This window comes from Enterobacter cloacae complex sp. P27C (assembly GCF_014895705.1).
GTDB lineage: Bacteria > Pseudomonadota > Gammaproteobacteria > Enterobacterales > Enterobacteriaceae > Enterobacter > Enterobacter bugandensis.
On record NZ_JADBQB010000004.1, the window covers coordinates 1 to 113,507 of the forward strand.

114 protein-coding genes and 4 tRNA genes (1 of these 118 running past the window's edge) are annotated in these 113,507 nt (G+C 56.3%); 71 read left to right on the top strand and 47 right to left on the bottom strand.

Annotated elements, in window-relative coordinates:
* Positions 1–321: 321 nt before the first annotated feature.
* Positions 322–397 (bottom strand) — tRNA-Phe (locus tag IM291_RS08725).
* 168 nt (positions 398–565) lie between these two features.
* On the opposite strand from IM291_RS08725, the gene IM291_RS08730 reads away from it, so the two are divergent.
* Together IM291_RS08730 and IM291_RS08735 are read left to right on the top strand one after the other, a co-directional pair.
* A complete protein-coding gene (locus tag IM291_RS08730) occupies positions 566–1,411 on the top strand; it encodes an AraC family transcriptional regulator (protein WP_192986651.1) in 846 nt (281 codons plus the stop codon).
* 37 nt (positions 1,412–1,448) lie between these two features.
* On the top strand, positions 1,449–2,039 hold the full coding sequence (locus IM291_RS08735; RefSeq protein WP_192986652.1) for a LysE family translocator: 591 nt from the start codon (positions 1,449–1,451) through the stop codon (positions 2,037–2,039).
* Here the strand turns inward: IM291_RS08735 and IM291_RS08740 are convergent.
* The 5 genes from IM291_RS08740 to aspA all read right to left on the bottom strand — a co-directional run bounded on the left by IM291_RS08740 (position 2,036) and on the right by aspA (position 7,637).
* Positions 2,036–2,611 (bottom strand): transcriptional regulator, encoded by a 576-nt coding sequence (locus tag IM291_RS08740; protein WP_028015225.1) that lies wholly within the window; start codon positions 2,609–2,611, stop codon positions 2,036–2,038. The two genes, IM291_RS08735 and IM291_RS08740, sit on opposite strands and share 4 nt — an antisense overlap.
* A 49-nt stretch (positions 2,612–2,660) precedes the next feature.
* On the bottom strand, positions 2,661–4,370 hold the full coding sequence (locus IM291_RS08745; protein ID WP_047366961.1) for a protein-disulfide reductase DsbD: 1,710 nt from the start codon (positions 4,368–4,370) through the stop codon (positions 2,661–2,663).
* Positions 4,346–4,669 (bottom strand): divalent cation tolerance protein CutA, encoded by a 324-nt coding sequence (cutA, locus tag IM291_RS08750; protein WP_028015227.1) that lies wholly within the window; start codon positions 4,667–4,669, stop codon positions 4,346–4,348. The genes IM291_RS08745 and cutA overlap by 25 nt, the downstream gene beginning before the upstream one ends.
* A gap of 113 nt (positions 4,670–4,782) precedes the next feature.
* Positions 4,783–6,084 (bottom strand): anaerobic C4-dicarboxylate transporter, encoded by a 1,302-nt coding sequence (locus tag IM291_RS08755; protein ID WP_008502949.1) that lies wholly within the window; start codon positions 6,082–6,084, stop codon positions 4,783–4,785.
* A 116-nt stretch (positions 6,085–6,200) separates the two neighbouring features.
* Positions 6,201–7,637, bottom strand: a complete 1,437-nt coding sequence (gene aspA, locus IM291_RS08760) for an aspartate ammonia-lyase (RefSeq protein ID WP_003855923.1) — start codon at positions 7,635–7,637, stop codon at positions 6,201–6,203.
* A gap of 334 nt (positions 7,638–7,971) precedes the next feature.
* Between aspA and IM291_RS08765 the strand changes: the two genes are divergently transcribed.
* Positions 7,972–8,436: an FxsA family protein gene (locus IM291_RS08765; RefSeq protein ID WP_028015228.1), complete on the top strand. Its 465-nt coding sequence runs from the start codon at positions 7,972–7,974 to the stop codon at positions 8,434–8,436.
* A gap of 31 nt (positions 8,437–8,467) precedes the next feature.
* Here the strand turns inward: IM291_RS08765 and yjeH are convergent, their stop codons facing one another.
* Positions 8,468–9,706, bottom strand: a complete 1,239-nt coding sequence (gene yjeH / locus IM291_RS08770) for an L-methionine/branched-chain amino acid transporter (protein WP_192986654.1) — start codon at positions 9,704–9,706, stop codon at positions 8,468–8,470.
* A 178-nt stretch (positions 9,707–9,884) separates the two neighbouring features.
* Here yjeH and IM291_RS08775 point away from each other — a divergent pair, with 178 nt between their 5' ends.
* Positions 9,885–10,178, top strand: coding sequence for a co-chaperone GroES (locus tag IM291_RS08775; protein ID WP_003855929.1), 294 nt, complete (start codon positions 9,885–9,887; stop codon positions 10,176–10,178).
* A gap of 31 nt (positions 10,179–10,209) precedes the next feature.
* Positions 10,210–11,853, top strand: a complete 1,644-nt coding sequence (groL, locus tag IM291_RS08780) for a chaperonin GroEL (RefSeq protein ID WP_023310114.1) — start codon at positions 10,210–10,212, stop codon at positions 11,851–11,853.
* Between the two features lie 64 nt (positions 11,854–11,917).
* Here the strand turns inward: groL and iadA are convergent, their stop codons facing one another.
* The 3 genes from iadA to IM291_RS08795 are packed head-to-tail and all read right to left on the bottom strand — an operon-like array spanning position 11,918 to position 14,199.
* Positions 11,918–13,081, bottom strand: a complete 1,164-nt coding sequence (gene iadA / locus IM291_RS08785) for a beta-aspartyl-peptidase (protein ID WP_192986656.1) — start codon at positions 13,079–13,081, stop codon at positions 11,918–11,920.
* 10 nt (positions 13,082–13,091) lie between these two features.
* Complete coding sequence (locus IM291_RS08790) at positions 13,092–13,553, bottom strand: YjiG family protein (protein ID WP_028015231.1); 462 nt, start codon at positions 13,551–13,553, stop codon at positions 13,092–13,094.
* Complete coding sequence (locus IM291_RS08795) at positions 13,534–14,199, bottom strand: nucleoside recognition domain-containing protein (RefSeq protein ID WP_192972006.1); 666 nt, start codon at positions 14,197–14,199, stop codon at positions 13,534–13,536. Before IM291_RS08795 ends, IM291_RS08790 begins: the two co-directional genes overlap by 20 nt.
* 234 nt (positions 14,200–14,433) lie before the next feature.
* On the opposite strand from IM291_RS08795, the gene IM291_RS08800 reads away from it, so the two are divergent.
* Positions 14,434–14,787, top strand: coding sequence for a DUF4156 domain-containing protein (locus tag IM291_RS08800; RefSeq protein WP_014882205.1), 354 nt, complete (start codon positions 14,434–14,436; stop codon positions 14,785–14,787).
* A gap of 64 nt (positions 14,788–14,851) precedes the next feature.
* Here the strand turns inward: IM291_RS08800 and epmB are convergent, their stop codons facing one another.
* Positions 14,852–15,880, bottom strand: a complete 1,029-nt coding sequence (epmB, locus tag IM291_RS08805) for an EF-P beta-lysylation protein EpmB (RefSeq protein ID WP_028015233.1) — start codon at positions 15,878–15,880, stop codon at positions 14,852–14,854.
* Positions 15,881–15,920: 40 nt separating this feature from the next.
* Between epmB and efp the strand changes: the two genes are divergently transcribed.
* The 3 genes from efp to ecnB all read left to right on the top strand — a co-directional run bounded on the left by efp (position 15,921) and on the right by ecnB (position 16,932).
* A complete protein-coding gene (gene efp / locus IM291_RS08810; RefSeq protein WP_003855940.1) occupies positions 15,921–16,487 on the top strand; it encodes an elongation factor P in 567 nt (188 codons plus the stop codon).
* A gap of 58 nt (positions 16,488–16,545) precedes the next feature.
* On the top strand, positions 16,546–16,677 hold the full coding sequence (locus tag IM291_RS08815; protein WP_028015234.1) for an entericidin A/B family lipoprotein: 132 nt from the start codon (positions 16,546–16,548) through the stop codon (positions 16,675–16,677).
* Between the two features lie 108 nt (positions 16,678–16,785).
* The gene (gene ecnB, locus IM291_RS08820; protein ID WP_003855942.1) at positions 16,786–16,932 is read left to right on the top strand and encodes a lipoprotein toxin entericidin B; all 147 of its coding nucleotides are present in this window, start codon (positions 16,786–16,788) and stop codon (positions 16,930–16,932) included.
* A gap of 40 nt (positions 16,933–16,972) precedes the next feature.
* Here the strand turns inward: ecnB and IM291_RS08825 are convergent, their stop codons facing one another.
* Positions 16,973–17,572, bottom strand: coding sequence for a LuxR C-terminal-related transcriptional regulator (locus IM291_RS08825; RefSeq protein ID WP_028015235.1), 600 nt, complete (start codon positions 17,570–17,572; stop codon positions 16,973–16,975).
* 259 nt (positions 17,573–17,831) lie between these two features.
* On the opposite strand from IM291_RS08825, the gene sugE reads away from it, so the two are divergent.
* Entirely contained in the window at positions 17,832–18,149 is a 318-nt protein-coding gene (gene sugE / locus IM291_RS08830; protein ID WP_006178944.1) for a quaternary ammonium compound efflux SMR transporter SugE, read from the top strand.
* Here sugE and IM291_RS08835 read toward each other — a convergent pair.
* Positions 18,146–18,676, bottom strand: coding sequence for a lipocalin family protein (locus IM291_RS08835; protein ID WP_028015236.1), 531 nt, complete (start codon positions 18,674–18,676; stop codon positions 18,146–18,148). The genes sugE and IM291_RS08835 overlap by 4 nt on opposite strands.
* A gap of 105 nt (positions 18,677–18,781) precedes the next feature.
* Positions 18,782–19,927: an ACT family cephalosporin-hydrolyzing class C beta-lactamase gene (gene blaACT / locus IM291_RS08840; protein ID WP_192986658.1), complete on the bottom strand. Its 1,146-nt coding sequence runs from the start codon at positions 19,925–19,927 to the stop codon at positions 18,782–18,784.
* A gap of 132 nt (positions 19,928–20,059) precedes the next feature.
* Here blaACT and ampR point away from each other — a divergent pair, with 132 nt between their 5' ends.
* Complete coding sequence (gene ampR / locus IM291_RS08845) at positions 20,060–20,935, top strand: LysR family transcriptional regulator AmpR (protein ID WP_192986659.1); 876 nt, start codon at positions 20,060–20,062, stop codon at positions 20,933–20,935.
* A gap of 29 nt (positions 20,936–20,964) precedes the next feature.
* On the opposite strand, the gene frdD is transcribed toward ampR, so the two are convergent.
* The 4 genes from frdD to frdA are packed head-to-tail and all read right to left on the bottom strand — an operon-like array spanning position 20,965 to position 24,258.
* On the bottom strand, positions 20,965–21,324 hold the full coding sequence (frdD, locus tag IM291_RS08850) for a fumarate reductase subunit FrdD (protein WP_000609653.1): 360 nt from the start codon (positions 21,322–21,324) through the stop codon (positions 20,965–20,967).
* Between the two features lie 10 nt (positions 21,325–21,334).
* Positions 21,335–21,730: a fumarate reductase subunit FrdC gene (gene frdC / locus IM291_RS08855; RefSeq protein WP_028015239.1), complete on the bottom strand. Its 396-nt coding sequence runs from the start codon at positions 21,728–21,730 to the stop codon at positions 21,335–21,337.
* A 10-nt stretch (positions 21,731–21,740) separates the two neighbouring features.
* Positions 21,741–22,475, bottom strand: a complete 735-nt coding sequence (locus IM291_RS08860) for a succinate dehydrogenase/fumarate reductase iron-sulfur subunit (RefSeq protein ID WP_126326202.1) — start codon at positions 22,473–22,475, stop codon at positions 21,741–21,743.
* A complete protein-coding gene (gene frdA, locus IM291_RS08865) occupies positions 22,468–24,258 on the bottom strand; it encodes a fumarate reductase (quinol) flavoprotein subunit (RefSeq protein ID WP_192986661.1) in 1,791 nt (596 codons plus the stop codon). The genes IM291_RS08860 and frdA overlap by 8 nt, the downstream gene beginning before the upstream one ends.
* A 310-nt stretch (positions 24,259–24,568) precedes the next feature.
* On the opposite strand from frdA, the gene epmA reads away from it, so the two are divergent.
* Both epmA and yjeM read left to right on the top strand, forming a co-directional pair.
* Positions 24,569–25,546 carry an elongation factor P--(R)-beta-lysine ligase gene (gene epmA / locus IM291_RS08870; protein ID WP_041911493.1) on the top strand — a complete coding sequence of 326 codons (978 nt, stop codon included), beginning with the start codon at positions 24,569–24,571 and terminating at the stop codon, positions 25,544–25,546.
* A gap of 198 nt (positions 25,547–25,744) precedes the next feature.
* Positions 25,745–27,244, top strand: coding sequence for a glutamate/gamma-aminobutyrate family transporter YjeM (yjeM, locus tag IM291_RS08875; RefSeq protein WP_192986663.1), 1,500 nt, complete (start codon positions 25,745–25,747; stop codon positions 27,242–27,244).
* Positions 27,245–27,281: 37 nt separating this feature from the next.
* Here the strand turns inward: yjeM and mscM are convergent, their stop codons facing one another.
* The 3 genes from mscM to rsgA all read right to left on the bottom strand — a co-directional run bounded on the left by mscM (position 27,282) and on the right by rsgA (position 32,743).
* Positions 27,282–30,605, bottom strand: coding sequence for a miniconductance mechanosensitive channel MscM (gene mscM / locus IM291_RS08880; RefSeq protein WP_028015244.1), 3,324 nt, complete (start codon positions 30,603–30,605; stop codon positions 27,282–27,284).
* Between the two features lie 19 nt (positions 30,606–30,624).
* Positions 30,625–31,593, bottom strand: coding sequence for an archaetidylserine decarboxylase (asd, locus tag IM291_RS08885; protein WP_028015245.1), 969 nt, complete (start codon positions 31,591–31,593; stop codon positions 30,625–30,627).
* A gap of 97 nt (positions 31,594–31,690) precedes the next feature.
* On the bottom strand, positions 31,691–32,743 hold the full coding sequence (gene rsgA, locus IM291_RS08890; RefSeq protein WP_032644955.1) for a small ribosomal subunit biogenesis GTPase RsgA: 1,053 nt from the start codon (positions 32,741–32,743) through the stop codon (positions 31,691–31,693).
* 107 nt (positions 32,744–32,850) lie between these two features.
* Here rsgA and orn point away from each other — a divergent pair, with 107 nt between their 5' ends.
* From orn to IM291_RS08910, 4 genes are all read left to right on the top strand, one after another.
* Complete coding sequence (gene orn, locus IM291_RS08895) at positions 32,851–33,396, top strand: oligoribonuclease (protein WP_028015247.1); 546 nt, start codon at positions 32,851–32,853, stop codon at positions 33,394–33,396.
* A gap of 196 nt (positions 33,397–33,592) precedes the next feature.
* Positions 33,593–33,668 (top strand) — tRNA-Gly (locus IM291_RS08900).
* 36 nt (positions 33,669–33,704) lie between these two features.
* Positions 33,705–33,780 (top strand) — tRNA-Gly (locus tag IM291_RS08905).
* Positions 33,781–33,816: 36 nt separating this feature from the next.
* Positions 33,817–33,892, top strand: a tRNA-Gly gene (locus IM291_RS08910).
* Positions 33,893–34,162: 270 nt separating this feature from the next.
* Here IM291_RS08910 and queG read toward each other — a convergent pair.
* Positions 34,163–35,302, bottom strand: a complete 1,140-nt coding sequence (gene queG, locus IM291_RS08915) for a tRNA epoxyqueuosine(34) reductase QueG (protein ID WP_028015248.1) — start codon at positions 35,300–35,302, stop codon at positions 34,163–34,165.
* On the opposite strand from queG, the gene nnr reads away from it, so the two are divergent.
* The 14 genes from nnr (at position 35,301) to rlmB (ending at position 51,070) form a co-directional block, all read left to right on the top strand.
* A complete protein-coding gene (gene nnr / locus IM291_RS08920; protein ID WP_192986665.1) occupies positions 35,301–36,824 on the top strand; it encodes a bifunctional ADP-dependent NAD(P)H-hydrate dehydratase/NAD(P)H-hydrate epimerase in 1,524 nt (507 codons plus the stop codon). The genes queG and nnr overlap by 2 nt on opposite strands.
* Positions 36,817–37,278, top strand: coding sequence for a tRNA (adenosine(37)-N6)-threonylcarbamoyltransferase complex ATPase subunit type 1 TsaE (tsaE, locus tag IM291_RS08925; RefSeq protein WP_028015250.1), 462 nt, complete (start codon positions 36,817–36,819; stop codon positions 37,276–37,278). The genes nnr and tsaE overlap by 8 nt, the downstream gene beginning before the upstream one ends.
* 16 nt (positions 37,279–37,294) lie before the next feature.
* The gene (amiB, locus tag IM291_RS08930; protein ID WP_192986667.1) at positions 37,295–38,629 is read left to right on the top strand and encodes an N-acetylmuramoyl-L-alanine amidase AmiB; all 1,335 of its coding nucleotides are present in this window, start codon (positions 37,295–37,297) and stop codon (positions 38,627–38,629) included.
* 9 nt (positions 38,630–38,638) lie between these two features.
* A complete protein-coding gene (mutL, locus tag IM291_RS08935) occupies positions 38,639–40,483 on the top strand; it encodes a DNA mismatch repair endonuclease MutL (RefSeq protein ID WP_028015252.1) in 1,845 nt (614 codons plus the stop codon).
* Positions 40,476–41,426 carry a tRNA (adenosine(37)-N6)-dimethylallyltransferase MiaA gene (gene miaA, locus IM291_RS08940; protein ID WP_028015253.1) on the top strand — a complete coding sequence of 317 codons (951 nt, stop codon included), beginning with the start codon at positions 40,476–40,478 and terminating at the stop codon, positions 41,424–41,426. Before mutL ends, miaA begins: the two co-directional genes overlap by 8 nt.
* Positions 41,427–41,511: 85 nt before the next feature.
* Positions 41,512–41,823, top strand: a complete 312-nt coding sequence (gene hfq / locus IM291_RS08945) for an RNA chaperone Hfq (RefSeq protein WP_013095287.1) — start codon at positions 41,512–41,514, stop codon at positions 41,821–41,823.
* Positions 41,824–41,896: 73 nt separating this feature from the next.
* Entirely contained in the window at positions 41,897–43,177 is a 1,281-nt protein-coding gene (gene hflX / locus IM291_RS08950; protein WP_023331851.1) for a ribosome rescue GTPase HflX, read from the top strand.
* A 56-nt stretch (positions 43,178–43,233) separates the two neighbouring features.
* Entirely contained in the window at positions 43,234–44,493 is a 1,260-nt protein-coding gene (hflK, locus tag IM291_RS08955) for an FtsH protease activity modulator HflK (protein WP_028015254.1), read from the top strand.
* Positions 44,494–44,495: 2 nt separating this feature from the next.
* Positions 44,496–45,500 (top strand): protease modulator HflC, encoded by a 1,005-nt coding sequence (gene hflC, locus IM291_RS08960; RefSeq protein WP_028015255.1) that lies wholly within the window; start codon positions 44,496–44,498, stop codon positions 45,498–45,500.
* Positions 45,501–45,571: 71 nt separating this feature from the next.
* Positions 45,572–45,769 carry a DUF2065 domain-containing protein gene (locus tag IM291_RS08965; protein WP_003855996.1) on the top strand — a complete coding sequence of 66 codons (198 nt, stop codon included), beginning with the start codon at positions 45,572–45,574 and terminating at the stop codon, positions 45,767–45,769.
* A 104-nt stretch (positions 45,770–45,873) separates the two neighbouring features.
* Entirely contained in the window at positions 45,874–47,172 is a 1,299-nt protein-coding gene (locus IM291_RS08970; RefSeq protein WP_006178975.1) for an adenylosuccinate synthase, read from the top strand.
* 192 nt (positions 47,173–47,364) lie between these two features.
* Positions 47,365–47,790 (top strand): nitric oxide-sensing transcriptional repressor NsrR, encoded by a 426-nt coding sequence (gene nsrR / locus IM291_RS08975; protein ID WP_028015256.1) that lies wholly within the window; start codon positions 47,365–47,367, stop codon positions 47,788–47,790.
* Between the two features lie 38 nt (positions 47,791–47,828).
* Complete coding sequence (gene rnr, locus IM291_RS08980; protein WP_192986669.1) at positions 47,829–50,270, top strand: ribonuclease R; 2,442 nt, start codon at positions 47,829–47,831, stop codon at positions 50,268–50,270.
* A 65-nt stretch (positions 50,271–50,335) separates the two neighbouring features.
* Positions 50,336–51,070, top strand: a complete 735-nt coding sequence (rlmB, locus tag IM291_RS08985; RefSeq protein ID WP_041911487.1) for a 23S rRNA (guanosine(2251)-2'-O)-methyltransferase RlmB — start codon at positions 50,336–50,338, stop codon at positions 51,068–51,070.
* A gap of 90 nt (positions 51,071–51,160) precedes the next feature.
* Here the strand turns inward: rlmB and IM291_RS08990 are convergent, their stop codons facing one another.
* Positions 51,161–52,435 (bottom strand): MFS transporter, encoded by a 1,275-nt coding sequence (locus IM291_RS08990; RefSeq protein WP_028015259.1) that lies wholly within the window; start codon positions 52,433–52,435, stop codon positions 51,161–51,163.
* A 194-nt stretch (positions 52,436–52,629) separates the two neighbouring features.
* Between IM291_RS08990 and IM291_RS08995 the strand changes: the two genes are divergently transcribed.
* On the top strand, positions 52,630–54,252 hold the full coding sequence (locus tag IM291_RS08995) for an isovaleryl-CoA dehydrogenase (RefSeq protein ID WP_048998725.1): 1,623 nt from the start codon (positions 52,630–52,632) through the stop codon (positions 54,250–54,252).
* Here the strand turns inward: IM291_RS08995 and IM291_RS09000 are convergent.
* The 3 genes from IM291_RS09000 to bsmA form a co-directional block, all read right to left on the bottom strand.
* Positions 54,249–56,180 carry a methyl-accepting chemotaxis protein gene (locus IM291_RS09000; RefSeq protein ID WP_192986670.1) on the bottom strand — a complete coding sequence of 644 codons (1,932 nt, stop codon included), beginning with the start codon at positions 56,178–56,180 and terminating at the stop codon, positions 54,249–54,251. The genes IM291_RS08995 and IM291_RS09000 overlap by 4 nt on opposite strands.
* 171 nt (positions 56,181–56,351) lie before the next feature.
* Positions 56,352–56,639: a DUF1471 family protease activator YjfN gene (yjfN, locus tag IM291_RS09005; RefSeq protein ID WP_032644956.1), complete on the bottom strand. Its 288-nt coding sequence runs from the start codon at positions 56,637–56,639 to the stop codon at positions 56,352–56,354.
* Positions 56,640–56,775: 136 nt separating this feature from the next.
* Positions 56,776–57,105: a biofilm peroxide resistance protein BsmA gene (gene bsmA / locus IM291_RS09010; protein ID WP_028015263.1), complete on the bottom strand. Its 330-nt coding sequence runs from the start codon at positions 57,103–57,105 to the stop codon at positions 56,776–56,778.
* 137 nt (positions 57,106–57,242) lie between these two features.
* On the opposite strand from bsmA, the gene yjfP reads away from it, so the two are divergent.
* Positions 57,243–57,965: an esterase gene (gene yjfP / locus IM291_RS09015; RefSeq protein WP_048957686.1), complete on the top strand. Its 723-nt coding sequence runs from the start codon at positions 57,243–57,245 to the stop codon at positions 57,963–57,965.
* Here yjfP and ulaR read toward each other — a convergent pair.
* Positions 57,962–58,717 carry an HTH-type transcriptional regulator UlaR gene (gene ulaR, locus IM291_RS09020; protein ID WP_024907324.1) on the bottom strand — a complete coding sequence of 252 codons (756 nt, stop codon included), beginning with the start codon at positions 58,715–58,717 and terminating at the stop codon, positions 57,962–57,964. The two genes, yjfP and ulaR, sit on opposite strands and share 4 nt — an antisense overlap.
* 110 nt (positions 58,718–58,827) lie before the next feature.
* Positions 58,828–59,892 carry an L-ascorbate 6-phosphate lactonase gene (gene ulaG / locus IM291_RS09025; RefSeq protein WP_006810379.1) on the bottom strand — a complete coding sequence of 355 codons (1,065 nt, stop codon included), beginning with the start codon at positions 59,890–59,892 and terminating at the stop codon, positions 58,828–58,830.
* A 358-nt stretch (positions 59,893–60,250) separates the two neighbouring features.
* Here ulaG and ulaA point away from each other — a divergent pair, with 358 nt between their 5' ends.
* The 6 genes from ulaA to IM291_RS09055 are packed head-to-tail and all read left to right on the top strand — an operon-like array spanning position 60,251 to position 64,658.
* Complete coding sequence (ulaA, locus tag IM291_RS09030) at positions 60,251–61,651, top strand: PTS ascorbate transporter subunit IIC (protein WP_192986672.1); 1,401 nt, start codon at positions 60,251–60,253, stop codon at positions 61,649–61,651.
* A 12-nt stretch (positions 61,652–61,663) separates the two neighbouring features.
* Positions 61,664–61,969, top strand: a complete 306-nt coding sequence (gene ulaB, locus IM291_RS09035; protein ID WP_003856022.1) for a PTS ascorbate transporter subunit IIB — start codon at positions 61,664–61,666, stop codon at positions 61,967–61,969.
* Between the two features lie 9 nt (positions 61,970–61,978).
* Positions 61,979–62,446 carry a PTS ascorbate transporter subunit IIA gene (ulaC, locus tag IM291_RS09040; protein WP_028015266.1) on the top strand — a complete coding sequence of 156 codons (468 nt, stop codon included), beginning with the start codon at positions 61,979–61,981 and terminating at the stop codon, positions 62,444–62,446.
* A gap of 12 nt (positions 62,447–62,458) precedes the next feature.
* Positions 62,459–63,109 (top strand): 3-keto-L-gulonate-6-phosphate decarboxylase UlaD, encoded by a 651-nt coding sequence (gene ulaD / locus IM291_RS09045; protein ID WP_023334265.1) that lies wholly within the window; start codon positions 62,459–62,461, stop codon positions 63,107–63,109.
* A gap of 9 nt (positions 63,110–63,118) precedes the next feature.
* Entirely contained in the window at positions 63,119–63,979 is an 861-nt protein-coding gene (locus tag IM291_RS09050; RefSeq protein ID WP_192972012.1) for an L-ribulose-5-phosphate 3-epimerase, read from the top strand.
* Entirely contained in the window at positions 63,972–64,658 is a 687-nt protein-coding gene (locus tag IM291_RS09055; RefSeq protein WP_192972013.1) for an L-ribulose-5-phosphate 4-epimerase, read from the top strand. Before IM291_RS09050 ends, IM291_RS09055 begins: the two co-directional genes overlap by 8 nt.
* A 139-nt stretch (positions 64,659–64,797) precedes the next feature.
* Here IM291_RS09055 and yjfY read toward each other — a convergent pair whose 3' ends face one another.
* Positions 64,798–65,073 (bottom strand): DUF1471 family protein YjfY, encoded by a 276-nt coding sequence (gene yjfY, locus IM291_RS09060; RefSeq protein ID WP_028015269.1) that lies wholly within the window; start codon positions 65,071–65,073, stop codon positions 64,798–64,800.
* A gap of 339 nt (positions 65,074–65,412) precedes the next feature.
* Here yjfY and rpsF point away from each other — a divergent pair, with 339 nt between their 5' ends.
* The 5 genes from rpsF (at position 65,413) to IM291_RS09085 (ending at position 67,935) form a co-directional block, all read left to right on the top strand.
* Positions 65,413–65,808 carry a 30S ribosomal protein S6 gene (rpsF, locus tag IM291_RS09065; protein ID WP_192972014.1) on the top strand — a complete coding sequence of 132 codons (396 nt, stop codon included), beginning with the start codon at positions 65,413–65,415 and terminating at the stop codon, positions 65,806–65,808.
* Between the two features lie 6 nt (positions 65,809–65,814).
* Positions 65,815–66,129, top strand: coding sequence for a primosomal replication protein N (gene priB / locus IM291_RS09070; RefSeq protein WP_028015270.1), 315 nt, complete (start codon positions 65,815–65,817; stop codon positions 66,127–66,129).
* A gap of 4 nt (positions 66,130–66,133) precedes the next feature.
* Entirely contained in the window at positions 66,134–66,361 is a 228-nt protein-coding gene (gene rpsR / locus IM291_RS09075; RefSeq protein ID WP_000135199.1) for a 30S ribosomal protein S18, read from the top strand.
* A 41-nt stretch (positions 66,362–66,402) separates the two neighbouring features.
* The gene (rplI, locus tag IM291_RS09080; protein WP_006810372.1) at positions 66,403–66,852 is read left to right on the top strand and encodes a 50S ribosomal protein L9; all 450 of its coding nucleotides are present in this window, start codon (positions 66,403–66,405) and stop codon (positions 66,850–66,852) included.
* Between the two features lie 153 nt (positions 66,853–67,005).
* Positions 67,006–67,935 carry a DMT family transporter gene (locus IM291_RS09085; RefSeq protein WP_192986674.1) on the top strand — a complete coding sequence of 310 codons (930 nt, stop codon included), beginning with the start codon at positions 67,006–67,008 and terminating at the stop codon, positions 67,933–67,935.
* A gap of 46 nt (positions 67,936–67,981) precedes the next feature.
* On the opposite strand, the gene IM291_RS09090 is transcribed toward IM291_RS09085, so the two are convergent.
* Positions 67,982–68,620 (bottom strand): OapA family protein, encoded by a 639-nt coding sequence (locus tag IM291_RS09090; RefSeq protein WP_028015272.1) that lies wholly within the window; start codon positions 68,618–68,620, stop codon positions 67,982–67,984.
* A gap of 233 nt (positions 68,621–68,853) precedes the next feature.
* Here IM291_RS09090 and fklB point away from each other — a divergent pair, with 233 nt between their 5' ends.
* A complete protein-coding gene (gene fklB / locus IM291_RS09095; protein ID WP_008502892.1) occupies positions 68,854–69,474 on the top strand; it encodes an FKBP-type peptidyl-prolyl cis-trans isomerase in 621 nt (206 codons plus the stop codon).
* Between the two features lie 312 nt (positions 69,475–69,786).
* A complete protein-coding gene (gene cycA, locus IM291_RS09100; protein ID WP_041911474.1) occupies positions 69,787–71,196 on the top strand; it encodes a D-serine/D-alanine/glycine transporter in 1,410 nt (469 codons plus the stop codon).
* 86 nt (positions 71,197–71,282) lie between these two features.
* Here cycA and ytfE read toward each other — a convergent pair whose 3' ends face one another.
* Complete coding sequence (ytfE, locus tag IM291_RS09105; RefSeq protein WP_047366985.1) at positions 71,283–71,945, bottom strand: iron-sulfur cluster repair protein YtfE; 663 nt, start codon at positions 71,943–71,945, stop codon at positions 71,283–71,285.
* 244 nt (positions 71,946–72,189) lie between these two features.
* Here ytfE and IM291_RS09110 point away from each other — a divergent pair, with 244 nt between their 5' ends.
* Entirely contained in the window at positions 72,190–73,839 is a 1,650-nt protein-coding gene (locus IM291_RS09110; protein WP_049119944.1) for a methyl-accepting chemotaxis protein, read from the top strand.
* Between the two features lie 38 nt (positions 73,840–73,877).
* On the opposite strand, the gene IM291_RS09115 is transcribed toward IM291_RS09110, so the two are convergent.
* The 3 genes from IM291_RS09115 to IM291_RS09125 form a co-directional block, all read right to left on the bottom strand.
* On the bottom strand, positions 73,878–74,843 hold the full coding sequence (locus IM291_RS09115; RefSeq protein ID WP_192986676.1) for a DMT family transporter: 966 nt from the start codon (positions 74,841–74,843) through the stop codon (positions 73,878–73,880).
* A 75-nt stretch (positions 74,844–74,918) separates the two neighbouring features.
* On the bottom strand, positions 74,919–75,743 hold the full coding sequence (locus IM291_RS09120; RefSeq protein WP_192986678.1) for an AraC family transcriptional regulator: 825 nt from the start codon (positions 75,741–75,743) through the stop codon (positions 74,919–74,921).
* An 80-nt stretch (positions 75,744–75,823) separates the two neighbouring features.
* Positions 75,824–76,672, bottom strand: coding sequence for an SDR family oxidoreductase (locus IM291_RS09125; protein ID WP_192986680.1), 849 nt, complete (start codon positions 76,670–76,672; stop codon positions 75,824–75,826).
* An 84-nt stretch (positions 76,673–76,756) separates the two neighbouring features.
* Here IM291_RS09125 and IM291_RS09130 point away from each other — a divergent pair, with 84 nt between their 5' ends.
* Positions 76,757–77,143: a helix-turn-helix domain-containing protein gene (locus tag IM291_RS09130; RefSeq protein ID WP_028015279.1), complete on the top strand. Its 387-nt coding sequence runs from the start codon at positions 76,757–76,759 to the stop codon at positions 77,141–77,143.
* A 40-nt stretch (positions 77,144–77,183) separates the two neighbouring features.
* On the opposite strand, the gene IM291_RS09135 is transcribed toward IM291_RS09130, so the two are convergent.
* Positions 77,184–79,127, bottom strand: a complete 1,944-nt coding sequence (locus IM291_RS09135; RefSeq protein WP_192986682.1) for a bifunctional 2',3'-cyclic-nucleotide 2'-phosphodiesterase/3'-nucleotidase — start codon at positions 79,125–79,127, stop codon at positions 77,184–77,186.
* Positions 79,128–79,317: 190 nt separating this feature from the next.
* On the opposite strand from IM291_RS09135, the gene cysQ reads away from it, so the two are divergent.
* Complete coding sequence (gene cysQ, locus IM291_RS09140; protein ID WP_028015281.1) at positions 79,318–80,058, top strand: 3'(2'),5'-bisphosphate nucleotidase CysQ; 741 nt, start codon at positions 79,318–79,320, stop codon at positions 80,056–80,058.
* Here the strand turns inward: cysQ and IM291_RS09145 are convergent.
* Entirely contained in the window at positions 80,052–80,609 is a 558-nt protein-coding gene (locus tag IM291_RS09145; protein ID WP_192986684.1) for a YtfJ family protein, read from the bottom strand. The two genes, cysQ and IM291_RS09145, sit on opposite strands and share 7 nt — an antisense overlap.
* 324 nt (positions 80,610–80,933) lie before the next feature.
* On the opposite strand from IM291_RS09145, the gene IM291_RS09150 reads away from it, so the two are divergent.
* The gene (locus IM291_RS09150) at positions 80,934–81,140 is read left to right on the top strand and encodes a DUF1107 domain-containing protein (RefSeq protein ID WP_008501430.1); all 207 of its coding nucleotides are present in this window, start codon (positions 80,934–80,936) and stop codon (positions 81,138–81,140) included.
* Positions 81,141–81,215: 75 nt separating this feature from the next.
* Here IM291_RS09150 and IM291_RS09155 read toward each other — a convergent pair whose 3' ends face one another.
* Together IM291_RS09155 and msrA are read right to left on the bottom strand one after the other, a co-directional pair.
* On the bottom strand, positions 81,216–82,553 hold the full coding sequence (locus IM291_RS09155) for a hemolysin family protein (RefSeq protein ID WP_028015283.1): 1,338 nt from the start codon (positions 82,551–82,553) through the stop codon (positions 81,216–81,218).
* Between the two features lie 211 nt (positions 82,554–82,764).
* Positions 82,765–83,406, bottom strand: a complete 642-nt coding sequence (gene msrA / locus IM291_RS09160; protein WP_028015284.1) for a peptide-methionine (S)-S-oxide reductase MsrA — start codon at positions 83,404–83,406, stop codon at positions 82,765–82,767.
* Positions 83,407–83,629: 223 nt separating this feature from the next.
* Between msrA and tamA the strand changes: the two genes are divergently transcribed.
* The 3 genes from tamA to IM291_RS09175 are packed head-to-tail and all read left to right on the top strand — an operon-like array spanning position 83,630 to position 89,483.
* Positions 83,630–85,363 (top strand): autotransporter assembly complex protein TamA, encoded by a 1,734-nt coding sequence (gene tamA / locus IM291_RS09165; protein WP_045259622.1) that lies wholly within the window; start codon positions 83,630–83,632, stop codon positions 85,361–85,363.
* Positions 85,360–89,136, top strand: a complete 3,777-nt coding sequence (gene tamB, locus IM291_RS09170; protein WP_192986686.1) for an autotransporter assembly complex protein TamB — start codon at positions 85,360–85,362, stop codon at positions 89,134–89,136. The genes tamA and tamB overlap by 4 nt, the downstream gene beginning before the upstream one ends.
* Positions 89,137–89,138: 2 nt before the next feature.
* Positions 89,139–89,483, top strand: coding sequence for a gamma-glutamylcyclotransferase (locus IM291_RS09175; RefSeq protein ID WP_008501424.1), 345 nt, complete (start codon positions 89,139–89,141; stop codon positions 89,481–89,483).
* A gap of 314 nt (positions 89,484–89,797) precedes the next feature.
* Here IM291_RS09175 and IM291_RS09180 read toward each other — a convergent pair whose 3' ends face one another.
* The 3 genes from IM291_RS09180 to ppa form a co-directional block, all read right to left on the bottom strand.
* The gene (locus IM291_RS09180) at positions 89,798–90,268 is read right to left on the bottom strand and encodes a hypothetical protein (RefSeq protein ID WP_047366994.1); all 471 of its coding nucleotides are present in this window, start codon (positions 90,266–90,268) and stop codon (positions 89,798–89,800) included.
* Positions 90,265–90,849 carry a hypothetical protein gene (locus IM291_RS09185; protein ID WP_028015288.1) on the bottom strand — a complete coding sequence of 195 codons (585 nt, stop codon included), beginning with the start codon at positions 90,847–90,849 and terminating at the stop codon, positions 90,265–90,267. Before IM291_RS09185 ends, IM291_RS09180 begins: the two co-directional genes overlap by 4 nt.
* Positions 90,850–91,068: 219 nt before the next feature.
* Positions 91,069–91,599, bottom strand: coding sequence for an inorganic diphosphatase (ppa, locus tag IM291_RS09190; RefSeq protein WP_041911466.1), 531 nt, complete (start codon positions 91,597–91,599; stop codon positions 91,069–91,071).
* A gap of 309 nt (positions 91,600–91,908) precedes the next feature.
* Here ppa and ytfQ point away from each other — a divergent pair, with 309 nt between their 5' ends.
* From ytfQ to IM291_RS09215, 5 genes are all read left to right on the top strand, one after another.
* Entirely contained in the window at positions 91,909–92,865 is a 957-nt protein-coding gene (gene ytfQ / locus IM291_RS09195) for a galactofuranose ABC transporter substrate-binding protein YtfQ (RefSeq protein WP_021240696.1), read from the top strand.
* Between the two features lie 65 nt (positions 92,866–92,930).
* On the top strand, positions 92,931–94,433 hold the full coding sequence (ytfR, locus tag IM291_RS09200; RefSeq protein WP_192986688.1) for a galactofuranose ABC transporter, ATP-binding protein YtfR: 1,503 nt from the start codon (positions 92,931–92,933) through the stop codon (positions 94,431–94,433).
* A 10-nt stretch (positions 94,434–94,443) separates the two neighbouring features.
* Positions 94,444–95,469 (top strand): galactofuranose ABC transporter, ATP-binding protein YtfT, encoded by a 1,026-nt coding sequence (gene ytfT, locus IM291_RS09205; RefSeq protein WP_162268710.1) that lies wholly within the window; start codon positions 94,444–94,446, stop codon positions 95,467–95,469.
* The gene (gene yjfF / locus IM291_RS09210; protein WP_192986690.1) at positions 95,456–96,457 is read left to right on the top strand and encodes a galactofuranose ABC transporter, permease protein YjfF; all 1,002 of its coding nucleotides are present in this window, start codon (positions 95,456–95,458) and stop codon (positions 96,455–96,457) included. The genes ytfT and yjfF overlap by 14 nt, the downstream gene beginning before the upstream one ends.
* Before the next feature lie 93 nt (positions 96,458–96,550).
* Positions 96,551–98,122 carry a methyl-accepting chemotaxis protein gene (locus tag IM291_RS09215; protein ID WP_155026588.1) on the top strand — a complete coding sequence of 524 codons (1,572 nt, stop codon included), beginning with the start codon at positions 96,551–96,553 and terminating at the stop codon, positions 98,120–98,122.
* Here IM291_RS09215 and IM291_RS09220 read toward each other — a convergent pair.
* Complete coding sequence (locus tag IM291_RS09220; RefSeq protein ID WP_192986692.1) at positions 98,094–98,450, bottom strand: LysR family transcriptional regulator; 357 nt, start codon at positions 98,448–98,450, stop codon at positions 98,094–98,096. The two genes, IM291_RS09215 and IM291_RS09220, sit on opposite strands and share 29 nt — an antisense overlap.
* Before the next feature lie 148 nt (positions 98,451–98,598).
* Positions 98,599–99,597: a class 1 fructose-bisphosphatase gene (gene fbp / locus IM291_RS09225; protein WP_028015293.1), complete on the bottom strand. Its 999-nt coding sequence runs from the start codon at positions 99,595–99,597 to the stop codon at positions 98,599–98,601.
* A gap of 197 nt (positions 99,598–99,794) precedes the next feature.
* On the opposite strand from fbp, the gene mpl reads away from it, so the two are divergent.
* The gene (gene mpl / locus IM291_RS09230) at positions 99,795–101,168 is read left to right on the top strand and encodes a UDP-N-acetylmuramate:L-alanyl-gamma-D-glutamyl-meso-diaminopimelate ligase (RefSeq protein ID WP_048999482.1); all 1,374 of its coding nucleotides are present in this window, start codon (positions 99,795–99,797) and stop codon (positions 101,166–101,168) included.
* A 73-nt stretch (positions 101,169–101,241) separates the two neighbouring features.
* Here mpl and yjgA read toward each other — a convergent pair whose 3' ends face one another.
* On the bottom strand, positions 101,242–101,793 hold the full coding sequence (gene yjgA / locus IM291_RS09235; RefSeq protein ID WP_028015295.1) for a ribosome biogenesis factor YjgA: 552 nt from the start codon (positions 101,791–101,793) through the stop codon (positions 101,242–101,244).
* 95 nt (positions 101,794–101,888) lie between these two features.
* On the opposite strand from yjgA, the gene pmbA reads away from it, so the two are divergent.
* Entirely contained in the window at positions 101,889–103,241 is a 1,353-nt protein-coding gene (gene pmbA / locus IM291_RS09240; RefSeq protein WP_032644960.1) for a metalloprotease PmbA, read from the top strand.
* A 40-nt stretch (positions 103,242–103,281) separates the two neighbouring features.
* Positions 103,282–103,668, top strand: a complete 387-nt coding sequence (gene cybC, locus IM291_RS09245) for a cytochrome b562 (RefSeq protein ID WP_028015297.1) — start codon at positions 103,282–103,284, stop codon at positions 103,666–103,668.
* A gap of 70 nt (positions 103,669–103,738) precedes the next feature.
* Here cybC and IM291_RS09250 read toward each other — a convergent pair whose 3' ends face one another.
* Positions 103,739–103,894, bottom strand: a complete 156-nt coding sequence (locus IM291_RS09250; RefSeq protein ID WP_041911460.1) for a Hok/Gef family protein — start codon at positions 103,892–103,894, stop codon at positions 103,739–103,741.
* Between the two features lie 417 nt (positions 103,895–104,311).
* On the opposite strand from IM291_RS09250, the gene IM291_RS09255 reads away from it, so the two are divergent.
* The 10 genes from IM291_RS09255 to IM291_RS09300 are packed head-to-tail and all read left to right on the top strand — an operon-like array spanning position 104,312 to position 112,886.
* Positions 104,312–104,650: a PRD domain-containing protein gene (locus tag IM291_RS09255; protein ID WP_026080657.1), complete on the top strand. Its 339-nt coding sequence runs from the start codon at positions 104,312–104,314 to the stop codon at positions 104,648–104,650.
* Positions 104,651–104,660: 10 nt separating this feature from the next.
* The gene (locus IM291_RS09260) at positions 104,661–105,023 is read left to right on the top strand and encodes an SFCGS family glycine-rich protein (protein ID WP_023293430.1); all 363 of its coding nucleotides are present in this window, start codon (positions 104,661–104,663) and stop codon (positions 105,021–105,023) included.
* Between the two features lie 2 nt (positions 105,024–105,025).
* Complete coding sequence (locus tag IM291_RS09265) at positions 105,026–105,325, top strand: DUF4312 family protein (RefSeq protein WP_048999484.1); 300 nt, start codon at positions 105,026–105,028, stop codon at positions 105,323–105,325.
* Between the two features lie 22 nt (positions 105,326–105,347).
* On the top strand, positions 105,348–106,124 hold the full coding sequence (locus tag IM291_RS09270; RefSeq protein WP_023310182.1) for a DUF4311 domain-containing protein: 777 nt from the start codon (positions 105,348–105,350) through the stop codon (positions 106,122–106,124).
* Between the two features lie 13 nt (positions 106,125–106,137).
* Positions 106,138–106,779, top strand: a complete 642-nt coding sequence (locus IM291_RS09275; RefSeq protein ID WP_003856081.1) for a DUF4310 family protein — start codon at positions 106,138–106,140, stop codon at positions 106,777–106,779.
* A 42-nt stretch (positions 106,780–106,821) separates the two neighbouring features.
* A complete protein-coding gene (locus tag IM291_RS09280) occupies positions 106,822–107,955 on the top strand; it encodes an amidohydrolase/deacetylase family metallohydrolase (protein ID WP_192986694.1) in 1,134 nt (377 codons plus the stop codon).
* Complete coding sequence (locus tag IM291_RS09285) at positions 107,939–109,057, top strand: DgaE family pyridoxal phosphate-dependent ammonia lyase (RefSeq protein ID WP_192986699.1); 1,119 nt, start codon at positions 107,939–107,941, stop codon at positions 109,055–109,057. The genes IM291_RS09280 and IM291_RS09285 overlap by 17 nt, the downstream gene beginning before the upstream one ends.
* Positions 109,054–109,794 carry a KDGP aldolase family protein gene (locus IM291_RS09290; RefSeq protein ID WP_041911457.1) on the top strand — a complete coding sequence of 247 codons (741 nt, stop codon included), beginning with the start codon at positions 109,054–109,056 and terminating at the stop codon, positions 109,792–109,794. Before IM291_RS09285 ends, IM291_RS09290 begins: the two co-directional genes overlap by 4 nt.
* Before the next feature lie 25 nt (positions 109,795–109,819).
* Complete coding sequence (locus IM291_RS09295; protein ID WP_048999488.1) at positions 109,820–110,956, top strand: lactonase family protein; 1,137 nt, start codon at positions 109,820–109,822, stop codon at positions 110,954–110,956.
* A gap of 19 nt (positions 110,957–110,975) precedes the next feature.
* Positions 110,976–112,886: a transcription antiterminator gene (locus IM291_RS09300; RefSeq protein ID WP_048999489.1), complete on the top strand. Its 1,911-nt coding sequence runs from the start codon at positions 110,976–110,978 to the stop codon at positions 112,884–112,886.
* A 31-nt stretch (positions 112,887–112,917) separates the two neighbouring features.
* On the opposite strand, the gene nrdG is transcribed toward IM291_RS09300, so the two are convergent.
* Both nrdG and nrdD read right to left on the bottom strand, forming a co-directional pair.
* Entirely contained in the window at positions 112,918–113,382 is a 465-nt protein-coding gene (gene nrdG / locus IM291_RS09305; RefSeq protein ID WP_048999490.1) for an anaerobic ribonucleoside-triphosphate reductase-activating protein, read from the bottom strand.
* Between the two features lie 85 nt (positions 113,383–113,467).
* Positions 113,468–113,507, bottom strand: the 3' end of a protein-coding gene (gene nrdD, locus IM291_RS09310) for an anaerobic ribonucleoside-triphosphate reductase (protein WP_192986701.1). It continues 2,099 nt past the right edge of the window; only the last 40 of its 2,139 coding nucleotides appear in the window; its start codon lies beyond the right edge, outside the window; the stop codon is at positions 113,468–113,470.

Here is a 113,507-nt window from a genome sequence, read left to right on the forward strand (position 1 = left end):
TGCCGAACTCAGAAGTGAAACGCCGTAGCGCCGATGGTAGTGTGGGGTCTCCCCATGTGAGAGTAGGGAACTGCCAGGCATCAATTAAGAAGAACCCCGTACCGTAAGGTGCGGGGTTTTTTGCTTTGTGCGCCGGAAAATACCGGATGACGGCTTCGCCTTATCCGGCCTACAGGTTTTGCAGGCCCGGTAAGCGCAGTGCCACCGGGAAATGCTAACCGCACGATCTTACCGGGAAGAGATACAGGAGTAAAAATAAGGTAAGGTTTTGATAAACGCAGAAAAGCAAAAACCCAGCCATAGGCTGGGTTCTTTAAATAGTGGTGCCCGGACTCGGAATCGAACCAAGGACACGGGGATTTTCAATCCCCTGCTCTACCGACTGAGCTATCCGGGCAACGGAGCGCATTAAACCGCAATCGCGCCTTATCGTCAACATTATTTCAGGAAAAGCTGTTCAACTGCTTAAGTTTGCGGCAATCTGTACGTTTTCACCGTGAAAATGCACAAATCTTCCAGACAATACCGGGCCGTGCGGCAATGCTGATGACAACAGGAGGGCAGTATGGCAAACGACTGGCTTGAGCTCCGTCAGCATGCGGATACCGGCATTGAAACGATTAAAGCGCACTTCGAAGGCCATGCCTTCGATCCCCACTGGCACGATAGTTATCTGGTCGGGATTACCCTTTCAGGCACCCAGCAGTTCCACTGTCGTCGCGAACGCCACCGCAGCCATCCTGGTGATGCGTTCTTACTGGAGCCGGGTGAAATTCACGACGGCGACGCGCCTGTGGAAGGAGGCTTTACCTATCTCACCTTCTATCTTGACGAGCAGTGGCTGACGCGTACCCTCCGTGGATTATATGAGGCCACGCCGGATCCCTACTCGCTTCACTTTGCTCAAACGCTAACGCGAGAACCTCAGCTGGTCCGTTCTATCGGCGAGACGTTTAACGCGTTGCATAGCGATGAGATGAAAATTGTTCAGCAGAGCACAATGGATAAGCTGCTCTCTCAGATCACCTCCCATTGCCACTGGCGTAAGAAACTCCCGTCGCAGCTACAGAGCGCTGCCGTGGCGCATCGCGCACGCGACTATCTTTATGCGCATATCGGCGAGAACGTGGGGTTGTCAGACCTTGCGCGCGAGACGGGCACGGATCGCTTTACGCTGACGCGCTGTTTTAAGCGCGAGTTCAACCTGGCACCGCACGCCTGGCTTATTCAGCTGCGTCTGGCAAAGGCGCGACAGCTGCTGGCGCACGGCGAACAGCCTGTTAATGTGGCTACAGCGCTCGGTTTTGCCGACCAAAGCCATCTGGGACGCTGGTTCCAGCGTGCATACCGCATTTCCCCTGCCCACTACCGCCGGTTGTGCACAAACCTTCCAGACGTTTCCAGAAAATAGCAGCACAGTAATGGCTCTAACAAAAAAGGAGCCATCTGTGAGTCTGATGCCTTATCTGCTGTTTGCCTTTGTCGCGTCGATAACGCCCGGCCCGACGAATATCCTCGTTCTCACTAACAGCCAGCACTTTGGCGTGAAAAACACCATTCCCGCCATTATGGGGGGATGTATTACGGCGAGTCTGATTGTGCTGATATCGGGTGCCGGCGCCGGGGAGGTGCTGCGTCAGTTTCCTCTGATACGCCAGGCAATGAGTTGGGCGGGCGTGCTGTGGCTAACCTGGATGAGCTGGCAACTGTATCGGGCGCCTGCGGCGAATCTTTCTGAGAAGACGCCTCATCGCTTCACCGCGCAAGCCGCAGCGCTGCTGCAGATGGTGAATCCGAAAACGTGGATGATGGCGCTGGCGGTAGTGAGTCTTTTTGCTCCCGCGAGCATTCATCCGTTAAGAGGTATTGCGCTGATGGCGCTATGGTTTTTACTGATTTCTGTGATGTGCCTGATGTGCTGGGCGTGGCTGGGGAAGGCGGTAAACCGGGTGTTTCGCACCACCGTGGCGATGGTGCGGTTTCAGCGCCTGATGGCGCTATGTCTGCTCGTCTCCGCCTGGGCGGGCATGCTGGTCTAGGTTAACGCCCCGCCCATACGACACTGGGCAAAGCGCAGAATGTCTTCCGCCAGGCGGTGCGCCGTATCCACATCGGCCTGGCTACGGTTCACCAGCATGCGGCTCAGGCAACCCTCCAGTACGAGCTCCATCTGCTTAGCGACCATTGCCGGGTCATCCACTTCAAGCGTTGTCAGCAGTTCGTGGGTGAAGTCATGCGCCGCACGTTTTTGCTGATCCGCCAGCTGGTGTATTGGATGGCCAGGATCGGGATAAAACGTACAGGCAGCAATAAACAGGCAGCCTGGATAACGATTGTTGCTGACGCACTCTGTCAGGGCGGTGTAGCGCGCTAACAGTTTTTGCTCAGCGGTCAGCTCTTCATTCAACATTAGCTGCCTGCGCCAGATATCCACCTGCTGGCTAAGATAGCGTAGGGCATCATAAAGCAGCGCCTCTTTATCCGGCCAGAAGCGCTTAAGCTCATCCAGAGGGTAATCGATACGGTCGGCTACCATCTCAAGCGTGGTGCTGGCGATCCCTTGAATCTCAAGTAGTTGCAGGGCTTGTCCCAGTACGTCTTCGCGTTGCACGGTTATCTCCTCCGCTATTCCCAACGGTATGTCCCGTCTAAAGTGTTGTTTACGGTTGGCGATTGCGCAAATGCGCGCTGAATGCCGGTGCGTCCATAAACCCGGTTACACGCTGTTCTGGCAGCTCTTCCCCCTGCTCATTGAAGAACAGAATGGTTGGCAGCCCGAGTACGGTAAGGTGTTTAAGCAGGGCCTTATCCTGCGCATTGTTGGCTGTGACGTTTGCCTGAAGGAGTACCGTCTCTTTCAGGGCATTTTGCACCTGAGGATCGCTAAAGGTGTATTTTTCAAACTCTTTGCAGGCAACACACCAGTCGGCATAGAGGTCGAGCATCACCGGTTTGCCTTTTGCCTGCGCCAACGCGCTGTTGAGCTCATCGACGTTCTTAACGTGTATAAAGTTTAAATGTGCCTGCGTCTGGCCCACAGGCGAGCCGAACGCCCAATCCTGAAGCGGGCGCACGCTCACCAACGCGGCGGCGAGCAGGAGAATTTGCACCAGACGCATCCACGCTTTTTTTGCCCCCAGGCTGACGATAAACGCCCAGGAGAAGAACGCCACGCCGAGCATGGCCCACAGGCGCAAACCCCACGCGTCACCCATGATGCGCTCCAGCAGGAACACCGGGAGCGCCAGGATGACAAAGCCGAACGCGGTTTTCACCGTCTCCATCCACGGGCCGCTCTTCGGCAGCAGGCGGTTGCCAAACACCGTCACCAGAATCAGCGGCAGGCCCATCCCCAGCGCGTAAAGATACAGCGTACCCCCGCCGAGCCACATATTACCGCTCTGGGCGATGTACAGCAGGATAGCGCTCAGCGGTGCTGTAGTGCAGGGGGAACAAATCAACCCGGCGATGGCGCCCATTGCGAACACGCCGCCCGCAGACCCACCCTGCTGGCGATTGCTCATCAGCGTTAAGCGGGTTTGCAGCGAAGAGGGCAGCTGAAGCGTGAACAGGCCAAACATCGACAGCGCCAGCAGAATAAATACGGCTGACAGGCCGATTAGCACGTAAGGGTGCTGAAGCGCTGCCTGGAACTGCAGTCCGGCCGCGGCGACCACGAGGCCGAGGGCGGTATAGGTGAGCGCCATGCCCTGCACATAAATAAAGGCCAGGAGCAGCGCCCGGGCGGTAGAAAGGCGCTGTTTGCCGCCCAGTACAATCCCGGAGATAAGCGGGTACATCGGCAGGACACAAGGGGTAAAGGCAATGCCGATACCAATCAGTAAGGCCCAAAGTGCTGAGAACGGCAGATCGGAAGCAGCTTTGGCTTCGCCTTCATCCCTCACCCTGTCCCTCTCGCCTGAGGGGAGAGGGGAGGCAGCCGCTTTAACTTCAGTAAGCGGAACGACCTTCGTTTCAGGGGGGTAGCAGAAGCCCGCGTCGGCACAGCCCTGATACGTAACCGTCAGCGTGGCATCTTTATCCGCCTGATTCACCGTAACGGGCACGCTTAAGCGCTGGCGATAAATTTCACTTTTACCGTAGAACTCGTCCTCATGCCATTCGCCAGCGGGCATCTGCAATGCGCCAACGTTAGCCTTTGCCGGCGTGATGCTGACCTGCTTGCGGTAGAGGTAGTAACCCTCTTTCACCTGCCAGGTCAGATTGAGATCGTGCTGGTTTTGCTGAAAGTCGAAAATGAACGCCTGGTCGGCGGGAATAAAGTTCGAACGGCCGGGCGCGTCAAACAACCCGGCAAATACTGACGTGCTGCACAGCAGCAGGATCAGCGTAAAGAAGCGTTGAGCCATGAGAGATAGTCGTTATCGCCGTGGACCACTGGCAGCACCAGCAGCTCCGGGGTTTGATAAGGATGATGAGACTTGAGGCAGTCAAGGAGCGCCTGCTGATTCGCCAGATTGGTTTTGAGCAACATCTGGACTTCATACTCCTGCTCCAGCTTGCCTTCCCAGTAATAAAGGGAGGTCGCGCCGGGGAGCAGCGTGACGCAGGCTGCCAGTTTTTCGGCCAGCGCTTTGGCGGCGAGATCCTGGGCAGAGGCTTCATCAGGGGCGGTACAAAGTACGACAACAGCATCAGGCGTGTTCACAAGTCGACCTCCTCATCACGAAAGTCTTCACTATATCACGCCATGCGATTGGTCATTAATGAAACGGGCCGCAGAGCGGCCCGATTTTAACTATTTTTACAACGGCTAACCGTTTACAGCACAATGCCACCGATGATAAAGCCGAGGACGACGCAAAGCGTAATCGCCACCACGCCCGGGATCAGGAACGCGTGGTTAAACACGTACTTACCGATGCGGGTTGAGCCGGTGTCATCCATCTCAACCGCGGCCAGCAGGGTTGGGTAGGTTGGTAGCACGAACAGGGCGGAAACGGCCGCAAAAGAGGCAATCGCCGTCAGCGGCGTCACGCCCAGCATCAGTGCCGCAGGCATCAGCGCTTTGGTGGTGGCAGCCTGAGAGTAAAGCAGCGTCGCGGCAAAGAACAGTACCACCGCCAGCAGCCACGGGTAGTTGTGCAGCAGGTCGCCGGCAACGGTCTGGATGTCGCTGATGTGCGCTTTCACAAAGGTGTCACCGAGCCACGCCACGCCCAGTACGCACACGCAGGCGCTCATACCGGATTTGAAGGTGCTGGCGTTCAGCACTTCGCTGGTGTCGATTTTACAGGTGATGCTAATCAGCGTGGCGATGGTCAGCATGAATACCACAATCGCTTCGTTACGCGGCAGCACCGGGTTCTGGATCAGCCCCACGGTGTCGCTGATGGCGGTCGCGTAGAACATCACGGCGACGATACCGATCAGGAACAGCAGCACGGAGCGTTTCGCGTGCGGCTTCAGCTCGAATACCTGGCTACCGCGCAGGCTCACTTCACCTTTTGCCAGACGCTCCTGGTAAACCGGATCGTCTTTCAGCTCGGCACCGAGGAAGTTACACAGCACGGCGGTAATCATCACCGCAATCAGCGTGACTGGAATACAGATCGCCAGCAGCGTCAGGTAGCTCACGCCCATCGGCTCAAGGATACCTGCGAAGAAGACTACGGCGGCTGAGATTGGCGACGCGGTGATCGCAATCTGCGACGCCACCACGGCAATAGAAAGCGGACGAGACGGGCGAATCCCCTGTTCTTTTGCCACCTCGGTGATCACCGGCAGCGTGGAGAACGCCGTGTGGCCGGTTCCCGCGAGAATGGTCATAAACCAGGTCACCAGCGGGGCAAGGAAGGTGATGTATTTCGGATGGCGGCGCAACATGCGCTCCGCCAGGCTCACCAGGTAGTCCATACCGCCCGCCACCTGCATGGCCGCAATAGCGGCAATAACCGCCATGATGATTTCGATAACGTCAAAAGGGATTGCGCCGGGTTTAATCTGAAAGATAAGGGTAAGTACGAGCACCCCGAGACCGCCGGCAAAACCAATGCCGATACCCCCGAGCCGCGCGCCCAAATAAATCGCCAACAGGACGATGACGAGTTCTGCTCCAAACATAAAGACCTGCCTTGCTTATTAACAAGTTGATATTGAATTGTTGTATTTAGGTAACGCCTAAAAAGAAAAAAGGCACGTCACAAGTGACGTGCCTTTCGGAAGCCTAGCCTGAACTGTTACTGTTCGCTTTCATCGGTATATCGTTTCGCTTTATATGCCGGATGCATCAGGTTCTGGGCCGAGAAGATATCGTCCAGCTCGGCTTCGGTCAACAGTCCACGCTCCAGCACGACTTCACGCACGCTCTTACCGGTTTCGGCGCAAATCTTACCAACGATGTCACCGTTGTGGTGGCCGATGAACGGGTTGAGGTAAGTAACGATCCCGATGGAGTTATAAACATAGCCTTCACAGACTTCTTTATTCGCGGTGATGCCGTTAATGCATTTTTCCAGCAGGTTGTAGCAGGCGTTAGTCAGGATGTGAATGGATTCAAACATAGCCTGGCCAATCACCGGCTCCATCACGTTCAGCTGCAGCTGACCGGCTTCTGAAGCCATGGTCACGGTGGTGTCGTTACCGATGACTTTAAAGCAAACCTGGTTCACCACTTCTGGCACTACCGGGTTAACTTTGGCTGGCATAATGGAAGAACCCGCCTGCAACTCTGGCAGGTTGATTTCGTTCAGGCCAGCGCGCGGGCCGGAGGAGAGCAGGCGCAGGTCATTACAGATTTTGGACAGTTTCACCGCCAGACGTTTCAGGGCGCTGTGTACCATTACGTACGCGCCGCAGTCGGATGTGGCTTCAATCAGGTCTTCCGCAGGCACCACAGGAAGGTTAGACACTTCCGCCAGCTTCTGAACCGCCAGTTGCTGATAGCCATCCGGGGTGTTCAGACGCGTACCGATGGCGGTGGCGCCCAGGTTCACTTCCAGCAGCAGCTCGGAGGTGCGCAGCAGGTTTTTGGTCTCTTCGTTAAGCAGCACGTTAAACGCGTGGAATTCCTGACCGAGGGTCATTGGCACCGCGTCCTGCAGCTGGGTACGGCCCATTTTCAGAATGTCCTGGAACTCAACGGCCTTACGCTGGAAGCCATCGCCCAGCTGGTTGATCGCGTCGACCAGTTTGACCACGGAGGCATACACCGCGATGCGGAAGCCGGTTGGGTAGGCGTCGTTGGTGGACTGGCATTTGTTAACGTGGTCGTTCGGGTTGAGGTACTGGTATTCACCTTTCTGGTGGCCCATCAGCTCAAGGCCGATGTTTGCCAGTACTTCGTTGGTATTCATGTTGACGGAGGTACCCGCGCCGCCCTGATAGACGTCAACCGGGAACTGGTCCATGCATTTGCCGTTGTTCAGCACTTCATCGCAGGCAGCGATAATCGCATTTGCCGCGCTTTTAGGAATGGTTTGCAGCTCTTTGTTCGCCAGCGCTGCGGCTTTCTTCACCATCACCATGCCACGGACAAACTCAGGGATATCGCTGATTTTGCTGTTGCTGATGTAGAAGTTTTCAATCGCTCTCAGAGTGTGAACACCATAGTAGGCATCCGCTGGAACTTCCCTGGTACCCAACAAGTCTTCTTCGATACGAATGTTGTTTAACATGTGAACCTTCTTTTCAAGCTGCCGATGGATTGTACTAAACACACAACATATATGTGGTTTTGAATATTTTCTGACCGACGATTATTCCCTCAATCGGCCAGATGTTCGAGATCATATGCTGATGATAGCGAATTGCCGTAAGCTGGATCACTTATTATCGACCCGATTCCATGATAATTATTAATCTGTGAAATGTGTCACCGCTTTAATATTTCCGAAAAAAATATCCGTGCAAACCGATTGAATTTTGGCTAACCGTCTCCATCTCTTACAAACGCGTGACGCGAACACATCAGACAGGTGCCAGATGGCACCTGCCACACAGGAGATGCCAGTGCGCTGGATACCGTTTATTGCTTTCTTTCTCTATGTTTACATTGAGATTTCTATTTTCATTCAGGTAGCTCACGTGCTGGGCGTCCTGCTGACGCTGATTCTGGTGATCTTCACCTCCGTCATCGGCATGTCGCTGGTGCGTAATCAGGGTTTCAAAAATTTCCTGATAATGCAGCAGAAGATGGCCGCAGGCGAAAGCCCGGCAGAAGAGATGATCAAAAGCGTGTCGCTGATTATTGCTGGCCTGCTGCTGATCCTGCCGGGGTTCTTCACCGACTTCCTCGGCCTGCTGTTGCTGTTGCCGCCGGTGCAGAAGCACCTGACCATGAAGCTGCTGCCGCACCTGCGCTTCAGCCGCATGCCGGGCGGCGGGTTCAGCACAGGGCCAGGCGATACCTTCGAAGGGGAGTATCAGCGCAAGGATGAACAGCGCGACCGTTTAGACCATAAAGACGATCGATAATTTTTTTGCCCGGTGGCTTCGCTTACCGGGCCTACGGATTTTTCCGCTTCGGTAAAAACGCCCACAGCCCCGCCAGCATGACGATGGCGTACGCACTCTTCCATCCCACCATCGCCAGCAACAGCAGGCACAGCATGCCCCCGACGACCGCCAGTGCTTTATAGCGACCTTTCAGCAGACGACAGCCCGCCAGCATGCACAGCAGGTAGATCATGATGAAAATACCGTTGGCGTAGATAATTAGAGCATCGAGGTTGATGTCGAGAAGATAAATACCCAGCGAGCTCAGGACGCAGCAGCCCAGCACGGCATTCAGCGCATTCATCGGGAGTTGACGTTTAGACAACCGCGCGAGGCGGCTCTCAGGTTTGTAGCGCGCCTGTGACCACACCAGACGGGCGAAGCTCTGGATATAAATGTTGAGGCTGGCAAAGCAGGCGAGATAGCCAATCACACAGGCCACCCATAGCGCCTTCACGCCGAAAAGTTTAACCACGATACCCGGTAGCGATGCGGCGGCGGCTTTATCTTCGCCGAACGCGTCGAAGTGCAGCACCAGCACGGTACAGGCCCAGTATACGGTGCCCGCCAGCAGTAAACCAATCATCAGAGCGCGGGGAAAATCACGCTCGGGCTGTTTAAACTCGGATGCCAGGTGAGCGAACGCTTCAAGTCCAACAAAACACCAGAACATGACGGATAACGCAGCGAAAAGCTGTGAATGGTCGATATCGTTTATCGCAGGGAAGGGGATATCCGCTACGGTAATGTTACCCGCAAACCAGATGGCGACGATCAGCACGACGATCAACGCTGCAACCAACGTTTGCAGATTCGCGCTTGAACTGGCTCCGCGCGAGCCCACCCACCAGACGATCGCCAGCGTACCCAGCTCAGCCAGCAGCAGTTGTTCGTCGTGCCAGCCAAACAGCGCCTGTCCAAAGCCGGTGGCGATATGCAGGGCTGCCGGAAGGCCAACGGGTATTACCGACAAAAACAGCCAGCCGGTTACGCGCTCCATGCGCGGACCAAACGCCATGCCGACAAAATGCGCTACGCCGCCCGCGCTGGGGAAGTGCCGCCCGAGTATGGCAAACACAATCGCCACCGGGAACACCAGCAGGATCAGCACCGGCCATGCCCAAAGACTGTTATTTCCGGCGACCAGCGCCGCCAGTGCCGGTACGGCAAACACGCCGGTACCTAACAAGGAGGTTGAAAGCAGGCCAACGCCCTGCGCCAGCCCCAGCTCCTGCCTGAGTCCACTCATTTACCTTGCCCTGCCACCATCAAAAGAGAGTGGATGGTAACACTTTCGCAAATTTTTTTTCGATTCCCCCTTGAAGGGGTAAAAAGCTATCCCCATCTCTCAGGGCACTAGTCGGAAAACCGCATGCGGGCCGGCGTCATCCATAACTGATAATGACTTTCTCAAAGGAGAGCTATCAATGAGTATTCGTCCGTTACATGATCGTGTGATCGTCAAACGTAAAGAAGTTGAAACCAAGTCTGCTGGCGGCATCGTTCTGACCGGTTCTGCAGCAGCCAAATCAACGCGTGGCGAAATCATCGCTGTCGGTAAGGGCCGCATCCTGGAAAACGGAACTGTGCAGCCGCTGGACGTTAAAGTTGGTGACATCGTAATTTTCAACGATGGCTACGGCGTGAAATCCGAGAAGATCGACAATGAAGAAGTGTTGATCATGTCCGAGAGCGACATTCTGGCAATTGTTGAAGCGTAATTTACGCACGAGAATTTGAGGAAATAAGAACATGGCAGCTAAAGACGTAAAATTCGGTAACGACGCTCGTGTAAAAATGCTCCGCGGCGTAAACGTACTGGCAGATGCAGTTAAAGTGACCCTGGGCCCGAAAGGCCGTAACGTAGTGCTGGATAAATCCTTCGGCGCGCCAACCATCACCAAAGATGGTGTTTCCGTTGCACGTGAAATCGAGCTGGAAGACAAGTTCGAAAACATGGGCGCGCAGATGGTGAAAGAAGTTGCCTCTAAAGCGAACGACGCTGCAGGCGACGGTACCACCACCGCGACCGTACTGGCGCAGGCTATCATCACTGAAGGCCTGAAAGCCGTTGCTGCGGGCATGAACCCAATGGATCTGAAACGTGGTATCGACAAAGCTGTCGCATCCGCTGTTGAAGAACTGAAAGCGCTGTCCGTACCGTGCTCTGACTCTAAAGCCATTGCTCAGGTTGGTACTATCTCCGCTAACTCTGACGAAACCGTAGGTAAACTGATCGCTGAAGCGATGGATAAAGTCGGTAAAGAAGGCGTGATCACCGTTGAAGACGGTACCGGTCTGGAAGACGAACTGGACGTGGTTGAAGGTATGCAGTTCGACCGCGGTTACCTGTCCCCATACTTCATCAACAAGCCAGAAACTGGCGCTGTTGAGCTGGAAAGCCCGTTCATCCTGCTGGCTGACAAGAAAATCTCCAACATCCGTGAAATGCTGCCAGTGCTGGAAGCCGTTGCGAAAGCAGGCAAGCCGCTGGTTATCATCGCTGAAGATGTTGAAGGCGAAGCGCTGGCGACCCTGGTGGTTAACACCATGCGTGGCATCGTGAAAGTGGCTGCGGTTAAAGCACCTGGCTTCGGCGATCGCCGTAAAGCAATGCTGCAGGATATCGCTACCCTGACCGGTGGTACCGTGATCTCCGAAGAGATCGGTATGGAGCTGGAAAAAGCGACCCTGGAAGACCTGGGCCAGGCGAAACGCGTTGTGATCAACAAAGACACCACCACCATCATCGACGGTGTGGGTGAAGAAGCCGCTATTCAGGGCCGTGTTGGTCAGATCCGTAAGCAGATCGAAGAAGCCACTTCCGATTACGACCGTGAAAAACTGCAGGAGCGCGTAGCTAAACTGGCTGGCGGCGTTGCGGTAATCAAAGTTGGTGCGGCGACCGAAGTTGAAATGAAAGAGAAGAAAGCACGCGTTGACGATGCCCTGCACGCCACCCGTGCTGCGGTAGAAGAAGGCGTAGTTGCTGGTGGTGGTGTCGCGCTGGTGCGTGTAGCCGCTAAGCTGGCTGGCCTGACCGCTCAGAACGAAGACCAGAACGTGGGTATCAAAGTTGCGCTGCGCGCAATGGAAGCTCCTCTGCGTCAGATCGTGTCCAACGCCGGTGAAGAGCCGTCTGTGGTTGCGAACAACGTGAAAGCGGGTGAAGGTAACTACGGTTACAACGCGGCAACTGAAGAATACGGCAACATGATCGACTTCGGTATCCTGGACCCAACTAAAGTGACCCGTTCTGCTCTGCAGTACGCGGCATCTGTAGCTGGCCTGATGATCACGACCGAGTGCATGGTAACCGACCTGCCAAAAGGCGACGCGCCTGACTTAGGTGCTGCTGGTATGGGCGGCATGGGTGGAATGGGCGGCATGATGTAATCATGTTGTTCTGAACCTCTCAGAACGAACCCCGGGCAGAAATGTCCGGGGTTTTTTATTGCCGCTACTCAAATGTTCCCTTCACGCATGCTACGCCTTCGCACACCATCTGACGGCCTTTCGCCCAGACCTCGCGGATCTTCATGTCATCCGTCAGCACCAGGAAATCGGCATCGCATCCGGGCGCGAGCCGCCCCTTATGCTCCAGCCCGAGAAACTCCGCTACGTTACGCGTAAACGGCAGAAGCGCCTCCTCCAGCGGCAGGTGATACCGGCTGACCAGTTGCTGCAGCGTCTGAGGCAGAGATTCGAACCCGGCTACGCCAATGCCCACCAGATTACCGTTCGCGTCAAAATTCGGTTGGCTGCCGTTACCGTCCGAGCTGAGCGTAAGCCGGTTAAACGGCACCTGTGCTTCACGGGCCGTCGCGATGGCGGTGGCGGCATCAATGGGCTCACTGATGCTGGTGGTGATGTCGATATAGCCCCCGTCGCGGGCATAATCCAGCGCGGCGAGGAACAGCGCCTGGTCGCGGTTAACGTGGGTTGGCAGCAGCTTCGTGCGTGGCACGTCGGCGTTTTTCAGGATGTTAAGCAGCGGCTCCAGCAGCTTCGGGCTGTTGCCGAGGTGAAACACGGATATGCCCGCTTTGGCGCCCAGCAGCCCGCCGACGCGCGACTGGGCGGCCATATTCGCGAGCTGGTCATCCGCTGGTGCGGAAGAGCGATGGTCGGAAATCGCGCATTTCACGCCGATGATTTTATCAATCAGCGCCACATCCTTTTCGATGCTGCCGGTAATCGTCGGAGAAGGCAGCCCGTATGCGCCTGTCAGCATCCACGCGCTGATCCCTTCATGCTCAAGCGCCCGCGTTTTTGCCAGCAGAGATTCGGGATGACGGGTCACGCCGTCGGTACCCAGCAGGCCAACAACGGAGGTGATGCCCGCCGCCACCAGCGCGGACAACCGTACCTCCGGCGTCCGGGTGTGCGGACCGGCTTCACCGCCGCCGCCGATCAGGTGTACGTGCTGATCGATAAAGCCTGGACAAACCACCGCCCCGGCGAGATCGGTTTCAGGACAGCTAAGCTGGATTGCTGCGCGATCCGTTTTTTCAATCGCGACGATTTTTCCCCCGGCGATCAGCAGATCGCAACGTCCCCGATCCTCCGGCGCGTAAAGGTGCACATTGCGGAAAAGATGGGGTTCCAGCACTGAAAAATCCATTTTTATCTCCTCAGAAGAGTAGCTGCATTACCCACATTGAGAGCAGGGCGTTAATGACGCAGACGGTAATGATGTGCGGATAATACTTCGGGTTAACGCCTGCGGTGCCCAGACAGCGGCCGGTGTTTTGCACCGGATTGCCCATCAGATAGATGGCGGGCAGCAGAACGGTGGCATCGTGGCCGTTGAGCGTGCCGGCAGCCACCAGGCTGGCGCAAACCCCCACGCCGCCGCCCATACTCATCACCGAGGCCAGCAGGACCGTTGCCGCCGCGCCCGGAAGCCCCCACAGGGCCATAATTGGCTCGCAAATATTGCCAACAATATCCAGCAGGCCGGTCACCTTGAGCGCCTGAATGATGACAAACGCCATAACCACGTTCGGCAGCAGGCTGGTGGTGGCGATGGTAAAGCCTCGGCGGGCGCCATCGATAAACATGTCCATGATATTTTTACGCGGCTGGGCGATCATTTTTTTCCTCCTGAATACGACGATCTTCCATGTGAGCGATCCACAGACGCAGGAGGTTCGCGCCAACAAATTTAAACATCAGTATGACGGCCAGCGGCGTGATTACCGGGACGGTAATAAACGTGAAGAGTGCGGCGCCGGAAGAAAAATAGTTGGTAATGATGGCGCTACCGCTGGTCTGGAAGGTGGCGAAAATGGCGCGCTCGCGATCGGTAATAGCCCCTTCGTCGGTCAACTCTTTGGTCATCCCTGCTGCGGCATCGGTATTTTGCAGGTTGGCGATGAGGGCCAGAGAGCAGACGCCCGGTACGCCAAGCAGCGGGCGCAAAATGGGCGTCATCAGCTGTTGCGCGGCACGCAGCCCGCCCAGCCCCTCGGTGACGGCAATGATCCCGAGCGATAAAATGACCGAAGGCGCCAGTTCAAGGGCAAATAAGAAACCGTCTTTCGCCCCCGTGCCGCCCTCACCGCGAAACGTGAGCGCGCCGTTCACCGGACCGAAGCTGCCGTTTAGGACGGTAAAATCCAGCACGCGCCACCATTCGGAACTTTTGGCGAAAAAGCCTGAGAAAAATACGATGGTGAGCACAAACGCCAGATAGCCCACCCATGTTACCTTTTCCTCTCCTGAGGATGATGCACTCATGAAACCCCCTGTTTTAATCGCGTACAAAAGTTGTACGTCGCAACACTAAAAACGATCGAGGGCTAAAACACGATATCCCAAAGGGCATTATCAGAATTCATTTAAGATGTCGGAGGAGTGATGTACGGAATCCGGCTCGCATAAATGCGCGGGGATTTTTCTTTTAGTCATCTTTTAGGTATAAGATTTACACACGGACAATTACTGTCCAGCTTATTGAAAACGAGGAATAACATGCGCGTAAAAGTCTGTGCAGGGATCGTAGGAGCAGCGTTGCTGCTGGCGGGTTGTAGCTCCAGCAATGAACTGTCGGCAGCGGGCCAGGGCGTTCGCTTTGTGGAAGATAAGCCAGGCAGCGAATGCCAGCTGTTAGGCACGGCCACCGGTGAACAAAGTAACTGGATGTCGGGTCAGCACGGTGAAGAAGGTGGCTCTATGCGCGGCGCGGCGAATGCCCTGCGTAACCAGGCTGCTGCAATGGGGGGGAACGTGATTTACGGCGTGAGCAGCCCGACGCAAGGAATGCTCTCCAGCTTCGTGCCAACGGCCAGCCAGATGAGCGGCCAGGTCTATAAGTGCCCGAACTGAGTTTACTTGCTGATGGCGCTGCGCCTCACCTCGTAGGGCAGGTAAGCGTAGCGCCACCTGCCTTTTAGCGCTGCCGCAGTTGCAAATCCAGCGGCGTCTTACTCGGCTCTCCGCCAATCTCGCGTGCCAGCTTCGGCACCATATAACCTGAAACCAGCGTTAACAGCTCGCGCATAATTTGTCGGGCTTCCTCATCCGTCACCATGAAATGCGCCGCGCCCTGCACGCGATCCAGCACATGCAGGTAATAGGGCATCACGCCTGCGTCAAACAAGGCATTGCTGAGATCGGCCAGCACCCGGGCACTGTCGTTCACGCCGCGCAACAATACGCTCTGGTTGAGCAGCGTCACGCCCGCCTTACGCAGACGCGCCATCGCCGCGCGAAATTCATCGTCGATCTCGTTCGCGTGGTTGATATGGTTTACCAGCAGCACCTGTAGACGTGACTGCTCCAGGCGCGTGACCAGGGCGTCGGTAATACGCGCCGGGATGACGATCGGTAAACGGCTGTGAATGCGCAGACGCTTAATGTGCGGGATGGCTTCAAGCTGCGTCAAAAGCCAGTCCAGTTCATGATCTTTTGCCATCAGCGGGTCACCGCCGGAAAAAATAATCTCATCCAGCTCTGGATGGGCGGCGATATAGTCCAGCGCAACCTGCCAGTTGCGCTTATTTCCCTGGTTTTCGGCATACGGGAAGTGCCGACGGAAGCAGTAACGACAATTTACCGCACAGCCGCCTTTTACCAGCAGCAGGGCGCGATTGAGATATTTGTGCAGTAAACCCGGCACCACGCTGTTTTGCTCTTCCAGCGGATCGGTGCTGTAGCCCGGCGCTGTAATAAACTCATCCTGCGACGTAAGGGTTTGTTTTAATAAAGGATCGTCAGGGTTGCCTTTTTCCATGCGCGCAACAAACGCGCGGGGAACGCGCAGGGCGAAAAGTCGCTTTGCCTCACGGCCAGCAAGCAACTCCGGATGCTGATCGAGGTCTAAAAGACGCAGCAATTCATCAGGACTGGTGATTACATCGGCAAGTTGCGATAACCAATCTTCTCTGGATGGGGTGTTTAGGGTTACAATATGCGCCATTTTGTGGCTTAGCTACCAGTTAACAAATTTAGAGGGCCTTATGGCAACGTACTATAGCAACGATTTTCGTGCTGGTCTTAAAATCATGATGGACGGCGAACCGTACGCGGTTGAAGCCAGCGAATTCGTTAAACCAGGTAAAGGCCAGGCATTCGCACGCGTTAAGCTGCGCCGCCTGCTGACCGGCACCCGTGTTGAGAAAACCTTCAAATCTACTGACTCCGCTGAAGGCGCTGATGTTGTCGATATGAACCTGACTTACCTTTACAACGACGGTGAGTTCTGGCACTTCATGAACAACGAAACTTTCGAGCAGCTGTCTGCTGACGCGAAAGCGATTGGCGATAACGCGAAGTGGCTGCTGGATCAGGCTGAGTGCATCGTGACCCTGTGGAACGGCCAGCCTATCGCCGTTACCCCACCAAACTTTGTTGAGCTGGAAATCGTTGAAACCGATCCAGGTCTGAAAGGTGACACCGCGGGTACTGGCGGCAAGCCAGCAACGCTCTCCACCGGCGCTGTGGTGAAAGTACCGCTGTTCGTACAGATCGGTGAAGTGATCAAAGTGGATACTCGCTCCGGCGAATACGTATCCCGCGTGAAGTAATTTACGTCATGATTCAAGGCGCAGCGCCCGCTGCGCCTGATTTTTGCAGGCAGGGATGATGAAACGTACCGTTAAAATTCTGCTTCTGTTAGCGCTCTCCAGCGTACTGCTTTCCGGCTGTAACACCGCCCGTGGCATGGGGGAAGATATCCAGGACCTCGGTCATATCATTTCTCACGCAGCCAGCTAAGCCCGTCTAATTTTCCTAAAATTGCTTCCTTTTCCGTCAATCGGCGGGATCTTGTCTATTCTTAAGTTGCTATACACAAAACAACTTTGGCTATAAAAGGAAGATATTATGGTTAAGAAAACAATTGCAGCGATCTTTTCTGTCCTCGTGCTTTCCTCCGTGTTGACTGCATGTAATACCACCCGCGGCGTAGGGGAAGATATCTCCGACGGTGGTAACGCGATTTCTGGTGCAGCAACTAAAGCTCAGAACTAATGAAGCATGGACGGTACGGCACGTGAGTTTCACCGTACCGTCAATTATCTGCTTCCTGAAGGGATAAAAACGGTGAAAAGCGTGTATCCATATGCAGCTTCATGCGGATATTGCGTTTATAGGTATAAACCGTTTTTCCGTTAATGCTCAGGTGAGCGGCTATCTTTTGGTTGCTCGCGCCGTCCATCCATAACGTCAACACTTTCTCCTCCTGTCGTGTCAGCAAGGGGGCGGCCACCGTCGGGCGGTACGTGCTTGCGCGCGAAATTAACGCGTCATTGATAACCGTCGCGATTTCCTCAAGCGGGGCATTTTTCATTAGCGAAGACCAGACCGGGAAGTTCCCGAGCCAGGTCGCCAGGTCCTTGTCCTCTCCCGATTGCAGCATAATAAAAGGTAATTTTTCGCTGGCGTTCAGCAAGGAAGAGAGTTGCTGGAAATGGTGAATATCCTGCCTGAAACCATGCAGGTCAGCGATGACCAGCTCAGGTTTCCATTGCAGAATGTGCTCCCTGGCGAGGAATAGATTGTTCAGCCCGGTCACAACGTAGTGCCCCGGGAACAAACCGGAATGATTGAGCCATGCTTCAAACCCGGTGCGGGTGAAGTGACAACGGTCAATCAAAAGAATCTTGAACATATTTTATTCGCAGTCGGCTAGTGGTTTGGCTTCCTGCCATCAGAAAGCACATCATCATAGAGAAGTCCGATGAGCTATAAATGCCTGAACTCCGCGCCATACTGCGGCTATTTCTGGGCTTAACGCGTTCATCAGAAAATGATTGAAAAAAAATCGCACGCTAACCAAAATATGGGGTGTTATCTGCCTTGCGGGACGACCCGTAAGCGCTTCCTTCATCGGGGACGGCCCCAACTGTTTTTAAGTTAAGGAGCCCGAGATGTCCTGGATTATTCTCTTTATTGCTGGTCTGCTCGAAGTGGTATGGGCGATTGGTCTCAAGTACACCCACGGATTTACCCGCCTGACGCCCAGCGTTATTACCGTTACGGCGATGATCGTGAGCATTGTTCTGCTATCGTGGGCAATGCGTTCTCTGCCCGTGGGAACGGCCTATGCCGTCTGGACGGGGATCGGTGCCGTAGGCGCGGCGATTACCGGCATTCTGCTGCTGGGTGAGTCAGCGAGCCTGGCGCGCATTGCCAGCCTCGCTCTGATTGTTGCCGGTATCATTGGGCTGAAGCTCAGTACCCATTAACGGGGCTGTTTTACCCAGATGAGTTTCGACACATCAAACCCCTGTCGGGTCGCGACGTCCAGCATCTGCTGTTTCATTTCTGACGAAATAGTTGGCGTGCGGGAAAGTATCCACAGATAGTCGCGATCCGGCCCGCAGACCAGCGCGTGACGGTACTCTCTGTCGAGTGCTATCACGTTATAGCCGCCATAAAACGGACCGAAGAAAGAGACTTTGAGCGCGGCCCGTCGCGGGTCGCCAGTGAAGTAGGCTTTCCCGACCGACTGCTGCCACATCTCACGATCGGGATTATAGCCCCGATTGATCACCTGAATACCGCCATCATCCATTGGGCTGTAATTAGCAGTAACCTTCTCTAAGCCCTGCTCAAACCGATGGTCGAGGCGCGCGATTTCATACCATGTTCCAAGGAAGCGTTGTGCATCAAAAGGCGTGACGACGGTAACGCCAGGAGGTGGGGTAGGGGAACTGCAGGCCACCACTAAAAACGCGGCTGTCACCGCGGCGATAACAGGCAAAATGCGCATAGGAGTTTCCTTACTGTTTTTTGTTAAGTGTAGATGACGGCAAGGAAAATGTGGTTTTTGTGCGGTGTGTTTCGCCGGGTAAGCGCAGCGCTACCCGGCAATGTTTTACTGCAGCGCGTCGAGGATACGGTATGCCGCCTCAACTCGCGCCGGGTTCGGATAGCTTTTATTCGCCAGCATCACAATGCCGAGCTGCTTTTCAGGAATAAAGGCCACGTAGCTGCCAAACCCGCCGGTGGAGCCCGTTTTGTGCACCCATGAGGCCTTAACCGGGGGAACGGGTGGACTCACTTCTCTCGCAGGCAACGGTGCCAGCGCCACCTTGTTATCACTGCCTCCGACGACGGTTTTGGCATCGACCGGCCAGTTAAGCATCTCCCAACCTAACCCCTGATACATGGCACCCACGCGCCAGTAGCGAGACTGCGCCAGCGTAATGCCTTGCTTCAGGGACGTATCCTGCAGCGCGTCAGGGGCCATATTGGCCATCACCCAGCTCGCCATATCCTGCACGTTGGTTTTCACGCCATATGCCTCTGCGTCCAGCATGCCCGGTGAAACGTGGACCGCTTTACCGTCACGATATCCCCAGGCGTAATGCGTCTCCTCCGCTTTCGGAACGTTAATCCAGGTATGATCCAGCTTGAGCGGCTTAAAGACCCGCGCCGTCATGGCCTGCTCATAGCTCATGCCGGAAGGTTTGACCGCCAGCGCGCCAAAAAGACCGATGCTGGAGTTGGCGTAAAGACGCGTTGTGCCCGGCTTCCACTGAGGCTGCCAGTTTTGATAGAAGCGCAGCAGGGATGCGTTATCTGTAACCTCATCGGGCACCTGTAAAGGCAGGCCACCGGCGGTGTAGGTTGCCAGATCCAGCATGCGAATCCCTTGCCACTGCTTGCCGGTCAGTTCAGGCCAATATTTAGTTACCGGATCGCCCAGCGAAATTTCGCCGCGGGCAATAGCATCGCCCCCCAGCACGCCGGTGAAGGTTTTACTTATAGAGCCCAGTTCGAACAGGGTTTGCGGGGTGACGGGTTTGTTCGCCGCGATATCGGCCTTTCCAAAGGTAAAGTAGTGTGGCTGGCCCTGATAAATCACGGCCACCGCCATGCCTGGAATACCCTGCGCTTTCATCAGGGGCGTAACGTTGCGTTCTACCACGTCAGCCAGCTGTTTTTCCGACATCGGCGCGGCGAGTACAGAGCAGGATGTGCTGAGCAGCAGGGCGCAGCAAAGGAATTTTTTCATCATCAATTATCTTCCATAATAGCAGGTCAAGGGAGTGTCCGGGCCCGGCAGACCGCTGTAGTCTGTTGGATTTGACTATGGCTGACAAACGGTTAAATTTAGCATGAGCTGTTAATTTTTCTAACGGATGGAACAATGACCCGCAGCTATCTTCCGCTTAATTCGCTTCGCGCCTTCGAAGCGGCCGCCCGGCACCTCAGTTTTACGCATGCCGCGATAGAGCTGAACGTCACCCATTCCGCCATCAGCCAGCACGTTAAGGCGCTGGAGCAGCATCTGAATTGCCAGCTGTTTGTCCGCGTCTCGCGCGGCCTGATGCTGACCACGGAGGGGGAAAATCTGCTGCCGGTGCTGAATGATTCATTCGATCGTATCGCCGGAATGCTGGATCGCTTTGCCAGCCAGCGCGCTCAGGAGAAGCTAAAAATTGGCGTAGTAGGGACTTTCGCCACGGGTATCCTGTTCTCTCAGCTCGCGGACTTTCGCCGCTGTTATCCGCATATCGATCTTCACCTTTCCACCCATAACAACCGCGTCGATCCGGCTGCTGAAGGGCTTGATTATACGATCCGCTACGGTGGTGGAGCGTGGCACGGCACCGAGGCGCAGTTCCTGTGCCCTGCGCCGCTGGCGCCGCTTTGCTCGCCCGAAATCGCCGCCGTGCTCCAGTCTCCGGCCGACATCCTGAAGTTTACCCTGCTGCGCTCTTACCGACGCGACGAATGGTCGGCGTGGATGCAGGCGGCAGGCGAGCATCCTCCGTCGCCAACGCACCGGGTGATGGTGTTTGATTCGTCTGTCACCATGCTGGAAGCCGCACAGGCAGGTATGGGCATTGCCATTGCGCCTGTCGATATGTTTACCCATTTGCTGAACAGCGAGCGCATCGTGCAGCCGTTTACAACGCAAATTGATCTGGGCAGTTACTGGTTAACGAGACTGCAGTCGCGGGCTGAAACGTCCGCAATGCATGAATTTGCCCAGTGGCTGGTGGCAAAGATGCAGAAATAAAAGGCCCGCCGGATGGCGGGCCAGAAGCGTCAGATGGTGACCACGGCAATCAGCGTCACCACTGTCAGGATGGTTGCCAGCCCGTAGAACACCCATTTACCGCTCGGCACATGGATTTTCAGGTCATGCATCGCATGGTGAATGCGGTGCAGGCCGCACCACAGCGGCAGGACGATCATCAGGAAGATGAACACGCGGCCAATAAAGCTGCTCGCAAACGCCAGCACGCGCTCGTAGCTCAGCGCATCGCCCGGGAATAGCCCCAGCGGCAGCATAATGCCGACCAGCAGGATGATCACCGGGGCGATGATGGCACTCCACATGCCGCCTGCGCCAAACAGGCCCCAGAAGACCGGCTCGTCTGAACGTTTTGGATTTGGATTGATCACAGTAGTCTCCTTACCAGAACAGTGCGACAAACAGAATGACAACAGTGACCAGGATCGTCACTGCCCATAGCCCTTTAATGACCGGCTCCGGCCCCATTTTTTCGTCTTTAATGATGATGTTTGCCGCTTTTGGCGCCAGTTCAAACCAGGTTTTGGTATGAAGTAGCGCCGCCGCGAGCGCGATCAGGTTCAGAACCACGATGATTGGGTTTTGCAGGAAACCGACAAAGTTCGCCCAAGTTTCCGGCCCGTGTTTAAGGGCAAAAACGCCATACATTAACTCAAGGCTGAACCAGACCGCCGGTACCGCCGTGCCTTCACGCAGCATATAGAAGCGATAAAACGGCAGGTTTTTCCACCAGGTGGACGGCACAGGCCGCACGTAGGCTTTGCGTTTAGTCGTCATCATGCACTCCTTAGCGTGGTTTCAGGGTAGCGATAAGAAAGTCTTTCGAGCTTTCCACTTTACCCTGCTGAATTGCGGCGGCCGGGTCGACGTGCTTCGGACAGACTTCGGAGCAGTAGCCCACAAACGTACAGGTCCAGACGCCGTTCTGGCCGTTTAGCTGCGCCATACGTTCTTTTTTGCCGTGGTCGCGGCTGTCTTCGTTATAGCGGTGCGCCAGGGTAATGGCGGCCGGGCCGATGAACTCCGGGTTCAGGCCAAACTGAGGACAGGCGGCGTAGCACAGGCCGCAGTTGATGCAGCCGGAGAACTGATGGTATTTCGCCATCTGCGCCGGCGTCTGGGTGTTTGGACCCTGCTCCGGCGTGCGCGGGTTGCCGATGATGTACGGCTTAATCGCTTCCAGGCTTTCGATAAAGTGGGTCATATCGACCACCAGATCGCGCTCAATCGGGAAGTTGCCCAGCGCTTCAACCTTAATGCCCCTGGTGTAATCACGCAGGAAGGTTTTACAGGCCAGCTTCGGTACCTTGTTGACCATCATGCCGCAGGAGCCGCAGATCGCCATGCGGCAGGACCAGCGGTAGCTCAGGTCCGGCGCCAGGTTGTCTTTGATATAGCCGAGCGCATCCAGGAGGGAGGTTTGCTCGTCATAAGGCACTTCGTAGAAAGCGCTGTGGGGGGCGGTATCCACTTCCGGGTTGTAGCGCACCACTTCAACTTTCAATTTTTGCATCTCAGCCATTCGCCTTCTCCTTCTTCTCGGCGGCTTCTGCTTCTGCGCCATACACGCGTTTAGCCGGTGGCAGCGTGGTGATTTTCACGTCGCTGTAGTCCAGACGCGTGGTGCCATCCGCATCGCGCCAGGCGAGAGTGTGTTTCAGGAAATTGACGTCGTCACGTTCGGTGCAGCCTTCGTCCAGACGCTGGTGGGCGCCGCGAGACTCTTTACGCGCCAGCGCAGAGTGCGCCATACATTCCGCGACGTTCAGGCCGTGGCCAAGCTCAATGGTATAGAGCAGGTCGGTGTTGAAGACGCTGGAGGTATCGGTGATGCGCACGCGCTTGAAGCGCTCCTGCAGTTCCGCCAGCTTGTCGACGGTTTTCTGCATCAGTTCCGGCGTACGGTAGATACCGCAGCCTTCTTCCATCGACAGGCCCATCTCGTCGCGGATCTTCGACCAGTTCTCGTTGCCTTCCTGGTTCACCAGATCCTTCAGGCGTTTTTCAACGTCTGTGACCTGCGCATCCAGCGCCGCACCGTTTGCTTCGCCTGCGGTCGCCGCACGCTCCATGGCGCGCTCGCCCGCCATGCGGCCAAAGACGACCAGCTCTGCCAGCGAGTTAGAGCCCAGACGGTTGGCGCCGTGCAGGCCGACGGAGGAACACTCGCCCACGGCGAACAGCCCTTTAATGCGGGTTTCACACTGCTGGTCGGTTTCAACCCCGCCCATGGTGTAGTGCGCGGTTGGGCGTACCGGTATCGGCTCTTTCACCGGGTCGACGCCCACGTAGGCTTTTGCCAGTTCGCAGATAAACGGCAGACGCTCCAGCAGTTTCTTCTCGCCCAGGTGACGCAGGTCGAGATAGACCACGTCGCCGCGCGGCGTTGAGATGGTGTTGCCCTTGCGCCACTCGTGCCAGAAGGCCTGAGAAACTTTGTCGCGCGGGCCGAGCTCCATGTATTTGTTCTTCGGCTCGCCGAGCGGGGTTTCCGGGCCCATGCCGTAATCCTGCAGATAACGGTAGCCGTTTTTGTTGACCAGAATACCGCCTTCACCGCGGCAGCCTTCCGTCATCAAAATGCCGGAGCCCGGCAGGCCGGTTGGGTGATACTGCACAAACTCCATATCGCGCAGCGGCACGCCGTGGCTCAGCGCCATGCCCATCCCGTCGCCGGTGACGATGCCGCCGTTGGTGTTGTAGCGATAGACGCGTCCCGCACCGCCCGTTGCCATCACCACCGCATTGGCGCGGATCTGGACGAGCGTGCCTTCCATCATATTCATCGCCACCAGGCCACGTGCATGACCGTCGTCGACCAGAATGTCGAGGACAAAATGTTCATCGAAGCGCTGAATTTGTGGGAACTGAAGGGAGGTCTGGAAGAGGGTGTGCAGCATGTGGAAGCCGGTCTTATCGGCGGCGAACCAGGTGCGTTCGATCTTCATGCCACCGAAGCGGCGGACGTTAACGCTGCCGTCCGGGCGGCGGCTCCACGGACATCCCCACTGCTCGAGCTGGGTCATCTCCGTTGGGCAATGGTGCACGAAGTAGTCAACGACATCCTGTTCGCAAAGCCAGTCGCCCCCTGCAACCGTGTCGTGGAAATGGTATTCGAAGCTGTCATGATCCTGCGCGACGGCGGCGGATCCTCCTTCTGCTGCCACCGTGTGGCTGCGCATCGGATAGACTTTTGAAATCAATGCGATTTTAGCGTTCGGGTTGGCTTGTGCCGCAGCAATTGCAGCGCGTAATCCAGCCCCGCCAGCGCCTATTACGGCAAGATCGGCTTGAAAAGTTTGCACGACATTCCTCCAGATTTTTGTTTTCCCGCAATGCGATGAACTAAAGGACGTTCACCTGCCCGAACGGGCGATTGCGGAAGCGATTCCACTGCTCCTTTATGGGTATAACAGTATAACCGCGTAGTTGTGAGGGAAATTTGACGTGTTCGATTTTTTTGCTGTTCTGTGCGGTGATTTATCATCGTGATTGATGGATTGCATCACAAAATAATCCACATAAATGAAATACGCGTTTTTACTGCGCAAAATTTGTCTCTGCCACTGCTAACGAGTAGACTTCGTGCCCTTGTCTGAAATCGGAGAAAAACTCATGAGCGAAACGGCCACCTGGCAGCCGAGCGCATCCATCCCAAATCTGTTAAAACGCGCCGCAATTATGACGGAGATCCGCCGTTTCTTTGCCGACCGCGGCGTCCTGGAGGTGGAAACCCCGTGCATGAGTCAGGCAACGGTAACGGATATTCATCTGGTCCCGTTTGAAACCCGTTTTGTTGGCCCAGGCCACTCCCAGGGCATGAATCTGTATCTGATGACCAGCCCGGAATACCACATGAAGCGCCTGCTGGCTGCGGGGTGTGGTCCGGTGTATCAGCTGTGCCGCAGCTTCCGTAATGAAGAGATGGGGCGTCACCACAACCCGGAATTCACCATGCTGGAGTGGTACCGCCCGCACTATGATATGTACCGCCTGATGAATGAGGTGGACGATCTGCTGCAGCAGGTACTGGACTGCTCAGAAGCCGAAACGCTCTCCTATCAGCAGGCCTTCCAGCGCCATCTGGAAATCGATCCGCTGTCGGCGGACAAAGCCCAGCTGCGTGAAGTGGCGGCAAAACTGGATCTGAGCAACGTGGCGGATACCGAAGAGGATCGCGACACGCTGCTGCAGCTGCTGTTCACCTTCGGCGTGGAACCGCAGATTGGCAAAGACCGTCCGACGTTTGTCTATCACTTCCCGGCAAGCCAGGCGTCTCTGGCGCAGATCAGCACTGAAGATCACCGCGTGGCAGAGCGTTTTGAGGTTTACTACAAAGGCATCGAGCTGGCGAACGGCTTCCACGAGCTGACCGACGCGCGCGAACAGCAGCAGCGTTTCGAGCAGGATAACCGTAAGCGCGCCGCACGCGGTCTGCCGCAGCAGCCGATTGATGTTAACTTGCTGGAAGCATTAAAAGCCGGTCTGCCGGATTGCTCCGGCGTGGCGCTGGGCGTGGATCGTCTGGTCATGCTGGCGCTGGGCGCCGAGCAGCTGGGCGATGTGATTGCCTTTACGGTCGATCGCGCCTAAAGCATGGCCGGGTGGCGCTGTCGCTTACCCGGCATATAGTATCTGTGGCAATTTTCCTTTCCATTTCTTCTCCGCAACATTAAAAACTGCCATTTTCTCTGTACACGGGTCTTTTTCTTAAATTGCCTCGTATAGCCACAATATTAGTCTGGTCATCTGCTACCATCCGCGCAGTTTAATTCCTCTTCGGATGGTTATATGTCCCAGTCACTCAAAAAGATGACCCTCACCGGGCTCATTCTGATGATTTTTACGTCAGTTTTTGGCTTTGCCAACAGCCCGTCGGCTTTCTATCTGATGGGCTACAGCGCGACGCCGTTTTATATCGTTTCTGCTCTGTTCTTCTTTATCCCGTTTGCGCTGATGATGGCGGAGATGGGCTCGGCTTACCGGAAAGAAGAGGGCGGTATCTATTCATGGATGAACAACAGCATCGGCCCGCGCTACGCGTTTATCGGGACGTTTATGTGGTTCTCCTCCTACGTCGTCTGGATGGTCAGCACGGCGGCCAAAGTCTGGGTGCCGTTCTCCACGTTTCTTTTCGGTGCGGATAAAACGCAGGTCTGGTCTTTAGCCGGGCTGAGCTCCACGCAGGTGGTCGGGATTCTGGCGGTGTGCTGGATGGTGGTGGTGACGCTGGTGGCGTCAAAAGGCATCAACAAAATTGCCCGTATCACCGCCGTTGGCGGTATTTCCGTGATGTGCCTGAACCTGGTGCTGCTGCTGGTGAGTATCGCCATTCTGTGCCTGAACGGCGGACACTTCGCGCAGGAGGTGAACTTCGTATCATCGCCTAATCCGGGCTATCAGTCCGGTCTGGCCATGCTCTCCTTCGTGGTATTTGCCATTTTTGCCTACGGCGGTATTGAAGCGGTAGGTGGGCTGGTCGATAAGACCGAGAACCCGGAAAAAAACTTTGCCAAAGGGATTATTTTTGCCGCCATCGTGATTTCCATCGGCTATTCGCTGGCGATTTTCCTCTGGGGCGTTAGCACTAACTGGCAGCAGGTGTTGAGTAACAATACCACTAACCTCGGGAACATCACCTACGTGCTGATGAAAAGCCTGGGAATGACGCTGGGTAACGCCATGCACCTGACGCCGGAAGCATCGGCCACCCTGGGGATCTGGTTTGCGCGCATTACCGGCCTGTCGATGTTCCTTGCCTATACCGGCGCGTTCTTCACGCTAATCTACTCGCCGCTGAAAGCAATCATCCAGGGTACGCCAAAGGCGCTGTGGCCGGCACGCATGACGCAGCTCAATACCGCAGGCATGCCTGCCAACGCCATGTGGATGCAGTGTCTGCTGGTGTGTGTGTTCATTCTGCTGGTGTCATTTGGCGGTGATACCGCGTCTGCGTTCTATAATAAGCTGACCCTGATGGCGAACGTATCGATGACGCTGCCGTACCTGTTCCTGACGCTGGCGTTCCCGTTCTTTAAGGCGAAGCGGGATATTGAGCGTCCGTTTGTGATCTTCAAAACCCGCGCGGCAACGCTGCTGGCGACCACGGTGGTGGTGCTGGTCGTGGCATTTGCCAACATCTTTACCGTTATTCAGCCCGTGGTTGAGGCGAACGACTGGAACAGCGCGCTGTGGATGGTCGGTGGGCCAGTCTTCTTCTCGCTGCTGGCGATGGGGATTTATGAGAATTACCGCCGGCGCTCAATGGCGTACGTCACGGAAGTGGCGTAGCGGTAAAATACCCCTCCCGAAAGGGAGGGGAGAACGATTACAGACTTCCCGCCGGGCGCGATCTTGCCGCCGACGTGAGCGTTTTACCCATCTTGCGTCCGTCCATGCTTTCCAGACGCATCTGGAACGGTGGGAACGGCATATCAATACCATGCTCGCGGAATCCCGCCAGAATCAGCTGGTGGATCTCATGGCGCAGCGGCATGCGGTGCCCCATTTCGGCGGCGTAGATACGCAGTTCGAAAATCTGGATCCCCTGCTGTAAATCAACCAGGAATACTTCCGGCGCAGGGTTATCGAGCACCAGCGTACAGCGTTCAGCGGCGGTGTAGAGGATCTGCGTGACCTCTTCACTGTTGGCATCCGACGGCGCCGGTACCGTCAGCACCACGCGCGTAACGGAGTCCGACAGGGACCAGTTGATAAACTGCTCGGTAATAAATGCCTTGTTCGGCACGATGATCTCTTTACGGTCCCAGTCGCTGATCGTGGTGGCGCGGGTGTTGATCTTCGTTACGCTCCCGGTCAGATCGCGGATCGTCACCGTATCGCCAATGCGAATCGGCTTTTCAAACAGGATGATCAGGCCGGATACAAAGTTAGCGAAAATCTCCTGCATGCCAAAGCCAAGGCCAAACGTCAGCGCGGCCACCAGCCACTGCAGTTTAGACCACTCAATACCAATCATTGAGAACCCGACCATTCCGCCAAACAGCAGTATCAGGTATTTCGTAATGGTCGTAATGGCGTATCCCGTGCCGGGGGTTAAATCCAGATGCTGCAGCAGCGCCAGCTCCAGCAGTGCCGGGAAGTTACGCACCAGCTGGGTGGTGATGATCAGCACCAGAATGGCAATCAGCACCGCGCCTAAGGTGATCGGCTCCAGGCTTTCAACGCCCTGCACCGTGGACGTCACGTCCCACAGAGAGATGTTCTCCAGGAAGCCAAACGCGGAGTGAATTTCCGACCACAGGAAGATCACCGACAGAAGGGCAATCAGCATCAGGAGGGAGCGCACCAGGCGCAGAGACTGGGTACTGATGGCATCCAGATCCAGTTCGACCTCGTCCGCATCCATCGTGCCTTCCGTGCTGTTGACATGGGTTGGCTCTTCCTCGCCACGGGCACGCTGAGCGAGGATCTCTGCCCGGCGATGCTTGGCGCGGTCAAAGGCCAGACGGCGGCGCTGGATCAGCATCCCGCGCCGGATCACGTGATACACCACCAGCAGCAGGAACCAGATCGCCACCGATGTTTCCAGTCGCGCCAGCAGCGCCTGCGAGGTTGCCAGGTAACCTACCGCTGCTGCCAGCATCGCAATCAGAGGAGCGCTCAGCAGCAGGTTCCAGAGCAGCCGGTTGAACATGTTGTCGCCGCTGCCGGATTTATCCAGATAGAGCGGTATCCCCGCGCGTTTCAGGCTGAGCGTGACGATGGCCAGCGCGCCGCAGATCAGCATAAAGCAGAGGCGCCCCAGCGAGCCTGAGAATTCCCGGTCGTTGAGATTATCAAACATGATCAGCGCCATAATCAGCGGCACAATCAGCCCGATGCTCATCAGGTAATAGCGCATGGCGCGCGCCACGCGGTTACGAGGCCAGCCAAAGTGGGCGATGAACAGGCCGTTAGGCCGCGCGAACGTCGCGCAAATCATCACCACCCACAGCAACGGTACCGTGGCGGTGACGCCATCGCCAATGGCGACCGCGAGCGGATAGGGCCAGGCTTCCCGCAGGCCATAGCCAAGCGTCATCCACAGCACCGGTAGCGGAGAGGCGACGAGAATCGACCAGAACACGGTGCGCAGCGTCAGCCAGAAGTGATCCTGAGTGACTTTCCCCACCCGCGCGCTGGAACGCTCCAGGAAGCGGGTGAAATGTCTGCGCGAATAAATGCTGAAGCCCACCAGAACCAACGCGCCCAGCAGCGGGAAAATCGTCTCTTTACTGGTCAGCATCATCACGCTGGCCTGTCCGAGCTGGCTAAAGGTGTCGAGGGAAATCAGGCGGCGCAGATCCTGAACGATCTCAATTGGCCACGAGAAGGTCATTGGACGCACGTCGGATGTCCAGAAGAGATAACGGTGCGTAGCCTCGTTCACCTCTTTCAGCGCGTCTTCCAGCTGGCTGTTAGAGACCTTGAGCTTAGTCAGTTCCAGAATCAGCGTATCCCCGCCCTGCAGCAGGGAGTTCAGCAGTTCGCGCTGGGTGCGCAACTGGGCTTCCAGAATACGGTTTTGCTCGCTGGTCAGAGGTTGTCCGTCAGCCTGACGGATCTGGCGTATTTGCGGCTGCTTATTGAGAAGATCTTCAAAGTGCAGTCGCTGCACGCGCAGCTGGGCCATCTCGGTATCCAGCTGCTGCGGTTTCGGCATTTCCGGCAGGCGCGCGACCTGGGCGCGTAACGCTTCGCCCAGCAGGTTTGATGACCCGAGCCACTGGGACTGCTCGCGCAGGGTGTTGAGCGCCTGGCGCACCTGCAGGGTTTGATTCGTCGCCTGACGCTGCTGGGAGGCAACCAGATCCATACGCTGCGCCTGCTGATTCAGGGCGGCAGAAAGCTCGCGGTTGACCTTAAACTGATCGACGATACCTTCCGGCAGATTGGCGCTGTTTTCCGCCAGCAGCTCGGTGCTTTCAAGCGCTCGCTCGGCTTCGCGCTGGCGCTGGCTGTTAAGCAAATTACGCAGGGCCTGAAGGTACGCATCCAGCTGCTCGCTCTGCTTCTGAGCGAGTTCAGAGCGCATCCGCGCCAGCTCCTGGCGGTTGTTGGCGGAAAGCTGCGCCAGCTCTAGCTCATCCACAAGGGCCTTCAGACGGGCAGATTCCGCCTGCAGACCCAGATTTTGCGCCTGAGCCTGCGGCGTGTTGCCGCTTTGCGTACCCACGCGGCGCTCAACGTCGTTAAGCTGGCGGCGGGCGTCGGTTTGCTGCTGCGGAAGCTGGCTGAGGGAGTCGGCAATTTCACGCGCTCGCTCCTGCTCCTGCTGAGCCTGGCGGCTCTTTTCCAGGAGCTGGCTGCTGACCTGCAGGATTTCCTGATTCAGGGCGTCGGTGGTCATGCCTTCCGGCACTTCGCGCGGCTCATCGCGCAGATTAGCGAGTTGCGCGCGCAGCGTTTGCGAGAGTTTAGGGAAGTTGTCGATAACCTGCTGATACTGCTGAGCGCGCTCAAGCGAGCCTTTCCGCTCTTCAAGCGCGTTCAGTGCGGACTGGAGTGACTCAACGGTCTCTGGCTGAGCGGGTTTAGCCGCTTTCGCCTGCTCCAGCTCCTGGGTTATCTGTTTGGCGTCTGGGGCTGTCGCTGCGTACGCCCCCATGCTGAGGCACCAGGCCATCAGTAGAACGATAATCGGGCGCACGTCAGCGATCCTTCTTTTGTTAGCCTTCGTCTTTTTTGTCGTCAACCAGCGGGCTGGCGTCGTGCTCGGCGTCGATCTCTTCTTGCGGCAGCGGAGCAGGTTCTGCATCCGGCGTCACGAAGGTTTCGGTAGAGACCGCCAGCGGCTGACCCAGTTTGGTGACCGACAGGCTTTCGAGCTGCTCAGCCAGCTTCACTTTGCCCGGCGCAAACAGGTTGATGACGGTAGAGCCCAGCTTGAAGCGACCCATTTCCTGGCCTTTCAGCAGGGCGACAGAACCTTCTTCTTCACCGGCAGGCCACGTCCAGCGCTTGATCACGCCTTCACGCGGCGGGGTAATGGTGCCAGCCCAGACGGTTTCGATGCTGCCGACAATGGTCGCGCCCACCAGAATCTGCGCCATAGGGCCGAATTCAGTATCGAACAGGCAGATGACGCGTTCGTTACGGGCAAACAGGTTCGGTACGTTTTGCGCGGTCAGGTGGTTCACGGAGAACAGATCGCCCGGCACGTAGATCATCTCACGCAGGATACCGTTACACGGCATGTGTACGCGGTGGTAGTCGCGCGGTGACAGATAGGTGGTGGCAAAGGTACCGTTGCGGAACAGGTCCGCCATCAGGTAATTGCCCGCCAGCAGCGCTTCCAGGCTGTAGTTGTGGCCCTTCGCCTGCAGAATTTTGTCGTCTTCGATGTTACCCAACTGGCTGATCACGCCGTCTGCTGGCATCACCAGGACGTTAGGGTCGGTGTTCAGCGGGCGCACTTCGTCGCGCAGCGGGCGCACGAAAAACTCGTTGAACGTGCGGTAGCTGGCGGTGTCCGGCTTCTGCGCTTCTTTCATGTCGACCTTGTAATACTTAACGAAAAGGTCGATGACCAGTTTGGTCAGCCAGCCCGCGCGTTTGCTTGCGCCCCAGCCCGCCAGGCGAGTGAGCCACAGTTTTGGCAGAATGTATTGAAGCGAAAGTTTAAATGCGTTTAACAAGGTAGCCTCCAGGCCATTGTTTTGTCGTTCCTGATCCGGCAGTAAGCCGCCGGAACCTGAAAAAAGGGGACGATTTTAGCGATGCTTAGCTTAGTTGTCAGTTATCAGAATCAGAAAAGTTTTTACGCGTTTTTACCTGATCCATGCTCTCAAGAATGCGGTGGTAATTCTCGAAGCGGGTCTCCGCGATTTCACCTTTCTCAACCGCTTCGCGGATAGCGCAGCCTGGATCGTTATCGTGTTTGCAGTCGCGGTATTTGCAAGCGCCTAAATAATCATGGAATTCGACAAATCCATTAAAGATTTGTTCCGGCTCAAGATGCCATAAACCGAATTCACGTACGCCCGGTGAGTCGATCACATCGCCGCCGTGAGGGAAATGATAGAGACGTGAGGCGGTGGTGGTGTGCTGGCCCAGACCCGAGACATCAGACACATCGTTAGTGAGGATCTCCTGCTGAAGGCCGAGAAGGTTGTTTAGCAGGCTCGATTTCCCCACGCCGGACTGACCCGCAAAGATGCTGATGCGATCGGTAAGCGCCTCTTCCAGCGGTTTCAGTCCGTCTTTGGTGTAGCTGGACACCATCAGAACGCGGTAGCCAATCTTGCGGTAGATATCCATCTGCTCATTAACGAAAGCCATGCCTTCGTCATCCAGCAGATCGATTTTGTTCAGCACGATAATCGGTTCAACCTGCAGCGTTTCACAGGCGACAAGGTATCGGTCGATAATATTGAGCGAAAGTTCGGGTAAAATCGCCGATACGATGACAATCTGGTTAATGTTGGCGGCAATCGGCTTCACCCCGTCGTAAAAATCGGGACGGGTTAACACGGACGTACGCTCATGGACCGCTTCAACGATACCTTTTACCGTAACGCCCTCTGCCGCCTCTTTACCCGGTCGCCAGACGACGCGGTCGCCGGTCACCAGAGAACGAATGGTCCGGCGAATGTTACAGCGGTGGATTTCGCCATCGGCGGATTCCACGTCGGCGTGCATACCGAAACGGCTGATGACTACGCCTTCCGTTGGTTCGCCAAACAGGTTGTCGTCGTAATCGACCTTCTCCGAAGTGGTTTTAAGACGGCGCTGATGATTGGCATTCACGCGGCGCTGCTGCCCTTTGGAGAGTTTATTTTTACTCAATCGCACTGGCTCCTGGTCGCCCGTAAGGGGCAAAACCTCTATGATACACTCTAATTAATACTAGTTAACCTGCTACTGCCGGTTATGCGAGAAGGGTGGAAAATAACATGAGCGCGGATGAAAACAACCTGATTTGGATCGATCTCGAAATGACCGGGCTGGATCCCGAGCGCGATCGCATTATTGAGATTGCAACTCTGGTGACCGATGCCAACCTGAATATCCTTGCCGAAGGGCCAACGATTGCGGTGCATCAGTCCGACGACCAGCTTGCGCTGATGGATGAGTGGAACGTGCGTACCCACACCGGCAGCGGTCTTGTCGAGCGTGTGAAGGCGAGCACGCTGGGCGATCGCGAGGCGGAACTGGCGACGCTCGAATTTCTGAAGCAGTGGGTACCAGCGGGTAAATCGCCGATCTGCGGGAACAGCATCGGTCAGGATCGCCGTTTCCTCTTCAAGTACATGCCGGAGCTGGAGTCTTACTTCCATTACCGCTATCTGGACGTGAGCACCCTGAAAGAGCTGGCGCGGCGCTGGAAGCCTGAAATTCTGGACGGCTTTAAAAAACAGGGTACGCACCAGGCGATGGACGATATCCGTGAGTCTGTTGCGGAACTCGCGTACTACCGCGAAAACTTTATTAAGCTGTGATTTTGAGATCCGGCACCTTGCGTGGCCGGGTTTTTGTCGTTAAATTGTTCAGCTTGCCGATTAAATAAGCACTTGAACTGAATTTCGAAAAAATCACTTTAAGGGGGGTTGCAGCTAAAAGGATTTCTCGTATAATGCGCCTCCCGTAACGACAGAGAATTACACGTTACGACAGCAACAAAAGCAGTACAGATTTGCGGGAATAGCTCAGTTGGTAGAGCACGACCTTGCCAAGGTCGGGGTCGCGAGTTCGAGTCTCGTTTCCCGCTCCAAAATTTGAAGGTGCTTCCACAGCACAGACTGCCCAAGCGGGAATAGCTCAGTTGGTAGAGCACGACCTTGCCAAGGTCGGGGTCGCGAGTTCGAGTCTCGTTTCCCGCTCCAAAATTTGAAAGTGCTTCTAAAGCACGGACCACCCAAGCGGGAATAGCTCAGTTGGTAGAGCACGACCTTGCCAAGGTCGGGGTCGCGAGTTCGAGTCTCGTTTCCCGCTCCAAATTCTTCTTCATCTCTAAAATATCCACAGCGAAAAGACGCGCTGGGGACGTTTTCTATTGCATCTGAAATACTCTTGTAAACAGAGTTATCCACAGAATTCGCGCTTTACCCAAACCGTACAGAAAGTTAGCAGGGTGAATAATATCTTCCCAAACCACTGTATTAATTGGATAAAATTTCATTTCAAAATGTTATTGAGATCACTTGACCTCTTCTCAAGTCCAGATGGCGCTTGAGTTTTTATTTTTATTCACAGGCTGTGAATATATCACGCATCCCGCGTAAGCCCTTTTTCAATCACCCTAACCAGCCGCTGTTTCTTAGGAAGCTGCACCTCGACCACGCAGGCATTTCGCTTCTCGATTTGCTGCGCAATCGCCCATTCTATGTGTTCATCAAGAAGTGGGTGCTCACCTCTACGGCTTTCGAGCGCCTGAATATTCGCTTCATCCCACGGGGCATTGCCCAGCGCGACGGCCACGTTTCGCAGCCAGCGCAGGTGGCCGATACGGCGAATAGCGGAACCTTCCGTCACCTTCAGGAACCAGGCTTCGGTCCAGGCGAACAGCTCAATAAGCTGTGGCGCATGCAGCGCTTTACGCGGGCTGAAGTCCTCTTCGTCCGTCAGCTGTGAATAGCGGTTCCACGGGCAAATCAGCTGGCAGTCGTCGCAGCCGTAGATGCGGTTGCCGATAAGCGGTCGGAACTCTTCCGGGATCGCCCCTTCAAGCTCTATCGTGAGATAGGAGATGCAGCGGCGGGCATCAACGGTGTAAGGCTCAACGATGGCGCCCGTCGGGCAGATGGTCATGCAGGCCACGCAGCGGCCACAGCCTTCCTCCACCGGGCCATCTACCGGCAGGGGTAAATCTATCAGCAGCTCACCGAGGAAGAAGAACGATCCGGCGTCGCGGCTCAGGATAAGTGAGTGCTTACCTGTCCAGCCAAGTCCGGCTTTTTCGGCGATCGGGCGCTCAAGAACAGGCGCGGAATCGACAAAGGGTCTAAAATTCAGCGAATCACAGTGCTGCTGAATGGTTTCCCCGAGTTTTTTTAAGCGGTTACGCAGAAGCTTATGGTAATCACGTCCCAGAGCGTACCGGCTGACGTAACCCAGGGAGGGATTTTTTAGCGTGCGCGCAAAGGCCGCATTGGCAGGCAGGTAGTTCATGCGCACGCTGATGACGCGTAGTGTACCCGGTAAAAGTTCATGTGGACGGGCGCGCATCATGCCGTGACGCGCCATCCACTCCATTTCGCCGTGGTATTGTTTGTCCAGCCAGGCCTGCAGTTTTGGCTCGCTGGCAGAGAGGTCGGTATCGGTAATGCCTACCTTCTGGAAGCCAAGCTCAGCACCCCACTGTTTTATTTTTTGCGCTAATTCATTGAGATCGAGGGGCTGTGACATGACGGACCATACGGTGAAGAAAAACCCCGCAAGTATACCACATTCCATCTGGCATGCGGACGACCTCCGGCGCGCCGAAAAAGAGGCCGCAGACAGTCTCGGCATTACCCTTTATGAACTGATGCAGCGCGCGGGAGAGGCGGCGTTTAACGTTGCCTGCAGCGCGTACCCGCAGTCCACTCACTGGCTGATTTTGTGCGGGCACGGCAATAACGGCGGCGACGGTTACGTCGTTGCGCGTCTTGCCGTTGCAGCCGGTCTCCGCGTTACCCTGCTGGCGCTGGAGAGTGATAAGCCCCTGCCGGAAGAGGCCTGCGCGGCGCAGGAGGCATGGCTGAACGTAGGCGGCGTGATTCATGCTCCTGATATCGTCTGGCCGGAAGATGTTGATCTGATTGTTGATGGTCTGCTGGGGACCGGGCTACGCAGCGCGCCTCGCGAAAACATTGCCGCGCTTATTGAACACGCTAACGGGTACTCTGCGCCGGTCGTCGCGCTGGATATTCCGTCGGGCCTCATCGCACAGACCGGCGCGACGCCTGGCGCCGTTATTCAGGCTGCGCACACCGTGACCTTTATCGCCCTGAAGCCGGGCTTGTTAACCGGAAAAGCGCGGGATGTGGTCGGCGTATTGCACCATAACGCGCTGGGGCTGGAGAGCTGGCTCGTTGGACAGGAAACGCTCCTGTCGCGCTTTGATTCCTCGCAGCTAAAAGAGTGGCTTCCGCCGCGCCGCCCAACGTCTCACAAGGGCGACAACGGCAGGCTGGTGATTATTGGTGGCGATCGCGGTACGGCAGGAGCGGTTCGCATGACCGGTGAGGCGGCACTTCGCAGCGGTGCCGGGTTAGTGCGAGTACTCACTCGCATTGAAAATATTGCGCCAATCATCACAGCCCGACCGGAACTGATGGTCCATGAGCTTACGCCCCAGACGCTGGAAGAAAGCCTCGAATGGGCGGATGTGGTGGTTATTGGTCCCGGGCTTGGACAACAGACATGGGGTAAACAGGCCCTGCAAAAGGTCGAGAATTTTCGTAAACCGATGCTGTGGGATGCCGACGCGCTTAACCTTCTGGCAATAAATCCGGATAAGCGTCACAATCGCATTCTGACGCCACACCCCGGCGAAGCCGCGCGCCTGCTTAACTGCAGCGTGGCAGAAATTGAAAGCGATCGCTTACTTTCTGCTCAGCGTCTGGTAAAACGTTACGGAGGTGTTGCCGTTTTGAAAGGGGCAGGCACCGTTGTCGCCAGTGACGAGACGCAGGGCATTATTGATGCCGGAAATGCGGGCATGGCGAGCGGCGGTATGGGCGATGTGCTTTCAGGCATCATCGGCGCATTGCTTGGACAGAAACTTCCCCTTTATGATGCAGCCTGTGCGGGCTGCGTGGCCCACGGCGCGGCAGCTGACAGGCTTGCTGCGCGGGAGGGGACACGCGGTATGCTGGCCACCGATCTCTTTTGCACGCTGCGGCGTGTTGTTAACCCGGATGTGATTGACGTAGAAAATGACTAATCGAGCGATTCCTTTACCTGATGAACAAGCCACTTTAGATCTCGGCAAGCGCGTGGCGCAGGCCTGTCAGGGGGCAACCGTCATTTATCTGTATGGCGATTTAGGTGCGGGTAAAACCACCTTCAGCCGGGGTTTTTTGCAGGCGTTAGGGCATAACGGGAACGTGAAAAGCCCTACCTACACGCTGGTCGAGCCGTACACCCTCGACAATCTTATGGTGTACCACTTTGATTTATACCGCCTTGCGGATCCTGAGGAGCTGGAATTTATGGGGATCCGTGATTATTTTGCCAACGACGCCATCTGCCTGGTGGAGTGGCCGCAACAAGGTGCGGGTGTGCTGCCTGACCCGGATGTCGAAATTCACTTAGATTACCAGGCTCAAGGGCGTGAGGCTCGCATCAGTGCGGTTTCCTCATCAGGGTGTTCCTTACTGGCGCGTCTCGCCGGTTAAGAGTAGGGATGACGGGATGATTAGTCGCGTTAAAGGTTGGGTGTTGGCTGCGACGGTGCTGCTGTGCGCGCAGGCCGGGGCGGCAAGCCTTTCGGATATTCAGGTGTCAAACGGCGAAAGCCAGGCGCGGATTACGTTCAGCTTTATGGGCGACCCTGAATACGCGTTTTCACAGCCAGACAGCCACAGCGTGGCGCTGGATATCAAACAGACAGGCGTGATCCAGGGGTTACCGCTGCGGTTCAGCGGTAACAACCTGGTGAAAAGTATCCGCTCGGGTACCCCTCAGGACAGCCAGTCGCTGCGCCTGGTGGTCGACCTGACCGAAAAGGGCAAAACGAAGGCGGTGAAGCAGCAAAACGGGGCGAACTATACGGTGGTCTTCACCATCAATGCCGATGTTCCGCCGCCTCCGCCGCCACCGGTTGTCGCGAAACGCGTGGAAGAGCCGGTGTATACGCCTCGCCCATCGGAACCTGCGCGTAATCCGTTTAAATCGCAGAACGATCGCATCACCGCGGCAACCAGCAGTAACACGGTAACGCGTCCGGCGGCCAGCGCACGGCGTACGGTCAGCGGTGACAAAGTGATTATCGCCATTGATGCCGGGCACGGTGGACAGGATCCTGGAGCGATTGGCCCGGGCGGCACGCGAGAGAAAAATGTCACTATTGCGGTGGCCCGCAAGCTGCGGACGCTGTTGAACGATGATCCGATGTTTAAAGGCGTACTAACCCGCGACGGCGACTATTTTATCTCTGTGATGGGCCGCTCAGACGTGGCGCGTAAGCAAAACGCCAATTTCCTGGTCTCCATTCACGCGGATGCCGCACCGAACCGTAACGCGACGGGCGCCTCGGTATGGGTCCTGTCGAACCGCCGGGCAAACAGCGAAATGGCCAACTGGCTGGAAGAGCATGAGAAACAGTCTGAACTGTTAGGCGGCGCGGGTGATGTGCTGGCAAACAGCCAGTCTGACCCATACCTCAGCCAGGCGGTGCTGGATTTACAATTCGGTCATTCTCAGCGCGTCGGGTATGATGTCGCCACTAACGTATTGAACCAGTTGCAGGGCATCGGGGCATTGCATAAGCGCCGCCCTGAACATGCGAGCCTGGGCGTTCTGCGCTCGCCGGATATTCCGTCAATTCTGGTAGAGACGGGCTTTATCAGCAATAACAGTGAAGAGCGCCTGCTGGGCAGCGACAGCTATCAACAGCAAATTGCCGAAGCGATTTATAACGGTTTACGTAAATATTTTGAGGCGCATCCTCTGCAGTCCGCGCCGCAGGGCGGAGCAGCCCAGACGGCCAGCGCCGCGCAGCCGGGTGGGTTGACCGCCACAAATTAAGGAGATTTCATGCCGATTCAGGTTCTGCCGCCGCAGCTCGCGAACCAAATCGCCGCCGGTGAGGTGGTGGAACGCCCTGCGTCGGTGGTGAAGGAGCTGGTTGAAAATAGTCTCGATGCGGGCGCCACCCGCATTGATATTGATATCGAACGCGGCGGCGCAAAGCTTATCCGCATTCGCGACAACGGCTGCGGCATCAAAAAAGAGGAGCTGGCGCTGGCGCTGGCGCGTCATGCCACCAGTAAAATTGCCTCTCTGGATGACCTGGAAGCGATTATCAGCCTCGGTTTTCGCGGCGAAGCGCTGGCCAGTATCAGCTCGGTTTCTCGTTTAACGCTGACCTCCCGTACCGCTGAACAGCAGGAAGCCTGGCAGGCCTACGCTGAAGGGCGGGATATGGACGTCACGGTCAAACCCGCGGCGCACCCTGTCGGTACTACGCTGGAAGTTCTGGACCTGTTCTACAATACTCCCGCCCGCCGCAAGTTTATGCGTACCGAAAAAACCGAGTTCGGCCATATCGACGAGATCATCCGCCGAATTGCGCTCGCCCGTTTCGACGTCACCATCAACCTCAGCCATAACGGCAAGGTGATGCGCCAGTACCGCGCGGTGGCTGAAGGTGGTCAGAAAGAGCGACGGTTAGGCGCTATCTGCGGGACGCCGTTCCTGGAGCAGGCGTTGGCTATCGAGTGGCAGCACGGCGATCTGGCTTTACGCGGCTGGGTGGCCGATCCGAACGCCAGTAGCGCGGCGTATTCTGAAATTCAGTATTGCTACGTGAACGGCCGCATGATGCGTGACCGCCTCATTAACCACGCCATTCGCCAGGCCTGCGAAGACAAGCTCGGGGCCGATCAGCAACCGGCCTTTGTGCTTTATCTGGAGATCGACCCGCATCAGGTGGATGTCAACGTCCATCCTGCCAAGCATGAAGTGCGTTTCCATCAGTCGCGTCTGGTGCATGATTTTATTTACCAGGGCGTGCTGAGCGTGCTGCAACAGCAGCTTGAACCCACGCTGCCACTGGAAAAAGAAGACTCCGCACCGCGCCCCATTCCGGAAAACCGTGTTGCTGCGGGCCGCAACCATTTTGCGGAGCCTGCCGTCGCGCGTGAACCAGACGCCCCGCGTTTCTCCTCTGCAGGAGCCGCGCCGCGTCCGACGGGCGTGAACTACCCTAACGCTCAGCCCGGCTATCAGAAGCAGCAGGGGGCGCTGTACCGTAAACTGCTGGAAACGCCCGCAGTCGAGCGCAAAGAGCACGTTTCGGTGGCGACACCTTCCCTTGAAGGCCATAGCCAGAGTTTTGGCCGGGTGCTGACGATAATCGCACCGGATATGGCCTTGCTTGAGCGCGACGGCAAACTGCTGCTTCTGGCGCTGCCGGTTGCCGAACGCTGGCTCAAGCAGGCGCAACTGACGCCGGGGGAACATGCGGCCTGTGCGCAGCCGTTATTGATCCCGGTTCGCCTGAAAATATCCGCTGAAGAAACAAGGGTATTGCAGCGTGCAGAGGCCCAGCTGGCGCAAATGGGCATTGAAATTGTGCTCGAACCACAACATGTGACAATTCGCGCAGTGCCTTTACCCTTACGCCAACAAAATTTACAAAACTTGATTCCTGAACTGATAGGCTACCTGGCGCAGCAAACATCGTTGGAGGCTGCCAACACCGCGCAGTGGATCGCCCGCCATCTGGCCAGCGAACATTCACCGTGGAGTATGGCGCAGGCGATTACCGTGCTGGCGGAGGTGGAACGCCTCTGCCCACAGCTGGTGAAAGCGCCGCCGGGTGGGTTATTACAACCTGTTGATTTAAAAACGGCGATGACCGCCCTGAAACATGACTGACGTAAGCAAGGCGAGCCTGCCAAAGGCAATTTTTTTAATGGGCCCAACGGCCTCTGGCAAAACAGCGTTAGCCATTGAGTTACGTAAAGTTTTGCCTGTAGAGTTGATTAGCGTTGATTCCGCCCTCATCTATCGAGGGATGGACATCGGCACGGCGAAGCCCGGCGCAGACGAACTGCGTGCGGCACCGCACCGTTTGCTGGATATTCTCGACCCGGCAGAGGCTTACTCCGCAGCGGATTTCCGCCGGGATGCCTTAGCTGAGATGGCCGAGATAACGGCGGCGGGGCGTATACCGCTGTTGGTTGGCGGAACCATGCTCTACTTCAAGGCGCTGCTCGAAGGTTTATCACCCTTACCTTCTGCAGATCCTGAAATCAGAGCAAAGATTGAGCAGCAGGCGGCAGAGCAGGGGTGGGACGCATTGCATAAGCAACTGGCAGAGATTGACCCGGTTGCGGCGGCGCGAATCCATCCAAACGATCCGCAAAGGCTTTCCCGGGCACTGGAAGTTTTTTTCATTTCGGGTAAAACTTTAACGGAACTGACGCAAACGTCAGGAGACGCTCTGCCGTATCAGGTGCATCAGTTCGCCATCGCCCCGGCGAGCCGTGAACTGCTCCATCAACGAATTGAGCAGCGTTTTCATCAGATGTTGGCTTCAGATTTTGAAGCAGAAGTGCGGGCGCTATTTGCCCGTGGAGATTTGCATACGGATATGCCTTCCGTTCGTTGTGTGGGATACCGCCAGATGTGGTCGTATCTTGAAGGTGAGATTTCATACGATGAAATGGTTTATCGAGGTGTTTGCGCCACGAGACAGTTAGCGAAGCGCCAGATCACCTGGTTGCGCGGTTGGGAGGGGGTTCACTGGTTAGACAGTGAAAAACCGCAACAGGCGTTAAACGATGTGATTGAGGTTGTTGGTGATATCGCCCACTGAATGTGTACAATTGAGACGTATCGTGCGCAATTTTTCAGAATCGCAAGGTTCTAAGTACAAAACAAGCATATAAGGAAAAGATAGAATGGCTAAGGGGCAATCTTTACAAGATCCGTTCCTGAACGCATTGCGTCGGGAACGTGTTCCAGTTTCTATTTATTTGGTGAATGGTATTAAGCTGCAAGGTCAGATTGAGTCTTTCGATCAGTTCGTGATCCTGTTGAAAAACACGGTCAGCCAGATGGTCTACAAGCACGCTATCTCTACTGTTGTTCCGTCCCGTCCGGTCTCTCATCACAGCAATAACGCTGGCGGCGGCACAGGCAGTAACTACCATCATGGCAGCAACGCGCAGGGTTCTTCTGCTCCTGCGCAGGACAGCGACGAGACCGAATAAGGTTTTAGCTGTTATCCACACGGGGAGCCAGGGATCCTGCGTTCCCCGCTGATCTTTTTAGAGAGGTTTACGCTTGTTTGACCGTTATGATGCCGGTGAGCAGGCGGTGCTGGTACACATCTATTTTTCGCAAGACAAAGATATGGAAGACCTCCAGGAGTTTGAATCTCTGGTCTCTTCCGCCGGTGTCGAAGCAATGCAGGTGATTACCGGTAGCCGTAAAGCGCCGCACCCAAAGTATTTTGTTGGTGAAGGTAAAGCAGTAGAAATTGCGGATGCCGTAAAAGCAACCGGCGCGTCAGTCGTGTTGTTTGATCATGCGCTGTCTCCAGCCCAGGAGCGCAACCTGGAAGCTCTCTGCGAATGCCGTGTTATCGATCGCACGGGATTGATTTTAGACATTTTTGCTCAGCGTGCCCGTACCCACGAGGGGAAACTGCAGGTTGAGCTGGCGCAGTTGCGCCATCTGGCGACGCGTCTGGTGCGTGGCTGGACCCACCTTGAAAGACAAAAAGGCGGGATTGGTTTGCGCGGTCCGGGTGAAACCCAGCTCGAAACCGACCGCCGTTTGCTGCGTGGCCGTATTACCCAGATCCTCTCACGTCTGGAACGTGTCGAGAAACAGCGTGAACAGGGGCGTCGGGCGCGAACCAAAGCCGACATCCCCACGGTGTCGCTGGTGGGCTATACCAACGCCGGTAAATCCACCCTGTTTAACCAGATAACCGAGGCCCAGGTGTATGCCGCAGACCAGCTGTTTGCGACCCTGGACCCGACGCTGCGCCGCATTGACGTTGCAGACGTGGGTGAAACAGTGCTGGCGGATACCGTAGGGTTTATCCGCCATCTGCCGCACGATCTGGTGGCGGCGTTTAAGGCGACGTTGCAGGAGACGCGTCAGGCGACCCTGCTGCTGCACGTGATTGATGCGGCTGACGTACGCGTGCAGGAGAACATCGACGCGGTGAACGTGGTGCTGGAAGAAATTGACGCCCACGAAATTCCCACCCTGTTGGTGATGAATAAGATCGATATGCTGGAGGATTTCGAACCGCGTATCGACCGTGATGAAGAGAACAAACCGATTCGGGTCTGGCTTTCTGCTCAGGCCGGAATCGGTGTGCCACTGCTTTTCCAGGCTTTGACAGAACGTCTTTCCGGTGAGGTAGCTCAGCACACGCTGCGACTGCCGCCACAGGAAGGCAGGCTGCGCAGCCGGTTTTATCAGCTTCAGGCGATAGAAAAAGAGTGGATGGAGGATGACGGCAGCGTGGGGATGCAGGTGCGTATGCCGATCGTTGACTGGCGTCGCCTCTGTAAACAAGAACCTGCGCTGGCGGACTATATCGTCTGATCAGAAAGGGGAAGCCTGAAAAATTCGCCCTTGCATAACAAATATGGAGCATATACATGGCGTGGAATCAGCCCGGTAATAACGGACAAGACCGCGACCCGTGGGGAAGCAGCAATAATCAAGGCGGCAACTCTGGGGGAAATGGCAACAAAGGTGGTCGCGAGCAGGGGCCGCCGGATCTGGATGATATCTTCCGCAAGCTGAGCAAAAAGCTTGGTGGCCTTGGCGGAGGAAAAGGTTCTGGCTCGGGTGGCAGTTCCAGTCAGGGGCCGCGCCCGCAATTAGGTGGCCGCCTGGTGGGCATCGTTGCTGCCGGGCTGGTGATCGTCTGGGCAGCCAGCGGGTTCTACACCATTAAAGAAGCAGAACGCGGCGTGGTCACCCGTTTCGGTAAGTTCAGCCATCTGGTTGAGCCGGGCCTGAACTGGAAGCCGACCTTCATTGATGACGTGACCGCAGTTAACGTGGAGTCCGTCCGTGAACTGGCCGCTTCTGGCGTGATGCTGACGTCTGACGAGAACGTGGTGCGCGTCGAGATGAACGTGCAGTACCGCGTGACCGATCCTGAGCGTTATCTATTTAGCGTGACCAGCGCCGATGACAGCCTGCGTCAGGCGACCGACAGCGCCCTGCGTGGTGTGATCGGCAAATACACCATGGACCGCATCCTGACCGAAGGTCGTACCGTTATTCGTAGCGATACCCAGCGCGAGCTGGAAGAGACGATTCGTCCGTACAACATGGGTATCACCCTGCTGGACGTCAACTTCCAGGCTGCACGTCCGCCGGAAGAGGTGAAGGCCGCGTTTGACGATGCGATTGCTGCCCGTGAAAACGAACAGCAGTACATCCGCGAAGCAGAAGCGTACACCAACGAAGTTCAGCCGCGTGCTAACGGTCAGGCGCAGCGTATTCTGGAAGAGGCGCGTGCGTATAAGACCCAGACCATCCTGGAAGCTCAGGGTGAAGTGGCTCGCTTTGCGCGCATCCTGCCGGAATACAAAGCCGCCCCGGAAATTACCCGTGAGCGTCTGTATATCGAGACTATGGAAAAAGTGCTGAGCCACACCCGCAAAGTGCTGGTTAACGACAGCAAAGGCGGAAACCTGATGGTTCTGCCGCTGGATCAGATGCTGAAAGGCGGTTCTGCACCGGCAGCGAAAGACACCAGCGGAGCGAACAACCTGCTGCGTCTGCCGCCAGCCTCATCAGGCAGCTCCAGCGCGAACACAACGCCTTCTTCGAACGATGGTGACATTATGGACCAACGCCGTGCTAACGCGCAGCGTAACGACTACCAGCGTCAGGGGGAATAAGGATGCGTAAGTCAGTTATTGCGATCATCGTCATCGTACTGGTCGTGCTGTATACCTCGATCTTTGTGGTGAAAGAGGGCGAGCGTGGGATCAAGTTCCAGTTCAGCAGCGTCGTGCGTGATGGCGACAAACGTCCGGTGATTTACGAGCCGGGCCTGCACTTCAAGGTGCCGTTCATTCAGTCTGTGAAAACGCTCGATGCGCGTATCCAGACCATGGATAACCAGGCCGACCGTTTCGTGACCAAAGAGAAGAAAGACCTGATCGTTGATTCTTACATCAAATGGCGCATCAGCGATTTTAGCCGCTACTTCCTGGCAACGGGCGGCGGTGACGTTTCTCAGGCAGAAGTGCTGCTGAAACGTAAGTTCTCTGACCGTCTGCGCTCCGAGATTGGTCGTCTTGATGTGAAAGACATCGTGACCGACTCCCGCGGTCGTCTGACCCTGGAAGTGCGCGATGCGCTGAACTCCGGTACAGCGGGCACCGAAGACGAAGTGGCAACGCCAGCAGCGGATGACGCGATTGCTAAAGCGGCCGAACGCGTTCAGGCTGAAACCAACGGTAAAGTGCCGGTGATCAACCCGAACAGTATGGCGGCGCTGGGTATCGAAGTGGTTGACGTGCGTATCAAGCAGATCAACCTGCCAGCGGAAGTGTCCGAGGCGATCTACAACCGTATGCGCGCCGAGCGTGAAGCGGTTGCCCGTCGTCATCGTTCACAGGGTCAGGAAGAGGCTGAAAAACTGCGTGCGGCAGCGGACTATGAAGTGACCAAGACGCTGGCGGAATCTGAACGTCAGGGCCGTATCCTGCGCGGTGAAGGCGATGCGGAAGCGGCGAAGCTGTTTGCCGATGCATTCAGCCAGGATCCAGACTTCTACGCCTTTATCCGTAGCCTGCGCGCTTACGAGAATAGCTTTAAGAGCAACCAGGATGTGATGGTGCTCAGCCCGGACAGCGATTTCTTCCGTTATATGAAGACGCCGACCAACGCAACGCGATAAACTCAGGCTCGTTTGAGTATTCAAACCACCGCTCCCAACGGAGCGGTGGTTTTCTTTTATAAGGATGAAAAATGAATTCAACGATCTGGCTCGCGCTGGCCCTGGTTCTGGTGCTGGAAGGTCTCGGCCCGATGCTCTATCCGCGCGCGTGGCGTCGTATGATCGCGACCATGAGCCAGCTGCCGGATAATATTTTGCGTCGTTTCGGCGGTGGTCTTGTGGTTGCCGGTATCGTTATCTACTACATGTTGAGGAAAACGATTGGCTGATCAAAAACTAGCCGCAATTGGCGTATTTTAAGGTCAAAAAGTGCTGTATATCTGAAAAAGCGATGGTAGAATCCATTTTTAAGCAAACGGTGATTTTGAAAAAAATGGGTAACAACGTCGTCGTACTGGGCACCCAATGGGGTGACGAAGGTAAAGGGAAGATTGTCGATCTTCTGACTGAACGGGCTAAATATGTTGTACGCTACCAGGGCGGTCACAACGCAGGCCATACTCTCGTAATCAACGGTGAAAAAACCGTCCTCCATCTTATTCCATCAGGCATTCTTCGCGAAAACGTCACCAGCATCATCGGTAACGGCGTTGTGCTGTCTCCTGCTGCGCTGATGAAAGAGATGAAAGGTCTGGAAGACCGTGGTATCCCTGTTCGTGAGCGTCTGCTGCTCTCCGAAGCCTGCCCGCTAATCCTGGACTATCACGTGGCGCTGGACGTGGCGCGTGAAAAAGCGCGTGGCGCGAAAGCGATCGGCACCACCGGTCGTGGTATCGGCCCGGCTTACGAAGATAAAGTTGCACGTCGCGGTCTGCGCGTCGGTGACCTCTTCGACAAAGCGACCTTCGCTGAAAAACTGAAAGAAGTGATGGAATATCACAACTTCCAGCTGGTGAACTTCTACAAAGCTGACGCTGTTGACTACCAGAAAGTGCTGGATGACGTCATGGCGATTGCAGACATTCTGACCGGTATGGTTGTTGATGTGTCCGATCTGCTGGACCAGGCGCGCAAGCGTGGCGATTTCGTCATGTTCGAAGGTGCGCAGGGTACGCTGCTGGACATCGACCACGGTACCTATCCGTACGTCACCTCCTCGAACACCACTGCGGGTGGCGTAGCGACCGGCTCTGGCCTGGGTCCACGTTATGTGGATTACGTTCTGGGCATCATCAAAGCGTACTCCACTCGCGTAGGTGCGGGTCCATTCCCGACCGAACTGTTTGATGAAACCGGCGAGTTCCTGTGCAAGCAGGGTAACGAGTTTGGCGCGACCACCGGTCGTCGTCGTCGTACCGGCTGGCTGGATGCGGTTGCCGTGCGTCGCGCAGTGCAGATCAACTCCCTGTCTGGCTTCTGCCTGACCAAGCTGGACGTGCTGGACGGCCTGAAAGAAGTGAAAATCTGCGTAGGTTACCGTATGCCAGATGGCCGCGAAGTGACCACCACTCCGCTGGCTGCTGACGACTGGGAAGGCATTGAGCCAATCTACGAAACTATGCCGGGCTGGTCTGAGACCACCTTCGGTGTGAAAGAGCGTAGCGGCCTGCCGCAGGCGGCGCTGGATTACATCAAGCGCATTGAAGAACTGACCGAAGTGCCGATCGATATTATTTCTACCGGCCCGGATCGTACTGAAACGATGATCCTGCGCGACCCGTTCGACGCATAATCTTCGTGACTGCTGGCCTGCGGGGAGACCCGTAGGCCGGATAAGCGTAGCGCCAACCGGCGACCGCTCCTGGATCTCCGCTTTTTCGCCCCGTCTGTCAAATAAATTAGCCGCTAACTATCTGGCTGGTTTATCATCATTAATGAATATCTCTGCGGTTTAACCGCGTTTTCCCTTTTTCCTGAGGTTGATGTGCAGTTAACAAGTTTCACCGATTACGGCTTACGCGCGCTGATTTACATGGCGTCGTTACCCGAAGGGAAGATGACCAGTATCTCTGAAGTCACAGAGGTATACGGTGTGTCCCGTAATCATATGGTCAAAATAATCAATCAACTTAGCCGTGCCGGATACGTTGCTGCCGTCCGCGGGAAGAATGGAGGGATCCGTCTTGGTAAACCGGCACAGAGTATTCGTATCGGGGATGTGGTACGCGAGCTGGAGCCCTTGTCTCTGGTGAACTGCAGCAGCGCGTTCTGCCACATTACGCCCGCTTGCCGCCTGAAACAGGCGCTTTCTAAGGCCGTGCAAAGTTTTCTCAAGGAACTGGATAACTACACGCTGGCCGATTTGGTTGAAGAGAATCAACCACTTTATAAATTATTGCTGGTGGAATGAAGAAAATTTCCACCGGAGCTGACAACGGAGGAACCGACATGTCACAAGATCCTTTCCAGGAACGCGAAGCCGAAAAATACGCGAATCCTATCCCCAGCCGCGAGTTCATCATTGAACACTTAACAAAACGCGAAAAACCCGCCAATCGTGAAGAACTTGCCGTTGAATTAAACATTGAAGGTGAAGAGCAAATTGAAGCCCTTCGCCGCCGCCTGCGCGCGATGGAGCGCGACGGCCAGCTGGTTTTTACCCGCCGCCAGTGCTACGCGCTGCCGGAACGCCTCGACCTGCTGAAAGGGACCGTCATTGGTCACCGCGACGGCTTTGGCTTCCTGCGCGTGGAAGGCCGTAAGGACGACCTTTACCTCTCATCCGAACAGATGAAAATGTGCATCCACGGCGACCAGATCCTGGCGCAGCCGCTGGGTGCAGACCGTAAAGGCCGTCGCGAAGCACGCGTGGTTCGCGTGCTGGTGCCAAAAACCAGCCAGATTGTGGGCCGCTACTTTACCGATGCGGGCGTAGGCTTCGTGGTGCCGGACGACAGCCGTCTGAGCTTCGATATTCTGATCCCACCTGAAGAGGTGATGGGCGCGCGTATGGGCTTTGTGGTGGTGGTTGAACTCACCCAGCGTCCGACCCGTCGCACCAAAGCGGTCGGTAAAATCGTCGAAGTGCTGGGCGATAACATGGGCACTGGCATGGCCGTCGATATGGCGCTGCGTACCCATGAAATTCCGTACGTCTGGCCGAAAGCGGTCGAAGAGCAGATCGAAAACCTGCGCGAAGAAGTACCGGAAGAGTCTAAAGCGGGCCGTGTGGATCTCCGCAGTCTGCCGCTGGTCACCATTGACGGTGAAGACGCTCGCGACTTCGATGACGCGGTCTACTGCGAGAAAAAACGCGGCGGCGGCTGGCGTCTGTGGGTGGCCATTGCTGACGTAAGCTACTACGTTCGTCCGCACACGCCGCTGGATAACGAAGCGCGCAGCCGTGGTACCTCGGTCTACTTCCCGTCGCAGGTGGTACCGATGCTGCCGGAAGTGCTCTCCAACGGCCTGTGCTCCCTGAACCCGCAGGTTGACCGTCTCTGTATGGTATGTGAGATGACCATCTCCACCAAAGGGCGCTTAACGGGCTACAAATTCTACGAAGCGGTAATGAGCTCGCACGCGCGTCTGACCTATACCAAGGTCTGGCATATGCTGCAGGGCGACCAGGACCTTCGCGAGCAGTACGCGCCGCTGGTTAAACACATTGAAGAGCTGCATAACCTCTACAAAACGCTGGAGCAGGCGCGCGAAGAGCGCGGTGGGATCTCCTTTGAGAGCGAAGAAGCGAAGTTTATCTTCAACGCTGAGCGCCGCATTGAGCGTATCGAACAGACCCAGCGTAACGATGCGCACAAGCTGATCGAAGAGTGTATGATTCTGGCGAATATCTCGGCGGCACGCTTCGTTGAGAAAGCCAAAGAGCCTGCGCTGTTCCGTATTCACGATAAGCCGACCACGGAAGCCATTACGTCGTTCCGCTCCGTGCTGGCTGAGCTCGGCCTGGAGCTGCCTGGCGGTAATAAGCCTGAGCCGCGCGATTACGCCGAACTGCTGGAATCCATCAGCGATCGTCCTGACGCGGAAATGCTGCAGACGATGCTGCTGCGCTCCATGAAGCAGGCGATTTACGATCCGGAAAACCGGGGGCACTTCGGCCTGGCGCTGCAGTCTTACGCGCACTTTACCTCGCCGATCCGTCGCTATCCGGATCTGTCACTGCACCGCGCGATCAAGTATCTGCTGGCGCAGGAGCAGGGTCATAAAGGGAACACCACCGAAACCGGCGGCTATCACTACTCGATGGAAGAGATGCTGCAACTGGGTCAGCACTGTTCCATGACCGAGCGCCGTGCGGATGAAGCGACGCGCGACGTGGCGGACTGGCTGAAGTGTGACTTTATGCTGGATCAGGTGGGCAACGTCTTTAAGGGCGTGATTGCCAGCGTGACCGGCTTTGGGTTCTTCGTTCGTCTGGATGAGCTGTTTATCGACGGTCTGGTGCACGTCTCCAGCCTGGATAACGACTACTACCGCTTCGACCAGGTCGGCCAGCGTCTGATTGGCGAATCAGGCGGCCAGACCTACCGTCTGGGCGATCGCGTGGAAGTGAAGGTCGAAGCCGTGAATATGGACGACCGTAAAATCGACTTCAGCCTGATCTCCAGCGAGCGCGCGCCGCGTAACGTCGGTAAAACCGAGCGTGAAAGGGCGAAAAAAGGCGGAAACGGCAAAGCGAGCGGTAAACGTCGCCAGGCGGGCAAAAAGGTTAACTTCGAGCCGGACAGCGCGTTCCGCGGCGAGAAGAAACAGAAGCCAAAGGCGGCGAAGAAAGAGGCTCGCTCAGCGAAAAAGCCTTCCGCGAAGACGCAGAAAATCGCTGCCGCGACAAAAGCGAAGCGCGCAGCCAAGAAAAAGCAGGCGGAATAATTCTCCCCTCACCCTGACCCTCTCCCCAACCGGGAGAGGGGAAATATTTATTACGAGAACCATCAATGAGTGAAATGATTTACGGCATCCACGCGGTGCAGGCCCTTCTCGAGCGCGCACCGGAGCGTTTTCAGGAAGTGTTTATTCTGAAAGGTCGTGAAGACAAACGTCTGATGCCGCTGATCCACGCGCTGGAAGCGCAGGGCGTGGTGATCCAGCTGGCGAACCGCCAGTTCCTGGATGAGAAAAGCGAAGGCGCGGTGCACCAGGGGATCATTGCCCGCGTGAAGCCGGGCCGTCAGTATCAGGAAAACGATCTGCCGGATCTGATTGCCGCGCTGGAAAACCCGTTTTTCCTGATTCTGGATGGCGTCACCGACCCACATAACCTCGGCGCGTGCTTGCGCAGCGCGGATGCGGCGGGCGTGCACGCGGTTATCGTACCGAAAGATCGCTCTGCCCAACTTAACGCGACGGCGAAGAAAGTGGCCTGCGGCGCGGCGGAAAACGTTCCGCTGATCCGCGTGACCAACCTGGCGCGCACCATGCGTCTGCTGCAGGAAGAGAATATCTGGATCGTCGGTACCGCGGGCGAAGCGGATCATACTCTGTATCAGAGCAAAATGACCGGCCGTCTGGCGCTGGTGATGGGGGCGGAAGGTGAAGGCATGCGTCGTCTGACGCGCGAGCACTGCGACGAGCTGATCAGCATCCCGATGGCGGGCAGCGTGTCGTCTCTGAACGTTTCCGTTGCAACGGGTATCTGCCTGTTTGAAGCGGTGCGCCAGCGCGGAGAATAAACAGCAAGGCCGTCCAAAGGACGGCCTTTAGTGTTTTCTCCCTCTCCCCGTGGGAGAGGGCCGGGGTGAGGGCGCCAGACGGTGACAACCTCACTCCTCTAACGACCGTAAATGGTCATCCTTCCTGAGCGTCATCAGCGCAAAAATACTCACCACCGCCGTTGCCATCACATAATAGGCCGGAATGTCCAGGTTGCCCGTCTGCTTAATCAGCCCGGTAATAATTAACCCCGCACAGCCCGAAAAAATCGCGTTCGATAACGAATAGGCCAGCCCCAGTCCCGTATAGCGCACGCGCGTCGGGAACATCTCAGACAGCATCGCCGGGCCCGGCCCCGCCAGCATGCCCACCAGACCGCCCGCAATCAGCACCACAATCGCTTTGACCGCCATCGTACTGGACTCTGCCTGCAAAATTTTCAGCAGCGGCAGGGCGAGGATCAGCAGGAGCACGGTGGCGATAATCATCACCGTTCGCCGCCCGATCCTGTCGCTCAGCATTCCCGACGGAATGATGGTGAGCGCAAACCCAATGTTAGAAATCACCGCTATCAGCAGCGCCTGATTAAACCCGGTGTGCAGCGCAGACTGCAGATAGGTCGGCATGATCACGAGGTAGGTATACCCCGCCGCGGACCAGACCATCACGCGGCCAATGCCCATCAGGATGGTTTTGAGCGTGGCGGAAGTACTGGCCTGAGCAATGACCGCTTTTTCCTTCTGCTGCACAAAGCTCGGCGTCTCTTCCATGCTCACCCGCAGCCATAGCGCGACCGCGCCCATCGGCAGGGCAAGGAAGAAAGGAATGCGCCAACCCCAGTCGTGCAGGGCTTCAGGCGTGAGGAGGGCAGAGAGCAGCGCGACAATACCTGCGCCTGCTAGCAGCCCGAGCGCCACGGTAAAGGACTGCCACGCGCCGTACAGACCGCGCTTGCCGCGCGGTGCGAACTCCGTCATCAGTGAGACCGCACCGCCGTATTCGCCGCCCGCGAACAGGCCCTGCAGGATGCGCAGCAGCGTAACGATCAGCGGCGCAGCAATGCCGATGCTGGCGTAGACGGGCACGATGCCGATGGCCGTGGTGGCGAGCGTCATTAGCACCAGCACAATAATCAGCGTCGGTTTTCGGCCTATCCTGTCACCAATGCGGCCAAATACCACCGCACCCAGCGGACGGAAGAAGAAGGCAATGGCAAACGAGGCCCAGGTGAGGATCAGACTGGTCAGTCCCGCCTCTCCCTCAAGCTGGAAGAAGTTCTTCGCAATCACGGTCGCCAGAAAACCGTAGACCGCAAACTCATACCACTCGATAAAGTTACCAATGGAGCCTGCAATTAATGCTCGCTTGTGCGCATCCTGTTGCATAACGATCCTCACAAAGACGGGTTAAGAATAAATTATTCAACATAAGCGGAGTAATGAAATAGTTTATTCTTATGTTCTGTGAGCTATTTCACGAATGATATCAGCGGGATCGCCATCGTGTGACCTCACTCCCATGCAGCGTTCATACGGTCTGTCCATACTTACCTTCATTGCCACTGAAGGAGGGAGACAGCATGCACTGGCAGACCCATACCGTTTTTAATCAACCAGCCCCACTCTCTAACAGCAACCTTTTCCTCTCTGACTGCGCCCTGCGCGACGCGGTTGCGCGCGAGGGTGCCGAGTGGGATATGGATCTTCTTGCCAGCATTGGACAACAGTTAGGCACGGCGGAGTCGCTGGAGCTGGGCAGGCTGGCGAACGTGAATCCGCCGGAGCTATTACGCTACGACCCCACGGGAGAGCGGCTGGATGACGTCCGCTTTCATCCGGCATGGCACCTGCTGATGCAGGGGCTCTGCGCTAACCGGGTACATAATCTGGCATGGGAGGAAGAGGCACGAAAAGGTTCTTTCGTCGCCAGGGCCGCGCGCTTCGTGCTCCATGCTCAGGTAGAAGCGGGGACGTTATGCCCGGTGACCATGACCTTCGCCGCCACGCCGCTGTTGCAGCAGTCGCTGCCCAAACCGTTTCATGAATGGTTAACGCCGCTGATGAGCGACCGTTACGATCCCCATCTCGCGCCGGGTGGGCAAAAGCGCGGCCTGCTGATCGGCATGGGAATGACGGAAAAGCAGGGCGGCTCGGACGTGCTCAGCAACACCACCAGAGCGGAAAAATGCAGCGACGGCAGCTACCGTCTGGTGGGCCACAAGTGGTTTTTCTCCGTGCCGCAGAGCGATGCGCATCTGGTGCTGGCGCAGGCGAAAGGCGGTTTGTCATGCTTCTTTGTCCCGCGTTTCTTACCCGACGGACAGCGCAACGCCGTACGGCTGGAACGTCTGAAAGACAAGCTCGGCAACCGCTCGAACGCTAGCAGCGAGGCGGAGTTCCTCGATGCCTCCGGCTGGCTGCTGGGTGAAGAGGGAGAAGGCGTGCGGCAAATCCTGAAGATGGGCGGGCTGACGCGCTTCGACTGTGCGCTGGGCAGCCACGGGCTAATGCGCCGGGCGCTTTCCGTGGCGCTGTACCACGCCCATCAGCGTCAGACCTTCGGCAAAAATCTTATCGATCAGCCGCTAATGCGTGAAGTGCTAAGCCGTATGGCGCTGGTGCTGGAGGGGCACACGGCGCTGCTGTTCCGTCTGGCCCGGGCGTGGGATAACCGCACCGACCCGCAGGAGGCCGCCTGGGCGCGGCTTTTTACCCCGGCCGCAAAATTCAGCGTGTGCAAAGCGGGCATTCCGTTCGTGGCGGAGGCGATGGAGGCACTCGGCGGCGTCGGGTACTGCGAGGAGAATGAACTTCCACGCCTGTATCGCGAGATGCCGGTGAATAGCATCTGGGAAGGATCGGGCAATATCATGTGCCTGGACGTGCTGCGCGTGCTGGCGAAGCAGCCAGGTATCCACGACCTGCTTGCCGACGAGTTTGCCCAGGTCAAAGGGCAGGACAGACACTTTGACCGCAGCTGGCGGCAGCTTCAGCAAAAGCTGCGTAAACCGCAGGAGGCGCAGGGGAGGGAGATCGCTCAGCAGCTCTTTTTGCTGGGGGCCGGCAGCCAGATGCTGCGGCACGCATCGCCGCCCGTGGCGCAGGCGTGGTGCCGCATGATGCTGGATACCCGTGGCGGTACGCTCATGAATGAGCAGGTGCAAAGCGATCTGCTGCTGCGCGCCACGGGCAGGGTTGGCTAGCGTTTAAGCTGGAACAGGCTGACCAGTTGGGTAAGGTGTGACCCTTTCTCGCGCAGCGTGCGTGCGGTTTGCTCGCTGCGTGAGATGCGATCGGCATTGATATGCGACGCTTCGCCAATGTGGGTCATGGCAAGATTGACCTGGCCGATCCCCGCGGACTGCTCGCGTGACGCGTGGTTAATCTCCGTGACCAGTTGGCTTATGTTGTCGATATGAACGATGATGGAATCCATCGCCAGACGCGTCTGTTCAGACAGCGCGTGGCCTTCGCCCACTTTTCGCAGGGTATCGCCAATCAGATGTTCAATCTCCTTCACCGCGTTGGCGCTTCGACCTGCCAGGGCGCGAACTTCCTGCGCGACCACGGCAAAACCTTTTCCGTGCTCGCCTGCGCGTGCCGCTTCTACCGCCGCATTCAGCGCCAGAATATTAGTCTGGAACGCGATGGACTCGATCACGCGGGTGATGTCTTCGATACGTTTTGACGCTTCGCGAATGTCGTCCATGGTGGCAACCGCATGGGTCACCGTTTCTCCACCCTGATGAACCGCGCGCGAGGTCTCAACTACCAACTGCTGCGTTTGCTCCATGTTGGCGGCATTTTGCTGCACGGTCGCGGCCAGTTGCTCCATGCTGGCGGAGGTCTCTTCAACGCTGCTGGCCTGCTTGTTGATCTGCTCGGAGATGTCTCCTGTATCGGAGGCCAGCGCATTGGTGCCCAGATGGATCTCGCCCGCGGCCTCGCGGACCTGCAGGACAATTTTTTGTAGCCCACCACCGATACCGTTAATGGCTTCAACCAGCTGGCCAACCTCATCCTGTCGGGTCACGGGCAGGCTGGAGCGTAGATCGCCCGCGGCATACTGGCGGGCAAGGTCAATCACGTTACGCAGCGGACGGGTCAGCATCCGGCGAATAAGCACCACAAACAGGCCCGCGAAGAGGACAGACAACGCTACGCCGGCCAGCAGGAAACGATCGCGCATAGCGTTAACGCTTGAGAGCAGGACTGATTTATCCACTTCACCGACGATGGTCCAGTTCCAGCCGGGCAGCGGCGTATAGGCCATTTTCAGCGTGCGACCGTCGTCGCTTACGCGTTCCAGCGAGCCTGAGGAATCGCTCAACAGCTGCTGTTGGGTGGTGCTATCCCACTTCGGCTGTTTTCCCTCTTCGCTGGCGTGGAACAGATACTGACCGCGCGTTTTGCCGTTGCTGCGGTCCAGCACGAAAAAGTGCCCGCTCTCGCCCAGGCGGCGGTTGAGGATTTTCTCGCGCATGACATTCCAGGAGTGAGTGATATCCACCCCAACGAAGATGATCCCGATAACCTGACCGTCACTGTTCTTCACGGGCTGGTACTGGGTTATGTAGCGCTTGCCAAACAGGAGCGCCAGGCCGCGGTACACTTCGCCTTTCGTGACGGAGGCAAACGCCGGGCTGCTCGTGTCCAAAACCGTCCCGATAGCGCGTTCGCCATTCTCTTTGCGCAGGGAGGTGGCAACGCGAATGAAGTCGTTACCGCTGCGAACAAACAGCGTTGAGATCGCTCCCGTACGGCTCAGAAAATCATCAGAAAACGTTGTATTTTCATGGAGTTCAGCGTCGCCCCCTTTCAGCAGGGGAACGGCGAGCCCGTTTATGGTCCGGATCTGTTGAGTATCGACGCTAAACGGCTGAGGCAGAAATGTCGTAAACAGTCTGGTGTAGCTTTCGACTTCTTCGCTCAGGCTGGTATTAAACATCTGCACCATGTCGACCATACCGGTGGACTGATTATGCAGATCTTCGACCGCGAGGGCTTCAAGCTGCTGGCTGGCTTTTTGGCTGAGCAGGAAAGTGAAAAGCAGAAACAGCGTGGCGACACTGACGCCCGTCAGCAGCGACAGCTTTGTTCCTAGGCCCGCACGGCGGAAAACATTGATCATAAATTGCTCATCATTGAAAAGGTATGGTTCTTCAACGGCAGAGCGGAGATTACGTTTACTGAATTAATGTAACAAAATGTTATTTTATTGTTTTAGAGTGGTTTTAAATTAGATAAAAAATTTGCAAAAACGAAAAGCCACTAAAAATAAGTGGCTTTTATCAGGAAGGATTTATACGTAGAGAATGGCCTGTACCCGCCACTGGTCGATATGGTTATCTTCCTGCATCTGGATGATGCGATACCATGACGCGCCCTGTTCATCGGCCTTTAATGCCACGATACGTTCAACGTCTTGCGGGCTCCCCGGAATGTTATTGACGGAGATCTGGCCTATTTCATTCAGACCTGTTACGCAATCCGCACTGGCGAATTCTGCTGACTGCGCGGTGGTGCTCACCAGGCCTGCAGAGAGCAACAGAGAGGTCAAAGCAAGAGTTCGTTTCATCGTCAGCTCCATTTCACATATTTCCGGTATCCGCCGGGCAATCCTTCGCGAATAAACTCCCATTCCTTGTCGCTGGCATGGAGTTTATTGTGGACAGGAAAATGTCTATGGACGCAAAGCAGTGTAAATGTCGTTCAAAGGTAAACCATTATTTCCGGTACAAAATGGCTTGTGAATACCACTGTCCCGTTATGATGGTTTCGTCGATCATAATAATGACGTAATAATCTGCTTTGGCAGCGACGGCTTGTGCCTTTATTGCGTCTTCTGCATCATCCGGCGAACCGCGAACGAGCGCGGAGACGGTGCCCATTCGCTGTAATCCTTCCGTCTGATTACGACGAATCTCCTGCGGATGATCGGCAACCGGGGGAGCGGGTTGCGGTGTACCCTGCAGTGCGCTACAGCCGCTGAGCAGAAACACCAGCAATAAAGCAGCAAACCTGTGCATAACCATATCTCGTTTCCTGTTAGCCATAGTGTAGTTGTCTGCGAATTTAGTTTTGGGGGAATGTTCCCGAAGTGTTATCTGGGGCGTAATTTTCGAATGAAAATAGCGTCAAACCGTAATCCAGTTCTCAACATTATGAATCATTCATTCGTACAGGGTCGACAATGATTGAAATTGAAATACGCCATCTCGGCGACCATGAAATTTTACACGCTGTGCCGGCAGGGAAACGTGATAAATCGCTGCCTGTTGTGGTTTTTTATCATGGGTTTACCTCATCGAAACTGGTTTACAGTTATTTTGCAGTGGCGCTGGCTCAGGCGGGTTTTCGCGTGGTAATGCCGGATGCGCCTGACCACGGCGCGCGCTTTACGGGCAATGAGCGGGCGCGACTGGGGCAGTTCTGGCACATTCTGCACGGCAGCCTGACCGAGTTTGCCGGGCTGCGCGATGCGCTTTATGAGGCTGGGCTGGTGGCCGATAATCGGCTGGCGGTGGCCGGGGCGTCCATGGGTGGCATGACGGCACTGGGGATTATGACGCATCATCCTGACGTGCGGTCTGTTGCCTGTCTGATGGGCTCGGGATATTTTACCTCGCTGGCGAAGACGCTTTTCCCCCCTCAGGATTTAACGGAAATTACGCCGATGCTGGCAGAGTGGGAAGTGACCCGGGCATTGCCGCGTCTGGCCGATCGCCCGCTGCTGCTATGGCATGGTGATGCGGACGATGTTGTCCCGCCCGATGGAACCTTCCGCCTGCAGCAGGCGTTAAAGAATGAAGGACTGGACGCTAATCTGACCTGTTTGTGGGAAACAGGCGTCCGCCACCGCATCACGCCAGCGGCGCTGGACGCCACGGTGGCGTTTTTCCGCAAGCATCTTTAAACGCGCAGGACTTTCACCCCTTGATCTTCCAGCTTCTGGAGGATCTCGGGGTTCGCCCCTTTGCCGGTGATCACCATGTCGATCTGTTCTGCGCGGCTGAACAGCATGCCTGCGCGTTCACCGACTTTGCTGCTGTCGACCAGCACAACGAGCTTGCCCACCACGTTGAGCATGTTTTGTTCCGCCATCGCGGTCAGCATATCGGTTTTATACAGGCCGTCAGCGGTCAGGCCTTTGCCGCTGGTAAACATCCAGTGCCCGGCGTAGAGACTGTTTTCGCTGTCTTGCGGGCTGAGCGTGATGGACTGGCTTTTGTTGTACTGGCCGCCCATGATCACCACGCTTTCATGTTCCTGATCGATCAGGTAGTTAGCCAGCGGTAAATAGTTGGTAATGATTTGCACCGGCTTGCCGCACATTTCACGGCCCAGCAAAAACGCCGTGGAGCCGCAGTTGATGACGACGCTCTCACCGGGGTTCACCAGCTGCGACGCCGCTCTGGCAATCCGTACTTTTTCATCGTGATTCTGCGCCTGATGAATATTCATCGGCGACCAGCGTGGACGCTGCTGGCTGATGGCTTCTGCGCCGTTGCGGACTTTTTTCAGCTTGCCGCTCTCATCCAGCTTGTTGATGTCTCGCCGCGCGGTGGCGGGGGAGATCCCTAAACGTTCGATCACTTTCTCGACGGTGATAAACCCTGTTTGCGCCAGGAGTTCCAGTAAAATTTGATGCCGTTGCGCTTCCGTCATGAGCTATTCCGATAAGAATTGATTTGAAAAGATGATATTTGAAATAGCGTGAAATTACTAAAATAAATATGAAATCGCCAGACACAGGGTCTGGCGATGTGGCCTCACAATCAGAGGAAGGATTTGAACGGGAGATCTGGCTCAATGGTGAAGCAATCATCGAAGCCGCGCGGGTAGTGATACTCAAGATTGTCTTTGTCCAGCGGCCAGGTGAACTTGCCGCCTACCTGCCAGATAAAGGGCTTAAAGCCGTACTTCAGGCGGTCTTTTTTCATCTCCCACAGCACGCGGATCTCTTGCGGATCGGCCTGGAAGTTTGACCAGATATCGTGGTGGAACGGGATCACAACTTTGGTGTTGAGCGCTTCCGCCATGCGCAGCATATCGGCGCTGGTCATTTTATCCGTAATACCGCGCGGGTTTTCCCCGTACGAGCCCAGCGCCACGTCAATCTGATGTTCGTTGCCGTGCTTCGCGTAATAGTTAGAGTAGTGGGAATCACCGCTGTGATACAGGGAGCCGCCCGGCGTCTTGAACAGGTAATTCACCGCACGCTCGTCCATGCCGTCTGGCAGTACCCCAGCAGCCTTCTGGTCGGCCGGCAGGGTAATCAGCGCGGTACGGTCAAAGGCATCCAGCGCGTGGATTTCAATGTCTTTAATTTTCACCACGTCGCCAGGCTTCATCACGATGCAGCGCTCTTTCGGCACGCCCCAGCCAATCCAGAGATCTACGCAGGTTTGCGGCCCGATAAACGGTACGTCGTCCGCGCAGTTTTGCATCACCGCTGCCGCCACGTTCACGTCGATATGGTCGTTATGATCGTGAGTAGAAAGCACGGCATCGATCTGGCGAATGGCAAAAGGATCAAGCACAAACGGCGTGGTGCGCAGGTTCGGCTGGAGCTTTTCCACGCCGGCCATACGCTGCATCTGGTGGCCTTTTTTCATCAGCGGGTTACCGTGGCTCTGTTTGCCGGTGCCGCACCAGAAATCGACGCAGATATTGGCGCCGCCTTCAGATTTCAGCCAGATACCGGTGCAGCCCAGCCACCACATTGCAAACGTGCCAGGAGCAACCTGTTCCTGCTCGATCTCTTCGTTCAGCCAGCTACCCCACTCCGGAAAGGTGCTCAGAATCCATGATTCACGGGTAATGGTTTTCACTTTACTCATCGTTTTGACTCCTGGTTTAATCAAAAGTAATCACATGGTGATTCGTTATGATTAATGCTGGCACTATTTAACGTGCTTTGCAATGGTCAAAATGCGGAATTTTATCTGCGCGACTTCACGGACTCTCCACTCTTTACTTGTTAGATTATCCTGCATTAAACATTAATTTTATGAATTATAAGGATTAATTTATTTTTGTGGTACGGTAGTGAAAATCATTACTAACAGCATGGAAATAAATTGCGTGATGCGTCACAAATAATCAAATGCAATCTTGTGGTGATTATTTGTGATTAATAGAGTGATGGCACCAACCGCACAGGGATTGCCCCTCGTGTTCTCATTTCTGGAGAGAGTTATGGAGATCCTCTACAACGTCTTTACCGTTTTCTTTAATCAGGTAATGACCAACGCCCCGCTGTTGCTGGGTATCGTGACGTGCCTGGGCTACATCCTGCTGCGCAAAAGCGTCAGCGTGATTATTAAAGGCACCATCAAAACCATTATCGGTTTCATGCTGTTGCAGGCGGGGTCAGGCATTCTGACCAGCACGTTTAAGCCGGTCGTCGCCAAAATGTCGGAAGTGTATGGCATCAACGGCGCTATCTCTGATACCTACGCCTCAATGATGGCGACCATCGATCGCATGGGTGATGCCTATAGCTGGGTGGGGTATGCGGTGCTGCTCGCGCTGACGCTGAACATCATTTACGTGCTCCTGCGCCGCATTACCGGCATTCGCACCATCATGCTCACCGGGCACATCATGTTCCAGCAGGCGGGGCTGATCGCGGTTTCTCTCTATATCTTCGGTTACCCAATGTGGACCACGATTATCTGCACCGCGGTGCTGGTCTCGCTCTACTGGGGTATCACCTCCAACATGATGTACAAGCCAACGCAGATCGTGACCGACGGCTGTGGCTTCTCCATCGGTCACCAGCAGCAGTTTGCCGCCTGGATTGCCTATAAAGTTGCGCCGTACCTGGGCAAAAAAGAGGAGAGTGTCGAAGACCTCAAACTGCCTGGCTGGTTGAATATCTTCCACGACAACATCGTCTCCACCGCGATTGTGATGACCATCTTCTTCGGCGCCATTCTGCTCTCTTTCGGCATTGACGTCGTGCAGGCGATGGCGGGTAAAACCCACTGGACGGTCTATATCCTGCAGACCGGTTTCTCCTTCGCGGTAGCGATTTTCATCATCACTCAGGGCGTGCGTATGTTCGTCGCCGAGCTGTCGGAAGCCTTTAACGGCATCTCTCAGCGCCTGATCCCTGGTGCGGTACTGGCGATTGACTGTGCGGCTATCTATAGCTTTGCGCCAAACGCCGTCGTCTGGGGCTTTATGTGGGGCACCATCGGCCAGCTGATTGCGGTGGGCATCCTGGTGGGCTGCGGCTCCTCAATCCTGATCATTCCTGGCTTTATCCCGATGTTCTTCTCCAACGCCACCATTGGCGTGTTTGCGAACCACTTCGGCGGCTGGCGCGCGGCGCTCAAGATCTGCCTGGTGATGGGCATGGTGGAAATCTTCGGTTGCGTGTGGGCGGTCAAGCTCACCGGTATGAGCGCCTGGATGGGCATGGCGGACTGGTCAATTCTGGCCCCACCGATGATGCAGGGCTTTGCCTCCGTCGGTCTGGCCTTTATGGCCGTCATCATCCTGATTGCTCTGGCTTATATGTTCTTCGCTGGCCGTTCGCTGCGAGCTGAAGAAGATGCGGAAAAACAAACAGCAGAAGTGTCTGCTCATTAAGGAGTTTCGATTATGACCGTACGTATCCTGGCTGTGTGTGGCAATGGGCAAGGTAGCTCCATGATCATGAAGATGAAAGTGGACCAGTTTTTGACCCAGTCAAACATCGACCACACGGTGAACAGCTGCGCAGTGGGTGAATACAAAAGTGAACTGAACGGCGCGGACATCATCATCGCTTCAACTCATATTGCCGGTGAGATTAGCGTGTCGGGCAACAAATATGTGGTAGGCGTGCGCAACATGCTGTCGCCTGCGGATTTCGGGCCAAAACTGCTGGAAGTAATCAAAGAACACTTCCCACAAGACGTGAAGTAAGGATGCCACATGAAGCTACGTGATTCGCTGGCAGAGAATAACTCCATCCTTTTACAGGCCGACGCCAGCACCTGGCAGGAAGCGGTGAAGCTGAGTGTGGATCTGCTGGTTAAGGCGGACGTTGTCGAGCCGCGCTATTACCAGGCCATTCTGGATGGCGTGGCGCAGCACGGCCCCTATTTCGTGATTGCGCCGGGCCTGGCCATGCCGCACGGCCGCCCGGAAGAGGGCGTCAAGAAAACCGGTTTTGCACTGGTGACGCTGAAAACGCCGCTGGTGTTCAACCACGAAGATAACGACCCGGTCGACATTCTCATCACCATGGCGGCCGTTGATGCCAACACCCACCAGGAGGTGGGCATCATGCAGATCGTCAACCTGTTTGATGACGAAGCCAATTTTGACCGTTTACGCGCCTGCCGCACCGCGCAGGAAGTGCTGGATTTAATTGATAACGCCACTGCGGCGGCCGTTTAAGAGGAATTGAACATGTCATTACCAATGTTGCAAGTTGCGCTGGATAACCAGACGCTGTCTCACGCTTACGAAACCACCCGCCTGATTGCGGAAGAGGTGGATATCATCGAAGTGGGGACCATTCTGTGCGTGGGCGAAGGCGTGCGCGCCGTTCGTGACCTGAAAGCGCTCTATCCGCACAAAATCGTGCTGGCGGATGCCAAGATTGCTGACGCAGGCAAAATCCTTTCCCGCATGTGCTTTGAAGCCAACGCCGACTGGGTCACCGTGATCTGCTGTGCGGATATCAACACCGCCAAAGGCGCGCTGGACGTGGCAAAAGAGTTTAACGGCGACGTGCAGATTGAACTGACCGGCTTCTGGACCTGGGAGCAGGCGCAGGAGTGGCGCGATGCGGGCATCCAGCAGGTGGTGTATCACCGCAGCCGCGATGCGCAAGCCGCAGGCGTGGCGTGGGGCGAAGCGGATATCAGCGCGATTAAGCGTCTGGCGGATATGGGCTTCAAAGTCACCGTCACCGGTGGCCTGGCGCTGGAAGATCTGCCGCTGTTCCAGGGTATCCCTATTCACGTCTTTATCGCTGGCCGCAGCATTCGCGACGCGGCATCTCCGGTGGAAGCGGCGCGTCAGTTCAAACGCTCAATCGCTCAGCTTTGGGGTTAAGGAGCGGGTATGTTGTCAAAACAGGTCCCGCTTGGCATCTATGAAAAGGCACTCCCTGCAGGGGAGTGCTGGCTGGAGCGGTTACGGCTGGCAAAACAGCTGGGTTTCGATTTTGTCGAAATGTCCGTGGATGAGACGGATGTGCGCCTTTCTCGCCTGGACTGGAGTCGCGAGCAGCGCCTGGCGCTGGTGGGCGCCATTGCCGAAACCGGCGTGCGCGTGCCGTCCATGTGTCTGAGCGCCCACCGCCGTTTTCCGCTCGGCAGTGAAGACGATGCCGTGCGCGCTGAAGGGCTGGAGATCATGCGCAAAGCCATTCGTTTTGCGCAGGATGTCGGCATCCGCGTGATCCAGCTGGCGGGTTACGACGTCTACTATCAGGAAGCCAACGACGAAACGCGCCGTCGTTTCCGTGACGGCCTGAAAGAGAGCGTTGAGATGGCAAGCCGCGCGCAGGTCACGCTGGCGATGGAGATCATGGACTACCCGTTGATGAACTCCATCAGCAAGGCGCTGGGCTATGCGCACTATCTGAATAACCCCTGGTTCCAGCTTTATCCGGATATCGGCAATCTGTCGGCCTGGGATAACGACGTGCAGATGGAGCTGCGGGCGGGCATCGGGCATATCGTGGCGGTGCACGTCAAAGATACCCGCCCTGGCGTGTTTAAAAACGTACCGTTCGGCACCGGGGTGGTGGATTTCGAACGGTGCTTCGAGACGCTCAAACAGACAGGGTATTGCGGGCCTTATCTGATTGAGATGTGGAGCGAAACGTCAGACGATCCGGCTGCGGAAGTGGCAAAAGCGCGGGACTGGGTGCGCGAGCGTATGGCGCGCGCGGGGTTACTGGAGGCTGAACATGCTTAAGCTGAAACAGCAGGTCTTTGAGGCCAATATGGATCTGCCGCGCTATGGCCTGGTAACGTTCACCTGGGGCAACGTGAGCGCCATCGACCGAGAACAAGGTCTGGTTGTGATCAAGCCGAGCGGCGTGGCGTATGAAACCATGAAAGCGGACGATATGGTTGTGGTCGACCTCGAAGGAAACGTCGTTGAGGGCAAATGGCGTCCTTCTTCTGATACGGCGACCCATCTGGCGCTGTACCAGCGTTATCCATCGCTGGGTGGCGTTGTGCATACCCACTCCACGCACGCCACCGCCTGGGCACAGGCGGGGTTGGCGATTCCGGCGCTGGGAACAACGCATGCGGACTACTTCTTTGGCGACATCCCCTGCACGCGCGCATTAACGCAGGCTGAAGTGGAAGGCGAATACGAGCTCAACACCGGGAAGGTCATCATCGAAACGCTGGGTGAAACTGAACCGCTGCATACGCCGGGGATTGTGGTGTATCAGCACGGTCCGTTCTCCTGGGGTAAAGATGCCCACGACGCCGTTCATAATGCGGTTGTCATGGAGGAAGTGGCGCGCATGGCGTGGATTGCCCGCGGCATCAACCCACAGCTTCAGGGCATTGACGATTACCTGATGAACAAGCATTTCATGCGCAAGCACGGCCCGAATGCCTACTACGGGCAGAAGTGAATAAGTGCTCTGGAATACCGAAAAACAGTTGTAACCGGTGGTATTCCGGAGCCATTCACAAAAAAAGCCCCCGGACAGGGGGCAACGTCAACTATGGCTATGTTCTCGTTGTTGGCTTTCCTGGTGCTAGCGTTAAGGGTTACCGGTAGATATCTGCACTGGCGTGCATATTGCCGTTGCTGCCGGGCTCACGGGTTAACATCACGTGGTAATAGGTTGCGCCCTGGGCATCGGTCTCTTCATTTAGTGCCCGATCTGCTTCGCTTTCAGTGGCGAAATTATGATTGATATAGATTACGCCCAAGCTGTGCACATCATCCATGTTTCTGGCCTGCCGGCCGTCTATTTTGATGGCTGCCATCGCGTTTGCACTGAGCAAAAGCACCGCCATTATGGCTACTGCGATTTTTTTCATGATTGCGCTCCACGACTGCGTGCTGTGTGAGGGAAATACTCCTTCTTTAATTCAGTTGATCTCTGATTAAAGTGTAATCATTCCTCCGGCGGGGATGCGTGACCATTTCTGATGCAGTTGTTCAAAAAAACAACGCTTCCTGATGCGATTAATTTTAAATCACCCACTTAGACCAGCTTTACGCTTTGTGCGAATTATTTGTGCAATCAGCTTGAGTTTCCTGGGGGGGGCAAGTATTATGACGCGTCAATTTTTCAGCCGACCTTTAACACGTTCCTTGCCTCCCCGGGCCTCGGCTGACCCAGACAGGAGGCTGAATAATCCGTAAGGAGCAATTCGATGCGTCATTACGAAATCGTTTTTATGGTCCATCCTGACCAGAGCGAACAGGTTCCGGGTATGATCGAGCGTTACTCTGCTGCCATCACTGGTGCAGATGGTACGATCCACCGTCTGGAAGACTGGGGCCGCCGTCAGCTGGCTTACCCGATCAACAAACTGCACAAAGCACACTACGTTCTGATGAACGTTGAAGCGCCGCAGGAAGTGATCGATGAGCTGGAAACTACCTTCCGCTTCAACGATGCCGTTATCCGCAGCATGGTTATGCGTACCAAAAACGCAGTTACCGAAGCATCTCCGATGGTTAAAGCGAAAGACGAGCGCCGTGAGCGTCGCGATGATTTCGCAAACGAAACCGCAGATGATTCTGATGCTGGGGATTCTGAAGAGTAATTTCTGATGACCAACCGTCTGGCGTTGTCCGGCATCGTATGCAGGGCTCCCCTTCGAAAGGTCAGTCCATCAGGAATTCCGCATTGCCAGTTCGTGCTTGAGCATCGTTCTGTGCAAGAGGAAGCCGGGTTTCACCGGCAGGCGTGGTGCCAAATGCCCGTTATTATTAGCGGACACGAAAACCAGGCCATTACTCACAGTTTAACGGTCGGTAGCGCAGTAATCGTTCAGGGGTTCATCTCTTGCCACAAGGCAAAGAACGGCCTGAGCAAAATGGTTCTGCATGCCGAGCAGATTGATTTGATAGATACTGGAGACTAGCCATATGGCACGTTATTTCCGTCGTCGCAAGTTCTGCCGTTTCACCGCGGAAGGCGTTCAAGAGATCGACTATAAAGATATCGCAACGCTGAAAAACTACATCACCGAAAGCGGTAAGATTGTCCCAAGCCGTATCACCGGTACTCGTGCAAAATATCAGCGTCAGCTGGCTCGCGCTATCAAACGCGCTCGCTACCTGTCCCTGCTGCCGTACACTGATCGTCATCAGTAATCGGGCACGGTCCATTAATACGACTTTAAGAGGATAAGGTAATGCAAGTTATTCTGCTTGATAAAGTAGCAAACCTGGGCAGCCTGGGTGATCAGGTTAACGTTAAAGCGGGCTACGCTCGTAACTTCCTGGTTCCACAGGGTAAAGCTGTTCCAGCTACTAAGAAAAACGTAGAGTTTTTCGAAGCACGTCGCGCTGAACTGGAAGCCAAACTGGCTGACGTTCTGGCGGCTGCTAACGCTCGCGCTGAAGCAATCAACGCACTGGGCACTGTTACCATCGCTTCCAAAGCTGGCGACGAAGGTAAACTGTTCGGTTCCATCGGTACCCGCGATATCGCTGATGCAGTTACTGCAGCAGGCGTTAAAGTGGCTAAGAGCGAAGTTCGCATGCCGAACGGCGTTCTGCGTACCACTGGTGAGCACGAAGTTGACTTCCAGGTTCACAGCGAAGTGTTCGCTAAACTGGTTGTTAACGTTGTAGCTGAGTAATTTTTTACTCTGCTCGCGTCGAAGCGCCGGCCTTGTGCCGGCGTTTTGCTTTTTTAAGGCTACCGGAAATTCTCTTTTTATCTCGTATGGTAGCTATTCCTGACGCATTCTCTGATAATAAATTGAAACGCAATTTTATTTATGAGATTTGTCATGGATACCGCTCTGCCCACGCCCGTCTTTGCCCGTCGACATGTGGCCTACGCCTGCGCCACGCTCTGCTGCCTGCTTTGGGGGAGCTCGTACCCGGCCATTAAAAATGGCTACGAACTCTTTCAGATCGCGACCGATGATATTCCCTCCAAAGTCGTTTTTGCCGGATACCGTTTTCTGTTTGCCGGTGCCTTGCTGCTGCTGTTTGCGCTGGCCCAGCGCAAACCGATTGGCAGGCTCACGCCCGCGCAGTTTGGCCAGCTCACGATCCTCGGGCTGACCCAGACCACCATTCAGTACACATTCTTCTATATAGGACTGGCCTACACGACGGGGGTAAACGGCTCAATCATGAACGCCACCGGGACTTTCTTCAGCGTACTGCTGGCGCACTTTATCTACCACAATGACAAACTCAGCTATAACAAAACGCTGGGCTGTATTCTTGGGTTTGCCGGTGTGATGCTGGTGAACTTTCACAGTGGGTTAAGCGATTTCCAGTTTGTCTGGAAAGGCGACGGTTTTGTGGTGCTGGCGGCTTTTATTCTCTCTGCCGCCACGCTTTACGGGAAACGTATTTCCCAGACCGTCGACCCAACGGTGATGACCGGCTGGCAGCTGGCGATAGGCGGGGCTGCGCTGGTTGCGGGAGGTTATGCCACGGGCGGAACGCTGGAAGTGCACAGCATGAAGGCCGTTGCGGTGCTGGGGTATCTGACGCTGCTCTCATCGGTGGCGTTCGCCCTGTGGAGCGCGCTGCTGAAAGTGAACCGGGTAAGCATGATTGCTCCGTTCAACTTTGTCATTCCTGTTGCAGGGACGGTGCTTTCCGCCATCTTCCTCGGCGAAAACATCCTGGATATCAAATATGCGATTGCGCTGGTGCTGGTCTGCTCGGGGATCTGGTGGGTGAATAAACGGAGTGTCTGAGAACAAAAGTGCCGGGTGGCGGCTTCGCCTTACCCGGCATACGCCATTAACGTGCTCTGATGAAACTGCCGTCTGGCTGGCGGGTAAACAGCACCTGCTGCCCATTTCCGGTATCAATGGTCAGCCCGGTGACCACCCCGCTGGCGTTCTGGCGAATCTGCACCATCTGGCCGTTCTGTAAGTTACTCAGCGGTTTACCTGCGCCTTCCACTTTTGCCATGGCATACACGTCGGTCGGCGGCAGGTTGTGGTCGCGGAAAAGCTGTGCCAGGGTTTTGCCCGGCTCCACGCGATAGGAACGCCACTGCTGCTCAATGCCGGTCGGCTGCTGGGTTTGCGGCTCAGACGGCGCTGCGGCCTGCTCCTGTTCATCCTGAACGGGTTCGGGTTCAACAGGCGCGACCTGACCCGGATCGTTAGACGGAGTTACCAGCTGCGTCTGCATCGGCTGCGCGTCAGGCTGCGGCCGCGTTTGCGACTGAAGATCCAGCTGCGCATTGCGGGTGACCGGCGCGGTATCAACATCATCACCGCCGGAAGGAAGCAGGAAGCCCACGATCACCATCAGCGCACCAATGATGATCCCCCTGCGGTGCAGAGGAGGCAGCGGGTCCATAATGCGAAAATTGTCCGGCGCCTGCCAGATTTTCGCCAGGGTAGGTTTCAGTTCAAATCGCCCGGGCATGGCTCTCCTCCTGCTCCGCGTCTTTTATATCCTGTGCTTCGAAGTATAGTTCGCTAACTGCCTGAACGACGTAGCAAACCGGACATCCGTGACATCAGTTCGGGATTAATCCTGGTTGTCTCTATTGTTTCTGTTTCGTCGCGGTTTGTCACCTTAACTTCAGACAAAGTTTTACCCATAAGGGCATGGCTGATATGCTGCCCGCTACTTTAAATGTGATGGAAGGAAAACCCATGACCACCCCGACTTTTGACACTATCGAAGCGCAGGCAAGTTACGGTATCGGCTTGCAGGTAGGACAGCAGCTGAGCGAATCCGGCCTGGAAGGTCTGTTACCTGAAGCGCTGGTGGCGGGTATCGCTGATGCGCTGGAAGGCAAACAGCCTGCCGTTCCGGTTGACGTTGTGCATCGTGCGCTGCGTGAAATCCACGAACGTGCTGACGCTGTGCGTCGCGCGCGCTTCGAAGAGATGGCAGCCGAAGGCGTGAAATATCTGGAAGAGAACCGCGAGCGCGAAGGCGTGAACAGCACCGAATCCGGCCTGCAGTTCCGCGTGATCAACCAGGGCGACGGCGCTATCCCGGCGCGTACCGACCACGTTCGCGTGCACTATACCGGTAAGCTGATCGACGGAACCGTGTTCGACAGCTCCGTGGCGCGCGGCGAACCGGCTGAGTTCCCGGTCAACGGCGTTATCGCGGGCTGGATCGAAGCCCTGACCCTGATGCCAGTGGGTTCCAAATGGGAACTGACCATCCCGCACAACCTGGCTTACGGCGAGCGTGGCGCTGGCGCGTCCATCCCGCCATTCAGCACCCTGGTATTTGAAGTCGAGCTGCTGGAAATCCTGTAATCGACTTTTCTTATTTCCTCTCTCCGCCCGGGGAGAGGAAAATAGTGATAAAACCCATAGTTACGACGGAATCAACATTTTATCTTGCAAACGAAACTGTTGCGTGTATTTTTGTGAGCTGTTTCGCGCTGTATGAGTGATATGACACTCACTTTCAACATATTATTAACATAATATCTAAATCATAGTATTCATCCCGCCGATTCTTACCTAATATCGATAAACCCTTACGAAGGGACCGTCATTTATTTGACGTTTTTAAAGGCCAGAAGAGCCTTAACAACACAGACAGGCATAAACAGGAAAAATTACATGGTAGATCAGGTCAAAGTCGCCGCTGCAGAAGAGGCGACGTCTGAACAGTCGCTACGGCGCAATCTCACAAACCGTCATATACAGCTTATCGCCATCGGCGGTGCCATCGGCACCGGGCTGTTTATGGGGTCGGGCAAAACCATCAGTCTTGCCGGGCCGTCGATCATCTTCGTTTATATGATCATCGGTTTTATGCTCTTCTTCGTGATGCGCGCAATGGGTGAATTGCTGCTCTCGAACCTCGAATACAAATCCTTCAGCGACTTCGCGTCGGACCTGCTCGGCCCGTGGGCGGGCTATTTTACCGGCTGGACCTACTGGTTCTGCTGGGTGGTCACCGGCATGGCGGACGTCGTGGCGATTACCGCTTACGCGCAGTTCTGGTTCCCGGGGCTGTCGGACTGGGTCGCCTCGCTGGCGGTGATTATTCTGCTGCTGAGCCTGAACCTCGCCACCGTGAAAATGTTCGGTGAGATGGAGTTCTGGTTCGCGATGATCAAGATTGTCGCTATCGTAGGGCTGATTGTGGTGGGCCTGGTGATGGTCCTGACGCACTTCCAGTCGCCAACGGGCGTTCAGGCGTCCTTCACCCATCTGTGGAACGACGGTGGCTGGTTCCCGAAAGGCATCAGCGGCTTCTTTGCGGGCTTCCAGATTGCGGTGTTTGCGTTTGTGGGGATTGAGCTTGTCGGAACGACCGCTGCGGAAACCAAAGATCCGGAGAAGTCCCTGCCGCGCGCCATCAACTCCATACCGGTGCGTATCATCATGTTCTACGTCTTCGCGCTGATCATCATTATGTCCGTGACGCCGTGGAGCTCCGTGGTGCCCAGCAAGAGCCCGTTCGTTGAGCTGTTCGTTCTGGTAGGGCTGCCTGCTGCGGCGAGCCTGATTAACTTCGTGGTGCTGACTTCTGCGGCATCTTCTGCGAACAGCGGCGTGTTCTCAACCAGCCGTATGCTGTTTGGTCTGGCGCAGGAGGGCGTAGCGCCGAGCGCGTTCGCCAAGCTCTCTAAGCGTGCCGTACCGGCAAAAGGGCTGACCTTCTCCTGCATGTGCCTGCTGGGTGGTGTGGTGATGCTCTATGTGAACCCAAGCGTAATTGGCGCGTTTACCATGATCACCACCGTGTCGGCGATCCTGTTCATGTTCGTCTGGACCATTATCCTGTGCTCGTACCTCGTGTACCGCAAACAGCGTCCGCACCTGCATGAGAAGTCGATCTACAAGATGCCGCTGGGCAAGCTGATGTGCTGGGTGTGCATGGCGTTCTTCGTGTTCGTGCTGGTGCTGCTGACGCTCGAAGATGACACCCGTCAGGCGCTGATCGTCACGCCGCTGTGGTTTATCGCGCTGGGGCTGGGCTGGCTGTTTATCGGTAAGAAACGGATGGCAGGCATGCGTTAAGCATATTGCCGGGTGGCGCTGACGCTTACCCGGCCTATGTTCGAGGACGTTGTAGGCCCGGTAAGCGCTAGCGCCACCGGGCTTTTTTATTCCCCCGCCAATGCCCGCGGGAACAGCACGTTATTCTCAAGACTGATGTGCTCCATCAGGTCGTCAATCATCTCGTTAATGCCGTTGTACATCGCTTTCCAGGTGGTGCACGCTTCCGGCGGCGGCGTGACGTTGTTAGTGGTGTGTTTGATCACATCCAGCAGTTCGCCCGCGTCATCGTGCTCGCTTTCCATTACGCTGATAGGTCCCATCGCCTGGCTTCCCATTCCCTGTTTAATCATCGGGAAGAGGATCTGCTCTTCTTTCATCATGTGGCTGGAAAGCTCTTCATGCAGCATGGTCAGGTATTTTGCCAGACCGCGCGGCACGGAAGGCTTGTCGGCATGTACGCGCTCAACTTTCGTTGCCTGCAGGATCAGCTCAGGCAGCTGTTCACGGTGGCGGTCGTGGTAACGCACGATGATATGGTCGATGATTTCCGTGAGCGGGGCGGTACGCCAGTCTTTTTCAACAGGCTGTTCAGCCAGCAGCGCCAGTTCCGCTTCGATAGCCTCCACGTCCAGTTCCTTGCGCGAGGCCGCTCGCGCCAGCGTTTGCTTACCGCCGCAGCAGTAATCCATATCGTATTTACGGAACAGCGCGGAAGCGCGAGGGATGGAGAGCGCCAGCTCGCCGAGGGGGTGGTCGCGAAAGGCCATAGCAGTTACCTCGTCATCAAGAATATAAGATGCATATTAAATGCATCTTTAAGGCGGCGCTATAACCCTTTAGAGGGAAGGGGTAAAGTGCGGCGCGGATCACAAAAAAATGTCCCGTTTAACTCTCTGAATGGATTTAGGAAAGTGGTTTAGAAAGTTTTTAAAGGTGGAGAAACAGTAAACAACCCGCCGCGCGTGCCGATAGATACACGTCAGACAAACCTGCATATAACAAAGGCAACGCATGTTTAAACGTATAAAAGTCATTACTCTTCTTATTTCGGTGCTGCTTGTGCTCGGCATCATGCAAGTGATTTCCGCGGGTATCTTTATCAACGCGCTGAATAACGATAAAGACAACTTCACCGTGTCGCAGCTTTCCAGCCAGAACGTGGCGGAATTTACCGACGCCTGGATCAGCCTGAACCAGGCGCGCGTCACGCTAAACCGCGGGATGCTGCGTCTGCAAAGCAGCATGGCCTCTCAGATTAACGGCGGACAGCTGAACGAGCTGGTTAACACCGCGAAAAATCTGCTGGCCAATGCGCAGGTCCATTACGACAAATACTACGCCCTGCCGAATACCCCGGGTCTGGATGAGAACCTGGCCGATCGGCTGGAAGAGCAGTACCGCATCTACTCCGCCACGTTGACGCAAATGAACGTTCTGCTGGGCCAGGGCAACCTGGAAGATATGTTCAAGCAGAATGCCGAACAGAAGCAGACGGCAATGCAAAAGGTCTATCGAGAGTGGCGCGAGGCGCAGGCTGCGCTCACCAGTAAAGGCATTCAGGATAACGAAAGCGACTACAAGCACATCCTGTGGATCCTTTCTGCCGTCATGATCCTCGTCATTGCGGTGATTATCTCCAGCTGGATCGCCATGCGCCGGGTGCTGCTGCTGCCGCTGGAAGAGGTGATCAACCATATCCGCGCCATCGCGGCAGGGGATTTAACCCAGCCGATTCAGGCTGAAGGCAAAAACGAAATGGCTATCCTGGCGCGCAACGTGCAGGAGATGCAAACCTCGCTGGCGAACACTGTGGGCGTGGTGCGTGAAGGCGCAGACACCATCTATACCGGTGCGGGTGAAATCTCGGCGGGCAGCAACGACCTCTCTTCCCGTACCGAGCAGCAGGCCGCGTCTCTGGAAGAGACCGCTGCCAGCATGGAACAGCTGACCGCCACCGTGAAGCAGAACGCGGATAACGCGCGTCAGGCGTCTCGTCTGGCGCTGGATGCCTCCTCAACCGCGAAGAAGGGCGGTAACGTGGTGGAAGGCGTGGTGCGCACCATGGACGAGATCGCCACCAGCTCCAGCAAAATCGCGCAAATTACTAATGTTATCGACGGCATTGCCTTCCAGACCAACATTCTGGCGCTGAACGCGGCGGTGGAAGCGGCGCGTGCGGGCGAGCAGGGCCGTGGCTTTGCGGTGGTTGCAGGAGAAGTACGCACGCTTGCCCAGCGCAGCGCCCAGGCGGCAAAAGAGATTAAGGCGCTGATCGATGATTCCGGCGAGCGCGTGAACGCCGGCTCGCAGCTGGTGAACGAAGCGGGCGCGACGATGGCGGAAATCGTTAACGCGGTTACCCGCGTGACCGACATCATGGGCGAAATTGCCTCTGCCTCTGACGAGCAGAGCCGCGGTATCGACCAGGTTGGTCAGGCGGTAGCCGAGATGGACCGCGTGACCCAGCAGAACGCCTCGCTGGTGGAGGAGTCTGCGGCGGCGGCGGCGGCGCTGGAAGATCAGGCCGCACGCCTGAACGAAGCGGTAGCAGTGTTCAAAATAACGCGTAATCAGGCGGTCAAAGCGGCACCGGTGAAAACCTATGTGCCAAAAGCGCAGCCAGCAGCGACGGCGTCTGAAGCGAACTGGGAAACGTTTTAACATCATGCCGGGTAAGGCGTAGCCGCCACCCGGCAAAATCATACCTCCGAAGCCGGAACAACCCTCGGTTTTTCCGGCTTCGCTCTTACCGCCATCACCACCCCCACCACCAGCAGCGCGATCCCGGAGGCCGTTAACAGCGGCGGCACGTTCTGGCGCATCAGGAAGGTGTACAGCAGCCCGGCCAGGGTTTCGAACACAATCAGCGGCCCTAAGATCACCGTCGGCAGCTTCTGGCTGGCAATGTTCCAGCACAGCGCGCCCACCCAGGAGCACAGCACCGCAATCGCAACCATTAAGCCAATAAAGACCCAGGGTCTTGGCCCGAAGGGCTGGGCAAATTCCGGCTGCTGATGACCCAGCCAGAGGCATGCGCCGGCATACCCCACTAACGAGACGGGGAGCGTGACCAGCGCCTGCGCCGTTGCCCACATCATCGGGTGTTTGTCCGGGTTCTCCCGCAGCCAGCGCGCATTGCGCAGGGCGTACCAGGCCCAGCACGCGACCGAGATGAACGCTAAAACGATCCCCGAACCGTAACGCCATAAGCTGAAGTCTGCCAGGCCGTGGCGCAGCTCGGCGATATTGACGCACACCAGCCCCACTGCGGTGCAGGCCAGGGCGGGTATCATTTTCGACCACGCCAGCTTGCCGTCCCGATGACTATAGAGCAGATTCGCGAAGATGGGGATGACCACCGGCAGCGTGCCGATAATCATGGTCGACACCGGCGCTCCGGTTCGCTGAATGGCGCTTGCCAGGCAGACGTAATAGATGAGATTGCCCATCATGGTCAGCGCCAGCGCGGTGCCCCAGTCCTGACGGCTGAGCTGTCGCAAGCGCGTACGCCCCAGCCATGCCAGAGGAAGGGCAATCAGCCCGAGCGCCAGATAACGTCCGGTAGACTGCAATATCGCCGGGTATTCCGGCACGATCAGAGGGCCGACAAAGATCAGCCCCCACATCAGACCTGCAAGCAGGGCATACAACACGCCGCTAATCATTTTTCCATCCACATTGATTTACTCTGCACTCAGTCTAGAAGGGGGAAACGCGCGCGTATTGTATGAGATTGCGCATTAGCGCCGGGTGACCTGTTTCTGGTAGCGCACGGGCGTAATGCCGTAGCGGCGGGTGAAGGCGCGGGTTAAATGCGACTGGTCGGTCAGCCCCGTTGCGGCGGCGACTTCGGCGGCGGGCATACCATGGGTGAGAAACGCCTTGGCGCGCCACAGGCGGATGGCCATCAACATCTGGTGCGGCGTAACGTGAAAATGGGCTTTGAACTGGCGCTGGAAATGGTACGGGCTGAGCGAGACAACGTTCGCCAGTTCGTCCAGCGTCAGGGCGTGCATATAGTTGTCGTGCAAATACTCGCGCACGCGCTCGAAACGGTGTGCGCCTTCCTGAACCACCGGCGCGTGATGGGCTAGCGGCTGAAAGGTCTCGATCAGATCCAGCAATAAGCCTTTTTGCGCCAGCGGATCGTCCGTATGCCACAGGCCGTAAATTAGCCTGCCGATCTGCTGAGAGCGCTGCGGGTCGTAACGGGTTACGTCGCTGAACCACCAGTGGCGCAGGCCGGTTACCTCTTCCAGAAGATCGGGTTCGATGTAGACCATCCGGTAGCGCCAGCCGTCTTCGGTCGCGGACTCCCCGGTATGGATCTCGTCCGGGTTCATGGTAACAACGGATTTTTCAGGTGCGAGATGCTGGGTGCCGCGATAGCGAAAGCGTTCGGCGCCGGTTTCGATGGTGCCGATGCCGAAGGCTTCATGGGTGTGGGGCTCAAAGGCGTAGTCAGAGATATGCGCGTGATAGAGTTCAAGGCCCGGCAGCTCCGCCAGATGGCGAAAGCGCGCGCTGTCTCTCTCATCAATAAACTGTTCCGGTACGCCTTGCACGGTGAGCCTCCTCTGGGTCATCGCTTCATTATCAGAGATGACCCGAGGGGATGCCACAAAAAATAACCAATCCGTAACAATTACAGAATGGCTTTGACGCTCTCCGCCAGCGGTGTAGTCGGGCGGCCAATCAGCTTGCTCAGGGTACGGCTGTCGTCAAACAGGCCGCCTTTGGACGCGCCCACGTCGGAGTCCGCCAGCATATCCGCCAGCCCGGCGGGTAAACCCACGCTCTTCAATGCGGCTGCAAAGTCCGCTTCGCTCAGGTTTTGATACGCCACAGGTTTACCGCTCTGCTTGCTCAGTTCCGCCGCCAGCTCGCTCAATGTCCAGCCGTGGTCGCCTGCCAGTTCGTATACCTTGCCCGCATGACCCTCTTCAGCGATCACTTTGGCTGCCGCCGCGGCATAGTCTGCGCGGGTGGCAGAGGCAATTTTGCCTTCGCCTGCGGCACCAATGAATACGCCGTGTTCCAGCGCAGGCGGCGCGCTCGCCAGGTAGTTTTCGGTGTACCAGCCGTTGCGCAGGAGGGCATAAGGAATGCCGGACGCCGCCAGCGCTTTTTCAGTGGCGACATGTTCAACGTGCAGACCCAACGGTGATTTATCCGCGTGCAGCAGGCTGGTGTAGGCGATAAATTTCACGCCTGCCGATTTGGCGGCGTTGATAACGTTCTGGTGCTGGGTCGCGCGCTGGCCCACTTCGCTGGAGGAGATGAGCAGCAGCTTTTCCACGCCGCTCAGCGCGGCAGTAAAGGCGGCCTCATCGGTGTAATCCGCCTGACGAACCACAATACCCTGTTTGCTTAACGCTTCAGCTTTCGCCGGGTTACGAACAATGGCAACAATCTGGTTTGCTGGAACGGTTTTCAGCAGTTCTTCAATAACGTGCTGGCCAAGCTGGCCGGTAGCGCCGGTAATCGCGATCATGATAAATCTCCTTCGTGTTTGTCTGGTGTTGTGGCACACTATCACCATAGCTAACTTTTAGTAAGTACGTACAAAAAGGTAAGTATGAAAAAGACGATCCCAACGCTTAGCGAGCAAATGCGCGATGGCAATCTCTTCGCGGAACAGTGCCCTTCACGGGAGGTGCTTAAACACGTTACCAGCCGCTGGGGCGTGCTGATCCTGCTGGCTCTGCGCGGAGGAACGCACCGTTTTAGCGAGCTGCGCCATAAAATGGGCGGGGTGAGCGAAAAGATGCTGTCCCAGTCGCTTCAGGCGCTGGAGCAGGACGGGTTTGTCGATCGCGTGTCGTATCCGGTCGTGCCGCCGCACGTCGAGTATAGCCTGACACCGATGGGCATCGAGGTGAGCGAGAAAGTCGCCGCGCTGGCGGACTGGATTGAAGTCAATACGCCGAAGGTGATGGCGAATCGGGATGAGCGTGCGGCGTAAAAGCCGGGTGGCGGTTTCGCCTTACCCGGCACAATCACCGCTACCTGCTCAAATCCACCTGATAAATCGCGAACCCGATATCATCCGTTGCTACCTTCTTCATCGGATACTGTGCCTTATCCTTGATAAACGCGGCGGCCTTATCGGACGGTGATGTTTCAAAGCGGATATCCAGTTTCGCATCGCTGTGGATTGGCGCAAGACGCCAGTTGTTATCCACCGCCGGGTGAATTTCGCCCGCCTTCTTCGACTCCGCGCCGATCCACGCCGCCAGCACCGAGCGGTTTTCGTCCGGTGATGCAAAAGCGATGTGGCTATCGCCCGTACCGGCAAACTTACCGCCGTAGGCACGGTAGTTATTGGTTACCACCAGGAAGGTGGCATCCGGATCGATCGCCTTGCCGTTGAACGTCAGGTTTTTGATGCGTTCGGCCTGCGGGTTAATTGCCTGGCACTCGCCGTCATATTTCGCCGGCTGGGTGACGTCAATCTGGTAATTTACGCCGTCGATCACGTCGAAGTTGTAGGTACGGAAGCCGTCCCAGTTAATCAGCGGCTGTGGTTTACTGCTCTTCGGATCGATCTGGTTAAACTGCCCGGCGGAGCACTCCAGCCACTCCTTCACCTCTTTCCCCGTGGCTTTAACCACCACCAGGGTATTCGGGTATAGATAGAGATCGGCGGCGTTACGGAAGGTCAGTTGGCCTTTTTCGACCTCAACATAGCTTGCCGGGTCGTTCTTGCGTCCGCCCACTTTGAATGGTGCAGCGGCAGACAGCACCGGCAGTTTTGCCAGATCCGGATCGCCCTGAACAAAGTGTTCGGCATAGGCTTTCTGGGCCATGTTGACCACCTGAACGGTCGGGTCATCCTGCACCAGTGCCAGGAAGCTATACATGTTGTCGGCGGATTTGCCGATCGGCTTGCTGACGAATTCGCGGGTGGCGTCGTGGTCGTGCTTCAGCACGTCGACCAGCTTTTTATCTTCACCAGCCAGGGATTTTTTAGCGGCTGCGTCGTAAATTGGGCGCGCTTCGGCTTTTGACTGCGTCACCTTCCAGCTGCCGCTGTCGTTATTTAGCACCAGATCCACCACGCCAAGGTGGTCGCCCCACATGCCCGGCATCACCGACGGCACGCCGTTGAGCGTCCCTTTCTCGATATCAGCCCCTTTAATGCTGGCGAAATCTTTGCCCGGGAAAACGGCGTGAGCGTGGCCGAACAGGATCGCGTCAACGCCCGGGACTTCGCTCAGATAGTAAACGGAGTTCTCCGCCATGGCCTGATACGGATCGGCGGAGAGACCCGAGTGGGCGACAACCACCACCAGATCTGCGCCTTTCGCGCGCATTTCCGGCACGTACTTGCGCGCGGTTTCGGTAATGTCATTAACGGTCACTTTGCCGTCGAGGTTGGCTTTATCCCAGGTCATGATCTGCGGCGGTACGAAGCCGATATAGCCGATTTTCAGCGTCTGCTTTTTACCGTCCCGATCGACAACTTCACTCTCTTTAATCAGGTAAGGGGTAAAGAGCGGCTTTTGCGTCTTAACGTCGATGATATTGGCGTTAACGTACGGGAACTTCGCGCCGGCCAGCGCATCGTGCAGGTATTTCAGGCCGTAATTGAATTCGTGGTTGCCCAGGTTGCCGACGGCATAGTCCAGCGTGTTCATCGCTTTATAAACGGGATGGATCTCTCCTTTCTTCAGACCTTTTGCCGCCATGTAGTCGCCGAGCGGGCTGCCCTGAATGAGATCGCCGTTGTCCACCAGCACGCTATTTTTGACTTCACCCCGCGCGGCGTTGATCAAACTTGCTGTACGTACCAGTCCGAATTTTTCCGTAGGGGTATCTTTGTAGTAATCGAAGTCCATCATATTGCTGTGCAGATCGGTCGTTTCCAGAATACGCAGATCTACCGTCGCCGCCTGCACGCTCGCTGCAATCAGCGTTGCCAGAAGCGTTGCACTAAACTTAATCATCAGAGGAGTCCTTTTTTCGATCCGTTCCACAAAAGAGTATGTATCTATCGCTTGTTGCTTACAGAAATGTGAATCCTGACAGAAAAAAGCGACATGAAACCGGAATTGCTTCACAGATAGCGGAATTGTTCACATTACGATATAACTAAAACAAAGAGTTAACCTCACTGCGTTAACAAAGAGGTGGAAAATGCTAGATAAGATTTGTCAGCTCGCACGGGATGCGGGAGATGCCATCATGCAGGTGTATGACGGTGTAAAACCGATGGAGGTCGTCAGCAAGGCGGACGACTCCCCGGTCACGGCGGCCGATATCGCGGCGCATAAGGTGATCCTGCAAGGTCTGCAGGCCTTAACGCCGGATATCCCCGTTCTGTCTGAAGAAGCGCCGCAAAGCTGGGACGAGCGCCAGCACTGGCAGCGCTACTGGCTGGTCGATCCGCTGGACGGGACAAAAGAGTTCATCAAGCGCAACGGTGAGTTCACCGTCAATATTGCCCTGATTGAGAAGGGTAAAGCGGTGCTCGGCGTGGTCTACGCGCCGGTAATGAAGGTGATGTACAGCGCCGCAGAAGGGAAGGCCTGGAAGGAGGAGTGCGGCGTACGCAAGCAGATCCAGGTGCGCGATGCCCGTCCACCGCTGGTGGTGATTAGCCGCTCGCACAGCGACAGCGAGCTGGAGGAATACCTGCAACAGCTGGGTGAACACCAGACCACCTCGATTGGCTCATCGCTGAAATTCTGCCTGGTAGCGGAAGGTCAGGCGCAGCTGTATCCGCGCTTTGGGCCAACCAACGTCTGGGATACCGCGGCAGGCCATGCCGTTGCCGCGGCCGCCGGGGCGCATGTCCATGACTGGCAGGGTAAGCCGCTGGACTATACCCCGCGCGAATCATTTCTCAACCCCGGCTTCCGCGTCTCTCTTTATTGAGCCAGCAGCTTGTGCAGCAGGTCGACAACCTGCTGCACCTCTTCCTGGGTCAGCGCCCCGTCTTTCACCCACTGCACGCGGCCGTCCTTATCCAGCACGACAATCGCGGAACTCTCTTCCTCAAGCTGCCAGGCCTTACGCGTCACGCCGTTGCTGTCGACGATAAACTGCGACCACGGGTAGAGCTTTTTATTGCTCTCAAGGCTTGAGCGCACAAACATCCCGGAGCCAGGAATGGCATCATCGGTGTTCACAATCGTGGTGGTCTGGTAGCGGTCATGGGGGAATTTTGCGGCCTTGATCGCCTCCACCAGGCTGGCATTCTTCTCTTTTGCGGATGTACGACCGGCAATATGTTGTACAACTCTCACTTTGCCCGCGAGCTGCGCGCTATTCCAGGCTTTATAGCTAAACTTATCATTGTCGAGAATCAATTCTCCCCGGTCAGCAATGCCGACTGGCGGTACACGTTGTCCTTTTTCAATGCTGTGAGCGGAAGCCCACAGGGGCAGCAGCAGACAAGCTGCCGCAAGGATGGTACGTAGGGTCATGGCGTTTCCTTATTGTTTGCAGGTGATCCGACCACTTGGTCATACGCTTTTAATCATAAGTGCGATCAATGTGGTTTTCCCGCAATCCCAGTGCCAGTTTGCGGGTGAACGCACATATCCATGAAAAAACGACGGCTTATACTGCTCTCTCTCACGCTTTGCAAAGATTATTCTGAATAATTGTAATCAAACGGTAAATAAACTTATGCACACTGGGTAACACCGTAGTTCTGGTCTATAGTCATTGGGCATCAAAATTTGCGCTCAGGACAGTCGGGCCGATTGTGGCACCGCAAGAGCGTATGATTCGCAGGAGATACAAGAATGAAAATTTTCCAACGCTACAACCCGCTTCAGGTGGCGAAGTACGTGAAGATCCTGTTCCGTGGACGGTTGTACATCAAGGATGTTGGCGCTTTTGAGTTTGATAAGGGCAAGATCCTTGTCCCAAAAGTGAAGGACAAACAGCACCTGTCTGTGATGTCCGAAGTCAACCGTCAGGTTATGCGTCTGCAAACTGAGATGGCTTAACCAACGTGCTATGCAGTAGGTAGTTAAAAAGACGGCTCCCGATGGGAGCCGTTGATGTTTGTGGGGGCAGGAACGTTACGCCGACACCTTCTCTTCCGCGTCCGGCAGCTTCGGCACCAGTACGGTCGGCTTGTTGTCAATACGCGTCACCAGCAGCTGGTCGATGCGGTAGTTATCAATATCCACCACCTCAAACTTGTAGCCGGAGAACTTCACAGAGTCGGTGCGTTTCGGGATTTTACGCAGCATAAACATCATAAAGCCGCCGATGGTTTCGTAGTTACCGGACTGCGGGAACTCGTCGATATCCAGCACGCGCATGACGTCTTCAATCGGCGTACCGCCGTCGATCAGCCATGAATTATCGTCACGCTGAACAATCTGCTCTTCCAGTCCCTGACCAACCAGGTCTCCCATCAGCGTGGTCATCACGTCGTTCAGCGTGATGATACCCACCACCAGCGCGTATTCGTTCATGATCACCGCGAAGTCTTCCCCGGCAGTTTTGAAACTTTCCAGCGCTTCGGAGAGCGTCAGGGTGTCCGGCACAATCAGGGTATTGCGGATCTGCACGCCGCTGTTGAGCGCCAGGCTCTGGTTTGCCAGCACGCGGTTCAGCAGGTCTTTGGAGTCGACGTAACCGATGATGTGGTCGATATCTTCATTACAGACCAGGAACTTGGAGTGAGGATGCTGCGCCACTTTGTTCTTCAGGCTCTGCTCATCTTCATGTAAATCGAACCAGATAATGTTTTCACGGCCCGTCATGGAAGAGGGCACGGTACGGGATTCCAGTTCAAATACGTTCTCAATCAGCTCGTGTTCCTGCTTACGCAGCACCCCGGCCAGCGCGCCGGCTTCCACCACCGCATAAATGTCGTCAGAGGTGATGTCGTCTTTACGCACCATTGGCAGCTTAAAGATGCGGAAAATCACGTTCGCCAGGCCGTTGAAGAACCACACCAGCGGACGAAACACGTACAGACAGAAGCGCATCGGGTTGATGATACGCAAAGCTACAGCTTCTGGCGCAATCATACCGATGCGTTTCGGGGTCAGGTCTGCAAAGAGGATAAACAGGCCGGTTACCAGCGAGAAGGAGAGAATAAAGCTCAGCTGTTCGGCAAGCTCAGCTGACATGTATTTGACAAAGAGGCTATAAAACGCTGGAGAAAAGGCCGCATCGCCCACGATACCGCCGAGAATGGCGACCGCGTTAAGGCCAATCTGCACCACGGTGAAGAACATGCCGGGGTTTTCCTGCATTTTCAGGATGCGGGTGGCATTAATGTTGCCCTCGTCGGCAAGCAGCTTAAGTTTGATTTTACGGGACGCGGCCAGCGAGATCTCAGATATCGAGAAAAATGCACTGACGGCAATAAGACAAAGTATTACTAAAATACTGTTTAACATAGTTTATCCGGCTTCTCGCCAGATCCTCAGAAGGGGAGTTGATACCATTTGTGTGAAAACACGTAGAACGTCAGCTCGTAGCGTTGAGCCGATTATTTCAGCGGTAGTATAGCGTAAAGAGATGTAAATCTGCCAGAGGTCACATTTTTGGCATAAAACAGACCGGACAGCGTGCGCTGTCCGGTACGGGTGACGATTTAACGGTTAATAATCAGGCCAGCTGTGGCGGCAGGCAGACGCCGATGCCCCCGATGCCGCAGTAGCCGTACGGGTTTTTGTGCAGATACTGCTGATGATCGTCCTCGGCATAGTAGAACGGCTTCGCGGTGGCGATTTCCGTGGTCACCTCGCGCGTATCGCCTGCTTCACGCATGGCCTGCTGGAAACGCTCAAGGCTGGCGCGCGCGGCGGCGTCCTGCTCAGGCGTGAGCGGATAAATGGCCGAGCGATACTGTGTGCCGTGGTCGTTGCCCTGACGCATGCCCTGCGCCGGGTCGTGGTTTTCCCAAAAGACCTGCAGGAGCTGTTCGTAGCTGATGACCGTCGGGTCATATACCACGCGGACCGCTTCCGCATGGCCGGTTTCGCCGGAGCAGACTTCGCGGTAGGTTGGGTTTGGCGTGTAGCCGCCCGTGTAGCCGGCCGCGGTGCTGTAAACGCCGGGCAGCTGCCAGAAGAGGCGCTCAACGCCCCAGAAGCAGCCCATGGCGAACAGGGCGATTTCCATTCCATCAGGAACGTTGGTCATTGAATGGTTATTGACGGCGTGTAAGGTCGCCACAGGCATAGGGGTGTTGCGTCCCGGTAATGCATCAGCTTGTGAAACCAGATGCTTCTTGTCGAATAAACTCACGATGGGGCCTCCCGGGGTGCGATGTTTCGGTTAAGGTTGTCACGAAGCGTTTAATTGAACACAATAAATGCGCTGAATGAGACTAGATTTAATCATAAGAAATATTTGGGTGTTACACCCGTTTTCAACCCACGATTTGGGTTTTTGGCTTCCGGGCCGTATTTTGCCGCACGGCGGCACTTCATTTGCTTCCAGGGTGGAAAAGGGATATTCAGGAGAAAACGTGACAAAAATCCGCCAGTTATGTTTAGTCAGTGTATTGCTGACAAGCGGGGTTGCCAGCGCGGCGAATGTCCGTTTGCAGGTTGAGGGGTTATCCGGGACGCTGGAAAAAAACGTGCGTGCGCAGCTGTCGACCATCCAGAGCGATGAGGTGACGCCGGACCGGCGTTTTCGCGCGCGCGTGGATGACGCGATCCGTGAAGGGCTAAAAGCGCTGGGGTATTACGAACCCACCATTGATTTCGATCTCCGCCCGCCGCCAAAGAAGGGGCGTCAGGTGCTTATTGCCCGCGTCTCGCCGGGCGAGCCGGTGCTGATTGGCGGCACGAACGTCATCCTGCGCGGCGGCGCGCGTACCGACCGCGACTACCTGGACCTGCTCAGCACGCGGCCGAAAATCGGCACCGTGCTCAACCACGGTGACTACGACCACTTCAAAAAAGAGCTGACGAGCGTCTCTCTGCGCAAGGGCTACTTCGACAGCCAGTTCAATAAAAGCCAGCTGGGCATTGCGCTGGAGCGACGTCAGGCCTTCTGGGATATTGACTACGACAGCGGTGAGCGCTACCGCTTTGGCGATGTAACGTTTGAAGGTTCGCAAATTCGTGAAGAGTATCTGCAAAACCTCGTGCCGTTTAAAAAAGGCGATTACTACCAGTCGAGCGATCTGGCGGAGCTGAACCGTCGCCTCTCCGCTACCGGCTGGTTTAACTCCGTGGTTGTCGCACCGGAATTTGATAAGTCTCGCAAAACCAAGGTGTTGCCGCTGCATGGCGTTGTCTCGCCGCGCACCGAGAACACCATTGAGACCGGTGTTGGCTACTCGACAGACGTCGGTCCGCGCGTGAAGACCTCCTGGAAAAAGCCGTGGATGAACTCCTACGGCCACAGCCTGACCACCAGCGCCAGCATTTCCGCACCGGAACAGCAGCTTGATTTCAGCTATAAAATACCGCTGCTGAAAAACCCGCTTGAGCAATATTACCTGGTGCAGGGCGGCTTTAAGCGTACCGATTTGAACGATACCGAGCAGGACTCGACAACGCTTGCGGTTTCACGCTTCTGGGATCTCTCCAGCGGCTGGCAGCGCGCCATTAACCTGCGCTGGAGCCTTGATCACTTTACCCAGGCAAACGTCACCAACACCACTATGTTGCTTTATCCGGGCGTGATGATCAGCCGCACCCGCTCGCGCGGCGGCCTGATGCCAACATGGGGTGATTCACAGCGTTACTCTATCGACTACTCCAATACGATGTGGGGCTCTGACGTCGACTTCACGGTGGTGCAGGCGCAAAACGTCTGGATCCGCACGCTGTATGACAAACACCGCTTTGTGATGCGCGGCAATCTCGGCTGGATTGAGACGGGTGATTTCGAGCGCGTTCCGCCGGACCTGCGCTTCTTCGCCGGGGGCGACCGCAGCATTCGCGGGTATAAGTACAAATCGATTTCACCTGAAAACGAAAAAGGCCAGCTGACCGGGGCATCCAAACTGGCGACCGGATCGCTGGAGTATCAGTACAACGTCAGCGGCAAGTGGTGGGGTGCCATGTTTGTTGACGGTGGTGAAGCGGTGAACGATATTCGCCGCAGCGATTTCAAAACCGGTGCAGGCGTGGGCGTACGCTGGCAGTCACCCGTCGGACCCATCAAGCTCGATTTCGCCGTGCCGGTGGGCGACAAAGATGAACACGGATTACAGTTTTACATCGGTCTGGGGCCTGAATTATGAGTTTATGGAAGAAAATAAGCCTCGGGGTGCTGATTTTTATCGTGCTGCTGCTCGGTACGGTGGCGTTTCTGGTGGGAACGACGACCGGGCTGCATCTGCTGTTTAACGCCGCGAACCGTTGGGTGCCGGGGCTGGAAATTGGTCAGGTAACGGGCGGCTGGCGCGACCTGCGTCTGAAGAACATCCGCTACGAGCAGCCGGGCGTGGCGGTCAACGCCGGGGAATTCCATCTCGCGGTGAAGCTGGGCTGCCTGCGGGATAGCAAGCTCTGCGTGAACGATCTGTCGCTAAAAGACGTCAATGTGGCGATAGACTCAAAGAAAATGCCGAAGTCTGCGCCGGTTGAGGAAGAGGACAGCGGCCCGCTGAATCTCTCCACGCCGTACCCGATTGCGCTCTATCGGGTGGCGCTCGATAACGTCAATATCAAAATCGACGACACCACCGTTTCGGTGATGGATTTCACCTCCGGCCTGCGCTGGCAGGAGAAAAACCTCACCCTGACGCCAACCTCGCTGCAAGGGTTGCTGATCGCGCTGCCGAAAGTGGCGGACGTGGCGCAGGAAGAGATCGTCGAACCGAAGATCCAGAACCCGCAGCCGGAAGAGAAGCCGCTGGGCGAAACGCTGAAAGAACTCTTCTCGAAGCCTGTCCTGCCTGAAATGACCGACGTGCATCTGCCGCTGAACCTCAACATTGAGGAGTTCAAAGGCGAGCAGCTGCGCCTGACCGGCGACACCGATCTGACGGTCTTTAACATGCTGCTGAAAGTCAGCAGCATTGACGGCAACATGAAGCTCGACGCGCTGGATATCGATACCAACCAGGGCTCGGTGAACGCGTCAGGCAACGCCCTGCTGCGCGACAGCTGGCCGGTGGATATCACCCTCAATAGCGCCCTGAATATCGACCCGCTGAAGGGCGAAAAAGTGAAGGTTAAAGTGGGCGGGGCGCTGCGCGAGAAGCTGGATATCGGGGTGAATCTCTCCGGCCCGGTAGACATGGCCCTGCGCGCGCAAACCCAGCTGGCGGAAGCCGGGCTGCCGCTCAATCTGGAGGTTGTCAGCAAGCAGCTTTACTGGCCGTTTACCGGCGAAAAACAGTATCAGGCCGACTATCTGAAGCTGAAGCTGAGCGGCAAGATGACCGACTACACGCTCTCGTTCCGCACTGCGGTGAAGGGGCAGGGCGTGCCGCCCGCGACTATCACGCTGGATGCAAAAGGCAACGAACAGCAGGTTAACCTCGACAAGCTGACCGTCGCGGCGCTGGAAGGCAAAACGGAACTGACCGCGCTGCTCGACTGGCAGCAGGCGATCAGCTGGCGCGGCGAGCTGAAGCTGACGGGAATTAACACCGCCAAAGAGGTGCCGGACTGGCCGTCGAAGCTGGACGGGCTGATCAAAACCCGCGGCAGCCTCTACGGCGGCACGTGGCAGATGGACGTGCCGGAAATCAAGCTCACCGGGAACGTGAAGCAGAACAAGGTGAACGTTGAAGGCTCGGTGAAGGGCAACAGCTACCTGCAGTGGATTATCCCGGGACTGCACGTGGCGCTGGGCCGCAACACGGCGGATATCAAAGGCGAGCTGGGGGTAAAAGATCTCAATCTTGACGCCACCATCGACGCGCCTAATCTGGATAACGCCCTGCCGGGTCTGGGCGGTACGGCGAAAGGACTCGTGAAAGTGCGCGGCACCGTGGACGCGCCGCAGCTGCTGGCAGATATCACCGCCAACAATCTGCGCTGGCAGGAGCTGAGCGTTGCCCGCGTCCGCGTGGAAGGGGATGTGAAATCCACCGATCAGATCGGCGGCAACCTGAACCTGCGCGTGGAGCGCATTTCCCAGCCGGACGTGAACATCAGCCTGGTGACTCTGGACGCCAAAGGGAACGAGAAGCAGCACGACCTCCAGCTGCGCGTGCAGGGCGAGCCCGTCTCCGGCCAGCTTCACCTGACCGGCAGCTTCGACCGGAAGGAAACGCGCTGGAAAGGAACGCTGGACAACACCCGCTTCAACACCCCGGTGGGGCCGCTGTCGCTGTCGCGCTCCATTGCGCTGGACTACCGCAACGCCGAGCAGAAGATCAGCATCGGGCCTCACTGCTGGACCAACCCGAACGCGGAGCTGTGCGTGCCGCAGACCATTGATGCGGGGGCGGAAGGGCGCGCGCAGATCAACCTGAACCGCTTCGATCTGGCGATGTTGAAACCGTTTATGCCGGACACCACGCAGGCCAGCGGCGTCTTCAGCGGGAAAGCCGATGTCGCCTGGGACACCACCAAAGAGGGGCTTCCACAGGGCAGCGTCACGCTTTCCGGGCGCAACGTGAAGGTAACGCAGGAAGTCAACGACGCGCCGCTGCCGGTGGCCTTCGACACCCTGAATGTGAGTGCAGACCTGCATAACAACCGTGCGGAGCTGGGGTGGCTTATCCGTCTGACCAACAACGGCCAGATGGACGGGCAGATACAGATTACCGATCCGCAGGGGCGGCGCAATCTGGGCGGCAACGTCAATATTCGTAACTTCAACCTGGCGATGGTCAACCCAATCTTCGCCCGCGGGGAAAAAGCCGAGGGTATGGTAAATGCCAACCTGCGCCTGGCGGGCAACGCGCAAAGCCCTCAGCTGTTCGGTCAGTTGCGGCTCAGCGGTGTGGATATCGACGGTAACTTTATGCCGTTCGATATGCAGCCCAGCCAGATTGCGATGAACTTCAACGGCATGAGCTCGACGCTGAACGGCTCGGTATTAACTCAGCAGGGGCAAATCAACCTGAGCGGCGACGCGGACTGGAGCCAGCTCGACAACTGGCGCGCCCGTATTGCCGCGAAAGGCAGTAAGGTGCGCATCACCGTACCGCCAATGGTGCGCCTGGACGTCTCGCCGGACGTGGTCTTTGAGGCGACGCCAAGCCTCTTCACCCTGGATGGCCGCGTGGACGTGCCGTGGGCGCGCATCGTGGTTCACGAGGTGCCGGAAAGCGCGGTCGGCGTCTCCAGTGATGAAGTTATGCTCAATGAAAATCTGAAACCTGCCGAAGAGAAGAGCGCTGGCATACCGATTAATAGTAACCTTATCGTGCACGTGGGAAATAACGTGCGGTTGGATGCGTTTGGGCTGAAGGCGAGGCTCACGGGCGACCTGAAAGTGGCGCAGGATAAACAAGGGCTTGGCCTCAACGGGCAGATCAATATTCCTGAAGGGCGTTTTCATGCCTATGGTCAGGATCTGATTGTCCGTAAAGGCGAGCTGCTGTTCTCCGGCCCACCGGATCAACCATTGTTGAACATCGAAGCGATTCGTAACCCGGAAGCGACGGAAAACGACGTCATTGCTGGCGTACGCGTCACCGGCTCTGCCGACGAACCGAAGGCGGAGATCTTCTCCGACCCGGCGATGTCGCAGCAGGAAGCCCTCTCTTATCTGCTGCGCGGACAAGGTCTGGACAGCGGACAAAGCGACAGTGCGGCGATGACCTCAATGTTGGTCGGTCTGGGGGTTGCACAAAGTGGGCAGGTTGTGGGTAAAATCGGCGAGACGTTCGGCGTAAGCAATCTGGCGCTGGACACCCAGGGCGTGGGTGACTCCTCGCAGGTGGTTGTCAGCGGCTATGTACTGCCGGGTCTGCAGGTAAAATATGGTGTGGGGATCTTTGACTCACTGGCAACACTCACGTTACGCTATCGCCTGATGCCTAAGCTATATCTGGAAGCAGTGTCCGGCGTAGACCAGGCACTTGATCTGCTCTATCAGTTTGAGTTTTAGCAATGCGAATATTTGTCTACGGCAGTTTACGAACCAGGCAAGGCAACAGTCACTGGATGACCAATGCCCAGCTACTGGGGAATTACAATATCGAGAACTACCAGTTGTACAGCCTGGGCCACTATCCAGGCGCGGTTCCCGGCGAAGGAACAGTACAGGGTGAAGTTTATCGTATTGATAATGCTACACTTGCCGAACTTGATGCCTTGCGCACCAGGGGCGGTGAATACGCTCGCCAGTTGATCCAGACACCGTACGGAAGCGCGTGGATGTATGTCTACCAGCGTCCGGTCGACGGGTTAACGCGGATTGTAAGCGGTAACTGGTTAGACAGAGACCAGTACTGAAAAACGACAACGCCACCGTGAGGTGGCGTTGTTTTTTTCAGTTTCAATTCTCTTCTGTATCCCTGCGTCGGGTTAAAAAAAGAGGAACGAACAGCATGATGTATGGGGCAATAAGCCATAAAAAACACAAGGCGCGTGAACGGCCATAGTAGTTTATGCATCGCGTATTGCTTGATATGACGGGCAGGAAAAACAGTAAAAACAGCAAAATCGCATAATCGCTTCGATAAGGGATCCATAAGTAAAACAAAAACCAGGCAAGTTGGAATGTCAGGATGCAGAGATACTGCCATTTGCTGTCTTTGCCGTAACAGTCAAACGCCTTTATGTAGCCCATCTTTATGCTTTGAAGAAAGAAACTTAGCATGTATAACGCTCACGATCGCGACGGTCAGAAGCGTGCTCGTCAGCAACGCTCCTAAAAAATAGCTGTGGGTGATATCAGTAGCACCCGAGCTTAAAGTATGTAATTTACTATATCCTCTATCTACTGCAACAAAAAGCGTATATAGCCCGATGTTAATACAGAACTGAAGCAGACAAGAAGTGACAATATTCGCTGGAATTCTTTTTAATAGAGTGAGTAACGTATAAATAATACTTGCTGAAAGAGCGAAGTAAAGCCCGTTAAATAAACTGGATAGTAAGGAGCTGTTTATTTCGCTGAATATTAAATTATCGCTTCCATAATACCATGCCAGATATTGAGTATACGTACTTCTGCCAAAGATAAAGGAGGCAATAATAATGACGAGTAGACTTACGATATGGATTTTCTTACTCATAATTTTGCTCCCTTAGAAAGCAGTTCCTTCATCGTTTTACTGGCCTCCAGCTGATCTTTGATTATGGCAAGATCACGATTGTTGTGATTATATTTTGCAATAGCGGTTGGCGTTCCTTTACCACCATTGTCCATAAAGAAGACAATATCCTTACGACCATAAAGAAGGACCTGTGGGATGGGATCACGCCCATAGCTCACCGCCTGAGGAAGGGAGTGAATAGACTCTGTCGTGAGGAAGCGAGGAATATTTTCATGCTCAATATTGCCTAAAGGTGTAGTGGCTACAAGAGAGCCGATAAAATCAGTCGTATACACTAACGTATCTGTATCTTTGGTCGTTACTTTCGAGCCCGTAAGATATTTTATCTGTTGCCAAAGTGTAATATCTTTTGGGGTAACCTTAACACCATCCATAAACATATCTTGCTTGCGTTTTAGCTGAATGACAGTGCGGTGTACCTGTGTCAAAGAGGGGCTGATTTCCCCAACGGAAGGCATAAGTCCATCGCGGGAATATAGCCTTTCAATAATAAAGTAAATTCCAGTTGGGCGGGCAACATCAATGTTAATGGATGACATATGAATCCTGTAATCAATGGGGATTAATGCTCATTATGACAGTATGTGATTAATTGACAGCCTATTCAACCACTCCCACCATAAATGAGAGGGTGTCTTTGTTGTATTAACATGAAAGCCAAAGGGAATGGGATTTATCTTAAAAGCTAATGTATGCTGCTTTTAACAAAGATAAAAAAAGCCCCAGTATGCGGGGCTTTCATCAATCGACAGTAAGAATTACTTCTTAGCAGCGCGTTCGAAGGAGGCGATGATTTCTGCTTTCGCCGCTTCTGCGTTGTCCCAGCCGTCAACCTTAACCCATTTACCTTTTTCGAGGTCTTTGTAGTGCTCGAAGAAGTGGGCGATCTGCGCTTTCAGCAGCTCTGGCAGGTCATTCACATCTTTAATGTGATCGTACTCTTTGCTCAGCTTGGTGTGCGGTACCGCAACCAGCTTCGCATCTTCACCCGCTTCGTCAGTCATCTTCAGCACGCCAACAGGACGGCAGCGAATGACAGAGCCTGGCTGCAGTGGGTATGGCGTTGGAACCAGCACGTCAACCGGGTCACCGTCCAGAGACAGGGTGTGGTTGATGTAGCCGTAGTTGCACGGATAGAACATGGCGGTAGACATGAAACGGTCAACGAACAGCGCACCGGTGTCTTTGTCGATTTCGTATTTGATTGGATCTGCGTTGGCCGGGATTTCAATAACAACGTAGATATCTTCTGGCAGTTCTTTACCCGCTGGGACGTTGAGTAAGCTCATGTCGGTGTCCTTTAAAATGGATGGTAAACAAGTGGCAGGTATTATAGCCAACTCACGCTGAATGTCTCCGCCTCTTTTCGCTTTCTCTCCCCGCAAGCCCCACTTTTCAGACCGTTTCCATGACAGGAAAATCCATAAACTCAGCCGCATTTTTAATGGTGAAATGAAAGCGATTACAAACTTGTGATTAACATTTTATTCACTTTCCTGAAGTGTGATGTAACGCAATTCGTTACATATTTCATTGGCTATAGTCATTTCGCAGAACATCTTTTAACCAACAATAAACACCCCTACGAGGACGCTCATATGTGGAAGCGCTTACTTCTTGTCACAGCAGTTTCGGCAGCCATGTCGTCTATGGCGATGGCCGCTCCCTTAACCGTAGGTTTTTCGCAAGTTGGCTCTGAATCCGGCTGGCGTGCGGCGGAAACCAACGTTGCGAAAAGCGAGGCTCAGAAACGCGGCATCACCCTGAAAATCGCCGATGGTCAGCAAAAGCAGGAAAACCAGATCAAAGCCGTGCGCTCGTTTATCGCCCAGGGCGTGGATGCCATCTTTATTGCGCCAGTGGTGGCGACCGGCTGGGAACCGGTTCTGAAGGAAGCGAAAGACGCTGAAATTCCGGTCTTCCTGCTCGACCGTTCCATCGATGTTAAAGACAAATCTCTCTATATGACCACCGTCACCGCGAATAACGTGCTTGAAGGGCAGTTAATTGGCGACTGGCTGATTAAACAGGTCGACGGCAAGCCGTGTAACGTCGTTGAACTGCAGGGCACCGTCGGCGCGAGCGTGGCCATCGACCGTAAGAAAGGGTTTGCTGAGGCTATTGCCAAAGCGCCAAACATCAAGATTATCCGCTCCCAGTCCGGCGACTTTACCCGCAGTAAGGGTAAAGAGGTTATGGAGAGCTTTATCAAGGCTGAAAACAACGGCAAGAATATCTGCATGGTTTACGCCCACAACGATGACATGGCGATCGGGGCGATTCAGGCGATTAAAGAAGCGGGCCTGAAGCCGGGCAAAGATATCCTCACCGGCTCTATCGACGGCGTGCCGGACATCTACAAAGCGATGATCGACGGTGAAGCCAATGCCAGCGTCGAGCTGACGCCGAACATGGCGGGCCCGGCATTCGACGCGCTGGAGAAATTCAAGAAAGACGGCACGATGCCTGAGAAGGTGACCGTCACCAAGTCCACGCTCTACCTGCCTGATACAGCGAAAGAAGAGTTAGAGAAGAAGAAAAATATGGGCTACTGATCCAGTGAAATTGCCGGGTGGCGCTGCGCTTACCCGGCCTACGGGAACGTGCCGGGGACGTGAATATGAAAACTGAACAACACCAGGAAATCCTCCGCACAGAGGGCTTGAGTAAATTCTTCCCCGGCGTGAAGGCGCTGGATAGCGTTGATTTCAGCCTGCGGCGCGGTGAGATCATGGCGCTGCTGGGCGAGAACGGCGCGGGAAAATCGACGCTGATTAAATCGCTGACCGGCGTTTATCACGCCGATCGCGGCACCATCTGGCTGGAAGGCAACGCCATTTCGCCAAAAAATACCGCCCACGCCCAGCAGCTGGGTATCGGGACGGTTTACCAGGAAGTGAACCTGCTGCCGAATATGTCGGTGGCGGACAACCTGTTTATTGGCCGCGAGCCACGCTGCTTTGGCCTGCTGCGCCGCAAAGAGATGGAGGCGCGCGCCACGAAGCTGATGGAGTCCTACGGCTTCTCCCTCGACGTTCGCGAGCCGCTGAACCGCTTTTCCGTGGCGATGCAGCAGATCGTCGCCATCTGTCGCGCGATCGATCTCTCTGCGAAGGTGCTGATCCTCGATGAACCCACCGCCAGCCTCGATACCCAGGAAGTGGAGATGCTCTTCACCCTGATGCGCCAGCTGCGCGATCAGGGCGTGAGCCTGATCTTCGTCACGCACTTTCTCGATCAGGTGTATGAGGTGAGCGACCGCATTACGGTGCTGCGCAACGGCAGCTTTGTCGGCTGCCGCGAAACCCGCGAGCTGCCGCAGATCGAGCTGGTGAAAATGATGCTGGGCCGCGAGCTGGAAACCAACGCGCTCCAGCGCGCGGGCCGCACGTTGCTGAGCGAAAAACCGGTTGCCGCGTTCAGCGATTACGGCAAGAAAGGCGTGATCTCGCCGTTTAACCTTGAGGTGCGTCCCGGCGAAATTGTCGGGCTGGCGGGCCTGCTAGGCTCGGGCCGAACCGAAACCGCCGAGGTGATCTTCGGGATCAAGCCTGCCGACAGCGGCACCGCGCTGATCAAGGGCAAACCGCAAACCCTGCGATCGCCGCATCAGGCCTCCTGTCTGGGCGTTGGCTTCTGCCCGGAAGACCGGAAAACGGACGGCATCATTGCCGCCGCCTCGGTGCGGGAAAATATCATCCTGGCCCTGCAGGCCCAGCGCGGCTGGCTGCGCCCGATCCCTCGTAAAGAGCAAAACGCCATCGCCGAGCGCTTTATCCGCCAGCTCGGCATCCGCACCCCGAGCGCGGAACAGCCGATTGAATTTCTCTCCGGCGGTAACCAGCAGAAGGTGCTGCTCTCCCGCTGGCTGCTGACCAAACCGCAGTTCCTGATCCTTGACGAGCCGACGCGCGGTATCGATGTGGGCGCGCACGCCGAAATTATCCGGCTTATTGAAACGCTCTGTGCGGACGGGCTGGCCCTGTTGGTTATCTCATCCGAGCTGGAGGAGCTGGTGGGCTATGCCGATCGCGTCATCATCATGCGCGATCGCAAACAGGTGGCAGAGATCCCACTGGATAAACTGTCCGTTCCGGCAATCATGAATGCCATCGCGGCGTAAGGAGTGAATCGTGATGTCCCGTTCGCTTTCGCAAACCGGTGAGTCAAAGCGCCGCTTTAGCTGGCCAACCGGCACGCCGCAAATTGCAGCGCTGCTGGTGGTGCTGCTGGTAGATAGCCTTGTCGCACCGCATTTCTTCCAGATTATTGTTCAGGATGGCCGCCTGTTTGGCAGCCCGATCGATATTTTAAACCGCGCCGCGCCCGTGGCGCTGCTGGCGATTGGGATGACGCTGGTGATCGCCACCGGCGGAATAGATCTCTCCGTCGGCGCGGTGATGGCTATCGCCGGGGCCACGGCAGCCTCAATGACCGTGGCCGGTCACAGCCTGCCGGTGGTACTGCTGGCGGCCTTAGGCACCGGCGTGCTGGCCGGACTATGGAACGGCATTCTGGTGGCGGTGCTGAAAATTCAGCCCTTTGTCGCTACGCTGATCCTGATGGTGGCCGGGCGCGGGGTCGCACAGCTGATCACCTCGGGACAGATTGTTACCTTCAACTCTCCGAGCCTGGCATGGCTCGGCAGCGGCAACCTTCTGTTCTTCCCGACGCCAGTGATTATTGCCCTGGTCACGCTTATTGTCTTTTGGCTCTTCACCCGCAAAACGGCGCTCGGCATGTTTATTGAGGCGGTGGGGATCAACATTCGCGCCGCGCGCAACGCCGGGGTCAACACCCGCCTGATGGTGATGCTGACCTACGTGCTGAGCGGCGTCTGCGCCGCCATTGCCGGTGTCATCGTCGCCGCCGATATTCGCGGGGCCGATGCCAATAACGCCGGGCTCTGGCTGGAACTGGATGCGATCCTCGCGGTGGTGATCGGCGGCGGGTCGCTGATGGGCGGGCGCTTTAACCTGCTGCTCTCGGTGATCGGCGCGCTGATCATTCAGGGCATGAACACCGGGATCCTGCTCTCTGGATTCCAGCCGGAACTCAACCAGGTGGTAAAAGCGGTAGTTGTACTCTGCGTGCTGATCGTCCAGTCGCCGCGCTTTGTCAGCATCATTAAGGGGATCCGTGGCCATGATAAAACGTAATTTACCGTTAATGATCACGCTGGGCGTGTTTGTGCTGGGGTATCTCTACTGCCTCACGCAGTTCCCCGGTTTTGCCTCAACGCGCGTGATCTGCAACATTCTGACGGACAACGCCTTTTTAGGCATTATCGCCGTCGGCATGACCTTTGTGATCCTCTCCGGCGGGATCGATCTCTCCGTCGGGTCGGTGATCGCGTTCACGGGGGTATTCCTCGCGAAGGCGATCGGTTTCTGGGGCATCTCGCCGCTGGTGGCGTTTCCGCTGGTGCTGGTGATGGGCTGCGCGTTTGGCGCCTTTATGGGGCTGCTGATCGACGCGCTGAAAATTCCGGCCTTTATCATCACGCTGGCCGGGATGTTTTTCCTGCGCGGCGTAAGTTATCTGGTTTCTGAGGAGTCGATTCCGATTAACCATCCGGTGTATGACACGCTCTCCAGCCTGGCGTGGAAAATTCCCGGTTGCGGTCGCCTGAGCGCGATGGGGCTGCTGATGCTGGGCGTGGTGGTGATTGGCATTTTCCTCGCCCACCGCACCCGGTTCGGCAATCAGGTGTACGCCATTGGCGGCAACGCCACGTCGGCCAACCTGATGGGGATCTCAACCCGCAGCACCACCATCCGCATCTATATGCTTTCGACCGGCCTGGCAACGCTGGCGGGTATTGTCTTCTCGGTGTATACCCAGGCGGGCTATGCCCTTGCAGGCGTCGGCGTGGAACTGGATGCAATTGCTTCTGTGGTTATCGGCGGCACGCTGCTCAGCGGCGGGGTAGGGACGGTGCTGGGGACGCTGTTCGGCGTCGCGATTCAGGGGCTGATACAAACCTATATCAACTTTGACGGCACGCTCAGCTCGTGGTGGACGAAGATCGCCATTGGCATTCTGCTGTTTATTTTTATTGCCCTGCAGCGGGGGCTGACGGTGCTCTGGGAGAACCGTCAAAGCTCGCCTGTTACCCGCGTAAACACATCGGTAACAGAGCGATAACACACTGAATTTGCTTAAAGTCTAAACATTTTCCGGTAGCGGCCGATACTCTTCTTTTATGCCCAGAAATATCTCGCTACCGGAAATAATATCATGCTTAAAACGCTATCGATTCGTACCGGCTTGCTCTCTTTACTGGCCGTTATGACCCTTCTGCTGCTGATTGTCAGCGGCATCGGCATTTATGCCCTCACACAGAGTTCTTCCTCACTGCAGCGCATTAATCACCTTCAGGGTGAGCAGATGGTGCAGCTGAACACCGGCTATACGCTGATCCTGCGCGCACGCAATGAGGCGGGTCAGGCCGTCCGCATGATGGAAATCGGCATGCTGGACGATGCGGCCAAAGCGGTAAAAAACATCAATCAGGAAGTCGCCCTGGCCCGGAAAACGTTAAAAGGCGTGATTGACGGCGGCGTGGCTGACGAACAGGGGCAGCAGCTCCTCGACAAAGTCGCGGCCAGCCTGGCGACGTATAACCAGCAGGGGATCGGCCCGATGCTGAAAACCCTGAATGACCAGAGCGCAGACAGCTATTACGATCTGCTGGAGAACACGCTGATTCCGGTGGCGAAGCAGTTCGATAACGACATGCAGGCGTTTCAGAAATGGAGCGAAGCGCGAGGTCAGGCGGAAGTGCGTGCCGTACAGGCGAGTAAAACCCGCGTGCTGATCCTGATTATTGTCGCTGCGCTGCTGACGGCGGGCATTATCGTGCTCGCCTGGCTGGCGCTGCGCCATATGCTGCTCAAGCCGCTCTCGGCGTCGATTGCTCAGCTGGAGAACGTGGCAGCGGGCGATTTAACCCACACGCTGAATGCCCCGGCGAGCCAGGAGTTTAACCGCCTCAACGCGGCGATAGAGGAGATGCGTCAGTCGCTGATGAGCTCGGTTCTGCGGGTTCGCGATGCCAGCTCGCAAATTGATACCGGCAGCCGCGAGCTGACGGCGGGGAACCGGGATCTTGCCGAGCGCACCGAATCCACCGCCACGTCGCTGGAGCAGACCGCCGCCAGCATGGAGCAGATCACCGCCACGGTGAAGCTTAACGCCGACAACGCCGAGCAGGCGCACCAGCTGGCGAAGTCTGTTTCCGACACCGCCGATCACGGCAGCGAAATGGTCTGCTACGTGATTGAAAAAATGCGCGATATCTCCGGCAGTTCGGCGCGCATCGCCGACATCCTGAGCGTGATTGACGGTATTGCCTTCCAGACCAACATTCTGGCGCTTAACGCCTCCGTGGAAGCGGCGCGCGCGGGCGAGCAGGGGCGCGGGTTTGCCGTGGTCGCGGGTGAAGTCCGCAACCTTGCCAGCCGCAGCGCCGACGCGGCGAAAGAGATCCGCTCTCTGATCGGCGATTCGCAGGCCCACGTTAACGAGGGCAGCGAGCTGGCCCAGCAGGCGGGTGAAACGATGGATGAGATTGCCACCGAAGTGCTGCGGATGACCAAACTGATGCGTGAAATTGCCACCGCGTCTCAGGAGCAGAGCCGCGGCATCGAGCAGGTGAATATTGCGGTGAACCAGATGGATGAAACCGCGCAGCAGAATGCGGCGCTGGTGCAGCAATCCTCCGCCGCGACCCGCTCCCTTGAGGAGCAGTCGCGTCAGCTGATGGAAGCCATGTCATCATTTAAAGTGACGGCTCAGACTGCGGCATAATATTTCCCAGCCCCGGTGCGTTCTGTGCCGGGGATTTATTTCTCGCGGAATTTATCGCCGCAATATTATCGTGAATATCACCCATTAATAATTCCAGCGAGCTGGTTAACGCTAACGCTTTTTCAGTCGGCTCGAGATATAAACCTTTGCGGAAAAATAACGGCTCATCAAACAGTTGATTAAAACGCTTCAACGCCAGGCTCACCGCAGGACGGGACATCTCCAGGCGCAAAGAGGCTTTTGCCATACTGCCGCAGCGGACGACTTCAATAAATACAGGGATAAGATTTAAATCAATGCCGGTATTAGCCCGGGAATAATTTTTCATTGCAATTCTGCTCCAGGAAATAAATGTCAAACTGTTATGGAAATAATGCAGGAGCAGGGGTGAAGATTAAAGCGTGATTTTTATAAACACTTATACGGTAAAATATATAAATGTGTTGGGGAGCCAGACTGGCTCCCCGGGAGAGATATTACGCGTCCGGGTACTCACGGATAAAACGTTCAACGTCTTCAACCATATGGTTGTTGCCAACGAAGAACGAACGACGCTGGTGAAGGCTTTCCGGCACGATGTCCAGAATACGCTGTTTACCGTCGCTCGCCTTGCCGCCCGCCTGTTCGGCCAGGAACGCCATCGGGTTGCATTCGTACAGCAGGCGCAGCTTCCCGTCCGGGTGGCTGGCGGTGCTTGGGTAGAGGTAGATACCGCCCTTCAGCAGGTTACGGTGGAAATCCGCGACCAGAGAGCCAATGTAGCGGGACGTGTAAGGGCGCTGGGTCGCTTTATCTTCTTCCTGGCAGAATTTGATGTACTTCTTCACGCCGTTCGGGAACTTGATGTAGTTGCCTTCGTTGATGGAGTAAGTGCTGCCTTTCTCCGGGAAGCGCATACGTTCCTGACACAGGCAGAAGACGCCCAGCGACGGATCGTAGGTAAAGGCGTGAACCCCGCATCCGGTGGTGTAGACCAGCATGGTGGACGAGCCATAAACGACGTAACCGGCCGCAACCTGGTTACTGCCCGGCTGCAGGAAATCTTCCTCGGTTACCGGCGTACCAACAGGCGTGACGCGGCGGTAGATGGAGAAAATGGTACCGACAGAAACGTTAACGTCGATGTTGGAGGAGCCGTCGAGCGGATCCATCAGTACGACGTATTTCGCGTGTTCACACCCTTCGAAAACAACAATTTCATCTTCTTCTTCGGAGGCGATACCCGCAACGATGTCGCGCGCGCGCAGTGCAGCTTTCAGTTTTTCATTTGCGAACAGATCGAGTTTCTGCTGAACCTCGCCCTGAACGTTCTCGGCACCGCTGGCACCCAGGATATCGACCAGACCGGCCTTGTTGATATCACGGTGGATGATCTTAGCGCCCAGCTTTATTGCCGACAGCAAAGCAGTGAGTTCACCCGTAGCATGAGAGAACTCGTGCTGCTTTTCGACAATAAATTCACCTAACGTTTTCATAACACTTTCCCTGCATCTTTGTGAGTAGAGCGATTGTATGTTCACTAAAACGACTAAAGCCCAACAATCTTAACAAATATTCAAATAGTAGCGCAGAGGTGAATCGCGCCAGCAACATACGGATTTACCTGAAATGCGTTTCACAGCCGCTAACATGTGAGTAAAATGTGCGCCACATTAAAGAAGGATAGTGACGTATGCGCATTCATATATTGGGGATTTGTGGCACTTTCATGGGCGGACTGGCAATGCTGGCGCGCTCGCTGGGCCATGAAGTGACAGGTTCGGACGCCAATGTGTATCCGCCGATGAGCACGCTTCTGGAGAAACAGGGCATCTCTTTAATTCAGGGCTACGATGCCAGCCAGCTGGATCCCGAGCCGGATCTGGTCATCATTGGCAACGCCATGACCCGCGGTAACCCGTGCGTTGAAGCGGTGCTGGAACGCAATATTCCGTTCATGTCCGGCCCGCAGTGGCTGCATGATTTCGTGCTGCGCGACCGCTGGGTGGTTGCCGTAGCCGGTACCCACGGCAAAACCACCACCGCCGGCATGGCGACCTGGATCCTCGAAGCCTGCGGCTACAAGCCGGGCTTCGTGATCGGCGGCGTGCCGGGTAACTTCGACGTCTCTGCGCGTCTCGGCGACAGCCCGTTCTTTGTGATTGAAGCGGATGAATACGACTGCGCATTCTTCGACAAGCGTTCCAAATTCGTGCACTACTGCCCGCGCACGCTGATCCTCAACAACCTTGAGTTTGACCACGCGGATATCTTTGACGACCTGAAAGCCATTCAGAAACAGTTCCACCACCTGGTGCGCATTGTTCCGGGCCAGGGCCGCATTATCCTGCCGGAGAACGACATCAACCTGAAGCAGACCCTGGCGATGGGCTGCTGGAGCGAGCAGGAGCTGGTGGGCGAGCAGGGCCACTGGCAGGCGAAAAAACTCAACGCGGATGCCTCCGAGTGGGAAGTACTGCTCGACGGTGAGAAAGTGGGCGAGGTGAAGTGGGGCCTGGTGGGCGAGCACAACATGCACAACGGCCTGATGGCGATCGCCGCGGCGCGCCACGTGGGCGTGCTGCCTGCGGATGCGGCCAATGCGCTGGGGACGTTTATCAACGCCCGCCGCCGCCTGGAGCTGCGCGGCGAAGCGAACGGCGTGACGGTGTATGACGATTTCGCGCACCACCCAACGGCCATTCTGGCGACGCTTGCCGCCCTGCGTGGCAAGGTTGGCGGCACCGCGCGCATTCTGGCGGTGCTGGAACCGCGCTCGAACACCATGAAAATGGGCATCTGCAAAGACGACCTCGCGCCGTCCCTGGGACGTGCCGACGAAGTCTTCCTGCTGCAGCCGCAGCATATTCCGTGGCAGGTGGCTGAAGTGGCCGACGCCTGCATTCAGCCTGCGCACTGGAGCGCGGACGTGGATGTCTTAGCGGATATGGTGGTGAAAGCCGCACAGCCTGGCGACCACATTCTGGTGATGAGCAACGGCGGGTTCGGTGGGATCCATCAGAAGCTGCTGGACGGTCTGGCGAAGAAAGCCGCGGCCGCAGAGTAAAAAAAGCCCGGTGGCGCTAGCGCTTACCGGGCCTACATTATCTCTTCTCCCTCTCCCCTTTGGGGTGAGGGGCTTACTCTGCGTTTTCAGACAGCTCGCGCAGATACTGGAAAATCAGACGCGCGGATTTCGGCGGCTTATTCCCCTCTTTCTCTTTCTTCGCGTTGCGGATCAAAGAACGCAGCTGCTGGCGGTCGGCATCCGGCCACAGGTTCAGCACTTCCGGCACCGCATCATCACCCTGTTCAATCAGACGATCGCGGATCTGCTCCAGCTTATGGAACAGCGCAACCTGCTGGTTGTGGCGGTTTTTCAGCTTGTCCAGCGCCTGACGGATCGGATCCACGTCGCGCTGACGCAGCATTTTACCGATAAGCTGAAGCTGGCGACGACGGCCTTCTTTCTTGATTTTCTGTGCCAGTTCAATGGCATCACGCAGATCCTGGTCGAGCGGGATCTTATCCAGCGCGTTTTTACCCAGTTCTACCATTTCTGCGCCAAGCTGTTTTAACTCTTCGGCGTCACGTTTAATTTCACTTTTACTGACCCAGATGATCTCATCATCTTCGTCTTCGATGTCATCACCGGGAACGTCGTCGAGCCAGTCTTCGGGCTGCTTAGTCATGTCAGGCTCCTTAAAAAAAGAGGCTAATGTTACCAGTTAAGACGCGCACTGAAAAACGGTTCTCTGTTAGACTTCACTTAACTCTCTCTTACAGTATGGCATTTGCGATGAAAGTAACCTCACAAGTTGAAGCGCAGCGTAAGATTCTGGAAGAAGCCGTCTCCACCGCGCTGACGCTCGCTTCAGGTAAATCAGATGGCGCCGAAGTGGCGGTCAGCAAAACCACTGGCATTAGCGTGAGCACCCGCTATGGCGAAGTGGAGAATGTAGAATTTAACAGCGATGGCGCGCTTGGGATCACGGTGTATCACCAGAACCGCAAAGGCAGCGCGTCGTCCACCGATCTCAGCCCGGATGCCATCGCCCGCACGGTGCAGGCGGCGCTGGATATCGCCCGTTACACCTCTCCGGATCCTTACGCAGGCGTGGCGGATAAAGATCTGCTGGCGTTTGACGCGCCGGATCTCGATCTGTTCCACCCGGCTGAAGTCACGCCGGATGAAGCGATTGAGCTGGCCGCGCGCGCCGAGCAGGCGTCTTTGCAGGCTGACAAGCGCATCACGAATACCGAAGGCGGCAGCTTCAACAGCCACTACGGCATCAAAGTTTTCGGCAACAGCCACGGCATGCTGCAGGGCTACTGCTCCACCCGTCACTCGCTTTCAAGCTGCGTGATTGCCGAAGAGAACGGCGACATGGAGCGTGACTACGCCTACACCATTGGCCGCGCGCTGGGGGATTTGCAGTCTCCTGAGTGGGTGGGCAAAGAGTGTGCCGAACGCACGCTGTCTCGCCTGTCGCCGCGTAAACTCTCCACCATGAAGGCCCCGGTCATTTTTGCCAATGAAGTGGCGACCGGCCTGTTTGGTCATCTGGTGGGCGCTATCGCGGGCGGCTCGGTGTACCGTAAATCGACCTTCCTGCTCGACTCGCTGGGCAAGCAGATCCTGCCGGAGTGGCTGACTATCGAAGAACATCCGCACCTGCTGAAAGGGCTGGCCTCCACGCCATTCGACAGCGAAGGCGTGCGCACGGAACGCCGCGATATTGTTAAAGACGGCATTCTGACCCAGTGGCTGCTGACCAACTACTCCGCACGCAAGCTGGGGCTGAAAAGCACCGGGCACGCGGGCGGGATCCACAACTGGCGCATTGCCGGTCAGGGCCTGAACTTCGAGCAGATGCTGAAAGAGATGGGCACCGGTCTGGTGGTCACCGAGCTGATGGGCCAGGGCGTAAGCGGCATCACCGGCGACTACTCTCGCGGTGCGGCAGGCTTCTGGGTCGAAAACGGCGAAATTCAGTATCCGGTGAGTGAAATTACCATCGCCGGAAACCTGAAGGACATGTGGCGCAATATCGTTACGGTCGGTAACGATATTGAAACACGTAGCAATATACAGTGTGGTTCTGTATTACTGCCGGAAATGAAAATCGCCGGCCAGTAATACCCGAAAAGCGTTTTAATAATAAAAAAGGAAGTGAGCAATGCGTAAACACCTGTTAGCGATCGTCGCGGCTTCAACGCTGGTTCTTGGCTCTTCTGCGTTTGCTGCCGATCTCGAAGACAACATGGACATCCTCAGTCAAAACCTGAAGGTAGTGCAGAAAACGGACAATGCGGCGGAAATGAAAGGCGCACTGACCAAAATGCGTGAAGCGGCGCTGGACGCGCAAAAAGCGACGCCGCCAAAGCTGGAAAGCAAAGCGGCAGACAGCGCAGAGATGAAAGACTATCGCCACGGCTTTGATGTGCTGGTCGGTCAGATCGACGGCGCGCTGAAGCTGGCTAACGAAGGCAAAGTGAAGGAAGCCCAGGCGGCGGCCGACCAGTTTGTGGCGACGCGCAACACGTATCACAAGAAATACCGTTAATTGGGTGCCTGAGCTGTACGTCCTTCCTCCGTATGCGGAGGCGCACTAAGCGCCCCCGCATCCTTGCTCCCTACTGGCCGGAGCGACAATCCATCCGCGCTGTCACTTCAAGCGAGCCGTTTCGAAAACGGATCTCGCACAGTGTTTTCCTCGTCACCAGCGTTAAGATGATTATTGTCAAAGCAACAATCATCGAAACCCGGATAATTGGGGATTGGCGTTTCATGGATGCCTCCTTGCTTTAAAGCGGGCGAGGTAGCGAACTCCACGGTCGTGACGTGTCGTTTCGAGCCCCCGCCCTGATTTTCTATCAGGCGGGGCTTTCCACTTTCCGTCCCATGCCTGAGACGGTCAGTCTCAAGCACCCGCAGCCACTCTAGCGAATCCCCATAAGAAAACCTTATCCACGTCACATTTCTACGAGCCTGCTCGTAAACTTTTCCACTCCGCTTACCTGTTTAGTGCCGCTTAATAGCGTGATATTCATCACGTAAATGCGGCCGTTAATCCAGATTCACCATATTTATGTGGCACAGATCACTGCTGCGGCTCGCCTTTCCACTTCGAAGTGGAAAACAACTCGCTACAAACCCTTCACGCCCAACGTTAGTTTTATTCCAGAGCCATTAACGGGGTAAGACGAGTGATTAACGGAGCGGTAATGAACGACGTTGGGGAACAGGCGGTGCAAACAGAACAGCTCGCGAACACCATGCTGCAGCAGGTTTATGCCCTGCTGGCCCGGCACAACATCATCCCCAATGCGGTACAGGAGCAGATGCTCACCTCCCACGTTCGCGCAATGGCGCACCGGTCCGTGACCGGCGAGCCGCTGCCGGAGGTTGAAGCAGAGCTGTTCGACGAAATTTCACCAGATTCAATGCAGCTTGCCCGTGAAGTGGTGGCGCAGTTTGGCAACCTTCCTGATGAAGAGGCCTGGCTGCTCTCCGTTCACTTTGAAGTCGCGAAAGACAACCTTTAAGGAGCAACACATGGAACAGATTACAGTCGTGATTGGCGATCGCCTGGGTAAAGGTCAGAAAGTGGCTGCGGGTGTGGAAAAAGCAGGTGGACGCGCAGTGGTTGTGCCGGGCATGGCGGCGGACATGAAGCTCGGCGACGTAATGAAAGCGGAAAACGCCACCTTCGGCATCTCCTTCTGCGGCAGCGGCGGCGCGGGCGCCATCACCGCCCAAACCAAATATGGCTACAAGGCCAAATACGGCATGCGTTCCGTGGAAGAGGGCGTGACCGCCATCAACGAAGGCTGCAACGTGCTGGGCTTTGGCTTTATGGATAAAGAAGAGCTGGGCGAGCGTCTGGTGCAGGCGTGGCAGAAGAAATACGGCGCATAAGCATGAAAGAACAGTTCACAACCACGGTGAGAGTGAAGGGGAAGGGCGACGCCAAAGCGCGCGCCTTTGCCGACGCCCTCAACCACGTTCAGGCCGCGGTGATGAAAACCTCACCGCATATCTTACTGCGTATTGAGCCACAGGATGTGCAGGTTGTTCAGGCGCAAGAAGCGGTGCGTAAAGAAGCGTTTCTGTTCTTCTTTTTGCGCCGGGAAAGACGCACCTACAGCGTGGAGCTGGATGTGACCGTCAACGTGACCGCCATCAATCTTGACCGGGTGGATTTCGTCACGCAACGCTGATTATTCATAAAAGGGCAGACTGATGTTCTTAATTATATTAATAAAATCGCTCATCATTGGCGGCCTGGTTGGCGTCGGTGTCGGAGCCGGGGCTGCACGCATGTTTCATGCGCCTACCACTCAGGGTATGGGCGCGTTTCGTACGTTGGGGGAACTGAACTCCTGTGAAGGGGATCCGGCGTCCCACTTCTCCTTTGGGTTAGGTTTCTTCTTTAACGCCTGGGCCTCTTCCGTGGCTGCAGGTGCCTTCACACAGGACGTTGACCACCGCATCATCCCGAACTGGGGTGCTGCTGCACTGATGATCAAAAACCGTAACGTCGGCGAAACGCTGCACGATCCCCGCAAAATGGCGATTGCCTGCGGCGTGATTGGCATGCTCGTCGTCACCTTCCTGAACCTGACCGCCTCCTCCGTGCCGGCAGCGCTTCAGGTTACCGCCGTGAAGGTGCTGGTGCCTGCCGCGAACCTGCTGGTTAACACCGTGATGCCGGTGATCTTCTGGCTGGCGGCCATCGACGCGGGTAAAAAATCGGGCTTCTGGGCCACCATCTTTGGCGGCGCGGCGCAGCTGATCATGGGGAACGCCGTACCGGGTCTGGTTCTCGGCATCCTGATCGGTAAAGGCGTTGAGGAGAGCGGCTGGAACCACGTCACCAAAGTGATGATGGCGGCGATCGTGCTGCTGTTCGTGTTGAGCGGCTTCTTCCGCGGCTTCGACATGAAGATGATCGAATCCTTCCATCTGACCGTGCCGAACTGGCTCGACATGATCCACAACTCGCTCAGCGGTAAATAACAGGAGCCTCTAAATGGAACAGAATAAAGGTTTTTGGTATGCCGACTGGTCGTTCCCGATCTTCGTTGGCCTGCTCTCCTCCGGCGTCTTCGCCGGGACGCACATGTACTACCTCTACGGCATCGGCGCGTTTAACGAAGTGGCCTTCGTGGCGATGCTGAAAGCGGGCATCGATACCGGCGTCTACGGCGCGGTGGCGGCGTTCGGCGCGAGCTTCCTGTTCGCCCGCATTATTGAAGGGTCGCTGGTGGGTATTCTCGACATCGGTGGGGCGATCCAGACCGGCGTGGGCCTCGGCGTACCGGCGCTGCTGCTGGGCGCGGGGATCATGTTCCCGGTGACCAACTTCATTGCCTCGCTGATTACCGGCCTGGTGATTGGTCTGGCGATTGGCTACGTCATCATCCTGGCGCGTAAGTTCACCATCAACCAGAGCAACTCCACCTACGGCGCAGACGTGATGATGGGCGCGGGTAACGCCTCCGGCCGCTTCCTCGGGCCGCTGATTATCCTCAGCGCGATGACCGCCTCCATTCCAATCGGCGTCGGTTCGCTGGTCGGCGCGCTGCTGTTCTACATCTGGCAGAAGCCGATTACCGGTGGCGCCATCCTCGGCGCAATGATTTTGGGATGGCTGTTCCCGGTCGCCCTTTAATACCCGCGGGCGCTCCGGCGCCCGCCCTATCAGGAGATCCTCATGTTTGATTTACTCCTGCGCCGTGCGCGCCTCGCCGACGATACCCTGACCGATATCGCCATTCAGGACGGGAAGATCGCAGCGACGGGCGAAATTGACGCTCCCGCCCGTAAAACGGTTGAGCTTAACGGTGACGTGTACGTTAGCGCGGGCTGGATTGACTCCCACGTTCACTGCTACCCGAACTCACCGATTTACCACGACGAGCCGGACAGCGTGGGCATTGCCACCGGCGTTACTACCGTGGTGGACGCGGGCAGTACCGGGGCCGACGACGTGGACGATTTTTATGAAATCACCCGTAAAGCCTCCACCGACGTCTTTGCCCTGTTGAATATCTCCCGCGTGGGGCTGATTGCCCAGAACGAACTGGCCAACATGGCAAACATTGACGCCGATGCGGTGAAGCAGGCGGTGAAGCGCCACCCTGATTTTATCGTCGGCCTGAAGGCGCGCATGAGCAGCAGCGTGGTCGGTGAAAACGGCATTACGCCGCTGGAGCGCGCCAAAGCCATCCAGAAAGAGAATGGCGACTTGCCGCTGATGGTGCACATCGGCAATAACCCGCCGAACCTCGATGAAATCGCCGAGCTGTTAAGCTCCGGCGACATCATTACCCACTGCTATAACGGCAAGCCTAACCGCATTCTGACGCCGTCCGGCGAGCTGCGCGCCTCCATCACCTCTGCCCTTAAGCGCGGCGTGCGTCTGGACGTCGGACACGGTACGGCGAGCTTCAGCTTTGAGGTGGCGAAACGCGCCATCGCGATGGGCATTCTGCCGCACACCATCAGCTCGGATATCTACTGCCGCAACCGCATCAACGGTCCGGTGGGCTCGCTGGCAAGCGTGATGTCGAAGTTTCTCGCCATTGGCATGTCATTGCCGCAGGTGATTGACTGCGTGACCTCGAACGCCGCCGACGGCCTGCGCCTGTCGCGCAAGGGCCGCATCCAGCCGGGTCTCGACGCCGACCTGACGCTGTTCACGATTAAACGCCAGCCAACGGTGCTGACGGACGCTGAAAACGACAGCCTGCAGGCTGAATATATTCTGGTGCCGCTTGCCGCGATCCGCGCGGGCAAGGGCTACATGACCGAACAAGGGAGCACGGAACATGCCTTCGATTTATGAGAAGTATAATTTAAAGCAGGTTATCAACACCTCTGGCCGCATGACGGCGCTGGGCGTCTCCACGCCGCGCCCGGAAGTAGTGCAGGCGGCGATGGACGGCATGAATCATTACTTCGAGATGAAGGATCTGGTCAATAAAACCGGGGAATACATCGCGAAGCTGCTGGATGTGGAAGGCGCGACGGTGGTCTCCTGCGCGTCGGCGGGCATCGCCCAGTCCGTGGCGGCGGTGCTGGTAAAAGACAGCGACTGGCTGCTGGAAAACCTGCACGTTACCCCTATCGAGAACAATGAAATCGTCCTGCCGAAAGGCCACAACGTTAACTTTGGCGCGCCGGTCGGCACCATGGTGGCGCTGGGCGGCGGCAAGCTGGTGGAAGCGGGTTATGCCAACGAATGTTCCGCCGACCAGCTGGCGGCGGCCATCACCCCGCGCACCGCGGCGATCCTCTACATCAAATCGCACCACTGCGTGCAGAAAAGCATGCTCAGCGTCGAGCAGGCGGCAGTCGTCGCACGTAAACACTCCCTGCCGCTGATCGTCGATGCCGCGGCGGAAGAAGATCTGCACGTGTACTACCGCTCCGGCGCGGATCTGGTGATTTACAGCGGCGCGAAAGCGATCGAGGGGCCAACCAGCGGCCTGGTGATCGGCAAAACCCAGTACGTTGAGTGGGTGAAGTGCCAGACGGCGGGCATTGGCCGCGCCATGAAGGTGGGTAAAGAGGGGATCCTCGGCCTGACCTGCGCCATCGAACACTACCTGACGGCCACCAAAGAAAGCGGTGCCGAGATGGTGGCGAAGATGACGCCGTTTATCGACGCGCTCAACACCCTGAACGGCGTCACCGCGCGCGTGGTCTGGGACAGCGCGGGTCGCGATATCGCCCGCACCGAAATTAAGTTCGACGAAGCCACCACAGGCGTCGGCACGGGTGACCTGGTGAACGCGCTCAAGCAGGGCGAATACGCCATCTATTTCCGTGGCTACAAGGCCAACGAAGGGATTATCGAAGCGGACGTGCGCAGCGTAAGTGCTGACCAGCTGAACATCGTCTACCGCCGCATTAGTGAAGTATTAGGACAGGAGAAAAACGCATGAAACTGACCCCAAATTTTTACCGTGATCGCGTCTGCCTGAACGTGCTGGCCGGCTCAAAGGCCAACGCCAGCGCCATTTACGAGGCGGCGGAAGGTCACGTGCTGGTGGGCGTGCTCTCCAAAAATTACCCGGACGTGGCGAGCGCGGTCGCGGATATGCGCGAGTACGCGGCGCTGATTGATAACGCGCTCTCCGTGGGCCTCGGCGCGGGCGATCCGAACCAGTCGGCGATGGTGAGCGAGATCTCCCGCCAGGTGCAGCCGCAGCACGTTAATCAGGTCTTCACCGGCGTGGCAGCGAGCCGCGCGCTGCTGGGGCAGAATGAATCGGTGGTCAATGGCCTGGTCTCTCCGACCGGTACCGTCGGCATGGTGAAAATCTCCACCGGCCCGCTGAGCAGCAAAGCGCCGGACGGCATCGTGCCGGTTGAAACGGCGATTGCCCTGCTGAAAGACTTCGGCGGCAGCTCGATCAAGTACTTCCCGATGGGCGGCCTCAAGTGCCGTGACGAATACCAGGCGGTGGCGGAAGCCTGCGCCCGTCACGACTTCTGGCTGGAGCCGACGGGGGGTATCGATCTGGAAAACTATGAGGCGATCCTGCAGATCGCCCTCGACGCGGGCGTGAGCAAAATCATCCCGCACATCTACAGTTCAATTATCGACAAAGCCAGCGGCGATACGCGTCCGGAAGATGTGCGTACGCTGCTGGCGATGACGAAGAAGCTGGTGAAGTAGAACTCACACATATAAAGGAGCCACCATGCACACCCGTAACCTGCTTGTCGCTTCACTCTCAATGCTCGCCACCGCCGCCATCGCCCAGACGCAATACGCCTGGGTGGGCACCTATAATCCGAACGGTGAAGGGCTGTACCGTTTTACCGTCGACCCGCAAACCGGCGCGCTGGACGATAAAACGCTGGTGAGCAAACTGCCGAACGCGGCGCAGTTGACCCTTTCGCAAGACGGTAAAACGCTGTATCTGGCAAGCGAAGTGGAGCAGGGCGTGGTGCAGGCGCTGCGCGTCGGCGATAACGGTGAGCTGAGCGAACTGAATCAGGTGTCCTCCGGCGGCGCCGGGCCGGTTTATCTTTCGCTAACGCCAAACGGCAAGCATCTGCTGGTGGCGAACTACGTCAGCGGATCGATTGCCGTTTTGCCCGTCAACGCGGACGGCAGCCTGGGTGACGCGACGGACAGACATCAGGACCAGGGCGAACCGGGCGCGGCGAAGCCGGAAGCGGCCGTTGAGGGCAGTTTCGCGATCAGCGATCACAACGGCCCGCATGCGCACATGATCGCCGCCGATCCGAGCGGGAAGCACGTTTTTTCCACCGATCTTGGGCTGGATCGTATCTATCAGTACCGCTTTGACGATCGAACCGGAAAGCTAACGCCGAACGATCCGCCGTTTATCAGCGCCTCTTCGAAAGGTGCCGGTCCGCGCCACTTCGTCTTTACGCCGAAAGGCGATGCCCTGTGGCTGATTAACGAAGAGGCCTCTACGCTCACCCATTATGCGCTGGACAGCAACGGCAGGCTGAAAGAGGGCAAAACGGTCTCTGCCCTGCCGGACGGTTACAAAGGCACCAGTTTTGCTGCCGGGCTGGCGCTAAGCGCCGATGGTAAACAGCTGTATGTGGCGAACCGTTTGCATAACAGCATCGGGCACTTTACCGTAACAGCGGAGGGCACGCTGACGCATCAGGAGGATGTCTGGACGCGCGGCGACTACCCGCGCACCCTGACGCTCGATCAGCAGGGCCGCTGGCTGTACGTCATGAACCAGCGCAGCGACAACATTACCCGTTTCCGCGTGGCGCCGGACGGCAAGCTGAGCGCCGAGCCAGACTATACCCCGGTCGGCAGCCCATCCCAGATGGTCATTTCACCCTGAGCAGTAAGAGGACAACGACGTGCGATTTCCGAACCAACGTTTAGCGCAACTTTTCGATCTGTTGCAAAACGAGACGCTGCCGCAGGACGAGCTGGCGCAGCGGCTGTCGGTCTCCACGCGAACCGTCCGCGCAGATATCACCGCCCTGAACGCGCTGCTGGCGAGCCACGGCGCGCAGTTTATTCTGAGCCGGGGTAACGGCTACCAGCTTAAAATTGACGATGCCGAGCGCTATCAGCAGCTGCAGGCATCGCACCCGCGTGCACTGCGTATTCCCCGAACGGGACCGGAGCGCGTGCACTATCTGGTGGTGCGTTTCCTGACGTCGGCGTTTTCACTTAAGCTTGAAGATCTGGCCGACGAGTGGTTTGTCAGCCGCGCCACCTTGCAGAGCGACATGGTGGAAGTGCGCGAGTGGTTCCAGCGCTATAACCTGACGCTGGAAACCCGCCCGCGCCACGGCATGAAGCTGTTTGGCAGCGAGATGTCGGTCCGCGCCTGCCTGACCGATCTTCTGTGGGAGCTGGCGCAGCAGGACAGCCTTAACCCGCTGGTGACGGAGGTCGCGCTCAACGCTGGGGTACCGGAGCAGATGGTGGTCGTGCTTCACGACGCGCTCACCCGCCATCACATTCGTCTGACCGACGAAGGCGAACTGTTCCTGCGCCTGTACTGCGCGGTGTCGGTGCGGCGCATCAGCGAGGGGTATCCGCTGCCGGAATTCCACGCGGAAGACGTGGAAGAGAACGTGCGCGAGGCGGCGAAGGATATCGCGGTGGCCATTCAGGAGCTGGCGGGCAAGGCGCTTGCGCCATCGGAAGAGAGCTGGCTGTGCGTCCACATCGCGGCGCGGCAGATTCAGGAGATTGCCCCCAGCGCGATTAACGCCGACGACGACGAAGCGCTGGTCAACTATATCCTGCGCTACATCAACACCCACTATAACTACAACCTGCTCAGCGACGCGCAGCTGCACGCCGATCTGCTCACGCACATCAAAACCATGATCACCCGCGTGCGCTATCAAATCATGATCCCCAATCCGCTGCTGGACAACATCAAGCAGCACTATCCGATGGCGTGGGATATGACCCTCGCGGCGGTGTCGAGCTGGGGGAAATACACGCCATATGCGATCAGCGAAAACGAGATTGGTTTTCTGGTGCTGCACATCGGCGTGGGGCTGGAGCGCCACTATAACATCGGCTACCAGCGCCAGCCGCGCGTGCTGCTGGTGTGCGACGCCGGTAATGCGATGGTGCGCATGATCGAGGCGGTGCTCCAGCGCAAATACCCGCAGATCGAGGTGACGCGCACGCTCACTCTGCGCGAGTACGAGCTGGCGGATGCCATCGGTGAAGACTTTGTCATCTCCACCGCCCGCGTGAGTGAAAAATCTAAACCGGTGGTGACGATCGCCCCGTTCCCGACCGATTATCAGTTAGAGCAGATCGGCAAGCTGGTGCTGGTGGACCGCACCCGCCCGTGGATGCTGGAGAAATATTTCGACGCGGCCCATTTCCGCATTCTCGACAAGCCTGTTGACCAGCAAACGCTGTTCCGCGAGCTGTGTGAACAGCTTGAGGCCGAAGGCTTTGTCGGCGCGGAGTTTCTGGATTCGGTCGTTGAGCGTGAAGCTATCGTCAGCACCATGCTCGGCGACGGTATCGCGCTGCCGCACTCCCTCGGCCTGCTGGCACAGAAAACGGTGGTCTATACGGTGCTGGCTCCGCAGGGTATTCAGTGGGGGGATGAAACGGCGCACGTCATCTTCCTGCTCGCCATCAGCAAAAGCGAGTACGAAGAGGCGATGGCGATTTACGACATCTTCGTCACTTTCCTGCGAGAACGCGCGATGACGCGCCTGTGCCAGTGCGAGGATTTTGCGGCGTTTAAGGCTGAGGCGATGGAGAGTTTGAGCCGGTTTTGAGGCCAGGCGGATAGAGGTTATCCGCCTTCATTCACCGCAAATGATGCACAACCTGGTTGCTGCTGCCGCGCCAGATCAGGGCCGGGTCTTTTAAATCCTGCACGAACTTGCCGTCCACCAGCACGTTAATTAAATCCACAACTTCCTTCTGAGCTGCATTCAGCTCATCCAGCTTATATCCCGTCCAGACCCAGATATCTTTTCCCGCGCACTCGCGGCGGATGCGCTTCACCAGCTTCAGGATCTCCGGCACGTTTTGCGGATGGAGCGGATCGCCGCCGGAGAGCGAAATCCCCTGGCGTTTGATGCGCGTGTCGTTCAGGTCGTTGATGATGCGGTCTTCCATTTCAGCGGTAAACGGCATGCCGGAATTTACGCGCCAGGTGCTTTTGTTGTAGCAGCCTGGGCACTCGTGAACGCAGCCTGAAACGAACAGGGTGCAGCGGGTGCCGGGGCCGTTGACAATATCGACGGGGTAGTACTGATGGTAGTTCATAGCGGTTAACCAAGCCGGGTACAGTGTGAGTGCGGATTGTAGGCCCGGCAAGCGTAGCGCCACCGGGCATAAATGTGGCAGTGGCTCAACCGATCTGCCCACTCCCCAGATGTTTCACCCGGCGC

Coding starts and splice junctions, on each gene's coding strand:
- IM291_RS08730 (WP_192986651.1), top strand. CDS start 566: ATGGCAAACGACTGGCTTGAGCTCCGTCAGCATGCGGATACCGGCATT.
- IM291_RS08745 (WP_047366961.1), bottom strand. CDS start 4,370: ATGGCTCAACGCTTCTTTACGCTGATCCTGCTGCTGTGCAGCACGTCA.
- IM291_RS08755 (WP_008502949.1), bottom strand. CDS start 6,084: ATGTTTGGAGCAGAACTCGTCATCGTCCTGTTGGCGATTTATTTGGGC.
- aspA (WP_003855923.1), bottom strand. CDS start 7,637: ATGTTAAACAACATTCGTATCGAAGAAGACTTGTTGGGTACCAGGGAA.
- yjeH (WP_192986654.1), bottom strand. CDS start 9,706: ATGAGTGGACTCAGGCAGGAGCTGGGGCTGGCGCAGGGCGTTGGCCTG.
- IM291_RS08775 (WP_003855929.1), top strand. CDS start 9,885: ATGAGTATTCGTCCGTTACATGATCGTGTGATCGTCAAACGTAAAGAA.
- groL (WP_023310114.1), top strand. CDS start 10,210: ATGGCAGCTAAAGACGTAAAATTCGGTAACGACGCTCGTGTAAAAATG.
- iadA (WP_192986656.1), bottom strand. CDS start 13,081: ATGGATTTTTCAGTGCTGGAACCCCATCTTTTCCGCAATGTGCACCTT.
- IM291_RS08790 (WP_028015231.1), bottom strand. CDS start 13,553: ATGATCGCCCAGCCGCGTAAAAATATCATGGACATGTTTATCGATGGC.
- IM291_RS08795 (WP_192972006.1), bottom strand. CDS start 14,199: ATGAGTGCATCATCCTCAGGAGAGGAAAAGGTAACATGGGTGGGCTAT.
- IM291_RS08800 (WP_014882205.1), top strand. CDS start 14,434: ATGCGCGTAAAAGTCTGTGCAGGGATCGTAGGAGCAGCGTTGCTGCTG.
- epmB (WP_028015233.1), bottom strand. CDS start 15,880: ATGGCGCATATTGTAACCCTAAACACCCCATCCAGAGAAGATTGGTTA.
- efp (WP_003855940.1), top strand. CDS start 15,921: ATGGCAACGTACTATAGCAACGATTTTCGTGCTGGTCTTAAAATCATG.
- IM291_RS08815 (WP_028015234.1), top strand. CDS start 16,546: ATGAAACGTACCGTTAAAATTCTGCTTCTGTTAGCGCTCTCCAGCGTA.
- ecnB (WP_003855942.1), top strand. CDS start 16,786: ATGGTTAAGAAAACAATTGCAGCGATCTTTTCTGTCCTCGTGCTTTCC.
- IM291_RS08825 (WP_028015235.1), bottom strand. CDS start 17,572: ATGTTCAAGATTCTTTTGATTGACCGTTGTCACTTCACCCGCACCGGG.
- sugE (WP_006178944.1), top strand. CDS start 17,832: ATGTCCTGGATTATTCTCTTTATTGCTGGTCTGCTCGAAGTGGTATGG.
- IM291_RS08835 (WP_028015236.1), bottom strand. CDS start 18,676: ATGCGCATTTTGCCTGTTATCGCCGCGGTGACAGCCGCGTTTTTAGTG.
- blaACT (WP_192986658.1), bottom strand. CDS start 19,927: ATGATGAAAAAATTCCTTTGCTGCGCCCTGCTGCTCAGCACATCCTGC.
- ampR (WP_192986659.1), top strand. CDS start 20,060: ATGACCCGCAGCTATCTTCCGCTTAATTCGCTTCGCGCCTTCGAAGCG.
- frdC (WP_028015239.1), bottom strand. CDS start 21,730: ATGACGACTAAACGCAAAGCCTACGTGCGGCCTGTGCCGTCCACCTGG.
- IM291_RS08860 (WP_126326202.1), bottom strand. CDS start 22,475: ATGGCTGAGATGCAAAAATTGAAAGTTGAAGTGGTGCGCTACAACCCG.
- epmA (WP_041911493.1), top strand. CDS start 24,569: ATGAGCGAAACGGCCACCTGGCAGCCGAGCGCATCCATCCCAAATCTG.
- yjeM (WP_192986663.1), top strand. CDS start 25,745: ATGTCCCAGTCACTCAAAAAGATGACCCTCACCGGGCTCATTCTGATG.
- orn (WP_028015247.1), top strand. CDS start 32,851: ATGAGCGCGGATGAAAACAACCTGATTTGGATCGATCTCGAAATGACC.
- nnr (WP_192986665.1), top strand. CDS start 35,301: ATGACGGACCATACGGTGAAGAAAAACCCCGCAAGTATACCACATTCC.
- queG (WP_028015248.1), bottom strand. CDS start 35,302: ATGTCACAGCCCCTCGATCTCAATGAATTAGCGCAAAAAATAAAACAG.
- tsaE (WP_028015250.1), top strand. CDS start 36,817: ATGACTAATCGAGCGATTCCTTTACCTGATGAACAAGCCACTTTAGAT.
- amiB (WP_192986667.1), top strand. CDS start 37,295: ATGATTAGTCGCGTTAAAGGTTGGGTGTTGGCTGCGACGGTGCTGCTG.
- mutL (WP_028015252.1), top strand. CDS start 38,639: ATGCCGATTCAGGTTCTGCCGCCGCAGCTCGCGAACCAAATCGCCGCC.
- miaA (WP_028015253.1), top strand. CDS start 40,476: ATGACTGACGTAAGCAAGGCGAGCCTGCCAAAGGCAATTTTTTTAATG.
- hfq (WP_013095287.1), top strand. CDS start 41,512: ATGGCTAAGGGGCAATCTTTACAAGATCCGTTCCTGAACGCATTGCGT.
- hflK (WP_028015254.1), top strand. CDS start 43,234: ATGGCGTGGAATCAGCCCGGTAATAACGGACAAGACCGCGACCCGTGG.
- hflC (WP_028015255.1), top strand. CDS start 44,496: ATGCGTAAGTCAGTTATTGCGATCATCGTCATCGTACTGGTCGTGCTG.
- IM291_RS08965 (WP_003855996.1), top strand. CDS start 45,572: ATGAATTCAACGATCTGGCTCGCGCTGGCCCTGGTTCTGGTGCTGGAA.
- IM291_RS08970 (WP_006178975.1), top strand. CDS start 45,874: ATGGGTAACAACGTCGTCGTACTGGGCACCCAATGGGGTGACGAAGGT.
- rnr (WP_192986669.1), top strand. CDS start 47,829: ATGTCACAAGATCCTTTCCAGGAACGCGAAGCCGAAAAATACGCGAAT.
- rlmB (WP_041911487.1), top strand. CDS start 50,336: ATGAGTGAAATGATTTACGGCATCCACGCGGTGCAGGCCCTTCTCGAG.
- IM291_RS08990 (WP_028015259.1), bottom strand. CDS start 52,435: ATGCAACAGGATGCGCACAAGCGAGCATTAATTGCAGGCTCCATTGGT.
- IM291_RS08995 (WP_048998725.1), top strand. CDS start 52,630: ATGCACTGGCAGACCCATACCGTTTTTAATCAACCAGCCCCACTCTCT.
- IM291_RS09000 (WP_192986670.1), bottom strand. CDS start 56,180: ATGATCAATGTTTTCCGCCGTGCGGGCCTAGGAACAAAGCTGTCGCTG.
- yjfN (WP_032644956.1), bottom strand. CDS start 56,639: ATGGAGCTGACGATGAAACGAACTCTTGCTTTGACCTCTCTGTTGCTC.
- bsmA (WP_028015263.1), bottom strand. CDS start 57,105: ATGGCTAACAGGAAACGAGATATGGTTATGCACAGGTTTGCTGCTTTA.
- yjfP (WP_048957686.1), top strand. CDS start 57,243: ATGATTGAAATTGAAATACGCCATCTCGGCGACCATGAAATTTTACAC.
- ulaR (WP_024907324.1), bottom strand. CDS start 58,717: ATGACGGAAGCGCAACGGCATCAAATTTTACTGGAACTCCTGGCGCAA.
- ulaG (WP_006810379.1), bottom strand. CDS start 59,892: ATGAGTAAAGTGAAAACCATTACCCGTGAATCATGGATTCTGAGCACC.
- ulaA (WP_192986672.1), top strand. CDS start 60,251: ATGGAGATCCTCTACAACGTCTTTACCGTTTTCTTTAATCAGGTAATG.
- ulaB (WP_003856022.1), top strand. CDS start 61,664: ATGACCGTACGTATCCTGGCTGTGTGTGGCAATGGGCAAGGTAGCTCC.
- ulaC (WP_028015266.1), top strand. CDS start 61,979: ATGAAGCTACGTGATTCGCTGGCAGAGAATAACTCCATCCTTTTACAG.
- ulaD (WP_023334265.1), top strand. CDS start 62,459: ATGTCATTACCAATGTTGCAAGTTGCGCTGGATAACCAGACGCTGTCT.
- IM291_RS09050 (WP_192972012.1), top strand. CDS start 63,119: ATGTTGTCAAAACAGGTCCCGCTTGGCATCTATGAAAAGGCACTCCCT.
- IM291_RS09055 (WP_192972013.1), top strand. CDS start 63,972: ATGCTTAAGCTGAAACAGCAGGTCTTTGAGGCCAATATGGATCTGCCG.
- yjfY (WP_028015269.1), bottom strand. CDS start 65,073: ATGAAAAAAATCGCAGTAGCCATAATGGCGGTGCTTTTGCTCAGTGCA.
- rpsF (WP_192972014.1), top strand. CDS start 65,413: ATGCGTCATTACGAAATCGTTTTTATGGTCCATCCTGACCAGAGCGAA.
- priB (WP_028015270.1), top strand. CDS start 65,815: ATGACCAACCGTCTGGCGTTGTCCGGCATCGTATGCAGGGCTCCCCTT.
- rpsR (WP_000135199.1), top strand. CDS start 66,134: ATGGCACGTTATTTCCGTCGTCGCAAGTTCTGCCGTTTCACCGCGGAA.
- rplI (WP_006810372.1), top strand. CDS start 66,403: ATGCAAGTTATTCTGCTTGATAAAGTAGCAAACCTGGGCAGCCTGGGT.
- IM291_RS09085 (WP_192986674.1), top strand. CDS start 67,006: ATGGATACCGCTCTGCCCACGCCCGTCTTTGCCCGTCGACATGTGGCC.
- IM291_RS09090 (WP_028015272.1), bottom strand. CDS start 68,620: ATGCCCGGGCGATTTGAACTGAAACCTACCCTGGCGAAAATCTGGCAG.
- fklB (WP_008502892.1), top strand. CDS start 68,854: ATGACCACCCCGACTTTTGACACTATCGAAGCGCAGGCAAGTTACGGT.
- cycA (WP_041911474.1), top strand. CDS start 69,787: ATGGTAGATCAGGTCAAAGTCGCCGCTGCAGAAGAGGCGACGTCTGAA.
- ytfE (WP_047366985.1), bottom strand. CDS start 71,945: ATGGCCTTTCGCGACCACCCCCTCGGCGAGCTGGCGCTCTCCATCCCT.
- IM291_RS09110 (WP_049119944.1), top strand. CDS start 72,190: ATGTTTAAACGTATAAAAGTCATTACTCTTCTTATTTCGGTGCTGCTT.
- IM291_RS09115 (WP_192986676.1), bottom strand. CDS start 74,843: ATGATTAGCGGCGTGTTGTATGCCCTGCTTGCAGGTCTGATGTGGGGG.
- IM291_RS09125 (WP_192986680.1), bottom strand. CDS start 76,672: ATGATCGCGATTACCGGCGCTACCGGCCAGCTTGGCCAGCACGTTATT.
- IM291_RS09130 (WP_028015279.1), top strand. CDS start 76,757: ATGAAAAAGACGATCCCAACGCTTAGCGAGCAAATGCGCGATGGCAAT.
- IM291_RS09135 (WP_192986682.1), bottom strand. CDS start 79,127: ATGATTAAGTTTAGTGCAACGCTTCTGGCAACGCTGATTGCAGCGAGC.
- cysQ (WP_028015281.1), top strand. CDS start 79,318: ATGCTAGATAAGATTTGTCAGCTCGCACGGGATGCGGGAGATGCCATC.
- IM291_RS09145 (WP_192986684.1), bottom strand. CDS start 80,609: ATGACCCTACGTACCATCCTTGCGGCAGCTTGTCTGCTGCTGCCCCTG.
- IM291_RS09150 (WP_008501430.1), top strand. CDS start 80,934: ATGAAAATTTTCCAACGCTACAACCCGCTTCAGGTGGCGAAGTACGTG.
- IM291_RS09155 (WP_028015283.1), bottom strand. CDS start 82,553: ATGTTAAACAGTATTTTAGTAATACTTTGTCTTATTGCCGTCAGTGCA.
- tamB (WP_192986686.1), top strand. CDS start 85,360: ATGAGTTTATGGAAGAAAATAAGCCTCGGGGTGCTGATTTTTATCGTG.
- IM291_RS09175 (WP_008501424.1), top strand. CDS start 89,139: ATGCGAATATTTGTCTACGGCAGTTTACGAACCAGGCAAGGCAACAGT.
- IM291_RS09180 (WP_047366994.1), bottom strand. CDS start 90,268: ATGAGTAAGAAAATCCATATCGTAAGTCTACTCGTCATTATTATTGCC.
- IM291_RS09185 (WP_028015288.1), bottom strand. CDS start 90,849: ATGTCATCCATTAACATTGATGTTGCCCGCCCAACTGGAATTTACTTT.
- ppa (WP_041911466.1), bottom strand. CDS start 91,599: ATGAGCTTACTCAACGTCCCAGCGGGTAAAGAACTGCCAGAAGATATC.
- ytfQ (WP_021240696.1), top strand. CDS start 91,909: ATGTGGAAGCGCTTACTTCTTGTCACAGCAGTTTCGGCAGCCATGTCG.
- ytfR (WP_192986688.1), top strand. CDS start 92,931: ATGAAAACTGAACAACACCAGGAAATCCTCCGCACAGAGGGCTTGAGT.
- yjfF (WP_192986690.1), top strand. CDS start 95,456: ATGATAAAACGTAATTTACCGTTAATGATCACGCTGGGCGTGTTTGTG.
- IM291_RS09215 (WP_155026588.1), top strand. CDS start 96,551: ATGCTTAAAACGCTATCGATTCGTACCGGCTTGCTCTCTTTACTGGCC.
- IM291_RS09220 (WP_192986692.1), bottom strand. CDS start 98,450: ATGAAAAATTATTCCCGGGCTAATACCGGCATTGATTTAAATCTTATC.
- fbp (WP_028015293.1), bottom strand. CDS start 99,597: ATGAAAACGTTAGGTGAATTTATTGTCGAAAAGCAGCACGAGTTCTCT.
- mpl (WP_048999482.1), top strand. CDS start 99,795: ATGCGCATTCATATATTGGGGATTTGTGGCACTTTCATGGGCGGACTG.
- yjgA (WP_028015295.1), bottom strand. CDS start 101,793: ATGACTAAGCAGCCCGAAGACTGGCTCGACGACGTTCCCGGTGATGAC.
- pmbA (WP_032644960.1), top strand. CDS start 101,889: ATGGCATTTGCGATGAAAGTAACCTCACAAGTTGAAGCGCAGCGTAAG.
- cybC (WP_028015297.1), top strand. CDS start 103,282: ATGCGTAAACACCTGTTAGCGATCGTCGCGGCTTCAACGCTGGTTCTT.
- IM291_RS09250 (WP_041911460.1), bottom strand. CDS start 103,894: ATGAAACGCCAATCCCCAATTATCCGGGTTTCGATGATTGTTGCTTTG.
- IM291_RS09260 (WP_023293430.1), top strand. CDS start 104,661: ATGGAACAGATTACAGTCGTGATTGGCGATCGCCTGGGTAAAGGTCAG.
- IM291_RS09265 (WP_048999484.1), top strand. CDS start 105,026: ATGAAAGAACAGTTCACAACCACGGTGAGAGTGAAGGGGAAGGGCGAC.
- IM291_RS09270 (WP_023310182.1), top strand. CDS start 105,348: ATGTTCTTAATTATATTAATAAAATCGCTCATCATTGGCGGCCTGGTT.
- IM291_RS09275 (WP_003856081.1), top strand. CDS start 106,138: ATGGAACAGAATAAAGGTTTTTGGTATGCCGACTGGTCGTTCCCGATC.
- IM291_RS09280 (WP_192986694.1), top strand. CDS start 106,822: ATGTTTGATTTACTCCTGCGCCGTGCGCGCCTCGCCGACGATACCCTG.
- IM291_RS09285 (WP_192986699.1), top strand. CDS start 107,939: ATGCCTTCGATTTATGAGAAGTATAATTTAAAGCAGGTTATCAACACC.
- IM291_RS09290 (WP_041911457.1), top strand. CDS start 109,054: ATGAAACTGACCCCAAATTTTTACCGTGATCGCGTCTGCCTGAACGTG.
- IM291_RS09295 (WP_048999488.1), top strand. CDS start 109,820: ATGCACACCCGTAACCTGCTTGTCGCTTCACTCTCAATGCTCGCCACC.
- nrdG (WP_048999490.1), bottom strand. CDS start 113,382: ATGAACTACCATCAGTACTACCCCGTCGATATTGTCAACGGCCCCGGC.